The sequence below is a fragment of the Promicromonospora sukumoe 327MFSha3.1 genome (assembly GCF_000385135.1).
GTDB classification, from domain to species: Bacteria; Actinomycetota; Actinomycetes; order Actinomycetales; family Cellulomonadaceae; genus Promicromonospora; species Promicromonospora sukumoe_B.
In genome coordinates this window covers 56,561-166,340 of record NZ_ARQM01000016.1, presented here as the reverse complement: position 1 = coordinate 166,340, position 109,780 = coordinate 56,561, and the positions used below count along the sequence as shown (strand labels likewise).

The 109,780-nt window shown below is 72.8% G+C and carries 118 protein-coding genes, 3 tRNA genes, 1 other RNA gene, 1 pseudogene and 1 riboswitch (1 of these 124 only partly in view); of the genes and pseudogenes, 50 read left to right on the top strand and 73 right to left on the bottom strand.

Annotation, left to right across the window (positions count from 1 at the left end; all coding sequences use genetic code 11):
- The 5 genes from H291_RS0125750 to H291_RS0125730 all read right to left on the bottom strand — a co-directional run.
- Positions 1-946, bottom strand: partial view of an FAD-binding and (Fe-S)-binding domain-containing protein gene (locus H291_RS0125750; protein WP_020017912.1) — the beginning only. 2,150 nt of this gene lie to the left of the window's left edge; only the first 946 of its 3,096 coding nucleotides appear in the window; the start codon lies at positions 944-946; the stop codon falls past the left edge of the window.
- 121 nt (positions 947-1,067) lie between these two features.
- Positions 1,068-1,511, bottom strand: coding sequence for an OsmC family peroxiredoxin (locus H291_RS0125745; RefSeq protein WP_020017911.1), 444 nt, complete (start codon positions 1,509-1,511; stop codon positions 1,068-1,070).
- A gap of 81 nt (positions 1,512-1,592) precedes the next feature.
- A complete protein-coding gene (locus H291_RS0125740; RefSeq protein ID WP_026366140.1) occupies positions 1,593-2,465 on the bottom strand; it encodes a hypothetical protein in 873 nt (290 codons plus the stop codon).
- 55 nt (positions 2,466-2,520) lie between these two features.
- On the bottom strand, positions 2,521-3,063 hold the full coding sequence (locus H291_RS0125735) for an RNA polymerase sigma factor (protein ID WP_020017910.1): 543 nt from the start codon (positions 3,061-3,063) through the stop codon (positions 2,521-2,523).
- Between the two features lie 104 nt (positions 3,064-3,167).
- Positions 3,168-4,790, bottom strand: coding sequence for a glycosyl hydrolase family 18 protein (locus H291_RS0125730; RefSeq protein WP_020017909.1), 1,623 nt, complete (start codon positions 4,788-4,790; stop codon positions 3,168-3,170).
- Positions 4,791-5,302: 512 nt separating this feature from the next.
- Between H291_RS0125730 and H291_RS0125725 the strand changes: the two genes are divergently transcribed.
- On the top strand, positions 5,303-7,384 hold the full coding sequence (locus H291_RS0125725; protein WP_157237349.1) for a helix-turn-helix transcriptional regulator: 2,082 nt from the start codon (positions 5,303-5,305) through the stop codon (positions 7,382-7,384).
- A 26-nt stretch (positions 7,385-7,410) separates the two neighbouring features.
- On the opposite strand, the gene dtd is transcribed toward H291_RS0125725, so the two are convergent.
- The 6 genes from dtd to H291_RS0125695 form a co-directional block, all read right to left on the bottom strand.
- Positions 7,411-7,836: a D-aminoacyl-tRNA deacylase gene (dtd, locus tag H291_RS0125720; protein ID WP_020017907.1), complete on the bottom strand. Its 426-nt coding sequence runs from the start codon at positions 7,834-7,836 to the stop codon at positions 7,411-7,413.
- Positions 7,833-8,873, bottom strand: coding sequence for an asparaginase (locus tag H291_RS0125715; RefSeq protein WP_020017906.1), 1,041 nt, complete (start codon positions 8,871-8,873; stop codon positions 7,833-7,835). The genes dtd and H291_RS0125715 overlap by 4 nt, the downstream gene beginning before the upstream one ends.
- Positions 8,867-9,193, bottom strand: a complete 327-nt coding sequence (locus H291_RS0125710) for a DUF2516 family protein (protein WP_020017905.1) — start codon at positions 9,191-9,193, stop codon at positions 8,867-8,869. The genes H291_RS0125715 and H291_RS0125710 overlap by 7 nt, the downstream gene beginning before the upstream one ends.
- Positions 9,194-9,267: 74 nt before the next feature.
- Positions 9,268-10,383 carry an FUSC family protein gene (locus H291_RS0125705; protein ID WP_157237348.1) on the bottom strand — a complete coding sequence of 372 codons (1,116 nt, stop codon included), beginning with the start codon at positions 10,381-10,383 and terminating at the stop codon, positions 9,268-9,270.
- Positions 10,384-10,416: 33 nt separating this feature from the next.
- A complete protein-coding gene (ygfZ, locus tag H291_RS0125700; RefSeq protein ID WP_020017903.1) occupies positions 10,417-11,568 on the bottom strand; it encodes a CAF17-like 4Fe-4S cluster assembly/insertion protein YgfZ in 1,152 nt (383 codons plus the stop codon).
- Between the two features lie 54 nt (positions 11,569-11,622).
- Positions 11,623-12,237, bottom strand: coding sequence for an FABP family protein (locus H291_RS0125695; RefSeq protein WP_020017902.1), 615 nt, complete (start codon positions 12,235-12,237; stop codon positions 11,623-11,625).
- A gap of 150 nt (positions 12,238-12,387) precedes the next feature.
- Between H291_RS0125695 and H291_RS0125685 the strand changes: the two genes are divergently transcribed.
- A complete protein-coding gene (locus H291_RS0125685; protein ID WP_020017900.1) occupies positions 12,388-12,747 on the top strand; it encodes a DsrE family protein in 360 nt (119 codons plus the stop codon).
- Positions 12,748-12,758: 11 nt separating this feature from the next.
- Here H291_RS0125685 and H291_RS0125680 read toward each other — a convergent pair whose 3' ends face one another.
- Positions 12,759-13,199 (bottom strand): DUF4395 domain-containing protein, encoded by a 441-nt coding sequence (locus H291_RS0125680; protein WP_020017899.1) that lies wholly within the window; start codon positions 13,197-13,199, stop codon positions 12,759-12,761.
- Complete coding sequence (locus H291_RS0125675; RefSeq protein ID WP_026366139.1) at positions 13,196-13,642, bottom strand: thioredoxin family protein; 447 nt, start codon at positions 13,640-13,642, stop codon at positions 13,196-13,198. Before H291_RS0125675 ends, H291_RS0125680 begins: the two co-directional genes overlap by 4 nt.
- Before the next feature lie 232 nt (positions 13,643-13,874).
- Between H291_RS0125675 and H291_RS0125670 the strand changes: the two genes are divergently transcribed.
- Entirely contained in the window at positions 13,875-14,534 is a 660-nt protein-coding gene (locus H291_RS0125670; protein ID WP_026366138.1) for a YceI family protein, read from the top strand.
- Between the two features lie 20 nt (positions 14,535-14,554).
- On the opposite strand, the gene H291_RS0125665 is transcribed toward H291_RS0125670, so the two are convergent.
- The gene (locus tag H291_RS0125665) at positions 14,555-15,295 is read right to left on the bottom strand and encodes a hypothetical protein (protein ID WP_020017896.1); all 741 of its coding nucleotides are present in this window, start codon (positions 15,293-15,295) and stop codon (positions 14,555-14,557) included.
- A gap of 275 nt (positions 15,296-15,570) precedes the next feature.
- Between H291_RS0125665 and H291_RS0125655 the strand changes: the two genes are divergently transcribed.
- Positions 15,571-16,359: a winged helix-turn-helix transcriptional regulator gene (locus H291_RS0125655; RefSeq protein WP_020017894.1), complete on the top strand. Its 789-nt coding sequence runs from the start codon at positions 15,571-15,573 to the stop codon at positions 16,357-16,359.
- 51 nt (positions 16,360-16,410) lie between these two features.
- Positions 16,411-17,325: an alpha/beta fold hydrolase gene (locus H291_RS0125650; RefSeq protein ID WP_020017893.1), complete on the top strand. Its 915-nt coding sequence runs from the start codon at positions 16,411-16,413 to the stop codon at positions 17,323-17,325.
- Here the strand turns inward: H291_RS0125650 and nth are convergent, their stop codons facing one another.
- A complete protein-coding gene (gene nth / locus H291_RS0125645; protein WP_020017892.1) occupies positions 17,326-18,093 on the bottom strand; it encodes an endonuclease III in 768 nt (255 codons plus the stop codon).
- A 218-nt stretch (positions 18,094-18,311) separates the two neighbouring features.
- On the opposite strand from nth, the gene H291_RS0125640 reads away from it, so the two are divergent.
- The 4 genes from H291_RS0125640 (at position 18,312) to H291_RS0125625 (ending at position 22,809) form a co-directional block, all read left to right on the top strand.
- On the top strand, positions 18,312-19,844 hold the full coding sequence (locus tag H291_RS0125640) for an MmgE/PrpD family protein (RefSeq protein WP_020017891.1): 1,533 nt from the start codon (positions 18,312-18,314) through the stop codon (positions 19,842-19,844).
- Entirely contained in the window at positions 19,844-20,749 is a 906-nt protein-coding gene (gene prpB / locus H291_RS0125635) for a methylisocitrate lyase (protein WP_020017890.1), read from the top strand. Before H291_RS0125640 ends, prpB begins: the two co-directional genes overlap by 1 nt.
- Positions 20,750-20,775: 26 nt before the next feature.
- Positions 20,776-21,891 (top strand): bifunctional 2-methylcitrate synthase/citrate synthase, encoded by a 1,116-nt coding sequence (locus H291_RS0125630; protein ID WP_020017889.1) that lies wholly within the window; start codon positions 20,776-20,778, stop codon positions 21,889-21,891.
- A gap of 240 nt (positions 21,892-22,131) precedes the next feature.
- Entirely contained in the window at positions 22,132-22,809 is a 678-nt protein-coding gene (locus tag H291_RS0125625; protein ID WP_026366137.1) for a Crp/Fnr family transcriptional regulator, read from the top strand.
- 59 nt (positions 22,810-22,868) lie between these two features.
- Here H291_RS0125625 and H291_RS0125620 read toward each other — a convergent pair whose 3' ends face one another.
- On the bottom strand, positions 22,869-23,807 hold the full coding sequence (locus H291_RS0125620) for a metallophosphoesterase (protein WP_020017887.1): 939 nt from the start codon (positions 23,805-23,807) through the stop codon (positions 22,869-22,871).
- Positions 23,808-23,812: 5 nt separating this feature from the next.
- Positions 23,813-26,149: a transglycosylase domain-containing protein gene (locus H291_RS31685; protein WP_033328012.1), complete on the bottom strand. Its 2,337-nt coding sequence runs from the start codon at positions 26,147-26,149 to the stop codon at positions 23,813-23,815.
- A 193-nt stretch (positions 26,150-26,342) separates the two neighbouring features.
- Between H291_RS31685 and H291_RS33950 the strand changes: the two genes are divergently transcribed.
- From H291_RS33950 to H291_RS0125590, 5 genes are all read left to right on the top strand, one after another.
- Positions 26,343-26,510, top strand: a complete 168-nt coding sequence (locus tag H291_RS33950; protein WP_020017885.1) for a DUF4177 domain-containing protein — start codon at positions 26,343-26,345, stop codon at positions 26,508-26,510.
- Positions 26,507-26,974, top strand: coding sequence for a RidA family protein (locus tag H291_RS0125605; protein WP_020017884.1), 468 nt, complete (start codon positions 26,507-26,509; stop codon positions 26,972-26,974). The genes H291_RS33950 and H291_RS0125605 overlap by 4 nt, the downstream gene beginning before the upstream one ends.
- 133 nt (positions 26,975-27,107) lie before the next feature.
- Positions 27,108-27,184, top strand: a tRNA-Pro gene (locus tag H291_RS0125600).
- A 384-nt stretch (positions 27,185-27,568) separates the two neighbouring features.
- On the top strand, positions 27,569-28,804 hold the full coding sequence (locus H291_RS0125595; protein ID WP_020017883.1) for an NAD(P)/FAD-dependent oxidoreductase: 1,236 nt from the start codon (positions 27,569-27,571) through the stop codon (positions 28,802-28,804).
- 22 nt (positions 28,805-28,826) lie between these two features.
- Positions 28,827-30,224: a DUF4232 domain-containing protein gene (locus H291_RS0125590; RefSeq protein WP_020017882.1), complete on the top strand. Its 1,398-nt coding sequence runs from the start codon at positions 28,827-28,829 to the stop codon at positions 30,222-30,224.
- A 4-nt stretch (positions 30,225-30,228) separates the two neighbouring features.
- Here the strand turns inward: H291_RS0125590 and H291_RS0125585 are convergent, their stop codons facing one another.
- From H291_RS0125585 to H291_RS0125525, 13 genes are all read right to left on the bottom strand, one after another.
- The gene (locus H291_RS0125585; RefSeq protein WP_157237347.1) at positions 30,229-30,852 is read right to left on the bottom strand and encodes a hypothetical protein; all 624 of its coding nucleotides are present in this window, start codon (positions 30,850-30,852) and stop codon (positions 30,229-30,231) included.
- A gap of 66 nt (positions 30,853-30,918) precedes the next feature.
- Positions 30,919-32,031, bottom strand: coding sequence for a 3-deoxy-7-phosphoheptulonate synthase (locus tag H291_RS0125580; protein WP_020017880.1), 1,113 nt, complete (start codon positions 32,029-32,031; stop codon positions 30,919-30,921).
- Positions 32,032-32,302: 271 nt separating this feature from the next.
- On the bottom strand, positions 32,303-33,037 hold the full coding sequence (locus H291_RS0125575; protein ID WP_020017879.1) for a glutamine amidotransferase: 735 nt from the start codon (positions 33,035-33,037) through the stop codon (positions 32,303-32,305).
- 31 nt (positions 33,038-33,068) lie between these two features.
- The gene (locus H291_RS0125570) at positions 33,069-33,860 is read right to left on the bottom strand and encodes an ABC transporter permease (protein WP_020017878.1); all 792 of its coding nucleotides are present in this window, start codon (positions 33,858-33,860) and stop codon (positions 33,069-33,071) included.
- Complete coding sequence (locus H291_RS0125565; RefSeq protein ID WP_020017877.1) at positions 33,857-34,840, bottom strand: ABC transporter ATP-binding protein; 984 nt, start codon at positions 34,838-34,840, stop codon at positions 33,857-33,859. Before H291_RS0125565 ends, H291_RS0125570 begins: the two co-directional genes overlap by 4 nt.
- Positions 34,841-34,870: 30 nt before the next feature.
- Positions 34,871-35,677 carry a hypothetical protein gene (locus tag H291_RS0125560; protein ID WP_020017876.1) on the bottom strand — a complete coding sequence of 269 codons (807 nt, stop codon included), beginning with the start codon at positions 35,675-35,677 and terminating at the stop codon, positions 34,871-34,873.
- Positions 35,678-35,688: 11 nt separating this feature from the next.
- Positions 35,689-36,435: a hypothetical protein gene (locus tag H291_RS0125555; protein WP_020017875.1), complete on the bottom strand. Its 747-nt coding sequence runs from the start codon at positions 36,433-36,435 to the stop codon at positions 35,689-35,691.
- A complete protein-coding gene (locus H291_RS0125550; protein WP_020017874.1) occupies positions 36,432-37,382 on the bottom strand; it encodes an ATP-binding cassette domain-containing protein in 951 nt (316 codons plus the stop codon). The genes H291_RS0125555 and H291_RS0125550 overlap by 4 nt, the downstream gene beginning before the upstream one ends.
- The gene (locus H291_RS0125545; protein ID WP_020017873.1) at positions 37,379-37,753 is read right to left on the bottom strand and encodes a GntR family transcriptional regulator; all 375 of its coding nucleotides are present in this window, start codon (positions 37,751-37,753) and stop codon (positions 37,379-37,381) included. The genes H291_RS0125550 and H291_RS0125545 overlap by 4 nt, the downstream gene beginning before the upstream one ends.
- Before the next feature lie 139 nt (positions 37,754-37,892).
- Positions 37,893-38,999, bottom strand: coding sequence for an aspartate-semialdehyde dehydrogenase (locus H291_RS0125540; RefSeq protein ID WP_020017872.1), 1,107 nt, complete (start codon positions 38,997-38,999; stop codon positions 37,893-37,895).
- Position 39,000: 1 nt separating this feature from the next.
- Complete coding sequence (locus H291_RS0125535; RefSeq protein WP_026366136.1) at positions 39,001-40,278, bottom strand: aspartate kinase; 1,278 nt, start codon at positions 40,276-40,278, stop codon at positions 39,001-39,003.
- A gap of 138 nt (positions 40,279-40,416) precedes the next feature.
- On the bottom strand, positions 40,417-41,682 hold the full coding sequence (locus tag H291_RS0125530) for an ATP-binding protein (protein WP_026366135.1): 1,266 nt from the start codon (positions 41,680-41,682) through the stop codon (positions 40,417-40,419).
- Positions 41,683-41,790: 108 nt separating this feature from the next.
- Positions 41,791-42,573 (bottom strand): TSUP family transporter, encoded by a 783-nt coding sequence (locus H291_RS0125525; RefSeq protein WP_026366134.1) that lies wholly within the window; start codon positions 42,571-42,573, stop codon positions 41,791-41,793.
- 26 nt (positions 42,574-42,599) lie between these two features.
- Between H291_RS0125525 and recR the strand changes: the two genes are divergently transcribed.
- Positions 42,600-43,223 carry a recombination mediator RecR gene (gene recR / locus H291_RS0125520; RefSeq protein WP_020017868.1) on the top strand — a complete coding sequence of 208 codons (624 nt, stop codon included), beginning with the start codon at positions 42,600-42,602 and terminating at the stop codon, positions 43,221-43,223.
- Positions 43,224-43,235: 12 nt separating this feature from the next.
- Entirely contained in the window at positions 43,236-43,805 is a 570-nt protein-coding gene (locus H291_RS0125515) for a DUF5063 domain-containing protein (protein WP_026366133.1), read from the top strand.
- 3 nt (positions 43,806-43,808) lie between these two features.
- Here the strand turns inward: H291_RS0125515 and H291_RS0125510 are convergent, their stop codons facing one another.
- Together H291_RS0125510 and H291_RS0125505 are read right to left on the bottom strand one after the other, a co-directional pair.
- Positions 43,809-44,948, bottom strand: a complete 1,140-nt coding sequence (locus tag H291_RS0125510) for an ABC transporter permease (RefSeq protein WP_026366132.1) — start codon at positions 44,946-44,948, stop codon at positions 43,809-43,811.
- A complete protein-coding gene (locus H291_RS0125505) occupies positions 44,945-45,865 on the bottom strand; it encodes an ABC transporter ATP-binding protein (RefSeq protein WP_026366131.1) in 921 nt (306 codons plus the stop codon). Before H291_RS0125505 ends, H291_RS0125510 begins: the two co-directional genes overlap by 4 nt.
- 102 nt (positions 45,866-45,967) lie before the next feature.
- Here H291_RS0125505 and H291_RS0125500 point away from each other — a divergent pair, with 102 nt between their 5' ends.
- Complete coding sequence (locus H291_RS0125500) at positions 45,968-46,456, top strand: nitroreductase family deazaflavin-dependent oxidoreductase (protein ID WP_020017864.1); 489 nt, start codon at positions 45,968-45,970, stop codon at positions 46,454-46,456.
- Positions 46,457-46,458: 2 nt separating this feature from the next.
- Here H291_RS0125500 and H291_RS0125495 read toward each other — a convergent pair whose 3' ends face one another.
- From H291_RS0125495 to H291_RS0125480, 4 genes are read right to left on the bottom strand one after another with little or no spacing between them, the layout of a single operon-like run.
- On the bottom strand, positions 46,459-47,880 hold the full coding sequence (locus H291_RS0125495) for a serine hydrolase domain-containing protein (protein ID WP_020017863.1): 1,422 nt from the start codon (positions 47,878-47,880) through the stop codon (positions 46,459-46,461).
- 37 nt (positions 47,881-47,917) lie between these two features.
- A complete protein-coding gene (locus tag H291_RS0125490) occupies positions 47,918-48,733 on the bottom strand; it encodes a nucleotidyltransferase domain-containing protein (protein WP_020017862.1) in 816 nt (271 codons plus the stop codon).
- A 56-nt stretch (positions 48,734-48,789) separates the two neighbouring features.
- On the bottom strand, positions 48,790-49,368 hold the full coding sequence (locus H291_RS0125485; protein ID WP_020017861.1) for an NADAR family protein: 579 nt from the start codon (positions 49,366-49,368) through the stop codon (positions 48,790-48,792).
- 47 nt (positions 49,369-49,415) lie between these two features.
- Positions 49,416-49,871 (bottom strand): MarR family winged helix-turn-helix transcriptional regulator, encoded by a 456-nt coding sequence (locus H291_RS0125480; RefSeq protein ID WP_020017860.1) that lies wholly within the window; start codon positions 49,869-49,871, stop codon positions 49,416-49,418.
- A gap of 69 nt (positions 49,872-49,940) precedes the next feature.
- On the opposite strand from H291_RS0125480, the gene H291_RS0125475 reads away from it, so the two are divergent.
- Positions 49,941-50,447: a hypothetical protein gene (locus H291_RS0125475; RefSeq protein WP_020017859.1), complete on the top strand. Its 507-nt coding sequence runs from the start codon at positions 49,941-49,943 to the stop codon at positions 50,445-50,447.
- Here the strand turns inward: H291_RS0125475 and H291_RS0125470 are convergent.
- Both H291_RS0125470 and H291_RS0125465 read right to left on the bottom strand, forming a co-directional pair.
- Positions 50,440-50,832 carry a VOC family protein gene (locus H291_RS0125470; RefSeq protein WP_020017858.1) on the bottom strand — a complete coding sequence of 131 codons (393 nt, stop codon included), beginning with the start codon at positions 50,830-50,832 and terminating at the stop codon, positions 50,440-50,442. The two genes, H291_RS0125475 and H291_RS0125470, sit on opposite strands and share 8 nt — an antisense overlap.
- On the bottom strand, positions 50,829-51,293 hold the full coding sequence (locus tag H291_RS0125465) for a MarR family winged helix-turn-helix transcriptional regulator (RefSeq protein ID WP_020017857.1): 465 nt from the start codon (positions 51,291-51,293) through the stop codon (positions 50,829-50,831). Before H291_RS0125465 ends, H291_RS0125470 begins: the two co-directional genes overlap by 4 nt.
- Positions 51,294-51,386: 93 nt before the next feature.
- Between H291_RS0125465 and H291_RS34330 the strand changes: the two genes are divergently transcribed.
- Positions 51,387-51,563: a hypothetical protein gene (locus H291_RS34330; RefSeq protein WP_020017856.1), complete on the top strand. Its 177-nt coding sequence runs from the start codon at positions 51,387-51,389 to the stop codon at positions 51,561-51,563.
- A 10-nt stretch (positions 51,564-51,573) separates the two neighbouring features.
- Here H291_RS34330 and H291_RS0125455 read toward each other — a convergent pair whose 3' ends face one another.
- The 7 genes from H291_RS0125455 to ffs form a co-directional block, all read right to left on the bottom strand.
- Positions 51,574-52,011, bottom strand: coding sequence for an NUDIX hydrolase (locus H291_RS0125455; protein ID WP_020017855.1), 438 nt, complete (start codon positions 52,009-52,011; stop codon positions 51,574-51,576).
- Positions 52,008-54,680, bottom strand: a complete 2,673-nt coding sequence (locus H291_RS0125450) for a DNA polymerase III subunit gamma and tau (RefSeq protein WP_020017854.1) — start codon at positions 54,678-54,680, stop codon at positions 52,008-52,010. The genes H291_RS0125455 and H291_RS0125450 overlap by 4 nt, the downstream gene beginning before the upstream one ends.
- Before the next feature lie 72 nt (positions 54,681-54,752).
- Positions 54,753-55,088 (bottom strand): hypothetical protein, encoded by a 336-nt coding sequence (locus H291_RS31680; RefSeq protein WP_020017853.1) that lies wholly within the window; start codon positions 55,086-55,088, stop codon positions 54,753-54,755.
- 18 nt (positions 55,089-55,106) lie between these two features.
- Positions 55,107-55,763 (bottom strand): methionine ABC transporter permease, encoded by a 657-nt coding sequence (locus H291_RS0125440; protein WP_020017852.1) that lies wholly within the window; start codon positions 55,761-55,763, stop codon positions 55,107-55,109.
- Complete coding sequence (locus H291_RS0125435) at positions 55,760-56,956, bottom strand: methionine ABC transporter ATP-binding protein (RefSeq protein WP_020017851.1); 1,197 nt, start codon at positions 56,954-56,956, stop codon at positions 55,760-55,762. Before H291_RS0125435 ends, H291_RS0125440 begins: the two co-directional genes overlap by 4 nt.
- Positions 56,956-57,843, bottom strand: a complete 888-nt coding sequence (locus H291_RS0125430; protein ID WP_020017850.1) for a MetQ/NlpA family ABC transporter substrate-binding protein — start codon at positions 57,841-57,843, stop codon at positions 56,956-56,958. The genes H291_RS0125435 and H291_RS0125430 overlap by 1 nt, the downstream gene beginning before the upstream one ends.
- Positions 57,844-58,224: 381 nt before the next feature.
- Positions 58,225-58,321, bottom strand: an RNA gene (ffs, locus tag H291_RS33525) — signal recognition particle sRNA small type.
- 175 nt (positions 58,322-58,496) lie between these two features.
- Between ffs and H291_RS0125425 the strand changes: the two genes are divergently transcribed.
- Positions 58,497-58,581 (top strand) — tRNA-Ser (locus H291_RS0125425).
- Between the two features lie 21 nt (positions 58,582-58,602).
- On the opposite strand, the gene H291_RS31675 is transcribed toward H291_RS0125425, so the two are convergent.
- Positions 58,603-59,073, bottom strand: coding sequence for a MarR family winged helix-turn-helix transcriptional regulator (locus H291_RS31675; RefSeq protein WP_020017849.1), 471 nt, complete (start codon positions 59,071-59,073; stop codon positions 58,603-58,605).
- 74 nt (positions 59,074-59,147) lie between these two features.
- Here H291_RS31675 and H291_RS0125415 point away from each other — a divergent pair, with 74 nt between their 5' ends.
- A complete protein-coding gene (locus tag H291_RS0125415; protein ID WP_020017848.1) occupies positions 59,148-59,996 on the top strand; it encodes an SDR family NAD(P)-dependent oxidoreductase in 849 nt (282 codons plus the stop codon).
- On the opposite strand, the gene H291_RS0125410 is transcribed toward H291_RS0125415, so the two are convergent.
- Entirely contained in the window at positions 59,985-60,497 is a 513-nt protein-coding gene (locus H291_RS0125410) for a MarR family winged helix-turn-helix transcriptional regulator (RefSeq protein WP_020017847.1), read from the bottom strand. The genes H291_RS0125415 and H291_RS0125410 overlap by 12 nt on opposite strands.
- Positions 60,498-60,643: 146 nt before the next feature.
- Here H291_RS0125410 and H291_RS0125405 point away from each other — a divergent pair, with 146 nt between their 5' ends.
- From H291_RS0125405 to H291_RS0125395, 3 genes are all read left to right on the top strand, one after another.
- The gene (locus H291_RS0125405; RefSeq protein WP_020017846.1) at positions 60,644-61,075 is read left to right on the top strand and encodes a DoxX family protein; all 432 of its coding nucleotides are present in this window, start codon (positions 60,644-60,646) and stop codon (positions 61,073-61,075) included.
- A gap of 120 nt (positions 61,076-61,195) precedes the next feature.
- Entirely contained in the window at positions 61,196-62,143 is a 948-nt protein-coding gene (locus H291_RS0125400) for an endonuclease/exonuclease/phosphatase family protein (protein WP_157237345.1), read from the top strand.
- A gap of 44 nt (positions 62,144-62,187) precedes the next feature.
- Positions 62,188-63,111: an arginase family protein gene (locus H291_RS0125395; RefSeq protein WP_020017844.1), complete on the top strand. Its 924-nt coding sequence runs from the start codon at positions 62,188-62,190 to the stop codon at positions 63,109-63,111.
- 3 nt (positions 63,112-63,114) lie between these two features.
- On the opposite strand, the gene H291_RS0125390 is transcribed toward H291_RS0125395, so the two are convergent.
- The 14 genes and pseudogenes from H291_RS0125390 to H291_RS0125330 form a co-directional block, all read right to left on the bottom strand.
- The gene (locus H291_RS0125390) at positions 63,115-63,846 is read right to left on the bottom strand and encodes a TetR/AcrR family transcriptional regulator (RefSeq protein ID WP_020017843.1); all 732 of its coding nucleotides are present in this window, start codon (positions 63,844-63,846) and stop codon (positions 63,115-63,117) included.
- Positions 63,847-63,915: 69 nt separating this feature from the next.
- The gene (locus tag H291_RS0125385; RefSeq protein ID WP_026366128.1) at positions 63,916-64,683 is read right to left on the bottom strand and encodes a TetR/AcrR family transcriptional regulator; all 768 of its coding nucleotides are present in this window, start codon (positions 64,681-64,683) and stop codon (positions 63,916-63,918) included.
- Between the two features lie 23 nt (positions 64,684-64,706).
- Positions 64,707-65,423, bottom strand: a complete 717-nt coding sequence (locus tag H291_RS0125380) for a YcnI family copper-binding membrane protein (RefSeq protein WP_020017841.1) — start codon at positions 65,421-65,423, stop codon at positions 64,707-64,709.
- Between the two features lie 66 nt (positions 65,424-65,489).
- Positions 65,490-66,110 (bottom strand): hypothetical protein, encoded by a 621-nt coding sequence (locus H291_RS0125375; RefSeq protein ID WP_157237344.1) that lies wholly within the window; start codon positions 66,108-66,110, stop codon positions 65,490-65,492.
- Positions 66,111-66,120: 10 nt separating this feature from the next.
- Complete coding sequence (locus tag H291_RS31670) at positions 66,121-66,783, bottom strand: LytR C-terminal domain-containing protein (RefSeq protein ID WP_157237343.1); 663 nt, start codon at positions 66,781-66,783, stop codon at positions 66,121-66,123.
- A 19-nt stretch (positions 66,784-66,802) separates the two neighbouring features.
- Positions 66,803-67,099: a type II toxin-antitoxin system VapB family antitoxin gene (locus H291_RS0125365; RefSeq protein WP_020017838.1), complete on the bottom strand. Its 297-nt coding sequence runs from the start codon at positions 67,097-67,099 to the stop codon at positions 66,803-66,805.
- A 146-nt stretch (positions 67,100-67,245) separates the two neighbouring features.
- Positions 67,246-68,916 carry an ABC transporter permease gene (locus H291_RS0125360; protein ID WP_020017837.1) on the bottom strand — a complete coding sequence of 557 codons (1,671 nt, stop codon included), beginning with the start codon at positions 68,914-68,916 and terminating at the stop codon, positions 67,246-67,248.
- Entirely contained in the window at positions 68,913-69,416 is a 504-nt protein-coding gene (locus H291_RS34925; protein ID WP_420038579.1) for an ATP-binding protein DrrA1-3 family domain-containing protein, read from the bottom strand. Before H291_RS34925 ends, H291_RS0125360 begins: the two co-directional genes overlap by 4 nt.
- Before the next feature lie 15 nt (positions 69,417-69,431).
- Positions 69,432-69,782, bottom strand: a pseudogene (locus H291_RS34920) (ATP-binding cassette domain-containing protein); the annotation flags it as partial.
- A 71-nt stretch (positions 69,783-69,853) separates the two neighbouring features.
- Complete coding sequence (locus H291_RS0125350) at positions 69,854-70,513, bottom strand: TetR/AcrR family transcriptional regulator (protein ID WP_020017835.1); 660 nt, start codon at positions 70,511-70,513, stop codon at positions 69,854-69,856.
- 94 nt (positions 70,514-70,607) lie between these two features.
- Positions 70,608-71,894 (bottom strand): uracil-xanthine permease family protein, encoded by a 1,287-nt coding sequence (locus H291_RS0125345; protein ID WP_020017834.1) that lies wholly within the window; start codon positions 71,892-71,894, stop codon positions 70,608-70,610.
- A 66-nt stretch (positions 71,895-71,960) separates the two neighbouring features.
- Entirely contained in the window at positions 71,961-72,824 is an 864-nt protein-coding gene (locus H291_RS0125340; protein ID WP_051109637.1) for a poly(ethylene terephthalate) hydrolase family protein, read from the bottom strand.
- Positions 72,825-72,954: 130 nt separating this feature from the next.
- Positions 72,955-73,884: an LLM class F420-dependent oxidoreductase gene (locus tag H291_RS0125335; RefSeq protein ID WP_020017832.1), complete on the bottom strand. Its 930-nt coding sequence runs from the start codon at positions 73,882-73,884 to the stop codon at positions 72,955-72,957.
- Positions 73,885-73,920: 36 nt separating this feature from the next.
- Entirely contained in the window at positions 73,921-74,538 is a 618-nt protein-coding gene (locus H291_RS0125330) for a DsbA family protein (protein WP_020017831.1), read from the bottom strand.
- 24 nt (positions 74,539-74,562) lie between these two features.
- Between H291_RS0125330 and H291_RS33945 the strand changes: the two genes are divergently transcribed.
- The 8 genes from H291_RS33945 to H291_RS0125295 all read left to right on the top strand — a co-directional run bounded on the left by H291_RS33945 (position 74,563) and on the right by H291_RS0125295 (position 82,132).
- A complete protein-coding gene (locus tag H291_RS33945) occupies positions 74,563-74,820 on the top strand; it encodes a hypothetical protein (RefSeq protein WP_142040780.1) in 258 nt (85 codons plus the stop codon).
- Positions 74,821-74,830: 10 nt separating this feature from the next.
- Positions 74,831-75,580 carry a TetR/AcrR family transcriptional regulator gene (locus H291_RS0125325; RefSeq protein WP_020017830.1) on the top strand — a complete coding sequence of 250 codons (750 nt, stop codon included), beginning with the start codon at positions 74,831-74,833 and terminating at the stop codon, positions 75,578-75,580.
- A 115-nt stretch (positions 75,581-75,695) separates the two neighbouring features.
- Positions 75,696-75,833: riboswitch (FMN riboswitch) on the top strand.
- 113 nt (positions 75,834-75,946) lie between these two features.
- The gene (gene pnuC, locus H291_RS0125320) at positions 75,947-76,633 is read left to right on the top strand and encodes a nicotinamide riboside transporter PnuC (RefSeq protein WP_020017829.1); all 687 of its coding nucleotides are present in this window, start codon (positions 75,947-75,949) and stop codon (positions 76,631-76,633) included.
- A 31-nt stretch (positions 76,634-76,664) separates the two neighbouring features.
- The gene (locus H291_RS31660) at positions 76,665-77,816 is read left to right on the top strand and encodes a Gfo/Idh/MocA family protein (protein WP_157237342.1); all 1,152 of its coding nucleotides are present in this window, start codon (positions 76,665-76,667) and stop codon (positions 77,814-77,816) included.
- A gap of 50 nt (positions 77,817-77,866) precedes the next feature.
- Entirely contained in the window at positions 77,867-79,087 is a 1,221-nt protein-coding gene (locus H291_RS0125310; RefSeq protein ID WP_026366125.1) for an acyl-CoA dehydrogenase family protein, read from the top strand.
- A gap of 86 nt (positions 79,088-79,173) precedes the next feature.
- Positions 79,174-80,571 carry a sensor histidine kinase gene (locus tag H291_RS0125305; RefSeq protein ID WP_020017826.1) on the top strand — a complete coding sequence of 466 codons (1,398 nt, stop codon included), beginning with the start codon at positions 79,174-79,176 and terminating at the stop codon, positions 80,569-80,571.
- Positions 80,559-81,218 carry a LuxR C-terminal-related transcriptional regulator gene (locus tag H291_RS0125300; protein ID WP_020017825.1) on the top strand — a complete coding sequence of 220 codons (660 nt, stop codon included), beginning with the start codon at positions 80,559-80,561 and terminating at the stop codon, positions 81,216-81,218. Before H291_RS0125305 ends, H291_RS0125300 begins: the two co-directional genes overlap by 13 nt.
- A complete protein-coding gene (locus tag H291_RS0125295) occupies positions 81,218-82,132 on the top strand; it encodes a DUF4097 family beta strand repeat-containing protein (protein ID WP_020017824.1) in 915 nt (304 codons plus the stop codon). Before H291_RS0125300 ends, H291_RS0125295 begins: the two co-directional genes overlap by 1 nt.
- Here the strand turns inward: H291_RS0125295 and H291_RS0125290 are convergent.
- Positions 82,122-83,351: an Nramp family divalent metal transporter gene (locus H291_RS0125290; RefSeq protein ID WP_020017823.1), complete on the bottom strand. Its 1,230-nt coding sequence runs from the start codon at positions 83,349-83,351 to the stop codon at positions 82,122-82,124. The two genes, H291_RS0125295 and H291_RS0125290, sit on opposite strands and share 11 nt — an antisense overlap.
- A 101-nt stretch (positions 83,352-83,452) precedes the next feature.
- Here H291_RS0125290 and H291_RS0125285 point away from each other — a divergent pair, with 101 nt between their 5' ends.
- The 4 genes from H291_RS0125285 to H291_RS34325 all read left to right on the top strand — a co-directional run bounded on the left by H291_RS0125285 (position 83,453) and on the right by H291_RS34325 (position 88,231).
- Positions 83,453-84,763 (top strand): glycosyltransferase 87 family protein, encoded by a 1,311-nt coding sequence (locus H291_RS0125285; protein ID WP_020017822.1) that lies wholly within the window; start codon positions 83,453-83,455, stop codon positions 84,761-84,763.
- 199 nt (positions 84,764-84,962) lie between these two features.
- Positions 84,963-86,069, top strand: coding sequence for a glycosyltransferase family 4 protein (locus H291_RS0125280; protein WP_020017821.1), 1,107 nt, complete (start codon positions 84,963-84,965; stop codon positions 86,067-86,069).
- A 1-nt stretch (position 86,070) separates the two neighbouring features.
- Complete coding sequence (locus H291_RS0125275; RefSeq protein WP_033328003.1) at positions 86,071-87,276, top strand: glycosyltransferase; 1,206 nt, start codon at positions 86,071-86,073, stop codon at positions 87,274-87,276.
- A 1-nt stretch (position 87,277) separates the two neighbouring features.
- Entirely contained in the window at positions 87,278-88,231 is a 954-nt protein-coding gene (locus tag H291_RS34325) for an SGNH/GDSL hydrolase family protein (protein ID WP_020017819.1), read from the top strand.
- A gap of 28 nt (positions 88,232-88,259) precedes the next feature.
- On the opposite strand, the gene H291_RS0125265 is transcribed toward H291_RS34325, so the two are convergent.
- Both H291_RS0125265 and H291_RS31650 read right to left on the bottom strand, forming a co-directional pair.
- Entirely contained in the window at positions 88,260-89,141 is an 882-nt protein-coding gene (locus H291_RS0125265) for an NAD(P)-dependent oxidoreductase (RefSeq protein ID WP_020017818.1), read from the bottom strand.
- Positions 89,138-90,055: an NAD(P)-dependent oxidoreductase gene (locus tag H291_RS31650; RefSeq protein ID WP_020017817.1), complete on the bottom strand. Its 918-nt coding sequence runs from the start codon at positions 90,053-90,055 to the stop codon at positions 89,138-89,140. Before H291_RS31650 ends, H291_RS0125265 begins: the two co-directional genes overlap by 4 nt.
- A gap of 124 nt (positions 90,056-90,179) precedes the next feature.
- On the opposite strand from H291_RS31650, the gene H291_RS0125255 reads away from it, so the two are divergent.
- Positions 90,180-90,560 (top strand): winged helix-turn-helix transcriptional regulator, encoded by a 381-nt coding sequence (locus H291_RS0125255; protein WP_020017816.1) that lies wholly within the window; start codon positions 90,180-90,182, stop codon positions 90,558-90,560.
- Positions 90,561-90,598: 38 nt separating this feature from the next.
- Here the strand turns inward: H291_RS0125255 and H291_RS0125250 are convergent, their stop codons facing one another.
- The gene (locus H291_RS0125250; RefSeq protein ID WP_020017815.1) at positions 90,599-91,006 is read right to left on the bottom strand and encodes a carboxymuconolactone decarboxylase family protein; all 408 of its coding nucleotides are present in this window, start codon (positions 91,004-91,006) and stop codon (positions 90,599-90,601) included.
- A gap of 281 nt (positions 91,007-91,287) precedes the next feature.
- On the opposite strand from H291_RS0125250, the gene H291_RS0125245 reads away from it, so the two are divergent.
- The 3 genes from H291_RS0125245 to H291_RS0125230 all read left to right on the top strand — a co-directional run bounded on the left by H291_RS0125245 (position 91,288) and on the right by H291_RS0125230 (position 92,739).
- On the top strand, positions 91,288-91,749 hold the full coding sequence (locus H291_RS0125245; RefSeq protein ID WP_020017814.1) for a hypothetical protein: 462 nt from the start codon (positions 91,288-91,290) through the stop codon (positions 91,747-91,749).
- A gap of 237 nt (positions 91,750-91,986) precedes the next feature.
- A complete protein-coding gene (locus H291_RS0125235) occupies positions 91,987-92,538 on the top strand; it encodes an AAA family ATPase (RefSeq protein ID WP_026366124.1) in 552 nt (183 codons plus the stop codon).
- 9 nt (positions 92,539-92,547) lie between these two features.
- Positions 92,548-92,739, top strand: coding sequence for a hypothetical protein (locus H291_RS0125230; protein ID WP_020017811.1), 192 nt, complete (start codon positions 92,548-92,550; stop codon positions 92,737-92,739).
- 29 nt (positions 92,740-92,768) lie between these two features.
- Here the strand turns inward: H291_RS0125230 and H291_RS0125225 are convergent, their stop codons facing one another.
- Positions 92,769-93,494 (bottom strand): GntR family transcriptional regulator, encoded by a 726-nt coding sequence (locus H291_RS0125225; RefSeq protein ID WP_020017810.1) that lies wholly within the window; start codon positions 93,492-93,494, stop codon positions 92,769-92,771.
- A 286-nt stretch (positions 93,495-93,780) separates the two neighbouring features.
- On the opposite strand from H291_RS0125225, the gene H291_RS0125215 reads away from it, so the two are divergent.
- Entirely contained in the window at positions 93,781-94,080 is a 300-nt protein-coding gene (locus H291_RS0125215) for a hypothetical protein (RefSeq protein ID WP_020017809.1), read from the top strand.
- A 116-nt stretch (positions 94,081-94,196) separates the two neighbouring features.
- Entirely contained in the window at positions 94,197-94,388 is a 192-nt protein-coding gene (locus tag H291_RS0125210; protein WP_020017808.1) for a hypothetical protein, read from the top strand.
- 16 nt (positions 94,389-94,404) lie between these two features.
- Here H291_RS0125210 and H291_RS0125205 read toward each other — a convergent pair whose 3' ends face one another.
- The 3 genes from H291_RS0125205 to H291_RS0125195 all read right to left on the bottom strand — a co-directional run bounded on the left by H291_RS0125205 (position 94,405) and on the right by H291_RS0125195 (position 96,124).
- Positions 94,405-95,328 (bottom strand): S66 peptidase family protein, encoded by a 924-nt coding sequence (locus tag H291_RS0125205; protein WP_020017807.1) that lies wholly within the window; start codon positions 95,326-95,328, stop codon positions 94,405-94,407.
- 20 nt (positions 95,329-95,348) lie between these two features.
- Complete coding sequence (locus tag H291_RS0125200) at positions 95,349-95,753, bottom strand: VOC family protein (RefSeq protein ID WP_020017806.1); 405 nt, start codon at positions 95,751-95,753, stop codon at positions 95,349-95,351.
- A gap of 284 nt (positions 95,754-96,037) precedes the next feature.
- A tRNA-Ser gene (locus H291_RS0125195) sits at positions 96,038-96,124 on the bottom strand.
- A gap of 245 nt (positions 96,125-96,369) precedes the next feature.
- Between H291_RS0125195 and H291_RS0125190 the strand changes: the two genes are divergently transcribed.
- From H291_RS0125190 to H291_RS0125175, 4 genes are all read left to right on the top strand, one after another.
- On the top strand, positions 96,370-97,008 hold the full coding sequence (locus H291_RS0125190; RefSeq protein ID WP_020017805.1) for a DUF4956 domain-containing protein: 639 nt from the start codon (positions 96,370-96,372) through the stop codon (positions 97,006-97,008).
- Positions 97,005-97,838 carry a polyphosphate polymerase domain-containing protein gene (locus tag H291_RS0125185; RefSeq protein WP_020017804.1) on the top strand — a complete coding sequence of 278 codons (834 nt, stop codon included), beginning with the start codon at positions 97,005-97,007 and terminating at the stop codon, positions 97,836-97,838. The genes H291_RS0125190 and H291_RS0125185 overlap by 4 nt, the downstream gene beginning before the upstream one ends.
- Positions 97,835-99,502, top strand: a complete 1,668-nt coding sequence (locus H291_RS31645) for a carbohydrate-binding domain-containing protein (RefSeq protein WP_020017803.1) — start codon at positions 97,835-97,837, stop codon at positions 99,500-99,502. Before H291_RS0125185 ends, H291_RS31645 begins: the two co-directional genes overlap by 4 nt.
- Before the next feature lie 109 nt (positions 99,503-99,611).
- A complete protein-coding gene (locus H291_RS0125175) occupies positions 99,612-100,568 on the top strand; it encodes a transglutaminase domain-containing protein (protein ID WP_020017802.1) in 957 nt (318 codons plus the stop codon).
- Positions 100,569-100,624: 56 nt separating this feature from the next.
- Here the strand turns inward: H291_RS0125175 and H291_RS0125170 are convergent, their stop codons facing one another.
- Positions 100,625-101,446, bottom strand: coding sequence for a Sir2 family NAD-dependent protein deacetylase (locus H291_RS0125170; RefSeq protein ID WP_020017801.1), 822 nt, complete (start codon positions 101,444-101,446; stop codon positions 100,625-100,627).
- A 175-nt stretch (positions 101,447-101,621) separates the two neighbouring features.
- On the opposite strand from H291_RS0125170, the gene H291_RS0125165 reads away from it, so the two are divergent.
- Together H291_RS0125165 and H291_RS0125160 are read left to right on the top strand one after the other, a co-directional pair.
- Positions 101,622-102,758 (top strand): L-histidine N(alpha)-methyltransferase, encoded by a 1,137-nt coding sequence (locus H291_RS0125165; protein WP_020017800.1) that lies wholly within the window; start codon positions 101,622-101,624, stop codon positions 102,756-102,758.
- Positions 102,749-103,411 carry a hypothetical protein gene (locus H291_RS0125160; RefSeq protein ID WP_157237341.1) on the top strand — a complete coding sequence of 221 codons (663 nt, stop codon included), beginning with the start codon at positions 102,749-102,751 and terminating at the stop codon, positions 103,409-103,411. Before H291_RS0125165 ends, H291_RS0125160 begins: the two co-directional genes overlap by 10 nt.
- Before the next feature lie 44 nt (positions 103,412-103,455).
- Here H291_RS0125160 and H291_RS0125155 read toward each other — a convergent pair whose 3' ends face one another.
- A complete protein-coding gene (locus tag H291_RS0125155) occupies positions 103,456-103,890 on the bottom strand; it encodes a nucleoside deaminase (RefSeq protein ID WP_020017798.1) in 435 nt (144 codons plus the stop codon).
- Positions 103,891-104,058: 168 nt separating this feature from the next.
- Between H291_RS0125155 and upp the strand changes: the two genes are divergently transcribed.
- Positions 104,059-104,694: a uracil phosphoribosyltransferase gene (gene upp / locus H291_RS0125150; protein WP_026366119.1), complete on the top strand. Its 636-nt coding sequence runs from the start codon at positions 104,059-104,061 to the stop codon at positions 104,692-104,694.
- A gap of 34 nt (positions 104,695-104,728) precedes the next feature.
- Here upp and H291_RS33005 read toward each other — a convergent pair whose 3' ends face one another.
- On the bottom strand, positions 104,729-108,340 hold the full coding sequence (locus tag H291_RS33005; RefSeq protein WP_198012585.1) for a sigma-70 family RNA polymerase sigma factor: 3,612 nt from the start codon (positions 108,338-108,340) through the stop codon (positions 104,729-104,731).
- A gap of 181 nt (positions 108,341-108,521) precedes the next feature.
- Here H291_RS33005 and H291_RS0125140 point away from each other — a divergent pair, with 181 nt between their 5' ends.
- Positions 108,522-109,289 carry a hypothetical protein gene (locus H291_RS0125140; protein WP_020017796.1) on the top strand — a complete coding sequence of 256 codons (768 nt, stop codon included), beginning with the start codon at positions 108,522-108,524 and terminating at the stop codon, positions 109,287-109,289.
- Between the two features lie 60 nt (positions 109,290-109,349).
- Here H291_RS0125140 and H291_RS0125135 read toward each other — a convergent pair whose 3' ends face one another.
- Entirely contained in the window at positions 109,350-109,658 is a 309-nt protein-coding gene (locus H291_RS0125135; protein WP_020017795.1) for a DUF1540 domain-containing protein, read from the bottom strand.
- Positions 109,659-109,780: the final 122 nt, after the last annotated feature.

Below are 109,780 nucleotides of genomic sequence, written 5' to 3'. Positions count from 1 at the left end.
CGGGGTAGCCGAGAACGACGAGCGTCGGCGCGCCGGGCACCTCGACCAGGTTGAGCTCCGCCTCCAGGACGGTGACGACCGTGCCCTCCGTGCCCACGAGCGCGCGGGCGAGGTTCGATCCGTTCTCGGGCAGCAGGTGCTCCAGCGAGTAGCCCGACACCTGCCGGCCGAACCGCCCGAACTCCGTACGGATCAGCGCGAGGTTGTCCCGGACCAGCTCCTTGAGGCCGGGCACGTCGGCGAACTCGGAGTCGCCGGAGCCGGCGGTGAACCGCCGCCCCGTGCCGTCGACCACGTCGAGCGAGACCACGTTGTCGGCGGTGCGGCCGTAGGCGACGGCGTGCGGGCCGCACGCGTTGTTGCCGATCATGCCGCCGAGCGTGGCTCGGTTCTGGGTGCTCGGGTCGGGGCCGAACCGCAGGCCGTGCGGCTTGGCCGCGGCCTGGAGGGTGGACATGACCGTGCCCGGCTGCACACGCGCCGTGCCGCGCTCTGGGTCGATCGAGAGCACCTGGTTGAGGTGGCGCCCCAGGTCGATGACGACGCCCGGGCCCACCGAGTTGCCGGCGACGGACGTGCCGGCGCCGCGCGCCGTGACCGGGATCGACAGCTCGCGCAGCGCCCCGAGCGCGGCGACGACGTCGTCGGTGCTCTCCGGGAAGAGCACGGCCTCGGGGACCACGCGGTAGTTCGACGCGTCGGTGGAGTACTCCGCGCGGCGGCGCGTGCTCGTGTCGACCTCGCAGCCGACGACGGTGCGCAGCGCGTCGGCGACCGCCGTGCGGGCGGCCTCGGCGGCGTGGCTCGCCTCCTGGCGCGCGGTGTCGCGCCGCTGCTCGCTCTCGGCGCGGCGGCGTTCCGCCTCCTCGGCGGCGCGGGCCTCGGCCTGCTCCCGCGCGGTGCGGGCGGCGTCGGCGTCGTCTGCGGTGTGACCCTTGTCGTTCATGCCGTTCAGGGGTCGGGCGTCGTGGGTCTGCGGTGGCACCTCGCGATTCTCGCACCACGAGCCGCCGGATCGCGTCAGGCGTTCACGGGCGCGTGCCGCGCCCGTGAACGCCCGGACGAGGTCAGCCCTCGAAGGTGACGTCCAGCGTGATCTGGCCCACGCCGGTCAGCGCCTTCGAGATCGGGCAGCCGACCTTGGCGGCCTCGGCCGCGGCCTTGAAGCCCGCCTCGTCGATGCCGGAGGCGAACCCGCGCACCGTCAGCGCGCTCTTGCTGATGTGGAGGCCGCCGGCCGGGTCCGGCCCGAGGGTCACCACGGCGGTGACCTCGATCTGCTCCGGCGTGGCGCCGGCCTGGCCCAGCTCGTTCGTGAAGGCCATCGTGAAGCATGACGAGTGCGAGGCGGCGAGCAGCTCCTCGGGGCTGGTGACGCCGTTCGCCTCCTCGGCGGCGCGCGCCGGGAACGACACGTCGTACGTCCCTACGCCCGACGACGAGAGCTCGACCTGGCCCGAGCCCTCCTGGAAGGTGCCGTTCCAGGCGGTGCGAGCGGTACGTGCTGGCATGGTGCACTCCTTGAATATCGCGGTGCGACCTCGGACGAGGCCCTGCGTGCCCGACCCTACGACGCCCGCCCGGCGGTCGCGTCACGGCGTGAAGTCGAGCGCCTCCTCGTCCACGGCCAGCACGGTCCAGCTGCTGCCCGCGGCGTCGGCCAGGTCGTACGCGGGCACCACCAGCACCGCGCCGTCCGGCAGGGTGTAGCGCACCTCGGTCAGCTCGGCCGACACGATCGTCACGTCCTCGACCGGCCAGGCGATCGGGCCGCCGGGCGCGGGTGACGGCCCGGCGTCCCCGTCGGGCGCGGCCTGCCGGGCGCCAGGCGCCGTGCCCGCGAACCGGGGGTCGCCCAGGCGCTCCACGGCGTCCTCCTCGCTGACCACCGGGTACTCGCCCAGGCTCTCGCCCGCGGCGGTGCGCACCTCCGCGGTCCGCGGCGTGTCCGTCAGGCCGACGCCCGCGTGGAACACGAGCCGCGTCGCGGAATCGAGGTCGCCGCCCGCGGTGAGCGGCTCGACACCCTCGGACTCCGCCGCGGCCCCGGACTCGTCCGGCGCCCCCATGACCGACGGGCCGTCCTCGCGGGCCTCCGGCTCCGCCCCGGACTCGGCCCCGCTGTCCAGCGCGGCGGGCACGGCCCCCGACCCGGACTCCCCGAGCAGGTAGCCGCCCCCGCCCACCGCGACGACGCCGGCCACGGCAGCCGCCACCAGCCACGGTGTCCGACGACGGCGCCGCCGCACCGCGAGCTCGTCCACGGACGGCGTGGCAGGTGCCGGGACCGCCGCGGGCTCCGACACCGCCGGTTCCGGCAGCGGCAGCCGCCCGCCCGACCCGGCGATCAGCGCGTCGACCTTGGCCCGGAGCACGTCGTCGGCCGGACCGGGCGCGCGCCGCGCCGGGTCCGCCGCCGTCAGACGGTCGAACGCCTGGTCCTCCGGTCGCTGGTGCTCGTTCATCGCTGTCCCTCCGTGCCGTGCCCGGCTGCGCGCCGCGCACACCCTCCATATGTGCTCATGCGTCCACCGCTTGCTCGTGGGCGTCCCACGCCTCGCGCAGGCGGGCCCGCGCCCGGGACAGCGCCGCGTCGGCGCCGCCGCGGGAGACGCCGAGCACCTGGGCCAGGTCGTCGCCCGACAGCCCGTCCCAGGCGACGAGCAGGAGGATGCGCCGGTCGCGCGGGGACAGCAGGGACAGGACCTGCCGCACGGCGTCGTCGTCCACGGCGAGCGTCGCGGGGTCCACGTCGTCGGGCTCGTCGGGCACGATCGCGACGGGCAGCGCCCGCATCTTGCGCCGGTGGTTCGCCAGCACGTAGCCGGCTGTGCGGTAGAGCCAGGGCAGCTCGGCGGCGTCGGGCACGTCGTCGCGCCGGCGCCACGCGGTGGCGAGCACCTCGGCGGCGAGGTCCTCGGCGTCGGAGGCGCGGCCGCCGTCGGGCAGCCGTCGCACGAAGTAGGAGTAGAGGGCGCGCGAGTGCGCGTCGAAGAGCGCGCCGAACCAGGCCTCGTCGTGCTGCGGCGGTTCGTCGTGCGGGGCGCCGGGGCTGTCGTCCACGCCCTCACTCTGTCGTGAATGCCGGCTTCCTTGCACCCCCGGACACGAGAGGACCCTGGCGGGCGACTTGCCCCGCCAGGGTCCTCCGATCAGGCCGGCTCAGGTCAGCAGGCGCCCAGGTCCTGCCACACGCCCCACTCACCGGTGGTGCCGGGCGTCTCGCCCTGCGTCCACCACTTGGCCCGCCACTCGTGGCCGCCGTGCGACACGGTGTTGCCGCCCACGTACGTCGACGACGCGCTCCACGCGGCCGAGGCGCAGGCCTCCTCCGGCGGGTCGGTCGGGTCGGTGGGCGGGTCGGTCGGATCCGTCGGCGGGTCGGTCGGGTCGGTCGGACCGCCGCCCTCGATCGGACCCGGGTTCCCGGAGCCGAGCACGTTCCACAGGGCGCCGGTCAGCGCGCCGGAGCGGTCACCCGAGAGGTCCCACCACATGGCGCCGCCGAGCCCCTCGGACCGGATGTACTGCGCCTTCTTGGCGACCGACTGGTCGTTGTCGTACGACCACCACGTGTTGCCGTCGTGCCGCCAGGCGGCCCCGAGGTCGGCGTCGTAGTAGCCGGTGCCGACGTTCTTGATCACGTCGTAGTCGTTGATCCCCGCCTCCCACTGGCCGGGGGCGGCACCGGTCGCGGTGCCCCACGCGTCGGAGGACGACGCGCCGGTCCAGCCGCGCCCGTACATCGCGAGGCCGAGGCCGAGCTGCGCCGGGGCGATCCCGGCGTCGGTGTACGACTTCACCGCGAGGTCCGCGCTGAACTGCCGGGCCTCCTCCCGCGGGTCGGCCGGGTCGTGGTACAGGTTGCCCTGGTGGCCGGTCAGCGCCGGGTCCCAGGCGCCGTGCAGGTCGTAGCCCTGGACGTTGCCGAAGTCGAGGGACTCGAAGATCTCGGGGTCGTTCCAGCCGCCGTCCTCGATGTCGGCCGGGTTGGCCGGCAGGAACGCGGACAGCTCGTAGTCCTTGCCCGTCTGGGCGCCGACGGCGTCGAGCTGCTCCCGGAACTCGGCGAGCAGGAGCTTGAAGTTGCGCGCGTCGTTCGCCTCGTCGACGTGGTTGCCCACGTTGCCGTTCTGCGAGCCGGGCCACTCCCAGTCGATGTCGAACCCGTCGAAGACGCCGGCGGCGGCACCGGCGCCGCCGCGGCCGTCGATCACCGGCAGGTTGCCCTTGATGAACATGTTCACGCAGCTGGAGACGAACTTCTCGCGCGAGGCGTCGGTCGCGGCGGCCAGCGAGAAGTTCTTGGACCAGGTCCACCCGCCGATCGACATCATGACCTTGAGGTCGGGGTGCTTGGCCTTGAGCTGCTTGAGCTGGTTGAACGAGCCGGCCAGGGGCTGGTCCCAGGTGTCGGCGGCGCCGGAGACCGAGTTGGCCGCCGTGTAGCCCATGCCGTAGTCGGCCCAGGCGTCGCCCGCGCCGTCGGACCCGTTGGGGCCCTCGCCCTGCGCCTTGTTGGCCTCGAAGCACTCGAGGTTCTGGTGGTGGATGTTGGCGAACGCGTAGTTGATGTGGGTCAGCTCGTCGGCCACGCCGGACGTGTCGATCTGCTTGACCTGGTAGCCCCGGCCGTACACGCCCCACTGCGTGAAGTAGCCGACGCTGCGGAAGCCGTTGATGGCGGAGCTGCTCGCCCCGGCGGCGGCGGGCTCGGCCTCGGCCGCGTTCGCCTCGCGCATGCTGGCGCCCGCCACGACGGCGGAAGCCGCCACCGCGAGCGCGGCCACCCCCGCGAGTATCCGTCGGGTGGTCTTACTGGCGCCTGATAGCGGTTCGTACGTCGAGTCCATCGTCTTCCCTCTCTGGTCCGGGCACTGCTCCGGTAACGGTGGTCGCGCTGGTCACGCTCCGTTAAAAGTAAGGAAACCTGCGTTAACGGGAAATAAGGGGATTCCACACGGTGGGACTACGTAGTGGTAAGGGGCGAACCGCGCGCTGTTGTTACGGTGTGAAACCTTCGCCACCGAAACAACTTCGTGCGGTATCAGGTACCCGGCACACCCGGGGTGGGGCAGGATCCCAGTCCCGGGGCCGGATCGCACCAAAAGTCGCACGCTCAGGTTGATGCGGGTGAAACGTGTGGAGGTCATACTTGCGAGCACCGTGAACGAATCCGGGAGGCTCGATGATGACCGCGCTGCCGCAGCAAGTCGTTTTTCCGCTCCCCCTCGGTGACCGCACCGTGGCCCCTCACGTCGCGTGCGAGCTCACGCGCGTGGTGGGTGACGAACCTGGATGTGTGGACCAGACAGCACGGATGCTCGACGACGAGCATCTGGTCGGGACGGCGCTGATGCCGGACCCGCTGCCTGCCGCACGTGCGGTCCGAGAGGCCGTAGGCCCGCTCGGCCTCGACGACGAGGCACGCCGTGTGCTGCTCGTCGCCGCAGTCGCCGTGGTGGACCGCACCGAGCTGTTGCTCGCCGCATCGGGCACAGACATCGACACCCTCATGGCCGGCCCCGCCGGCCGCCACCTCCATCTCGTGGGCGGCCGGTTCCGCTTCCACCATCCGCGCGTGCGCTCCGTGGTGCACGACGACGCCGACCTCGCCTCGCGCACCGCCGCCCACGTGGCGCTGGCCGAGGTGCACCGCAAGGCCGACGAACCGCTCATCGCCATGTGGCACACGGCCCTGAGCACGCTCGCGGGCGATCCCCTGCTGGCGGACGGCCTGGTCGAGCTCGCCGAGCAGCACCTGGCGCGCGGCGACGTGCACCGGGCGCACGAGGTGGCGCGCGAGGCCGCGAGCCACGGCACCGACCGGGTTCGGGCGCGCGCCTTCGCGGTGGCCGGCCGGGCCGCGCTGTGGGCGGGACACGTGCACGACGCCGTCGTCTACCTCCGGCGCGCGACCAGTCCCGCCGACACCGGCTCGTCCGCGGCGGGAGCGCCCGACGCCGCGCGCTCGCTCGGCGTGGCGCTGGCGCTGCTGGACGGGCGGCCGGACGCCGTCGTCCCGGAGGACGCAGCCGGGCCCGACCGGGCCGCGATCGCCGCCGCCCGCAAGACGATCCGCCTGCTCGACGGCGCGCCCGGCGAGGCCGCCGCGATCCTGTCCGAGGTGGCGGAGCTGGCGCCCGCGCGCCCGCCGGGCTGGTGGTTCGACGGGCCCGACGAGGCCCTGACGCCGCTCGCGGAGGCGCACCTGCGGGTGGCGCAGGCCTACCTGGCGCTGCGCCTCGGCAACATCACCGGGGCCGCCTCGGTGCTCGACGACGCCGTGGAGCGCCTCCCCGTGGCCCTCGCCTTCGGCGGGCTCGGGATCGCGCTGGCCAGGCGCCTCGACCTGGTGCGGGACGGGCACCTGCGCCGGCCGACCACGGCGCTCGAGGCGTCGGTGCCCGGCCAGGTCGCGCCGGTCGTGCGGGCGGCGACGCTCGGCGACCGGGCCCAGACCGCCGTCTTCGACGGCCGCTGGGTGGAGGCCGCGACCCTGCTCGGGCTCGCCGCCGAGCGCGGCGGGGACGAGCTGCGCCGGCTCTGGCTGCCCACGCCCGACCCGGTGGAGCTGCTGGTGCTCGCCGGGCAGGACCGGGCCGCTCGCCGCTCGCACGAACGCCTGCGGCTGCGCGTACTGCCGTCCGTCGGCGGGGACGCGGCCGGGAGCTATCCGGCCGGGGCCGGCCACGCCGGGCCGGGGCACGCGGTCTCGGGCACGAACGGCGCGGGACTCGCCGGGTCCGGCATGGCGAGCGCGGGCTTCGCCGGCGGCCCGATGCGCCGTCGCCGTCTCGACCTGGCGCGCGCCGAGCTCGCGCTGGCCGACGCGTCGGGCGTAAACCGGGCGCGCGAGCAAGCCGTCGAGGCGTCGCTCCGCGTGGGCTCCACGTTCGAGCGCGGCCTCACGGAGCTGGTGGCCGCGCGTGCCTTCGCCCGGCTCGGCCTGCCCGGCGACGCCGCCGCGCACCTGCTCGGCGCGCACGAGCTGTTCGAGGAGTCCGGCGCCAAGGCCTGGGAGCACATCGCCGAGCAGGCGCTGACCACGCCCGGGTTCGTGCGGGAGGCGCCGGCCCGCCAGGCGAGCCCTCCCCCGCCGCCTGCCGCGGCGTCCGCCCCGGTCCCCACGCAGCCGCGGGACGAACCGGCGGGCGCCCCGGTGGTCGACGTCGGCGAGGAGCTGTGCGGGCAGTGGACCGACCTGCTCACGGAGCGCGAGCTGGACGTCGCGCGGCTGGTGGTGCAGGGCCGGACCAACCGGCAGGTCGCGGCCAGCCTCTACGTGTCGGTACGGACCGTGGAGGTGCACCTGGGGCGGGTCTTCCGCAAGCTCGGGGTGCGGTCCCGCACGGAGCTGGCTGTGCTGGCGCTGCGGGGGTAGGCGCGGCGGGGGCAGGCCCCGCGGCGTCAGGCCTCCAGCAGGATGGTCACCGGCCCGTCGTTGACCAGCTCCACCTGCATGTCGGCGCCGAACCGGCCGGTCTCGACCGTCAGGCCGCGCTCGCGCAGCGCGGCCACGACGGCGTCCACGAGCGGTTCGGCGACCGGCCCCGGCGCCGCCTGGTTCCACGTGGGGCGGCGCCCCTTGCGGGCGTCGCCGTAGAGCGTGAACTGGCTGACGACGAGCACCGACGCGCCGACGTCGGCCACCGACTGCTCGTCGTGCAGGATCCGCAGGTCCGCGATCTTGCGGGCGACGGTCTCGACCTGGGCCGGGCCGTCGTCGTGCGTGACGCCGACCAGTGCCAGGACGCCGGGCTTGTCGATGGCGCCCACGACCTCGCCGTCGACCGTCACCGAGGCCCGGGTGACGCGCTGGAGCACCGCCTTCATCGACGGCCCTCGGCGTAGGCGTCCGCGAAGACGGCGCGGACCTCGCCGACCGGGCGTCCGCCGCCGAGCACGGGCACGCGGCCCAGCCCGTCGAGCCCGCCCGGGTACACCCCCGGCAGGCCCGCCGCCCCCGCGGCACGCAGCGCGGCGGCGAGGATGGCGGGGCGGGCGCGGGCGGAGCCGTCGAGCACCTTGAACGCGAGCGCGGAGCCGTCGGGCAGGCCGGCCGCGTAGACGCCCTCGGCGCCGTCCTTCGCGACCAGGCCCGGCACCGCCTGCATGGCGAGCGTGACGTCACGGCCCGTGCCGCCCACCATCTCGGGGTGCGCGGAGATCGCCCGGGCGGCGCGCGCCTCGTGCGAGCGGACGTCCTCCGTCGGCGCGGCGCCCAGCGTGGAGAACGCGCGCGCCAGGCCGAGCAGCGTCGTGGAGAACAGGGGCGCGCCGCAGCCGTCGACCGTGGTGTGCATGACGAGCTCGGCGTCGCCGGTCAGCTCCAGGATGGTGCTGCGGACCGCGCGCTGCAGCGGGTGCTCGGGCGACAGGTAGGTCTCGATGTCCCAGCCCTGCGTGAGGCAGGTCGCGAGCATCGCCGCGTGCTTGCCCGAGCAGTTCTGCGCGAGCGGCGCCGGGCCCGGACCGCCGTCGTGCGGGGCGATGTGCCAGTCCAGCGCGGCCGGCGCGTAGAGCGGCAGGTCAGGGGTGTTCCGCAGCGCGCCGGAACCGAGGCCCACGGAGCCCAGGATCTGCAGCACGCCCTCCAGGTGGAACTGCTCGCCGTTGTGGCTGGCCGAGGCCAGCGCGAGCAGGCGGTCGGGCAGCTCCAGGCCGGCGCGCAGCATCGCGAGGAGCTGCAGCGGCTTGAGCGACGACCGCGGCCAGATCGGCGCGGTCGGGTTGCCCACCTGGACCACGGGCCGGCCGGACGGGTCGAGCACCACGAGGTGGCCCAGGTGCACCGACTCCACGATGTCGCCGCGGATCACCTCGGCCAGGGGGGCGGCGTCGGGACCGGCGTCCATCGGGGCGGTCACCATCCGCCCTGCGGTCCGCGCGGCTTGTTGCCGGTGCCGTACGGCTGCAGGCGGGGGCGCACGTCGGCCCAGTACACGATGGCCGGGACCACCGCGATCACGTTGAGGAACGAGCTGGCCGTGATGAAGCTCGGCGGCAGCCCGAGCAGGCCGAAGACCGCCGCGACCCCGAGGATCGCGAGCCAGATCGGCTTCGAGAGCTTGCCCTCGGACTTGTAGGCGTGGGCAGGGCGACGGATCGCGTCGACCAGGGCGATGACCTGGACCGCGAAGACGATGACGCCCAGCACGATGAAGACGAACGTCTGGAGAGCTCCGAACACACCACGAGCCTACGGCAAGCTCGGCCGCGAATCGCCTGGTCCGGACACCCGCGCGGGGGCCGGGTCCACGGCCGCTACAGCTCCGGCAGCGCCTCGCGGGCCTCGCCCGGGCCGGCGCCCGACGCCTCCAGGGCGTCGACGACCGGCGAGCGCAGCAGCATCACCAGGGACTGGACCTGCCAGTCGCCCTCGCCCACGGTCCGCGGGTCCAGCTGGGCGGCCAGGGCCGTCAGCAGCTCGCGCCCGCGAGCGCCGTCGCCCCCGGAGCCGAAGTCGGAGGCGAGAAGCCGCACGCCGGACGCGAAGCCCTCGACCAGCCCGGCGACCGGCTGGACGTCGTGGTCCCCCTCGACCACCGGGAGCACGCGGCGCGCCAGCACTCGCACGGACCGCATCACCCGGTCCACGAGCACCGCCTGCGCCTCCAGCCGGGCCAGCTCGCCGCGGTGGATGCGGCCCACCGAGATCCGTGCCAGCTCGCGGGCGTCGCGGGCCGCCTCCTGCCACTCGGCGAGCACCGGCTCCGAGGCGCGGCCGCGCACGAGCGCCGCGCGGACGTCGTCGACGTCGTCCGAGCGCATGCCCCGGGCGAGCGTCTCCAGGGTCTCGGCCAGCTCGGTCACGGCGCGCTCGGCGAGCGCCCGCGGACGACGCCGGGTGTCGCCCGGTGTGAGGAGCGCGACCGTGAGCGCGACGGCGCCGCCGACCAGGGCGTCGGTCCACCGCCCGAGCGGCCCGCCGGACACCTGCGGCAGGCCCACCACGATGATCGCCTGGACCCCCGCCTGCGTGACCAGCAACGCGCCGCGGTCGATGAACCGGGCGGCGACGGCGGAGATGAACAGCACCAGGCTGAGCTGCCACCAGCCCGAGCCGATCAGGTGCACGATCAGGTCGCCCATGGCGACGCCGACCGCCACGCCGACGGCCATCTCGGAGACCCGGCGCACGTCGCGCTGCGCGGTGAAGCCGAGCAGCACCCAGGCCGCGACCGGCGCGAAGAAGGGCTGCTCGTGCCCCAGCACGTACCGCGCGATCAGGTAGGCGACGCCGGCGGCGAGCGAGGCCTGCGCGATCGGGATCAGGCTCGCCCGCGCCCGGGTCCAGCCCTGCCGCAGCCGGGTGCGCAGCATGAGCGTGCGCATGGCCTTGCGCCACATCTCGTCGGCGGGGCCGGGCAAGGAGGTCACGGAGGCATCTTGCCACCCGCCCCCACGGGCGGGTCAGATGAGGCTGGCCGGCCCGCGCAGTCCCTTGGTGAGGGGGCCGTGGGACTCGGGGCGGTCCACCGACATGCCGTCGCCCGGGACGATGATCTCCTGCGCCGCCGTCACCTCGATGGCCTGCCCCGAGACGTCGCCGGACACCATCAGCTCGGCGTCCTCCGGGACGTTCCGCTTGAGCACGGCCAGGCCGATGGGCCCCAGCTCGTGGTGGCGTGCCATCGAGGTCAGGGTGCCGACCACCTTGCCCGGCGCACCGTCCACCCCGGGCAGGCGCACCTCGGCCCCCGCCTCCGGGAGCAGGTGCTGGGAGCCGTCGAGGTGCAGCATCACGAGCCGGCGGGGCGGGCGGCCGAGGTTGTGCACCCGGGCGACCGTCTCCTGGCCGCGGTAGCAGCCCTTGTTGATGTGCACGGCGGTGCGCAGCAGGTCGAGCTCGTGCGGGATGGTCCGCTCGTCGACCTCGCGCGCCTGGCGCGGGCGCCAGGCCTCGACCCGCAGGGCCTCCGTGGCCCACGTGCCGGCGAGCGGCCAGCCGGCGGCCTCGCGGGCCGCGACCTGCGCCTCCAGCTCGGCGCGCGGCACCAGCACGAGCCGCCACGGCCGCATCGCGCCCGGGTGCTCGCCCTCGGCCGGGCCGTACCGCGTGCCCCCGCCGACGACGTTCGGCCAGGCGTCGTGCCAGGTGACCGGCTCGCCCTCCGCGCCCTCGGCGGCCACGGGCTCGCCGATGGCCGCCCACTCGTCCGTCGCGTCCGTGATCTCGACGCGCAGCATGAACTTCATGCGGTCGAGCCAGCCGGCCAGGCCGGGCGCCGACTCGCGCTCGGTGATCAGCCAGGTGGCCTCGCCGTCGTCCACCACGCCCGCGACGTGCTCGATGTGGCCCTGCGGCGACAGGACGAGCAGCTCCGTGCTGGTCCGGGGCGCGAGGTCCTCGAGCTGCTGGGAGGTGATCGAGTGCAGCCAGCTCAGCCGGTCGGGGCCGGCCACGCGGACGATTCCGAGGTGCGACTGGTCGACGACGGCCCCGCCGCGCGACAGCGCGCGCTGCTCGGCCGTCGGGTCGCCGTAGTGCCAGGCGACCCCGGCGTCGGGCCCGGCAGCGGCGACCGCGCCGCGCCGGCTCAGCAGGGGGCTCTCGTAATCCATGCTCACCTCAGGTGCAGCGTCGGGAACGGGCGGGGCATTCCCGCCGGGGTTCGGTTACTGCCGGTCCAGCTCGGCCGAGGCGTACGAGCGCAGCGGCTCGCCGAACGCCGCGAGCTCCTCGACCCACAGCAGCCGGCCCTGCACCAGGCCGTACAGCCGCTTGGAGGCGCGCACCTCGGACGCCGTCGACGTCCGCGCGATCGCGTCCGAGGCGAGGTCGATCCGCCCGTTGCCCGCGGCGCCGATGTAGACGGTGATGCGCCCGGAGGCGTCGGCCACGAGCACCTCGAGCGCGTGCTTGTTCTCCTCGAGCCCCTCGGGGCGGTCGGTGGACACGCGCCAGTAGCCGGTCTCGGTGGACCAGACGGTGCCGGCCTCGCCGACCTCGGCGGTCTCCGGTGCCTCGGCCTCGGCGTCCGTCGGGTCCGCCACGGGGGCCGGCCACTCGCCGTCGTCGGGCAGCTTGTCGGGGACGACGCTCTCCAGGACCCGCAGCGTGGACTCGAACCGCAGGTAGGGGCCGCCGTCGTGGTCGAAGACCAGGTCCTGCACGAAGGTCTTCTTGCCGACGCCGGGGTAGTCGATCACACCCTCGCCGCGCCAGCGGCCGACCAGCCAGGCCAGCGGGTACACCTCGGGCGAGAGGCCGTCCGGGAAGGTGAACGTCATCAGCGCTGGCCGGTGTACAGCTTGTAGACGACGTAGCCGGCGAACCAGGCGACCGCGACTGCGACCGCCACGATGAGGCCGGTGAAGATGAGCTCAAGGGCGTGGATCGACATGGTGCCGATCCTAACGTCCACCGCCTACAGTCGGCCCATGCGCCAGCTCGTGATCAAGACCACCTCAGGCCTGGACCGCCCCGAGGCCACCAACCAGGCCTTCACCGTGGCGGCCGCGGCCGTCGCATCGGGTGCGGAGGTGAGCCTGTGGCTCACCGGCGAGTCCGCCTGGCTCGCGCTGCCCGGACGTGCGGCCGAGCTCGAGCTGGAGCACGCGACGCCCCTGCCCGACCTGATCGAGGTGATCCTGTCGGCCGGGACGGTCACGGTCTGCACCCAGTGCGCGGCGCGCCGCGACATCACCGAGGCGGACGTGCTGCCCGGCGTCCGGATCGCGGGCTCGGCCCTGTTCACCGAGGAGATCCTGCGCGACGGCGCCCAGGCGCTCGTCTACTGACCGGTCCGCGCCTAGGCGCGGACCAGGCCCGACCGCCGCAGCAGCAGGTACAGCTCGCACCCGAGGCACAGCCCGACGACGGCGTTGAGCGCGGCGGCGACGAACGCCGCGGCGGCCGCGATCGGCACGGCAGGCAGCACCCCGAAGAAGCCGAGGATCACGCCCACGCCGGTGACGAACAGGCCCACGCCCTGCGCGAAGCGCGGCGGGCGGCGGTCCTCCATCTCCGTGGGCGGGCCGAGCCGCGGCCGCACGAACCGCTTGTAGAGCATGCCCTGCCACGAGCCCTCGGCGCCGCGCACCGTGCCGAGCACGAAGCTCAGCATGATGAACGTCAGCAGCCACAGCCCCGCGGTGCTCGCGCCCAGCAGCACGACGGCGGCCAGGAGCACCGCCGTGATGCTCGCCCCGACCCGCGGCCCGCGCGGGTCGATCCCCTTGCTCGCGTTCATGAGTGCGCTTCCCCCTCTGTCTCCAGCGCCGCCGGGACCCGGCTCAGCGCCTGCCGCGCCTGGGTGTCGGAGACGACGCCGCTCATCCGGGCCACCTCACGCCCTCCGCCGTCGACCACGAGCACCGTGGGCGTGCGGAGCACGCCGAGGGTGCGCACGAGATCGAGGTGGTCGTCGACGAGCACCTCGCGGTGCGCGACGCCGTCACCCTTGCCGGTGAGCCCCCCGAGCACCCGCGACGTGGAGCGGCACGCCGCACACACCTCGGCGGAGAACTGCACGAAGGTCACCCGGTCGGCCAGCGCGATCCCGGAGGACGCCCAGTCGATGCCGACCGGGGTCTCGCGGGGTGCGCGGACAGCCCCCTGCCGCGCCGACCACCACACGCCGAGCACTGCCGTGCCCAGCACGAGCACGACCAGCGCGATCACCTGTCCCAACATTTAGCCCACCCTGCCGTGCCTCGCTCGTCCAGACAAGTCCTGATCCGCGATGTGGATGGGTAATGAGGCCGGTCACAGTGGGGGTACCTGACCTTCTCGGGTGCCCGCCCACATGATTCCCTGGTCTGCACAACCTGTCGGAGCAGTATTTCTGGTGCCGAAATGCCACCCGGCCCGGCGGGGCCCCGGTGGTAGCGTGCATGCATCCGCATATATAGGAGAATTGTCTAGGATGGAAGTTTTGCCAACTCGAACGTGGAATGGTCTGACCATTCCGGCGGCCGGGGTGTACCAGATCGACCAGAACCACAAGCGGCTCGGCTTCCTCGCCATGCACATGATGGTCAGCCCCGTCCGGGGCGAGTTCGCCGAGGGGACCGCGACGGTCACCGTCGGCGAGGACCCGCTGATGTCGCAGGTCACCTGTACCATCCAGGCGGCTTCCGTGGACACGCACGTGGGCGAGCGCGACACGCACCTGCGCAGCGCCGACTTCCTCGACGTGGAGAACCACCCCACCATCGAGTTCCGCAGCACCGGGTTCCGGATGCGCACCCAGGTGGACCCGATCTTCTCGTGGGCCCGCCTCAAGGCCGGCACCGCGGGCCGGCGGCCGCACGACCCGACCCAGGCGGACGGCTCGTTCACCAAGTTCGTCATGGACGGCCTGCTGACGGTGCGCGGCACGACACGTCCGGTCACGCTGGAGTGCGAGTTCGGCGGCGTGGGGCACGACCCCTACGGGCAGGACATCTTCGGCTTCCACGGCAGCTGCGAGATCGAGCGCGAGGAGTGGGGCCTGCTCTGGAACGTCGCGCTCGAGGCGGGCGGCGTCCTGGTCGCCAAGAAGGTCCGCATCGAGATCGCGGGCGAGATGATCCGCCAGTCCTGAGGCGGACCGGGCCGGTCACCTCAGAGGATGACCATCCGGCCCACGACGAACACGAAGATGCCGCACACCGCGACGGGCAGCGCGGCCGCCGAGAGCCCGGCCAGGCGCGCGCCGCGGGCCGGCAGCCGCTCCAGCAGCAGGTGAAGCGCACCCACCACGATGCCCGCGACCAGGCCGCACCAGAGGCCGCTCACGGTGTCGATGTTCGGCAGCAGCGTGCCGGCCGCACCACCCACCACCACGGCGGCGACGGCGGAGATGCCGAGCGCCACCCAGCCGCGCACCGGCAGCGCCGACACCGCTGCCGCGACCGCGAGCGCCACCGCGCTGGTCACGACGAGGGCGGCCCCGGCGTCGGACCGGGCGGCGGCGATCCAGCCGGCGGCGGCGATCGCCACGACGACGCCGGCCACGGTGCCCGAGACGGACTCGGTGAGCTGGGGGCGCCCGTCGCGCCGGAGCATCTGCGCGATGAAGGCGAGCACCACGGCGCCCGCCAGCACCATCGGCAGGTGCCGCAGCACGGGCTCGCCCTGGGTGAGATACACGGCGCCCGCGCCGCCCAGGCCGCAGAGTGCCACGACCACGCGGGTGCTCCCGGACGCGGGCAGGCGCAGCAACGACGGCCACCCCAGCGCGACGAGGACCACCAGGACCACGACCGCGCCCACCAGGGGCAAGGGCCGGGGCTGGACGTAGGACGCGGCGGCGACGAGGGCCGCGAGCGCAGCGGTCGTCACGGCGCGGGTGGAGACGGACACGGCTCAGAGTTTTCCAGAGAGTTCGCCACTTGCCTCAATCGCGGCCCGGCAGGCCCGATATCCCGGGCCTCAGCGAGACGAGCAACACTCGCGTCATGCGCACGTCACGGCTCCTGACCAGCATGGTGGTGCTCAGGAAAAGGGCGTGTAACATGCACGCAACAAGCAACAGGGCAGACTTCCGCAGAGCCAGTTGGACGCGACGGACGTCTCGCTGCAGCGAGACCCGAGCCAGGGACGGTAGCAGGACGCCGGTTCCGAGAGGAGGTGCGTCAATGGCAGAGCTGTTGATCCTCACGCCCGCCACCGGCGGGTCGGCCGAGGTACTGCCCGCACTGGGACTGCTGTCCCATCGGGTGCGGGTGCTCCCGATGGAGCCCTCCGCGCTCGTCGACGCCCCGGACGCGGACGTCGTGCTGCTGGATGCCCGCCGTGACCTCGTCGCGGCCCGCACCACCTGCCGCCTGCTGCACGCCACCGGCCTGACGGTGCCGCTCGTGCTGATCCTCACCGAGGGTGGCCTCACGGTCGTGACCCACGAGTGGGGTGCCGATGACCTACTGCTGGAGTCGGCCTCGCCCGCCGAGGTCGAGGCACGGCTGCGCCTCGTGGTGGAGCGCTCGGCGCGCGGCCCGGCCGAGGAGTCGCAGCAGGAGATCTCCGCGGGCGAGCTCGCGATCGACGCCGGCGGATACACCGCCCGGCTCCGCGGCCGCCCCATCGACCTGACCTACAAGGAGTTCGAGCTCCTCAAGTACCTGGTGCAGCACCCGGGCCGCGTGTTCACGCGGGCCCAGCTGCTGCAGGAGGTCTGGGGCTACGACTACTACGGGGGCACCCGCACGGTCGACGTGCACGTGCGGCGCCTGCGCGCCAAGCTCGGCCCCGAGCACGAGCAGCTCATCGGCACGGTGCGCAACGTGGGCTACCGGTTCGACCCGCCCAAGGAGCGTGCGGTCGAGGAGCCGCCGGCGCCGGAGAGCAAGCCGGCGTCCGACGCCACGCAGACGGACGACCCGAACGGCGGCCCCGCCGGGAAGCGCGTGGCGCAGGCCGGGAACTGACCCGGCCCGGAACCCGCGCAGACCGCGCGGCGAGCACGTAAGTTCGTAGTTGTGACCGCACTCTCGGCCAGAACGGCCGTCCGCACGGCAGCCGCCAGCGACTACACGAGCGCCCTCGTCGAGGGGCCGTGGCAGCACGAGTTCGTGTCCTCGGGCGGCTCGCGCTTCCACGTGGCGGTCGCCGGGCCCGAGAGCCGGTCCGCTCCCCTGGTGCTCCTGCTGCACGGCTACCCGCAGTTCTGGTGGGCGTGGCGCGCGCAGATCCCTGCCCTGGCCGACGCCGGCTACCGCGTCGCCGCCATGGACGTGCGGGGCGTGGGCGGTTCGGACAAGCCGCCGTCGGGCTACGCGGTGCCCGCCCGGGCGGCCGACGTCGCCGGCGTGGTGCGCTCCCTCGGGCGCGAGCGGGCGGTGGTCGTGGGGCACGGCACGGGCGGCACGCTCGCCTGGGCGGTCGCAGCGCTCCACCCGGGCACGACGACGGCGGTCGCCGCGCTGGCAAGCCCGCACCCCGCGAGGGTGCGCCCGCGCAACGGTGGGGCCCTCACGCCGGCCGCCCTGCGCGCGCTGGCGTTCGTGCAGGTCCCGACGCTGCCGGAGCGGGCGCTGATCAAGGGCGACCTGGTGCGCCGCACCCTCGACCTGGGGGCGGGAGCCCCGCTGCCCGACGACGTCGTGGACCGCTACCGGGCCGTCATGCGCATCCCGTTCGCCGCGCACTCCGCGGCCGAGGCCCTGCGCTGGGCGGTGCGGTCGAGGCCCCGGATGGACGGGCGCCGGTTCGGCGCCGCGCTGCGCCGCCCGCTGGAGGTGCCCGCGCTGCAGGTCCAGGGCGCCCTGGACGGGTTCCTGCGGCCCGAGCGCGCGGACGTGGACGTGCTGGTCCCCGGGGCCGGGCACTTCCTCCCCGAGGAGGCGCCCGACCGGGTCAACGAGATCCTGCTGGACTGGCTCGCCCGGGTGTAGCTACTTCAGCGGCAGGCCGGCCAGGGCGGAGCGCTCGGGCGCGGGCCGCACCAGCTTGGCCGCCTTGTCGGGGTCGGTCTCGCCCGCGCCGTACGACGGGCACAGGTCCTTGATGCTGCACGCCCCGCACGCCGGGGTGCGCGCCAGGCACACGCGCCGCCCGTGCCACACGAGGTGGTGGCTGAGCATGGTCCAGTCCTTCTTCGGGAAGAGCTCGCCCACCTCGGCCTCGACCTTCACCGGGTCCTCCTCGGTGGTCAGGCCCAGGCGGCGCGCCAGCCGCCCGAAGTGCGTGTCCACGGTGATCCCGGGTACGCCGAACGCGTTGCCGAGCACCACGTTCGCCGTCTTGCGCCCCACGCCGGGCAGCGTGACCAGGTCCTTCAGCTTGCCCGGGACCTCGCCGTCGAACCGCTCGACGAGCGCCTTGCCCAGGCCGATCACGGCCCTGGACTTGGCGCGGAAGAAGCCGAGCGGCCGCAGGATCTCCTCGAGCTCCTCCGGGTTGGCCTCCGCGTAGGCCTGCGCGTCGGGGTACATGACGAACAGCTCGGGCGTGGTCTGGTTCACGCGGACGTCGGTGGTCTGGGCGCTCAGCACGGTCGCCACCAGCAGCTCCAGCGGCGTGCGGAAGTCCAGCTCGGCCCGCGCGTCGGGATAGGTCTCCGCGAGCGTGCGGTTGATGCGCCGTGCCCGGCGCACGAGCGCCAGCCTGCTCTCCGGCGCATTCTTGGAGTGCTTCTCGGATTCGCGTTCGCTGACGGTCACGTCGCCACACTAACGATCCCCACTGACATCGGGCCGGGGATCGGCCGCACCGGGAACTTGGCGCGGGTCTGGTCCGTGTACCTAGGACGCGGAGTATGAGAAGGTCAAGGACGCATCCGCCGTCCACCAGCCGAGCGGTCGCGACCCGATGCCCGCCCGACGGTCCGGGCAGACCGACGGACCACACGACGGTCCACGTGAATCGAGGAAGAGTCACCATGCCGTACACGCACCACCTGCGCGTCTACCCGTCCGCCGAGCCGCTCAAGCGCACCGACCAGCTCGCCTGGAAGCTCGCGGAGCTCGCCACCGACACCGTCGAGCCCACGGCCGAGGTCACCGACATGGTGATCAACCGCGTGATCGACAACGCCTCGGTCGCGGCGGCCAGCCTCACGCGCGGCCCCGCCGTCGCCGCCCGGTCGCAGGCCCAGGCGCACCCGTACACGCCCGGCTCCACGGTCTTCGGCCTGGCCCCGGAGGCCACGAGCAGCCCCGAGTGGGCGGCGTGGGCCAACGGCGTCGCCGTCCGCGAGCTCGACTTCCACGACACCTTCCTCGCCGCCGAGTACTCGCACCCGGGCGACAACATCCCGCCGATCCTGGCGGTGGCGCAGCACACGGGCCGCTCGGGACGGGACCTGGTGCGGGGCATCGTGACCGGCTACGAGATCCAGGTGGACCTGGTCCGCGCGATCAGCCTGCACAAGCACAAGATCGACCACGTGGCGCACCTCGGCCCGTCGGCCGCCGCCGGTATCGGCACGCTGCTGGGGCTGGACACCGAGACGGTGTTCCAGGCGATCGGCCAGGCCCTGCACACGACGACCGCCACGCGGCAGAGCCGCAAGGGCCAGATCTCCACGTGGAAGGCGCACGCGCCGGCCTTCGCGGGCAAGCTCGCGGTCGAGGCCGTGGACCGCGCGATGCGCGGCCAGACCTCCCCCGAGCCCATCTACGAGGGCGAGGACGGCGTGGTCGCCTGGCTCCTGGACGGGCCGGACGCCGCCTACGACGTCGTGCTGCCCGCCGCCGGCGAGGCCCGGACGGGCATCCTCGACACGTACACCAAGGAGCACTCCGCGGAGTACCAGGCGCAGGCGATCATCGACATGGCCCGCGCGCTGGGCGCCGAGCGTCCCGAGCTGCGCGACCCCGCGAACGTCGCCTCGATCGTGCTGCACACCAGCCACCACACCCACTACGTGATCGGCTCGGGCGCGAACGACCCGCAGAAGTACGACCCGACGGCGTCGCGCGAGACGCTCGACCACTCGGTGCCGTACATCTTCACGGTCGCGCTGCAGGACGGCGGCTGGCACCACGTGGACTCGTACGCCCCCGCCCGGGCGCAGCGCCCCGACACGGTCGAGCTGTGGCGCAAGGTGACCACGGCCGAGGACGCGGAGTGGACGCGGCGCTACCACTCGACCGACCCGGCCGAGAAGGCGTTCGGCGGCCGCGTGGAGATCACGCTGACCAGCGGCGAGACGGTGACCCGCGAGATCGCCGTCGCCGACGCGCACCCGCTCGGCGCCCGGCCGTTCGCGCGCGCGAACTACGTGGCCAAGTTCCGCACCCTGGCCGCGGGCGTCCTGACGGACGCCGAGATCGACCGCTTCCTCGACCTGGCCGAGCGCCTGCCCGAGCTCACCGCCGCCGAGGTCCGCGAGCTCACGATCGTGGCGGCGCCCGGGGTGCTGGACGCCGTGGCCGCCCCGACGGGCCTGTTCGAGCTGGGGAACCGCTGATGCTCTACTCCCACCTCACCCCCGCCGCGAAGCGCCGCGCCCTCCGCGAGGCCCTCGCCGGGCCGGACCTGCTCCGGCTCCCGGGCGCGTTCAACCCGCTGAGCGCCAAGCTCATCCAGGACAAGGGGTTCGACGGCGTCTACGTCTCCGGCGCCGTGCTGTCCGCCGACCTCGGCCTGCCCGACATCGGCCTGACCACGCTCACCGAGGTGGCCGGTCGGTCCGCGCAGATCGCCCGGGTCACCGACCTGCCCGTGCTCGCCGACGCCGACACGGGGTTCGGCGAGCCCATGAACGTGGCCCGCACGGTCCAGACCATGGAGGACGCCGGCGTGGCCGGCATCCACATCGAGGACCAGGTCAACCCCAAGCGGTGCGGCCACCTCGACGGCAAGGAGGTGGTCGGGCTGAGCGACGCCGTCCGGCGCATCCGGGCCGCCGCCGACGGCCGCCGCGACCCCGACTTCCTCATCATGGCGCGTACCGACGTGCGCGGCACGGAGCCGGGCGAGCGCGGGCTGAAGCTCGCGATCGACCGCGCCAAGGCCCTGGCCGACGCCGGGGCGGACGCGATCTTCCCCGAGGCCATGAAGGACCTCGCCGAGTTCGAGGCCGTTGCCTCCGCCCTCGACGTGCCGGTGCTGGCCAACATGACGGAGTTCGGCAAGTCCGAGCTCTTCACGGCGAAGCAGCTGCACGACGCCGGGGCGCGGCTCGTGATCTACCCCGTCACCCTGCTGCGCATCGCGATGGGTGCCGCCGAACGGGCGCTGGACCAGATCGCGGCGTCGGGCACCCAGGCGGACCTGGTACCCGAGATGCAGACCCGCGCGCGGCTCTACGAGCTGACCGACTACGCGGCCTACAACCACTTCGACTCGAACGTCTTCACCTACCAGCCCTGACTGAGTCTCGACACGAAGGAGTGCTCATGACCGAGACCACGGAGATCCGGAAGGGTCTGGCCGGCGTCGTCGCCGACACGTCGGCCATCTCGAAGGTCAACCCGGACACCAACTCGCTGCTGTACCGGGGCTACCCGGTGCAGGAGCTGGCCGCGAAGAAGTCCTTCGAGGAGGTCGCCTACCTGCTGTGGCACGGCGAGCTGCCGACCCCCGCCCAGCTCACCGAGCAGACGGCGGCCGAGCGGGTCCACCGCGAGCTGCCGGACAACATCCGCGACGCGATCCTCGAGCTGCCCGTCGACTGCCACCCCATGGACGTGTGCCGCACCGCGGTGTCGATCCTGGGGGCGCACGACCCGCAGGCCGAGGACTCCTCGCCCGAGGCGGAGCTCGCCAAGGCGCTGCGGCTGTGGGCGGTCCTGCCCGCCGTCGTCGCGCTCGACCAGCGCCGTCGCCGGGGCCAGGAGATCGTGCACCCGCGGGACGACCTCGGCTACTCCGCCAACTTCCTGTGGATGACCTTCGGGGAGGAGGCCGAGCCCGCCGTCGTGCAGGCGTTCGAGGCCTCGATGGTGCTGTACGCCGAGCACTCGTTCAACGCGTCCACGTTCACCGCGCGCGTCATCACCTCGACGCTCGCCGACCTGCACTCGGCCGTCACCGGGGCCATCGGCGCCCTCAAGGGCCCGCTGCACGGCGGCGCGAACGAGGCCGTGCAGGCCACGTTCGAGGAGATCGGCACGGCCGACAAGGCCGAGGCCTGGCTCGAGGACGCGCTCGCGCAGAAGAAGAAGATCATGGGGTTCGGCCACCGGGTCTACAAGAACGGCGACTCCCGCGTGCCGACCATGCGGGCCGTGCTCGGCGACCTCGCCGCGCACTACGGCGACTCGGCGGTGATCGAGCTGTACGACACGCTCGAGAACGCCATGGTCTCGGCCAAGAACATCAAGCCGAACCTGGACTACCCCGCCGGCCCGGCGTACCACCTGATCGGGTTCGACACGAACATCTTCACGCCGCTGTTCGTGGCCTCCCGGATCACCGGGTGGACGGCGCACATCATGGAGCAGCGGGCCGCCAACTCGCTGATCCGGCCGGTGTGCGAGTACGTCGGACCGGAGCAGCGCGAGGTTCCCTGACCGGTTCCCAGGACGCCCGTTCCGAACTCCCAGGTGACACCCCTAGGATTTATGGACGGGCGTCCTACTTCGTGCTGGGCAAAGCCGACATCCCGCATGAGGCGGACGATCGCGTCGGGCTGCACGCCACGCGGACGCCACGAGAGACACCGATGACCCGGCAATCTCGTGACATTGAGGCAGACTGAGAGGTGGAAAAGACTGATGGACGAAAGTCCCCGACACGTGAGGACACCACTGGTGGACGACGAAGTCGTACTCTCTGCCCCCCTCTTCGCGGACATGGAAGGCGAGGAGACGCACGCGCTCTTCGAGTCCATGGTGCCCGTGGAGCTGGTCCGGGGTGACGTGCTCTTCCGCGAGGGCGAACCGGGCGACCGGCTCTATGTCATTGCGCAGGGCAAGATCAAGCTGGGTCGCCGGTCGAGTGACGGCCGCGAGAACCTGCTGTCGATCCTGGGCCCGGGCGAGATGTTCGGTGAGCTGTCCCTGTTCGACCCGGGCCCCCGCACGGCGTCGGCCTCGTCCGTCTCGGACTCGGTGGTCTACGAGCTGCGTCACGACTCGCTCGTGAAGTGGATCGCGGATCACCCGGGTGTCGCGACCCAGCTGCTGGGCGCGCTCGCGCGCCGGCTGCGCCGCACCAACGAGACCCTCGCGGACCTGGTGTTCTCCGACGTCCCCGGCCGCGTCGCCAAGGCGCTGCTGGACCTGTCGACCCGGTTCGGCGAGCCCAACGACGACGGCATCCGCGTGGCGCACGACCTCACGCAGGAGGAGCTGGCGCAGCTCGTCGGCGCCTCCCGCGAGACCGTCAACAAGGCCCTGGCCGACTTCGCGACCCGCGGCTGGGTGCGCCGCGAGGGCCGCGCCGTCGTGCTGCTGGACCTCGACCGGCTGGAGCGCCGGGCGCGCTGACCCGCGACGACAAGGAGGCCAGGTGATCCGAACGGATCACCTGGCCTCCTTGTCGTCGATCAGACCCCGCGGGCCGTCAGGGTCATCAGCGTCGCCTCAGGCGGGCATGCGAAGCGCACCTGGGTGTACGGCGACGTGCCGGCGCCCGCCGAGACATGCAGCCACGTCGAGTCCTCGCCGCCCTCGCGGTCGGGACGCGGGCCGGGCCAGCCGTGCAGGCCGGACGCGCGGCCGCGGTCCAGGTCGCAGTTGGTCACGAGGGCGCCGTACCACGGCAGGCACAGCTGCCCGCCGTGGGTGTGGCCCGCGATGATCGCGTCGACGCCGTCGTCCTTGAGCTGGTTCAGCACCCGCTGGTAGGGCGCGTGCACGACGCCGAGGCGCAGCACGGCGTCCTCCTCGCCCGGCGCGCGGCCCGGCTCGGGCATGACGTCGAGGTCGAGGTGTGGGTCGTCCATGCCGACCAGCCCGACGGTGCGTCCGTCGCGCAGCTCGACGAGGCCGCGCCGGTTGTCCAGGTCGACCCAGCCGGCGTCCGTGAACGCCTTGCGGAGCGACTCGGTGGGCAGCGGCACCTTCTCGCCGCCCTCGACGCGGGCGTCCGGCAGCAGGTACCGGGCCGGGTTCTTGAACGCCGGCGCGTAGTAGTCGTTCGACCCCATGACGAACGCGCCGGGCACGTCCATGAGCTGGCCCAGGACGTCGAGCAGCGGGGCCAGCGACTGCTGGTGCCCGAAGTTGTCGCCCGTGTTGATCACCAGGTCGGGCTCGAGCGCGGCCAGCGACCGGACCCAGGCCTGCTTGGTGCGCTGGCTCGGGGTCAGGTGCAGGTCGGCGATCTGGAGGATGCGGATCGGCCGCTGCCCCGGGGGCAGCACCGGCACGGTCACCCGGCGCACCCGGAAGAGCTTGCTCTCCAGGTGCGCGTAGGCGATACCGGCGACGGCGACGCCCCCGACGATCCCGAGAGCCTTGCCGACGTTACCCAGCGTCCCCATGCGGATCAGTCGTCTCCGCCGTTGTCGCCACCACCGGGGCCGCCGCCGACCGCGGCGTCGCCACGGCCACCACCGCCGTTGTCGCCACCACCGCCGTTGTCGCCGCCGCCGTTGTTCCCGCCGCCGCCGTTGCCGGAACCGCCGCCGTTGTTACCGCCACCGTTGTTGTTGCCGCCGCCGTTGTTGCTGTTGTTCGGCTTGGGCGTGACCGGCTGCTTGCCGACGAGCTTGGGGTCCGGGGCGGGGAAGGCCGTCTTCGGCAGGCCGGCCACGGCCTGGTCCATGTACCGGCGCCACGTGGGCGCGGCGATGGTGCCGCCGTACATCGGGCCGACCTTGGCCGAGCTGTCGTACCAGGACATCGCCGGCAGGTACACGTTCATGTGCGGCACGTTGCCGCTGGCCTCGCCCACCCAGACCGAGGTGGAGAGCTCGGGCGTGTAGCCGGTGAACCAGCTCTGCATGGCGTCGTTCGTCGTACCGGTCTTGCCGGCCACGGGGCGGCCGTCACCGAGACCCGGGGACAGCGCCCAGGCCGTACCGAACGGGCTGGTCTGGAAGACCTTGGTCATGGCGTAGGCCACGGTGTTGGCGACCTCGGGCTCCAGCGTCTGCTTGCAGTCGGCCGACGGGACGTCGATCTCCTTGCCCTCGTGGTCCTTGACCTCGAGGATCGCGATGGGGTTGCAGTAGGTGCCGCCCGAGGCGAAGGTCGCGAACGCGGCGGCCTGGTTGACCGGCGTCGAGGCCTGGGTGCCGAGGGTCATCGACGCCATCACGTCGATGTCCTTCTGCTTCGGGTTGTCGATCGTCCGGAACTGGCCCACGCCCTCGTACGACAGGCCGGACGTCATCGGCCGGAAGCCGACGTCCCAGGCCGTCTTCTGCACCTGGCAGAGGTCGAGCTGCTGCGACATCCGGGCGTACACCGTGTTGAGGGACTGGAAGGTGCCCTGGAGCACGCTCACCGACCCGCTGGCGGACCCGTCCACGTTGGACACGTTCCACGGCTGGTGCGTGAAGGCGTGCACGCAGCCGTTGGCCGTGAACGCCGTCTCGTAGGCCGAGTAGGAGTTGGCGCTGACGCGTTGGTTGAGCGTGTGCCCGCTGCGCAGCCACTCGGCCAGCACGAACGGCTTGAAGTTCGAGCCCACCTGGAACCCGCGCGAGTTGCCGTGGCTGTAGTCGGCCGAGTAGTTCTGCGCGGTCGACCGCCCCTCCGCCTCCGCCCGCGGGTCGTACGGCACGTTCTGCGCCATCGCCTTGATCTGGCCGGTGCCCGGCTCGACCGAGGTGACCGCGGCCTCGAGGTCGTAGGCGTTGTCGGCCGGGACCGCCTGGCGGATCGTCTTCGCGGCAGCCTTCTGCATCTTGACGTCCATCGTGGTGACGATCCGGAGACCGCCGCGGTACAGCAGGTCGTACCGGTCCTGACGGGTCTCCCCGAACTCGGGGTTCGCCATGATCTCCTTGATCACGTAGTCGCAGAAGAAGGCCGCGCCGCCCGCCGAGTCACAGCCGACGTCGATGGGCTGGACGTCGAGCGTGTCCGCGAGCTTGGTGGCCATCGCCTCGTCGCGCTCGGCGGTGGAGATGTAGCCCAGCTGCCACATCTTGCCGATCACGAGGTTGCGGCGCACCTCCGCGTCGTCGGGGTTGGCCACCGGGTCGAACTGGCTCGGCGCCTTGGTGATACCGGCGATGGTCGCCGCCTCGACGACCGACAGGTCCTTCGAGGACTTGTTGAAGTAGTGCTGCGAGGCCGTCTCGACGCCGTACACGCTCGTGCCGAACTGCGCGATGTTGAGGTAGCCCTGGAGGATGTCGTCCTTCGGCATCTCCTTCTCGATGGCGATCGCGAGCTTCGCCTCGCGCAGCTTTCGCGTGAGCGAGCTCTCGCGGGCCTCCAGCACGCCGAAGGTGTCGCCCGCGCGGATGGACTCCTCGATCAGCACGTTCTTCACGTACTGCTGCGTCAGCGTCGACGCGCCCTGGGTGTCACCGCCGCCGAAGTTCTGCAGCGCGGCACGCGAGATGCCCTCGGGGTCGACGCCGCCGTGCGTGTAGAACCGCTCGTCCTCGATGGCGATGACGGCGTCCTTCATGTGCTTCGAGACCTTGTCGAGCGGCACGACGATGCGGTTCTGCTGGTAGAACGTCGCCAGCTTCGTCTTGCCGTCGGCCGCGTAGATCTGCGACTGCTCCGAGAGCGGGCCCGGCACCAGCTCGGCGGGCACCTCCTCGAACACCTCGACCCCGGTGTCGACCGCGGTGTCCATGCCGGACGCCAGCGGGATCACCAGCCCGGCCGCGATCACACCGCCGGCACCAGCCGTGAGCACGAATGCAAGAAGGAGTCCGATGAGCTGAGCCGCGGGTATGGTCCGAGTGATCCGGCGCGGCTCGCGAGGGTTCGCCATGGCCATGCGCCCAGGTTACGGGGTGTCACTGACAGGGCACGCCGAAAACCGACCCGGCCGGTGTGCAGGTCTCGTGCGGAATCGCCGTCGTCGATCGCGGGCTAGCATCGTCGGCATGGCAACGAAGTGGGAGTACGCGACGATCCCCCTCCTCATTCACAACACCAAGGCGATCCTCGACCAATGGGGCTCGGACGGCTGGGAGCTCGTGCAGGTGGTCCCCGGACCCGACGGCACCGGGCTCGTCGCCTACCTGAAGCGCCCCACGGGCGGTGACGCATGAGCCACGAGCAGCGCCTCGCGGAGCTGGGCATCACGCTCCCCGAGGTGGCGGCCCCGGTCGCCGCCTACGTGCCGGCCGTCCAGACCGGCCGCTACGTCTACACGTCCGGCCAGCTCCCCTTCGCGGAGGGCACCCTGCAGGCCACCGGCAAGGTCGGTGAGGGCGAGGGCCTGGTCTCCCCCGACGACGCCGCGGGCTACGCCCGCACCTGCGCCCTGAACGCGCTGGCGGCCGTCCGGTCGGTCACCGGCTCGCTCGACTCGATCTCCCGGATCGTCAAGGTCGTGGGCTTCGTCGCGAGCGACCCGTCGTTCGCGGGCCAGCCCGGCGTCATCAACGGTGCCTCCACCGTGCTCGGCGAGATCTTCGGCGATGCCGGCCTGCACGCCCGCTCCGCGGTCGGCGTGGCGGTCCTGCCGCTGGACTCGCCGGTCGAGGTGGAGCTCGTCGTCGAGCTCGCGTAACACCCTCACGGGTGGCCCGGAACGGGCGTGATCGGAGCCACTACGGATTCGGTTTCCGTTCCGGGCCATGCGTCGGCTATTCTGAGCAGGCTTCCGCGGAAGGGCTTCGTGCCTGATGCGCGGTCGACTCCATCGGGGTGTGGCGCAGCTTGGTAGCGCGCTTCGTTCGGGACGAAGAGGTCGCAGGTTCAAATCCTGTCACCCCGACCATGTGAAAGGCCCTCCGGCCGGCAGAAATGCCAGTCCGGAGGGTCTTTTTCGTGCGTCCGGCGAGTCCCGCACTCGACCCACGAGGGACCAACTGAGGAACACGGGCTGACGTCGGCCCGAGTGGGCTTCTCCTTCGAGGCCTAAGTTTCTTCGCTTTGGGCCGACCCAGAGCGAAGAAACTTAGGCCTCGAAGGTGAGGTGCCTCGTCGGGTGTCGGACGGGCCGACGTCGTCCACTGGCCCGTCGCGCGTCGGGCCAAGCGTCGCGGGCTGTCGGATCGCACGTCGAGGGCCGTCGGGTCGCGGGCTGTGGACAGACTGCCCGCATCCATCTCGGGTGCAAGACTGATCGCCTACCCAGGAGTCCGATCCCAGGAGGCGTCCGATGAACCCGTACGTTCTGATCGGCGGTGGACTGACGACCGCCCGCGCCGCGGAAGCGCTGCGCAAGGAGGGGTACCGCGGCGACCTGGTGGTCGTCACGAGCGAGCCCCATCACCCGTACGAGCGCCCGCCCCTGAGCAAGGACTACCTGCGGGGCGAGGCCGAGCGCGACGCCGTGTTCCCGCTGGACCAGGCCTGGTACCGCGAGCACGAGGTCACCGTCCGCACCAACGAGACCGTGGTCGGGCTGAACCCGGACGAGCACACCCTGACGCTCTCCGACGGCGCCACCCTTCCCTTCGCGAAGCTGCTCCTCGCGCCCGGCTCGACGCCGCGGCCGCTCGACGTCACGGGCACCGACCTCGCCGGCGTGCACTACCTGCGCACCATCGACGACTCCGACCGCATCTCCAGCATGCTGCTCGAGGCTTCGCTGGAGGGCGTCGGCCGGGTCGCCGTCGTCGGCGACGGCTGGATCGGGCTGGAGGTCGCGGCGTCGGCCCGGACCCTCGGGCTGGACGTCACGATCGTGGGTCGAGGGACGCACCCCCTGGGCCGCGTTCTGGGACCCGAGATGGGCGACTTCTACGCGGGCGTGCACGCCGAGCACGACGTGCGCCTGCTGCGCCGCACCTCCGTCACCGGACTGCAGGGCGCGGAGGGCCGGGTCACCGGCGTCGACCTGTCCGACGGGACCCGGATCGGGGCCGACGTCGTGGTGGTCGGCGTCGGCGCCACCCCGAACATCGGGCTCGCGGAGGTCGCCGGGCTGGACCTGCGGCCCGCCGCGGAGGGCGGCGGCATCGTCGTGGACGGCACGCTCGCGACGTCGCACCCGGACATCTTCGCGGCGGGCGACGTCGCCAGCATCCCCTCGCCCCACTACGGGCGCCCCCTGCGGGTCGAGCACTGGGCGACGGCGGAACGGACCGGCGCGCATGCCGGGCGCGCGATGCTCGGCGCCTCCGAGCCGTTCGACCGGCTGCCCTACTTCTACAGCGACCAGTACGACGTCGGCATGGAGTACACCGGCTGGGTCGATGTGCCCGGCGGGTACGACGACGTGGTGGTCTCGGGCGACCTGAGCGCCCGTGAGTTCGTGGCGTTCTGGCTGCTCGACGGCCAGGTCGTGGCCGGGATGGCCGTCAACGTGTGGGAGCAGATGGACCGTGTGGAGGAACTGATCAGGTCTCGGAGGAAGGTTCCGCGCGAGGAGCTCGACGCCTTCGTGAGCTGAACCCCGGTGGGACGATCGCGGGGTGCCACCACTCCCCCGCGTCCTGACGCTCGCCGCCGTCTCCGTGCTGGTCCTGGCCGGATGCACGCCGTCCGCCGACGTGCCGCCCGCCGAGGTGACGTCAGCGGCTGACGCCGTCCGTGAGCTCCCCGGCGTCGACGACGTCGCGGTCACCCAGACCCCCAGCGGGGCCGAGCCCGTCCAGGGCAACTTCGGGCAGCTGACCGAGCCGCAGCCGAGCACCGTCAGCGTCGAGGTCGCCCTGGCGGAACCGCTCGAGCCGCGCGCCGCGGGCGAGGCCGCCGGGGAGGCGCACCGCCTCCTGGTCGCGGCGGCGGGACGGGTGGACGACGGGGAGAACATCACCGTGGCGTCGAGCTTCGTCGGCGGACCGGGGCTCGGCGTCAGCACCGGGCCGGACACGACATCGGAGGTCGTGGCCGACGCCGTGGAGGACGGCTTCGACCTCCTCGCGGCGGGAGCCACGACCGTGGATCTCGGCCTCGGCGGTCGTGGCGACGGTTCGTGGGACGACGACCCGCTGGCCGCGACCGCCCACGTGTCCGCCGCGACCCGCGACGACCTCCTCGGGATCGCCCGCGCGGCGGAGGAGCTGGAGCGCGGCGTCGAGCTCCAGGCCCCCGGCGTCCTCTTCCGGGCCGCGACCCGCGTGCCCGACGTCGACGCGGTCCGGCTGCTCGTCGCCGCGGCGGGCCGGCCGGGCGTCGTGGACGCCACCTACCTCTCCCAGGAACAGCGGATCACGCTCCGGTCCGACGCCGAGGAAGGGTCGCAGAACCTCGCTGACCTGCGCAGCTGGCTCGACACCCAGGACTTCGCGACGGCGGACCACCCGCTCGCCTACACGGTCACGGATGCCGCGTACACCGAGACGACCGGCTGGGTGTCCGGCGTGGAACCCGCCGGGTACGCGCCCCACACCCTCGAACCGTTCGGCGACGCCGACCCTTGGGCCGAGGACCCCGCAGCCCCCGACTGCACCGGCCAGGACCTCGAGTTCGCGTTCGGCGCCGTGGACTCGGCGGCGGGCACGCGCGGCGCCTCCGTCCGGGCCACCAACGTGTCGGGCGGGCCGTGCGCAGTCGAGAGCGTGCCCGACCTCGTCTTCGAGAACGAGGCCGGGCAGCCCCAGGAGGACGTCACGATCGAGCCCTACGAGCCGGGCGTCGTGCCCGGCCGCGTGGTGGTGCCCGACGGCGGGACAGTGCTCGCCCCGCTGCTCTGGCGCGCCATGTCCACGGCGAACGACCCGGACACCACCACGACGATCGAGGTCACCGCGGTCCCGGGCGCCGACCCGGTACCGCTCGACGTGACGACGGACGGCACCCCGGCGACCGGCCTCGATGTCCTCGACGGCGCGGAGGTGCGCCTCGGGCCGTGGACCCAGGCCGACTGAGCGGTCAGGCGTCGCACGCCTCCTGCAGCGCCGCGCCGAGCTGCTCGCCGTCCTTGCCGCCGCCGACGTAGAGCGCGCCGGGCAGCCGGATCGAGCTCTCACGCTCCACGCCGAGCGTCCGCAGCGTCACGGGTACCTCGTCGAACTCGTACCAGACGGTGGAGGAGTCCTGGATTTTGCCCCGCTGCGGGTCGACGATCCACATCGTGACCGCACGCCCCGGCGGCAGCACGACCTGACCGGAGGCATCGGCGGGCGCAGCGCCGTCGGCAGAATAGACCGCGATGTCATCACCCGGGTCATCGCTCGGCGCCTCGAACCGGAACACCTCCGGATCGGAGCTGGTCACCGTGACCGGCCACCGCGACGGGTTGCGCACCGTCTGCCCCACGGCCACGTCGTCGCTGGTGCCGTACACGGCCAGGGCCATCCGCGGAAGGCAGTCCGGGAACACCATGCCTCCGCTCAGGGTGACGCCCTCCGCCACGATCCGGGCGTCGCGCGCCGCGTACTGCCAGACGCCGATGCCGGCGACCAACGCCACCACCACCACGGCCGCGCCCACCGCCCATGCCCCGCGACGGCCACGCCGCCGCTCCGAACCCACGTCCCCGCTCACATCCACCATCCGCACAGGATAGGGCGGCAGGACAAGACCGGCCGGGCCACAGGGCCCGGCCGGTCTCGTGCGAGGTCAGCCCCGCCGCTCGCGAACTGCCTTGGCGAGGTCGCGGAGCAAGTCCTCCGTGGTCTCCCAGTCCATGCACTTGTCGGTGACGGACTGGCCGTACACCAGCTCCGACAGCGGGCCGGGCTGCTGTGCGCCGGCCTCCAGGAAGCTCTCCATCATGACGCCCGTGATGCCGTGCTCGCCGTCGGCGATGCGGTTGGCGATCTCGTGCACGACGCCGGCCTGGCGCACGTGGTCCTTGCCCGAGTTGGCGTGGCTCGCGTCGACGATCACGCCGGTCTCGACGGCCCCGCCGAGCCCGGAGCCGCGGGTCACGCTCAGGGCGGCGGCGACGTCCTCCTGCGAGTAGTTGGGGCCGGAGCGGCCGCCGCGCAGGATCACGTGGCAGTCGGGGTTGCCGGTCGTCTCGACGGCGGCGGCGCGCCCCTCGGCGTCGGCCCCGAAGAAGGTGTGCTCGCTGGCGGCGGTGATGCAGCCGTCCACGGCGATCTGCACGTCGCCGTCGGTCGCGTTCTTGAACCCGACGGGCATCGACAGGCCGGAGGCGAGCTGGCGGTGCACCTGCGACTCCACGTTGCGGGCACCGATCGCGCCCCAGGTCACGGCGTCGGCGATGTACTGCGGGCTGGTGGGCTCCAGGAACTCGGTCGCGGCGGGCACCCCGGCGTCGAGCACCCCGAGCAGCACCTCGCGGGCCAGGTTCAGGCCGTGCCGCACGTCGTGCGAGCCGTCCAGGTGCGGGTCGTTGATGAGGCCCTTCCAGCCCACGGTGGTGCGCGGCTTCTCGAAGTACACGCGCATCACGACGACGAGGTCGTCGGAGAGCTCACGCCGGAGCGCGGCGAGCCGTCCGGCGTACTCCAGCGCGGCGGCCGGGTCGTGCACCGAGCACGGGCCGACGATCGTCAGGAGACGGTCGTCCTCGCCGGTCAGGACGTCACGCACCTCGCGGCGGGACGTCGTGACGAGGTCGCTGCGGGCCGTGCCGAGCGGCATCGACTCCAGCAGGCCGCGCGGGGCGGGCAGCGGGTCGAGAGCGCGGATGCGCAGGTCGGAGGTGCGGGTACCGAGGTCGGTCGTCGCCTCGGTGCTGGGTTCCGCGGGGGTGATGCTCATCGGGATCGGGGCTCCAAGTTGGCGGGGTCTGGTTCGAGGAACCGGACGGCCCGCCACCGACTCCTGTCCGGAGCGGCCCGTCTCGGCAAAGACGAAGGGCCTGGACGCGATCGGCGTCCCAGGCCCTGGCTCCGGGTGGAAAGTTGGTCAGGCGTACGCCCGCCGAGCTCCACCAGGAGCCGACGTAAAGCGCCAATACCAACGGATGTCCACGGCCAAAACGGTAGCCGCACCCCTGGCGGCTGTCCACCGGATCTTAGGATGCGGTCGATCACACACGCGCGTACCGCTCCACGAACGCCCGCATGATGCGCAGCGGCTCCGTGACCTCGACGGCGAGGCAGCGCTCCCGGACCAGCTCCGCCTCCTCGGGCGGGAAGTACCCGTACTCGCGGTAGACGGCGATCCGCTGGTCGATGCCCTGACCGTCGAGCTCGGGGTGGAACTGCGTGGCGTACAGGTTCTGCTTGATCCGGAACATCTGGACCGGGCAGCCGGCCGACGACGCGAGCAGCACGGCGTGGTCGGGCAGCTTGCGGACCGCCTCCTTGTGGCCGACGTACGCGGCGAACGACTGCGGGAGCCCGGCCAGCAGCGGGTCGTCCGCGGCGTCCGGGCCGAGCTCGATGGTCACGGGCCCCACGGGCTCGGCGTAGGTCGAGTCGATCACCGCGCCCTGGTGCGCCCCGAGGGTGCCGACGCCGTAGCAGGCGCCCAGGAACGGGAAGTCGCGCGCCACGATCTCGTCGAGCAGCCCCGACAGCTCGGCCTCGACCCGCCGTTGCGCGGGACCCTTCAGCTCCGCGGGGTCCGAGGAGTTGAAGGGTCCCCCGCCGACGAGGACGCCCGAGTAGTCGTCCAGGTCGACGGGCGGCAGCGGGTCGCGCTCGAGGCGCACCCGGTGCAGCTGCTCCGGTTCGAGGCCTCCGTACCGGCGGAACGCCTCGTACTCGCCGTCCGCGGCGAGGTCCTCCGCGCGCGTCGCGAGCAGCAGAAACGGCTTCATGACACGAGCGTAGGGGACCCCTGACCAGCGGTCACGTCCACCGGAAGAGCTTGACGCCGAGCGGGAACAGCACCACCGTCCAGGCCAGCATGACGAGCACCTGCGCGAGGGGGAAGCCGTCGCCGAACCAGCCCGCCAGCATGCCCTGGGCAGCCGCTCCGATCGGGGTGTACTTCGAGACCTCCGACATCCAGTCGGGCATCACCGGCAGCGGCACCCAGACGCCGGAGAACAGGAGCGACGGGAAGTAGATCAGCATCCCGAGGCCCGACGCCGAGGTGCCCCGCGCGGCTCGCGCGGCGACCAGCAGGCCGAGGGAGAACATCGCGGTGGTCGCGAGCACGAAGCACAGGAGCACGACCAGCGGGTCGACGGCAGCCGGGATGCCCAGCACCGTCATGCCCCCGACGACGGCGGCCGCCGCGGCGACGAGCAGCGCCAGCACGTTGATCACCAGGTGCGCGCCGATCAGGTTCTGCGGGGGCATCGGCGTGGTCGCCAGCCGGCGCAGGACGCCCTTCTCGCGGAACGTCGCGAACTGCACGGGCATGGTGGTCAGGGAGATCGTGGCGACCGCGAGCGCCAGGACGGTCGGCATCCAGATGGTGACGGCGGGCGCGTTCTCCCACGGCAGGCCCGGATCGTCCATCGGCGTGCGGAAGTCGGGGATGACCAGGCCGAGCGCGACCAGGAGCAGCACCGGGAACACGAGCGCGAAGAACACGGCTCCCGGGTCCCGCAGCCACACCCTCGCCTCGGTGGCGAACAGGGTGCCGAAGCCGCGGGCGCTCCGCGCGGCGCTGACCGTTCCGACGGCGCTCATGCCGCCACCTCCTCGTTCTCGTCTGCCTGGTACTGCCGCCCGGTGACCTGGACGAACACGTCCTCGAGGGTGCGTGTGACGGTACGGACGTCATCGGGCACGAGCTCGGCGGGCGCCAGCGCCTGCACGACGGCGAACAGCGCCCTGCGCGTGCCCGTCACCTCGATCTCGTCGGCGGTGGTGCGGACGGCGGCGACGTCGTCGTCCTGCCGGGAGAGCAGCGTGAGGAGGTCGGCGGCCCGCCGGCGGGCGGCCGGGTCGGCGAACCGGAGCCGCACACCGCGGGACCCGTCCAGGCTCTCGATGAGCGAGGCGGGCGTGCCCTCGGTGACGACGCGCCCCTTGTCGATCACGGCGAGCCGGTCGCAGAGCCGCTCGGCCTCGTCCATGAAGTGGGTGACGAGCAGGATGGTCACCCCGGAGTCCCGGACCCGCTCGACCAGGTCCCACGTGGCGCGGCGGGCGGCGGGGTCGAGGCCGGTGGTGAGCTCGTCGAGGATGGCCACCTGCGGCTTGCCCACCAGCGCGAGTGCGATGGAGAGTCGCTGCTTCTGGCCGCCGGACAGCTTGCCGAACCGCTGCTTGCCGTGGGCGGTCAGGTCCAGGAGGTCGAGGAGCTCCGGCACGGACGCCGGGTCGGGGTAGAACGAGGCGAAGACGCGCATCGCCTCGTCGACGGTGATGTTGTCGTGCAGCGCGGCCTCCTGGAGCTGGACGCCGACGTGCTGGCGCACCGACATCGGGTCGGTCCGGGGGTTGTTGCCGAGCACCTGGATGTCGCCGCCGTCGGCTGCCCGGAGGCCGGCGAGGCACTCGACGGTCGTGGTCTTGCCGGCCCCGTTGGGGCCGAGGATCCCGAAGATCTCGCCGCGCGCCACCTGGAAGGACACGTCGGCGACCGCGGTCTTGGGGGCGGCGCCGCGGCCGGCGCCGGGATAGGTCTTGCGGAGGTTGCGGACTTCGACGACTGGGGACGTCATGGTCGCTCCTTCAAGATCGTGGGGGGTGGGTCAGACGGGACGCACCGGGACGGTGCGCAGCAGGGCGCGGAGCACGACGGCGGCGATCACGACCGCGAGGGCGGAACCGCCGAGGCCGATCAGCATGGTGGCGAGGCCCTCGCCCGGCGGTACCTCGGCGTGGTCGATGTCGGGCACGAGCTGGACGTTGGCGATGGTGCCGAACACGCCGGTCCGGGTGGCGACGTCGGCGAGCACGGCGGGCAGGGCGAGCGGGACGATGAGGAGGGTGCCCCAGGCCCCGGCGTGGCTGAAGCCGGTGCCGATGCACGCGCCCACCAGGATGTACGTGACGAGCACGAGGCCCTCGGCGGCGGCGGTGCCGAGCACGGCCAGGGGCGAGTCGAAGGGCAGCGCCCCGAGGCGGCGCCAGGTCATGCCGAGCGACGTGCTCAGCAGGCGTTCGCCGAGCAGCGCGAGCGTGGTCACGACGCCGAGGCCGCCGCCGACGACGAGCGCGCCGCGCAGCACGCCGTCGAACAGGGACCGGCGGCTGCCGCCGGCGGCGACGTGCATCGCCAGGATCCCGGAGGAGACCGTGACGCCGAGCGCGATCATGGGCCAGCGCGAGGCGCCGAGCGTCGCGTCGAGCGCGCTGATCTCCAGGTCGTTGCCGGCCGCGGCGTTGCCGACGCTGATCCCGACGGCATAGAGCGCGTAGATGCCCCAGAACCAGATGCCGATCGTGAGGCCCGAGACGCGGAGCCTCCGGGCCGCGCCGGCGACGCCGCGCAGGTGCCCGGCGCGGGCGAGCCGGGTGCGGCTCATCGCGGTCTCCTCGATGGTCGGTGTTGTCATCGTCGTCCTCCTCAGAGGGATGGCCGCAGGTGGACGGTTCGGACAGGCGTGCCGAACAGCCAGGCCGCCAGGGCGACCGCGACGGCGCCGCCCGCCAGCCCGAGCAGGACGCCGGGCAGGTTCTCCGGCCCCACGATCAGGGCCGTGACGCCGGTGTGGGTGGACAGGTCGGCCAGGGCCGCCGGGACGAGCGCGGCGAGCAGGTAGAGGGAGCCGCGCAGCGCGCCGAGCCGGTAGTAGCCGGCCGAGATCGCGGCGCCGACCAGGTAGTACGTGGCGGCGACGAGCGACTCGGACAGCACCGTCAGCGCGACGCCGGGGACGCCGTCCATCGGCAGCCCGAACTCGCGGACCCAGGGCTGGTCGAACGCGGCGAACAGCGCACGCTCGCCGAGCAGGTAGAGCGCCGTGACGAGCCCGATCAGCGCGCCGCTGACGAGGGCGCCCTGGACGGTGCCGACCGCGAGGGACCGTCGGGTGCCGCCGGCCGCGACGTGCAGCCGGAGGTAGGCCGCCGGGATGATCATGCCGAGCACCAGCAGGAACCAGCGGGACGGGCCACCCATCTGGGCGTCGAGGACCCCCTGGTCCAGGCCGGAGCCGAACCGGTCGTTGCCGATGATGACCGCGGCGGCCACGATCACGAAGATCGCCCAGTACCACGCACCGATCGTGACGACGACGCGGACCGTGACGGCGGCCGCCCGCCGGGCGCCGCGCTGGTCGGCCTCGCGGATCAGAGCTGTCGCGGCGCTCATGACGGCACGTTCCCGGAGCCGGTGAGGCGTACGAAGAGGTCCTGCACCGGCACGGAGCCGACCTCGACGCCCGCCTCGCGGGCAGCGGCTCGCTCGCCGTCCTCCAGCGCGCCCTCCAGCGTGACCTGCACGGTCGCACCGAGCTGCTGGCGGTGCAGCACGCGGCGTCCGCCCGCGATGCGCTCGACGGCGTCCTTGGTGCCGGTGAGGCTGAACCCGCGCGCCCGCATCTCGTCGGCGGGCTCGGCCAGGAGCACGCGCCCCTTGTCGATGACCACGACGTCCTCGAACAGCCGCTCGACCTCCTCGACCAGGTGGCTGGACAGCAGGATCGTGCGGGGGTGCTCGGCGTAGTCGGCGAGGAGCTCGTCGTAGAACGCGTACCGCGTGGGGGCGTCCATGCCGAGGTAGACCTCGTCGAAGATGGTCAGCGGCGCACGCGTGGCCAGGCCGATGCTGGCTCCGACCGCGGACCGCTTGCCGCGCGACAGGGCCGACGGGTTCTTGCGGACGTCGATCTCGAACAGGTCCAGCAGGCGCTCGGCCGTCTCCGCGCTCCAGTCCGGCCGCATGTCGGCGTAGTACTTGAGCGAGGTGGAGACCTTCTCGTCGGTCATCAGGTCGCCGCTCTCGCGGACGAGCTGCGTGCCGGAGGTGATCCACGGGTTCTCCCACGGGTCCTCCTGCGCGCCCTCGGGCCCGACCAGGACGCTGCCGCTGGTGGGGCGGGTGAACGCCGCCAGCAGGGAGAGCATCGTCGTCTTGCCGGCACCGTTGCGACCCAGGACGCCGGTGATGGCGCCGGGGCGGATCGTGAGCGAGGCGCCGTCGAGCGCCGTGCTCGCCTCGTCCCGGACCATGGTGCCGTTCTGCAGCACCCGGTGGCTCCTGCCGAAGTGGACGACGACGTCGTCCAGGCGGGCCCCGAAAGGTGCGGTCGTCGTCATGACTCCTCCGTGTTCTTCTTGCCGGCGCCCAGGACGTAGGCGACGACGTCCTCGGTCGGGATGCCGAGGATGTCCGCCTGCTGCAGCGCGGGCGCCAGGACCTCCTCGAAGTAGCGCTTGCGGTGGTCCGCGAGCAACCGCTCCCGCGCCTGCGGCGCGACGAACATGCCCAGACCGCGGCGCTTGTAGAGCACGCCCTCCTCGACCAGACCGGCGAATGCCTTCTGGGCGGTGGCCGGGTTGATGCGGAACGTCGTCGCGAACTGTGTGGTGGACATGACCTGTTCCTCCTCCTTCAGCTCACCGGCGAGTACCTGTGCACGGATCATCTGCGCGATCTGGATGTAGATCGGCTCGGGCCCGTCGAACACCGGCTCACCCCCTCCGTTGGTTCGTTACTCGACTAATGAACCACAGAACCAGGTGGACGCGCAAGGGGGAATGCAGAGGAGGGGCGGGGCAGACGTGTGTCTGCCCCGCCCCTCCTCGTGGCGGTCGTGCGGCCGAGGCCTACGTGTCCGCGGCCTCCGCGGCGTCGAGCGCCGCCAGCTCGGCCAGGTCGTGGGCGATGAGCTCCGCGATCTGGATGGCGTTCAGTGCCGCGCCCTTGCGCAGGTTGTCGTTGCTGACGAACAGCACCAGGCCGCGGTCGTCCGGCACGGACTGGTCCTGCCGGATGCGGCCGACCAGGGACGGGTCGGCGCCGGCCGCCGCGAGCGGCGTCGGCACGTCGGCCAGCTGGACGCCGGGGGCGTCGGCCAGCAGCTTGCGGGCCTCGTCCGGGCTGATGGCCCGGCCGAACTCGGCGTGGATCGACAGCGAGTGCCCCGTGAACACCGGCACCCGCACGCAGGTGCCGGCCACGGCCAGGTCGGGCAGGCCCAGGATCTTGCGGGACTCGTGGCGGAGCTTCTGCTCCTCGTCGGTCTCGCCCGAGCCGTCATCGACCAGGCTGCCGGCCAGCGGCAGCACGTTGAACGCGATCGGCGCCGCGTAGATCGCGGGGTCCGGCAGGTCGACGGACCGGCCGTCGTGCACCAGTCCCTCGATCTCCTGCCCGACGGCGGCGCGCACCTGCCCGGCGAGCTCGGCCACGCCGGCCAGGCCGGAGCCGGACACCGCCTGGTAGGTGGCCACGCGCAGCCGCTCCAGGCCCGCCGCCCGCGTCAGGGGCGCCAGCACCGGCATCGCGGCCATCGTGGTGCAGTTCGGGTTCGCCACGATGCCCTTGACGGCGTCGCCGATCGCGTCGGGGTTCACCTCGGACACCACGAGCGGGACCTCGGGGTCCCGCCGCCAGGCCGACGAGTTGTCGATCACCAGCGCGCCCGCGTCGGCGAACCGGGGCGCGTGCTCGCGCGACGTGCCGCCGCCCGCGGAGAAGAGGGCGATGTCGATGTCGGCGAGGTCCTCGGTCGACGTCGCGGCGACGTCCTCCACGGTCACGTCCACGCCCGCGAACGGGAGGGTGGTGCCCGCCGAGCGGGCCGAGGCGAAGAACCGGATCGCCGCCACGGGGAACTCGCGTTCCTCCAGCAGGCGGCGCATGACGGCGCCCACCTGGCCGGTGGCGCCGACGACGGCGACGTTCACGCCCTGATCGGAGATGGTGGCCATGTCAGCGCCCCGTTCCCGCGTAGACGACGGCCTCGCCGTCGGAGGCGTCGAGCTCGAAGGCGGTGTGCACGGCGCGCACCGCGTCGTCCAGCGAGTCCGCGCGGGTCACCACGGAGATCCGGATCTCCGAGGTGGAGATCATCTCGATGTTGATGCCCGCGTCGCGCAGCGCGCCGAACAGCCGCGCCGAGACGCCCGGGTGCGACTTCATGCCGGCGCCCACGAGCGACAGCTTGCCGATCTGGTCGTCGAACTGCAGCGAGTCGAAGGCCAGCTCGCCCTGCACCGCGGTGAGAGCCGCCATGGTGGCGGGGCCGTCGCCGTCGGGCAGCGTGAACGAGATGTCGGTGAGGCCCGTCGCCGCGGCCGACACGTTCTGCACGATCATGTCGATGTTGGCGCCGGCGCCGGCCACGACCTCGAAGATGCGGGCGGCCATGCCGGGCACGTCCGGCACACCGATCACGGTGATCTTGGACTCGGAGCGGTCGTGCGCGACACCGGAGATGATCGGGGCTTCCATGGCGTTCTCCTTCGACTTCTTCTCGGCCGCGACCACGCGCGTGCCGTCGTGGGCGCTGAACGAGCTGCGGACGTGCACCGGCACGCCGTAGCGGCGCGCGTACTCCACGCTGCGCAGCGCCAGCACCTTGGCGCCGCAGGCCGCGAGCTCCAGCATCTCCTCGTAGCTGACCTGGTCGATCTTCCGGGCGGCCGGGACGATGCGCGGGTCGGCTGTGAACACGCCGTCGACGTCGGTGTAGATCTCGCAGACGTCGGCGTCCAGGCCGGCGGCGAGCGCCACCGCGGTGGTGTCGGAGCCGCCGCGGCCGAGGGTGGTGACGTCGTTCGTCGCCTGCGTGACGCCCTGGAAGCCGGCCACGATCGCGACCTGCCCCCGGTTCAGTGTCTCGCGGATGCGGTGCGGCACGACGTCGACGATGCGCGCCCGCCCGTGCACGGCGTCCGTGATGACGCCGGCCTGCTGGCCCGTGTAGGACTTGGCCTTCACGCCCAGGTTGGTGATCGCCATCGCGAGCAGCGACATGGAGATGCGCTCGCCGGCGGTGAGGAGGATGTCGAGCTCCCGCTGCGGTGGGAGCGGGGTGATCTGCTGGGCGAGGTCGAGGAGCTCGTCGGTGGTGTCGCCCATGGCGCTCACCACCACGACCACGTCGTTGCCCGCTCGCTTGGCCTCGGCGATCCTCTTCGCGACGCGCTTCACGCTGCGCGCGTCCCCGACCGAGGATCCGCCGTACTTCTGCACGACAAGTGCCATGCGCCTGCCTTCCGTTGCCGGCCTCCGTCTGTCTCAACGGCCCGCCGGGTGGTTGGGTTTGCGAATCGATGGTACGACGGCGGGAATTCCGGGCGCTTCGGCGTTCACCGTGCGGGACGGCGGGTCACGCTCATGCCGTCACTGGGGCAGCTCGCGCCCGCCCCACAGCGCTGAGAGGGGCAGGGCGGCGAGCCGGTCGCCGAACGGTCGGACATGTTCACCGAGGTAGACCACGTACCCGGCCTTGAATCGCTCGCCCAGCTTGTCGCGCATCCAGGCGAGATGGGAGAACGAGTCGCTCCTCACCGAGCCGGACGCCTTGACCTCGATCCCTACGACAGAGCCGTCGCGTCGTTCGAGCACGAAGTCGACCTCACGCCCTTCGCGGTCGCGGTAGTAGGACAGGTCCGCACGCACGGCGCTGGTGGCGAGCTGCCTTGTGAGCTCCGTGAAGACGAAAGTCTCCGTGAGCATGCCGGACAGCTGGTGCCCCGGCTGGGCGACCGTGCGGGCCTCCGCACCCACCAGTGACGCGGCCAGTCCCGAATCCGTGACGTAGGCCTTGGCGGTCTTGGTCAGCCTGGAGGTCAGGTTGTTGGACCAGACCGGCAGACGCGACGTCAGGTAGACGATGTCGAGGTAACCGAGATAGTCGCGAACCGTGGGCTGGGCGATGCCGAGGCTCTGCGAGATGTCGGTGACGACCAGGCCGGAGCCCGAGCGAGCAGCGACGATCCGCAGCAGTCGCGGGACGGTGCTCACGTGACGCACGTCCGCGAAGCTCGCGACGTCCCGCAGGACGACGGTCGAGACATAGCTGTCGAACCAGTCGTCACGCAGCTCGGGACCGAGACGGATCGCCTCGGGGTATCCGCCGGCGCAGATCAGGGAGAAGTACTGCTCTCGCGTCCACACGGTCGGCAGAGTGCGCGACGTCAGCCGATCGGGTTCGAACAGCTCGGCCATCGCATCCGCATCTGTCCGGGTGAGCTCCGCCGCGCTGAGCGGCCAGAGGTCGAGAAAGACCGCGCGACCCGCCAGGGACTCGGAGAGCGTGGGGACCGTCAGGAACCGCGTCGACCCGGAGAGCACGAACTGTCCGGGGGCATCGCTCCTGTCGGTGACCGCCTTGACTGCGAGCAGTAGTCCGTCGCCGCCGCGCTGAACCTCGTCGATGATCCGGGGCGTCTCACCGAAGGCGGCGAAACTGGTCGGGTCATCACGAACGGTGCTGAGCGTCGTGGCGTCGTCCAGGGTCGAGAAGGTCCCACCCGACTCCCCGTGCAGCTCTCGCAGCAGCGTCGTCTTGCCTGCCTGTCGAGGTCCTCCCACGACGACGACCCGGAACGCACCTACGCGCCGTACGAGATCGGCAAGGGCTCGACGAGGAACGTGGTCAGACATACCGCGATCCTATCCGCGGTTTCGAAACTACACCTGCGAATCCGCGGCAGGTGTACCTACAAATCCGCGCAACCTCTACCGCAGATCTCGCGGCGGCTACCGCCCGTCCTAACCGGCGAAGACGTCCCAGGCCAGGCGGGCGATCAGGGCCCCGACCACGACGACGAAGACGACGCGGACGAACTTCGATCCCTTGGCCACGGCCATCCGGGCGCCGATGTAGGCGCCGACGAGGTTGGCCACGCCCATCCCGAGGCCGAGGGCCCAGATGACGGCGCCGCTGGGCACGAAGAAGAGCAGCGCGCCCAGGTTGGTCGCGAAGTTCACGATCTTGGCGATGGCGGACGCCGGGAGGAACGAGTACCCGAGGGCGCTGACCAGGCTGATGACCAGGAACGTGCCGGTGCCGGGGCCGAGCAGGCCGTCGTAGGCGCCGATGAGCAGGCCGATCAGGGCGGCGATGCGCCGGTGGCCGTTGCCGACCCAGCGCAGGTCGTCGTGCTGGCCGACGTTCGGCTTGAGCAGGGTCCAGGCCAGCACGCCGACGAGCACCACGAGGATGATCGGCTTGAAGAGCTGGGCAGGGATGTGCGAGGCGCCGATGGCGCCGCCGAACGCGCCGGCCAGGGCCGCGAGCGCCATCGGCCCCGCGGTGCGCATGTCGGGCTGGACGCGCCGGTAGTAGGTGATGGCGCTGGTCGAGGTGCCCATGATGCTGGCGAACTTGTTGGTCGCCAGGGCCTGCACGGGGCTGATCCCGGGCACGAGCAGCAGCGCGGGCAGCTGGATGAGACCTCCCCCGCCGACTACGGCGTCGACCCACCCGGCGGCGAGGCCGGCGAGCAGGAGCAGGACGATGGTCAGGACGTCGAGTTCGGGCACGTGTTGCATTGTGCCGCCCCGTAGGCTGACCTCTTGTGTACGAAGGCGCGGTCCAAGACCTGATCGACGAGCTCGGCCGGCTTCCCGGCGTCGGGCCCAAGAGTGCGCAGCGCATCGCGTTCCACCTGCTTGCCACGGACAACCACGAGGTCAAGCGGCTGGTCGACGCGCTCACCGAGGTGAAGCTGCGCGTGCGGTTCTGCGAGCTGTGCGGCAACGTGGCCGAGGCCGAGCGCTGCCGCATCTGCCTCGACCCGCGGCGCAGCGACGAGGTGATCTGCGTCGTGGAGGAGCCCAAGGACGTGGTCGCCATCGAGCGCACGCGCGAGTTCCGGGGCCGCTACCACGTGCTCGGCGGGGCCATCAATCCCATCGAGAACGTCGGCCCGGACGACCTGCGCATCAGCGAGCTCATGGCCCGGCTCGCGGACGGGACGGTCAAGGAGGTCATCCTCGCCACCGACCCGAACGTCGAGGGAGAGGCCACGGCGACCTATCTTTCCCGACTGATGGGCCATATGGGTATCACTGTCTCGCGGCTGGCCTCGGGTCTGCCCGTGGGTGGAGACTTGGAGTACGCGGACGAGGTGACGCTCGGTCGCGCGTTCGAAGGCCGCCGGGTTATCGCCAACGACAAGAGCATCGGCAACGACAAGTAGGTGGGGATCACGATGAGCGAGATCACGCCCGGGTCGGACCTCCGAGAGGTCGCTGACCAGGTGTCCGTACAGGCACGGACGTTCCTGTCGACGGTGACGCAGGTCGCCTCGGGCGGGATGCCCGGGGCAGAGCTCTCGCTGCTCGTGCTGGCGACGTCCGACCTGCTGGCCGCCGGGGCGCGGCTCGCGGCGATCGTGGACGTGGTGCCCAAGGAGCGTTACGAGCCGGACGCCGGCCCCGACACCGACCTCGACCCGCTGCGCGAGGCCCTGTCCAAGATGTTCGACGGGTTCGACGACTACACCGAGGTCGTGGACCCGGTGCTGGGCGAGGACGTCGGCGCCGCGTCGCTGTCCGGCGACCTGGCCTGCGTCGCCGAGGCCCTGGCGAAGGGCCTGCAGCACTTCGACGGCGGCCACGAGCTCGAGGCCCTGTGGTGGTGGCAGTTCTCCTACTTCTCCCTGTGGGGCGAGCGCGCGGCGTCGGCCCTGCGGGTGCTGCAGGTGCTGCTGGCGCACCTGCGCCTGGACGTGGAGGACGACGTCGCCGCCGAGGCGGAGTACGACGCCCTCCACTCCTGACGGTCAGGCGACGCGGGTCCCCTGCGCGAGCCGCGCGGTCGGGACCCGCAGCCGGTTCACGGCGACGATCACGCCGGCCGCGCCGAGCAGCAGGTCGAACCCGAGGCCCCACGGCCAGACGAGCTGGTCCGTCACCTGGACGGGCTCCACGGGCGACTCGGGCTGCGGGCCCTCACCCATGTAGACCCCCGTGCACCAGTCCTGCGGCCCGGAGTCGCCGGTGCGCGCGTACCGGACGCCGTACTGCAGCACGGCGAGCATGTTCTCGTCCTCGCCGAGCGTCTCCGGGTCGCCGAGCGGCTGCGCGTCGGCGACCACGACGAACGGATTGGGCGCGAGCAGCCACCACGTGTGCTCGCTGTGCCACACCTGGGTCTCCTGGGTCTGCCACTCGCACTCGGGCGCGGTGGTCTCCTCCCAGGTGTACCCGGCCTCGACGGCCCACACCCGCACGCTCTCGGTCGTGGTCGTCGCCGGGACGAGCAGGCCGAACAGGATCGGCAGCACGGCGGTGATCCCGCCGACCGTGAGGTACGTGAGCACCGCGGACCCCGAGGTCTTGGAGACCACGGCCGAGAAGCCGAGCCCGATGGCGCACACCACGCCGAGCACGAGCGCGAGCATGAGCACCGTGGTGAGCAGGGCGAGCCAGGACACGCCTCCGCCGACCAGGGCCCAGACCAGGAACGGGATGCTGGCCACGAGGAACGCGAGCGCCGCGATCCAGGCCGCGGCGAGCTTGCCGAGCACGATCTCCGCGGGCGTCAGCAGGGTGACCTGCAGCGTCGCGAGCGTGCCCGCGTTCCGGTCGCCGTTGATCGCCCCCGACGACAGGGTGGGCGCCACCAGGAGCCCGAGGAACAGCACGAAGCCGACGACGATGCTGTAGACCATCCCGCCGAAGGTCTCGTCGGTGCCGCCGTCGCCGGAGATGATGGCGAACGCCCCGGTGGTCAGCATCGTGATCAGGCCGACCACGAGGAACCAGACGATCAGCGCGGTCTTCCACCGCGTGGAGCGCACGCGCTGGCGCAGCTCCAGCACCGTGACGGTGCGCAGGCCGTGCCAGGACAGGGACCAGGTGCCGCGCGTGCCGGGCACGGGGGCCGGTGCCTGCTCCACCACTTCCACCTCAGCGCTCATCGCCGCTCCTCCTCAAGGGCCAGGTAGGCCTGCTCCAGAACGCCGCCCGCGGGGGCGAGGCTCGACACGTCGATCCCGGCCTCGACCGCCGACCGCAGCAGCGCCGCGGCCGCGGCGTCGCCGGTCAGCTCGACGAGCACCGCGGGGCTGTCCGACTCCCGGCGGTAGGCCGGGCCGTTCTCGTCCAGCCAGGCCGTGAGCGCCTCGGCGTCCAGCGCGGTCAGGCGCCACTCGCGGGGCCGGTCGCCGTCGGCCACCGACTGGGTGGCGACGGTGCGCCCGCGCGAGATGAACACGGCGTCGTCGGCCATCTCGTCGAGCTCGGTGAGCACGTGCGAGGAGACCAGCACCGTCTTGCCCTCGGCGGCCAGCCGGCGCATGAGCACGCGCAGGTCCACGCGGGAGCGCGGGTCCAGCCCGGAGGCGGGCTCGTCCAGCAGCAGGACGTCGGGGTCGTGCACCAGCGCCCGGGCGAGGCCCAGCCGCTGCTTCTGGCCGCGGGACAGGACGTGCGCGGGCTGGTCGGCGAACTCGGAGAGGTGGACCAGCTCGAGCAGCTCGCCGGCGCGGGCACGGCCGGTCGCGGCGTCGATCCGGTAGGCCGCCGCGACAGTGGTCAGCACCTCGCGCGCGGTCAGCGAGTCCCAGGTGCCGAAGACGTCCGGCATCCAGCCCGTCCGCGAGCGCGCGGCGTAGTTCTGCGTCACCGGGTCGGCCCCGGCGATGCTGATGGTGCCCGCGTCGGGCGTCAGCAGCCCCGCGAGCATGAGCAGGAGTGTCGTCTTGCCCGACCCGTTGGGGCCGATGAGCGCGGTGACCCGGCCCGGCGCGGCGACCAGGTCGACGTCGGCCACGGCGTGGACCGGTCCGAACGAACGCCGCACGCCCTGCGCGCGGATACCACCGTCTGGTGTCATGCGGGGACACTAGCGCGCCCCGCGGACCCGGGCCGTCAGGCCCCGGGATGAACCGCGCGTACGACCTGGGGATGACGTCGCAGGTCACCTACGGTGGGGAGCATGACGCTCACCCCATCCCCCTGGCTCCGCAGGACGTTCGCCGCGCCGAACGCCCTGTACCGGCACGGCCTGGGCCGCGTGCTCGGCCGGCGGTTCCTGCAGCTCACGCACGTCGGACGCCGGACCGGCGCCGCGCACACCGTGGTGCTGGAGGTGGTCCGGTACGACGCGGCGACGGGCGAGGCCGTCGTGGTCTCCGGGTTCGGCGAGGACGCCCAGTGGCTGCGCAACCTGCGCGCGAACCAGGACGCCCGGATCAGCTTCGGTCGTGGCCCGCGCCGCGCGACCGTGCGGTTCCTGGGGGCCGACGAGGCGTTCGACGCCATGACCGGGTACGAGCGACGCTACGGGATCCTGCAGCCGGTGCTGCGCCGCACCCTCACCCTGTTCGCGGGGTTCGAGTACCGCGGCACCGACGAGGACCGGCGGCGTCTGGTCGGGCGGCTGCCGCTGGTCGCGTTCCGGCCCGCTCCGCCCGACCCGGCCTGAGGTCAGTCCCGGCGCGCCTTGCCGGTGACCCGCAGCAGCTCGCGCTCGCCGAAGGCGACGTTCTGGTCGATCGTCACCGTGACGTCGTCCCCGAAGAACTTCAGCTCCAGGCGCCACTCGAACGGGGTGCCGAGGAAGATCATCCGGCCGCGCAGCGTCGACTCGTCGGCCCAGGCCGCGGCGGTCGCGACGTCGGCCGGGGCGCCCAGCAGCGCGCAGGTCGCCGGGACCCACTCGCCGTGGCCGAACCGGATGCACTGGTCCGCGCCGGCCGTCGTGAACGTCAGCTCCGTGCCGCCGTCCGCCGCTCGACCGACGGACAGTGCGCCCAGGCCGTGCGGGTTCGCCTCCAGCTCGTAGGTCACGCCGTGCAGGTCCAGCGGGGACGACGCCGCGCCCGCCGGCGTCGGCAGGGCGGTCTCGCGGGGTGCCGTTCCGGGCTCGGTCCCGGCGGGGCGCGCCCAGACGTCGTCCGGCAGCAGGGTCTCCCAGACGACGTCGAGCACGGACTGCAGGTCGGAGAGGCCGGAGGTCATGGTGATGACCAGGTCCTTCTCCGGCAGGACGACGACGTACTGGCCGAACGCGCCGTCGGCCCGGTAGGCGCCGTGCCGGCACTGCCAGAACTGGTAGCCGTAGCCCTCGTTCCAGTCGGGCCAGCCGTGCGGGCCGTTCGGCACCTGCGCGGCGGTCGCGGCCGCGACCCACTCCGCGGGGACGAGCTGTTGCCCCTGCCAGACGCCGCCCCGCAGGTAGAGCTGCCCGAACGCCGCCATCTCCTCGGTAGTGATCGACAGGCCGAACCCGCCCACGTCGATACCGTCCGGGTCCTGCTCCCAGGTGGCGTGCGTGATGCCGAGCGGCGCCAGCAGGCGCGGCGTCAGGTAGTCGAGCAGCCGCTCGCCCGTGAGCCGGTGCAGGATCGCCGAGAGCAGGTAGGTCGCGCCCGTGTTGTAGACGAAGTGCGTGCCCGGCTCGTGCTCGACGGGCTGCGCCAGGATCGCGCGCGCCCAGCCCGCGCCCGGCAGCGAGATGGTGCGGTCGATACCCTCCATCGTGGAGGCGCTGTGGCCCGTGGTCATCGTCAGCAGGTCGCGCACGCGCATGGCGCGCAGGTGCTCACCCGGGTCGGCGGGGGCATCGGCGGGCAGGAGGTCGACGACCCTGTCGTCCAGGGCGAGCAGCCCCTCGTGGACCGCGATGCCGACCGCGGTCGACGTGAAGCTCTTGCTCACCGAGAACATGACGTGCGGGCGGTCAGCCGTGTGCGGGTGCCACCAGGACTCGGTGATCACCTGACCGTGGCGCAGCACCATCAGGCTGTGCACGTCCTCCAGCGCGTCCAGGCGGTCGACGAGACGCCGCAGCGCCGCGGGGTCGACTCCCTCGGCCTCGGGGGTGGAGCGGGGCAGGATCCGCGACATGCTTGAGCACGTCCTTTCGCTGGGCGACGCGACATTCTCACCCCACGGGTTCGCGCCTGTCGACCAGCCGCCGGAACGCGCCGTCCGCGAGCGACCAGGCGCTCTCGCGACCCTCGCGTGCCCGCCCGGGTTCCGCCAGCGCCGCCTCCGCGAGACGGAGCTCGGCCTCGACGAAGTCCGGCAGGACCCGCGGCACGGCGATGGCGCCCATCTCCCGGGCGGCCGACTTGTGGCGGACCAGCTCGTCGACGGCGGCCCGGACATCGCCGGGCACCGCGGAGCCCGCGACGAGGGTGGGCAGGTCCATCGGCGGGGTGGCGCTCTCTCGCACCCGCATCCAGCGCAGCGTGACCGCCGGCCGCAGGGCGTAGAGGAACTTCTTGGCCACCCCGGTCGAGGTGTACAGGCCCAGGCTGCTCCGGCCGACGTGCAGGTAGTGGTTCATCAGCGCGCGCCCGTCCACCGTGCGGCCGGCGAGGGCCAGCAGGTCGTCGCGCACGGCGGCGTCGCCGCGATACACGATCGGCGAGCGCAGCCACTCCCCGACCGTGGCGTTCCCCTTGACCATCAGGGCGAGCGCCTTGCGCACGTCCCAGCCGTTGACGTCGAAGACCCTGTCCAGCGGCGTCTCGATCACGTCGCGCCGCGCGCGCAGGCCCAGGTAGTCGTCGACGCGGCGCACGTACAGGAACCGGCAGTCGTAGTCCGAGTCCGGCGACGGGAAGCCCCAGGCCCGGCTGCCGCTCTCGATCGCCCAGAGCACCCGCACGTCGTACTCCTGCTCGACCCGGTCCAGGCGCGCGTCGATGGCCCGGACGACGTCCGGGTCCATCGAGCCAGGGATGCTCCGCATCACCGGAAGCTAGCGCCCGGGCGGCCGCGGAGTCGTGCTCATTTCGCCGGCCCGGCTCAGCTCCGCAGCCGCTCCCTGGCCTCCATCAGCGCGAAGCCCAGCAGGTTGAGGCCGCGCCAGGCGGCCGGGTGCTCGGCGTTCTCGTTCCTGGCCCCCATCCCGATGCCCCACACCCGGTCACGCGGGCTGGCCTCGACCAGTACCCGGGACCCGGTGCGCAGCAGGAAGTCGCGCAGCTCGGGCCGGGAGGCGAACTTGTGCTCGTTGCCGCGCACCACGATCTCGAACCGCTCCCGGACCCACACCTCGTCGTCGAAGTCGCGGACCGTGCGGCCGGCGGCCTTCGCGAGCGCGGGGTTCAGGGCGTCGACCGCCGCGCGCTCGGCCTCCGGGTCGCCGAACAGGCGGGCCTTCTGCGCCATCATCCAGTGCTCGGCCGTGCGGTAGTGCACGCCGTCCACGGTGAACGGGGCCTCGAACCACTGGCTCAGGCTGCCCCGGCCGACCGTGCCGTCCGCCTCGGGCTGGTGCCCCCAGAAGTGCAGGTACTTGGGCGTCGCACCGGCATCGACGAGCACCCGGAGCTCGTCGACGGAGCGGGCGGAGGCGGGCCGGAGCGTGACGTCGTGGGACATGCCGGGAAGTGTGCCAGGAGCCACCGACACGGCCCGTGCGGGACCGGTCAGGTGGTCCGGGCGGCGGTGCGGACCGCCTGCTCCCGCATGGTCGCCGTGGTCAGCTCCACCCACCGCGCCACGACCAGCAGCTCGTCCGGGGAGAACTGCTCGGTCACCCGGGCCATGGCCTGCGCCATCTCGCCCGCAGCCTCGTTGACCTGCGGTGACGCCGGGGCGGTGGCCTCGATCACGAGCCGGCGCCGGTCCGTCTCGTGGCGGGTGCGCCGGGCGTAGCCGGCATGCTCCAGGCGATCCACCAGACCCGTGACCGCGCCCGCGGTGAGCCCCGTCCGGTCGGCGAGCTCGCGCGCCGACATCGGGCCCTCGCGGCGGATGACGCCGAGCGCCTTGTTGTCCGCGGCGGAGAGACCCATCAGGGCGCCGAGCGCCTCGTGGAACATCACGACGGCGTCGCTCAGCTCGGTACCGAGCCGCGCCCCGGGATCGGCGGGTGTTGACATGAACCCATTGTGCACTCGACGATATGGTTTAGTTCACTAAATCATTCAGTCGAGCGAACGGAGTCCGTCATGTCCGGAGCAGTCGCGATCCTTGTCGAGACCTGGCGGTTCTTCGCCCGCCACTACCTGGTCGTGCTCGCCCTCGGCGCACTCGCCTCGGCGCAGCGCTTCCTCTCGGTGAGCGGCACCGCCGACTGGGCGGGTGGGGCGGGCGGCGAGATCTTCACGGCGGTGGCCCGCATCGCCTTCGTCGTGTGGGCGGCGGCCACGCTCCTGCGCGGCACCGCCTGGCAGGGCGCCGGGGCGCGGTGGTCGGCGTGGAACACGCGGAACTGGCCGACGGTCCTGGCGACCATGGGTCTGCTGGCGCTGTTCCTCGTCGTGTTCAAGGTGATCCCCGACGCGCTGGCCGGACGGGTCGGCGGCATCGACCGGGAGACCTGGCTGGCGTGGGAGCTCGCGATCAAGAACGTCACGGTGATCCCGTTCACCATGCTGTGGATGATCATGCTCCTGGCGGTCCGCCCACTCACCTCGGCCGCCCCGGCCGAACCGGCCGGCGAGCGGGTCAGCTAGCGACGACCTCGACCTCGTAGCCGTCCTCGTTCTCCAGGTAGGCCGCGTAGTGGTCGGGCCCGCCGGCGTGCGGGTGCCGGTCGGCGAACATGAGCGACCAGCCGTGCGCGGGCGCGGCCTCGGTCAGCCGGTCCACCTCGGCACGGGTGCCGCCGTGGAACGCGAGGTGGTTCAGCCCCGGCGCCAGGCGGTCGTGCGCACCGGCCCCCATCGCGGGGCTCTGCTCGACGACGACGTAGGTGCCGTCGATGATCCAGCTCACACCGGCCGACCAGCGCTGGTGCTCGGCGTAGCCGAGCGTCGTCAGGAGCCAGCCCCAGGACACCTCGGCGCGCGCGAGAGACGGCACCCAGAGCTCGACGTGGTGCAGGCGCCCGCGGCTCACGGGGCGGCCGCCGCGATGACGCGGGTGAGGCTGCGGTGGAGCAGGCCGAGCTCCTCTGCGGACATGCCCAGGCGCTCCATGATCGCGGGCGGCACGCGCAGGGCCTGCTCGCGCAGCGCGCGACCCTCCTCGGTGAGCTCCACGGCCAGGGCGCGCTCGTCGCGCGGGTCGCGGCGCCGGGTCACGTAGCCGATCGCCTCGAGGCGCTTCAGCAGCGGGGAGAGGGTGCCGGGGTCGAGCTGCAACAGCCCGCTGAGCTGTTTGACCGACAGCGGCGACTGCTCCCACAGGGCGAGCATGACCAGGTACTGCGGGTGCGTGATGCCCATCGGTTCGAGCAGGGGCCGGTAGAGCGCGATGACGCTGCGCGAGGCGACGGCGAGGGCGAAGCACACCTGACGGTCGAGGGCCAGGAGGTCCTCGGGGTCGGGCGCGACGCCGGCGTGGGACGTGGCGGTCATGCGGCTCCTCTCGGCTCGTGACCGGGGTCGTTCTTGACCAGGCTAACAGTTGGTGTGCAAACTATTGGTACACCAACCAAATGGAGGCAGGGCATGCGCAACCGCGACGGTCTGACCCTGGGCTACCGCGTGCTGTGGCGGCTCAACTGGCTGCTGCTGCACGTGGCGGGGCCGGCCGAGCAGTCCGAGGACCGCGATCCGCGGCGCAGGCTCGAACGCGAGCGCGCCGAGAAGGTCGCCCGGTACCGGGCACAACAGGCCGAGGACTGACTGCCAGGGCTCAGTGCCCGGCCGCGGCCAGCAGGTCGCGCGACAGCGGTGCGAGCGGGTAGCTGGCGACCGGGTCCGCGGGGTCGATCCAGACGAGCTCCTCGAGCTCCGCCTGGACGGCGATCCGCTCGCTGTCGCGCAGCCGCACCCGGTAGGCGTGCGCGTCGACCACGTGGTCGGGCTCGTTCGCGGCGGGTGCGCCGAACCGCCCGATGCTCTCGATGTCGGCCGGGTCGAGCCGGACCCCGACCTCCTCCTCGAACTCCCGCAGCAGCGCCGCCAGCGGCTCCTCACCGGGCTCGATCTTGCCGCCCACCTGCATGAACGCCTGGGTACCGCGCTTGCGGACCAGCAGGTGCCGCCCGTCGGCACGCTCCACGACCGCCGCGACGATCCGCAGCGTCGTCCGGCCGTCCGATCCGCCCATGCTCTCCCCGTTCCCGCTCATGCCTGCTCCACGATCTCGTCGATCACCGTGCCACCCAGCACCTGCACCACGAGCGACACGCCCGCCAGCCCCCCGGTGACGATGTCCGGGTCGTCGTCGGACGGCTCGTCGTAGTAGTCCTGCCCGTCGCCCGGCGCCGATCCCCGGTCTGCGGTCTGCGCGGTGCGAGGGGCCGACTGCGCACCGCCGGCAGCGGCGGCGCGGGCGCGGCGCTCGGCCGCCTGCCGGAGGGCCTCCCGGGCGCTCCCGGCACCGGTGACCGGCGCGGACTGGGCCGGAGGGGCGGACTGGGCCGGAGGGGCGGACGGCGCCGACGGTGCGGCGGCCGCCGGCCGGGCGGGCCGGCTCGCCGGGGCGGAGTCCTCGTAGACCGGCTCGGGCTCCGGCATGTCGTAGTCCGCGGGCGGCTCGGTCGCGCTGGCGCCCGCCAGCCAGGCCTGGTCGGCCGCGCTGGCCGCGGACGGCGAGCGGGTCGGCTCAGGACGCCCGGCCTCGGGGCCGGACGGCGCGGGGCGGGAGGGCTCGGGACGGGACGGCTCGGACCGGGACGGCTGGGGCCGCTCGACGACCGCGACGCTCCCCTGCGCCACGACCGGTCCCGGGACCGAGGCGTTCGCCGCGGAGACGGTGGCGGTCGCGGGCGCCGAGACCGTGACGGCGCCGCCACCCGGCGCGGGCACGTCGGGCCAGTCCGGCTCGGGAGCCGCGGCGGGGGCCGGCGCCGCGACGGGAGCCTCGCCGCGCGGCTCGCCCGAGGACGGCCCGGGGCCCGGGGCGCCGCCCGAGGGGCCGCCGCCGGACGGGCCGCCGCCACCCGACGGGCCCTCGTCGAGCGTCGCCTCGACGCGCACGCGGATGCCGAGGGTCTGGTAGACCGCCTCCTCGACGGCGCTCGTGTGCCGCGCGTTGGAGAAGGCGCGGGCCAGGCCGGGCGCGCCGAAGCCGAGCTTGAGCGTGCCGCCCTCCAGGGCCGCGACCTGCGCGTTCGGGCCGACGAGCGACCACGTCACGCGGGCGGCGGCGAGGGCGCCGAGCACCTCCTGCCAGCGCCGGCGGACGGTCTCGGTGGTGACCTCGGGCTCGGTGCCGCCCGGCGGCGTGACGGCCGCCGGCGCCGGAACCGTCGCCACGGGGGCCGGGGTAGGAGCGGGCTCCGGCTCGGGCGCGGCCGGTTCCGGCGTCGTCGGCTCGGGCGCGGTCGGCTCGGGTGCCGGGGTGGGCTCCTGGGCTGCGGGCTGCTCGGCCGGAGCGGGCGGGGTGGAGGTCGGCTCCGGCGTCGGCTCCGGGTCCGGGGCCGGCGTCGGCGCCGAGGCCGCCGGCTTCTCCGCGGGCCGGCTCGCACCGGCCGGCTGCTCCGTGCGCTTCCTGCGGGCGTCGAGCACGGCCCGCGCGGCGGCGGCACCGGCGAGGCCGCTCGCCGGGGAGTCCTGGGTCGGTGCGGCCGCGCCGCCACCGCCGCCGACACCAGGCGCGGCAGCAGCCGGCGCACCCGACGCGACGATGCCGCCCCGCTCGAGGCGGTCGATGCGGGCGGCGAGGCCCGCGGCGCCGTCGTCGGCACCGGGCAGGAGCAGGCGGGCGCACAGGAGCTCGAGGTGCAGGCGCGGCGAGGTGGCGCCCGTCATCTCGGTGAGGGCCGCGTTCACGAGGTCCGCCGCCCGGGAGAGCTCGGCCACGCCGAGCCGGCCGGCCTGGGCCCGCATCCGTTCGAGCTGGTCGCTGGGGATGCCGCGCAGCACGGCGTCGGCGGCGTCGCCCGAGACCGCGATGACGATGAGGTCGCGCAGGCGCTCCAGGACGTCCTCGACGAACCGGCGGGGCTCGTGCCCCGTGGCGATGATCTGGTCCACGACCCGGAAGATCGAGCCGCCGTCGCGCGCGGCCAGCGCGTCCACGACGTCGTCGAGCAGGGTGGCGTGGGTGAAGCCGAGCAGGCCGACCGCGAGGTCATAGTCCACGACGCCGCCCGTGGCGCCCGCGATGAGCTGGTCCATCACCGAGAGCGAGTCACGCACCGAGCCGCCGCCCGCACGGGTGACCAGCGGGAGCACTCCCCCGCCGACCTCGATGCCCTCGGCGCCGCAGAGGTGCTCCAGGTAGGGCGACAGCACGTCCGGCGGCACCAGCCGGAACGGGTAGTGGTGGGTGCGCGACCGAATGGTGCCGATCACCTTGTCCGGCTCCGTGGTCGCGAAGATGAACTTGATGTGGGCCGGCGGCTCCTCGACGATCTTGAGCAGCGCGTTGAAGCCCTGCGGCGTCACCATGTGCGCCTCGTCGAGGATGAAGATCTTGTAGCGGTCGCGGGCCGGGGCGAACGTGGCGCGCTCACGCAGGTCACGTGCGTCGTCCACACCGTTGTGGGAGGCGGCGTCGATCTCCACCACGTCGAGGGACCCGGGGCCGCCGCGCGCCAGCTCGACGCACGAGGGGCACTCGCCGCACGGGGTGTCGATGGGCGACTCGGGCGTGTTCTTCGCGCAGTTCAGCGTGCGCGCGAGGATCCGGGCGGACGTCGTCTTGCCGCAGCCTCGCGGGCCGCTGAACAGATAGGCGTGGTTCACCCGTCCGCTGCGCAGGGCCTGCATGAGGGGGCCCGTGACGTGGTCCTGGCCGATCACCTCGGCGAACGTCTCGGGCCGGTAGCGGCGGTAGAGGGCGGTGCTCACCCCCGCAACGATAGACGCCACCACCGACACTGACGACGTGGCCGTCCACAGGTGGACGGCCACGTCGTCAGGTCACGGCGCGGTGCCGCCGAGGGCCTGCGGGGTGCGCCGCACGCGCGCCCGCATGACCAGGCCGGGGATCCCGGCGCCCAGGAGGAACGGGAACACGGCGAAGATCGCGAACCAGAGGAAGATCGCGAGGTAGCCGTACGCGCCGGCCCCACCGCTGGGGCTGCTGTCCGCCAGGACGAGCAGCACGATGCTGGCCACGGTCGCGACGACCACGAAGGCCAGCAGGATCACCGCGATCCAGAGGAGGGCGGTGGCCCACTTCCGGTAGGCGGGACTGATCGGCTGCGGCGCAGGCGGGTGCTGGGCCGGGTACGGGGCTTGCGGCTGGTCCGACATGGGCCACACTCTCCCACGTCAGCGCCGCAGCGCCCGTCGCGCCAGGCCGTTGCCGAGCCACTGCACCGCTTGCACGATCACCACGATGATCACCACGACGACGGCGGTCACCGCCCAGTCGTACTGCCGGTAGCCCTGCACGATCGCGAAGTCACCGAGACCACCGGCACCCAGGTAGCCGCCGATCGCGGACATGTCGAGCACGCCGACGAACAGGAAGGTGTATCCGAGGATCAGCGGCGCGAGCGCCTCCGGGACCAGCACGGTCCGCACGATCCGGAACGGCGACGCGCCCATGGCCCGGGCCGCCTCGACCACGCCGGGGTCGATCGACACGAGGTTCTGCTCCACGAGCCGCGCGAAGACGAACGTGGCCATGAAGCACATCGCGAACGTGAACGCCTCGATGCCGATCGTCGAGCCGATGACGGCACGGGTCAGCGGGCCGAGCGCCACCAGGAAGATGATGAACGGGATGGGCCGCACGATGTTCACCGCGAGGTTCAGCACGGCGAAGACGAACCGGTGCTGCAGCAGGTTGCCCGGCCGCGTCAGGTACAGCCCGAGCCCGAGCGCCAGGCCCAGGAACCCGCCGATCAGCAGGGTGATCAGCACCATGTAGGCCGTCTGGCCCGCGGCCTCCCAGAGGAGCGGGGTCAAGTAGTCCCAGTTCACAGGTCAATCCCTCCCGTCAGCCACGTCTGCCCGCCGAACGGCCCGTTCCCGGGCAGACCTTCCCCGGGCGCGCCCGGGTCCGGCGGACCGGCCGGGTCGGCGTCCGGGGCGTCCTGCTGCCCGACGCCGCGCACCTTGCGCGGGTCGGCCGCGGTGCCGTGATCGTCCACCCAGGTCACGGCGCGGAGGGCGGCCACTGCGGCCTCCACGGAGCCGCCGTCGCCGACCAGCTCCACCGTCAGCGACCCGTACGGCCGCTCCGCGACCTCGGTGATGCCGCCGAACACGACCGTGCCGTCCACGCCGTGCTCGCGCAGCGTGCGCGTGAGCACGGCCGACGAGCCGGCCACCTCGTCCACGCCGACCGTCACGATGTGCCCGGTGTGCCGCGTCCGCAGGCGAGCCAGCACCTCGGGCGAGGGCCGGTCGCGCAGCGCCGTCGCGACGAACCGCCGCGTGGTGTCGTGCCGGGGCGAGCTGAAGACCTGGTAGGCCTCCCCCACCTCGACGACGCGCCCTCGCTCCATCACCGCGACGCGGTGGCAGATCGAGCGCACCACGTCCATCTCGTGCGTGATGACGACCACGGTGATCCCGAGCTCACGGTTGACGCGCTGGAGCAGGTCCAGCACGTCGCGCGTGGTCTCGGGGTCCAGGGCCGACGTCGCCTCGTCCGCCAGTAGGATGCGCGGGTTCGTGGCGAGCGCGCGGGCGATCCCGACGCGCTGCTTCTGCCCGCCGGACAGCGTGGACGGGTACACGCCCGCCTTGTCCGCCAGGCCGACGAAGTCCAGCAGCTCGGCGACCCGCGCCTCCCGCTTGGCGCGCGGCCAGCCGGCGACCTCCAGCGGGTAGGCGATGTTCCCCGAGACGGTCCGGGAGGCCAGCAGGTTGAACTGCTGGAACACCATCCCGATCCCGGCCCGGACAGGCCGCAGCCGCGCCTCGCTCAGCGAGCCGAGCGAGACCCCGTCGACCACGACGTCGCCGCCGGTGGTCCGCTCGAGCGCGTTGATCAGGCGCACCAGCGTGGACTTGCCGGCCCCCGACTGCCCGATGACGCCGAAGATCTCGCCCTCACGGATGTCGAGGGTCACCTCGTCGACGGCGCGCACCTCTGCGCCCTTCCCCCGGCCCGGGAACACCTTGGTGGCACCCTCGAACCGGATGATGCCGCTGGTCGCCGCAGGCATCAGGAGGCGTCCTCCTGGATGCCGGCCAGGATCTCCTGCAGCTCGGCCGCGGAGTTGTCCTTGATGACACCCGTGCCGCCCGAGGCCTCGAGCACGCCCTCCTCGACCTCCGGGGAGTGGTAGATCTCGACGAGCTGCTGGAACACCTCGTTGTCGGCGTCGGCCCCGCGGGCCACCCACACGTTGATGTACGGCTCGGCGGCGGAGGAGTCCGGGTCGTCCGAGAAGATGGCGTCCTCGGAGGTCAGGTCGGCGTCGCCCACGAAGTCGTTGTTGATGATCGAGGCGTCGACGTCCTGCAGCGCGAGCGCCGTCTGGGCGGCGTCGACCGGGGTCACGGTCACCTTGGACTCGTCCTCCAGCACGTCGGCCGGCGTGGAGAACGCGCTGCCGCCGTCGCGCAGGGCGACCAGGCCGGCCTCCTGCAGCACGAGCAGCGCGCGGGCCTGGTTCGTGTCGTCGTTCGGGATGGCCACCTCGCCGCCCTCGGGGATGTCCTCCACGCCGTCGTGCTTGAGCGAGTAGAGGCCCAGCGGGTAGACGGCGGTGGCCGCGATCGGCGTGAGGTCCGAGCCGGTGGCGGTGTTGTAGTTCGCGAGGAACTGCAGGTGCTGGAACTGGTTCAGGTCCAGGTCGCCGTCGGTCAGCCCCTGGTTGGGGAGCTGGTAGTCGCTGAAGTTCACCAGCTCGACGCTGATGCCCTCCTCCTCGGCCAGGTCGGAGAACGTGGTCCAGTAGTCGTCGCCGGAGTTGACGACGCCGATGCGGACCGGGTCGTCGGCCGAGCCGGTGGCGGGCGCGGCCTCGTCGGCGCCGCCGCAGGCGCTCAGCGCGAGGACGGCCGTGACGGCGAGGCCGGTGGTCAGGACGGAGGTGAAACGAGACATGGGTGGTCCTCTCGGGCGCACGGGCGCGGGTATGCCTGTGCTCAGGATGCGGGGGGCCTGCGTCGGGCGCAGGCCGAGGGTGAAAGACGACGGCGGGCCACGGCCATCAGCAACGTGGCGAGCTCGGGACGATGCGGGGGCGGTCCTGGACGGACCGCGGGAACGTGCGGCGCTGTCAGCGCTCGCGCATTCGCCCGCCGCGCACGCGGCCGCGACACATCGCGTCGCGACAGGTGCGCGACGTCGTTGCGGAGGTCCGGGTGCGGGTCATGCGGACATCGTGCGTCACCGGACGACGTCGAAGCCAATCCCTGCGGGGTAAATCCCACGATGCGGACCAAAATCCGTCCACATGGTGGCGGGCCCGCCAGATTCCGGGCAAGAAAGGACCCCCCGCACACCCACCAGAGCTCACTTACCCTTGCTGCCTTCCGGCCCTGGGGGAGTTCGGCGAGATGGTGCCGCACGAGGGGTCTGCCGCAAGCCTAACCGATCCGGACGCCCGGACCGAACCGGGCAGAACCCGCTGTTCGCCACCTCACATCGACCCACCCGGATTCCGATTCGTTGTCCGAGCACGGCGTCCGGTATCCTCGTCAGGCCGCGCCAGACTCCGGTCCGTGGTCGCGCGCCTGCCGTTGTGCGGCGCGCGAGGAGGATTCGCCTAGTGGCCTATGGCGCACGCTTGGAAAGCGTGTTGGGTTAACGCCCTCGGGGGTTCGAATCCCCCATCCTCCGCAGTTTCGATGACGCGGGACATCACCGATGTCCCGCGTCATCGTCGTTTCCGGGCCGGTCCAGCGCCCGCGCGGCGGCGTCGACGACGGCGAGCGCCTCGCCCAGGGCCGCGAGCCGGTCCGCGCCGAGGCCGCCGAAGATCCGGCGCAGGATCTCGTCACCCGCAGCCTCCCCGGCGGCAAGCGCGCGAGCACCCTCCCCGGTCATGGTCACGACCTTGGCCCGGCGGTCGGCGTCGTCCGACGTCCGGCGCACCAAGCCGTCTCGCTCCATGACCTCGACCGCCTGGGTGACCGAGCGCGCTGCGTACCCGAGCTCGGCAGCCAGCCCCGCCTGCCGGATCGGGCCGCTCCGGGCAAGCGCCTGCAGGATCTTGGTCTGCGCCAGCGACACCCCGCCCCCGGCCAGGTGCTCGTCCACGGTCCGCCGCAGCCGCGCCGACGTCGTCAGGTAGCGCAGGCCGATCTCGCCGGCGTCGACCGTCTCACCCATATCCGCTCCCATTTTCGTGAGGTACCTCAGCATCATGCAATCATTGAGGTACCTCACGATAAGGGAGAGCCACCATGACCACAGCCGTCATCACCGGAGCGACCCACGGGCTCGGCAGACTCGTCGCCCTCGACCTGGCGCGGCGCGGCTTCCACCTCGGGATCGTGGCTCGCGACGCCGCCAAGGCGGACGATCTGCGCGCCGAGATCGCACGAACCACTCCTGGCGCCGCCGTCGACACGTTCCTGGCCGATCTCTCGTCCCTGGCCGAGGTCCGCCGCGTGGGCCAGGACGTCGCCGCGCACTACGAGCGGATCGACGTGCTGGTCAACAACGCCGGGCTGCATGCGTTCAGCCAGCGCGTCACCGCCGACGGCCTCGCCGAGATGACGGCGGTGAACTACCTCGCACCGTGGATCCTGACGAACATACTGCTCGACCGGCTCACGACGGCGGCGCCGGCCCGCGTGGTCATCGTCGCGTCCGAGGCGGCCCGGCAGGCCAGGAGCATCGAACCGGCGCGTGACCTCTCGTTCACCGGGACGTTCGGCCGGCGCGCCTCGGCCGCCCACTACGGGCGGACCAAGCTGATGGACATCATGTTCAGCCAGGAACTGGCGCGGCGGCTCGCCGGGACAGGCGTCACCGCGAACTGCTGCGACCCCGGGTTCAACACCACCGGACTCGGGCGCGAGCTGCCGTTCGCCGGCGCACTGGAACGGACGCTGCACCGGCTGCGGGTGGGCGATCCCGCACGCGGCGCCGGGATCATCACGCGACTGGCGACCGATCCAGCGTTCGCGACCCGGACCGGCGGCTACTACTCCGTGCGCGATGCCCGGCCGCTCGACTGCCCGGAGCCGGGACGCGCGGCGGCGGTGCAGCGGGAGCTGTGGGACGCGACCGAGGCGCTACTCGCCTGACCCGGCGGGCCCGTCGTAACGCTGGTAGCCCGCGGCCATCGGGCCCGGCGGGTCGATGCTCGCCAGGACGGCGTCGCTGATCGCGGCGAGCTGGTCCACCTGCTCCGGCGTCAGCACGTCGATGACGTGGCGGCGCACGGTGGCGACGTGGCCCGGCGCGGCCTCGCGCATCATGGCCCAGCCCTCCTCCGTGAGCCGCGCGTTGGTCACCCGGCGGTCCCCCGGACCGGGGATCCGCTCGACCAGGCCACGCTCCTCCAGGCGCTGCACGACGTGCGAGAGCCGGGACAGCGTCGCGTTCGTCGCCCCCGCCAGCTCGGCCATCCGAAGGGTGCGGTTGGGCGACTCGGAGAGCACCGCCATGACGAAGTAGTCGAAGTGCGTCACGCCGGAGTCGCGGCGGAGCTGGCTGTCGAAGACGCCGGGGAGCAGCTCCAGCACCGCGACGAAGCGGACCCAGGCCGCCATCTGACGACGGTCGAGCCACGGGGTGTCGGTCACGGCGACAGGCTCTCACGCGATGGTTGTCGCCTCAATTCACCCCGTGCTAGCGTGCCGCAAAAGTTGAAGCTACAACTTGATTCACCCCCTAGCCCCACGCCCACCTGCCAGAACACACCGGCCAGAACAAGCACAGGAGTTCTCTCATGACGTTTCCGTGGACCAGGGACCTCGCGACGCTCGTCGCCCGCATCGCCATCGGGGCGGTACTCGTCGCGCACGGCGCCCAGAAGTTCTTCACCTTCGGCATCTCGGGCACCATCGACTCCTTCGCCGGCATGGGCATCCCCGTGCCGCAGGCCGCCGCGGTCTTCGCGGCCGTGGTCGAGCTCGTCGGCGGCGCGGCGCTGATCCTCGGCGCGGCCACCCCCGTCGTCGGCCTGCTGGTGGTGCTGAACATGCTCGGGGCGCTCGTGCTGGTGCATCTCGGCAACGGCATCTTCGTCGACCAGGGCGGCTTCGAGCTGGTCGCGGCCCTCGGCGCCGGCGCGCTCGTGCTGGCGGCCACCGGCCCCGGCGCGTGGAGCGTCGACCACCTGGTGGGCCGCGCGCGAGCCGCCCGTACCCAGACGGCCTGACCCGACGCGCAGGCCGCACAAGCCGCGCAATTCGCCCACACGTCACACGACGTTCTGGACACGCTCACTTTCACCTGGTCGGGTGGACCGGCACCAACCCCCTGACCCGGAGGAGAGCGCATGTCCGTCATCCCTGGTGGCGCTGGAGTCTCGCGCCGCACCATGCTCACGGCCGCCGGCGCGGTCGGCGCCCTCGGCGTCTCGGCCGCGCTGGCGAGCCCGGCCGTGGCGCGGACCGCGCCGGGCGGCAAGCCGGTGATCGGCCCCGCCCGCGGCGACCTGCTGCACGCCATGAGCTTCAACGTCCGCTACGACCGGGTGGGGCAGACGCAGCCGGGCCAGCCCGACTACTGGCCGGAGCGGGCCCCGCTGGCCACCGCGTTCCTGAAGCTGGAGCAGCCGACCGTCCTGGGCGTCCAGGAGGTGCTGTTCCACCAGCTCCCCGCCATCGAGGCCGGGCTGGGCAAGCACTACCGGATGGTGGGCTTCGGGCGGGACGGCGGCGCCGGCGGCGAGTACTCCGGCATCTTCTACGACGCCCGCCGCCTGACCGTGAAGTGGTGGGACCAGTTCTGGCTGTCCGACACCCCGGACCTGATCGGCTCCGCCACCTGGGGCAACACCGTGACCCGGATCGTCACCTGGGCCGAGTTCCACGACGAGGCGACCGGCCGCGACTTCGTGCACATCAACTCGCACTTCGACCACCAGGCCGAGAACGCCCGGGTGCGCAGCGCCCAGGTGGTGCGCGACCAGGTGGCCGAGGCGGGCCTGCCCGTCGTCTTCACCGCGGACTGCAACGCCGCCGCGGAGGCCTCGACGCCGTACGACGTGCTGGTCACCGAGGGCGGGCTGCAGGACACCTGGCTCGCCGCCGACCGGCAGCTCACGCCGTACGTGGGCACGTTCCCCAACTACGGGACCCCGGACCCGGAGGGCACCCGGATCGACTGGATCCTGGCCACCCCTGGCGTCGAGGTGCGCTCGGCCGCCATCAACACCTGGACCCGGGACGGCCGCTACCCGAGCGACCACACGCCGGTCCAGGCCCTGCTCCGCATCGGCTGAGAAACGATGGTGCCCATGCTGCCCGCACCGGGCAGCATGGGCGCATGCCCGCACCCACCCGCACAGAAGACGCCGCCACCCGGCGCGTCGCCGTCCTCGACGCTCCGTCCAACCTCGGGCTCCGCCCGCCGGCGCCCGGCGTCGTCCCCGGGACGTACAAGGCGCCCGGCGCGCTGCGGGACCAGCGGCTGCTGGACCGGACCGGGGCCGAGGACGCCGGGTGCGTCACCCCGCCCCGCTACGACCGGAACGGCTGGCGGCCGGGCGACGGCGTCGCGCACGCACCGCAGCTCGCCGCCTACTCCCGGCGGCTCGCGGACCGCGTGACGGCGCTGCTCGACGCAGGTGCCTTCCCGCTGGTCCTCGGCGGCGACTGCAGCATCCTGCTCGGGGCGGGCCTGGCCCTGCGCGAGCGCGGCCGGTTCGGCCTCGCGTTCCTGGACGGCCACTCGGACTTCCGCCATCCGGGCAACGCACCCGCGGTCGGGGCGGCCGCCGGCGAGGACCTCGCCCTGGTCACCGGGCGCGGCCAGCCGGATCTCACCGACATCGGTGGGCTGCGGCCGTACGTCCGCGACGACGACGTCGCGCTGCTCGGCATCCGGGACGACGACGAGTACACCGCCGAGCTGGCTGATACCGAGCTGCTGGTCCGACCGGTCGCCGCGGTCCGCGAGGCGGGGGCGGCCGCCGTCGGCCGCGCCGCGCTGGACCGCCTCGAACGCCCCGGGCTGGACGGGTTCTGGGTGCACGTCGACGCCGACGTGCTCGACCCGACGGTCATGCCGGCCGTCGACAGCCCCGACCCCGGCGGGCTCGACCGGCCGGAGGTGCTGGAGCTGCTGACGGCCCTGTGCGCGTCCCCGCGCTGCGTGGGGCTGCAGCTCACGGTCTTCGACCCCGACCTCGACCCGGACGGCACGCTGGCCGCGAGCCTGGCGGACCTCCTGGTGGACGTCCTCGGCTGAGTCTCAGGCCGCCCCGGGCACCTCGACCAGGCGCACCACCGGGCTCGGCGCCAGGCCCACCAGCTCCAGGAGCGACCGGTTCAGCTGGGCGATGGAGTCGCCGAACTCGCTCACGGGCGGGGCCTCGGGGTCGAACGAGAGCATGCACAGGACGCCGAAGATCTGCCGCCAGCCGACCGTCATCAGGTAGACGACGCCGAGGGGCAGGTCGTCGCCCATCCCGGGGTTGGCCCGCAGGAGCAGCCGCCGGTACACGTCGAGCTGCTGCGCCAGGTCGGCCGGGAGGTCGACGTCGGACGGGTAGGGCGCGCCCGCGCGGCGGACCCGGTCGAACAGGGGCGCCCAGGCACCGCCGAGCCGGGAGGCGACGCTCTGCCGCACCGACGCGCGGGCGCCGACGGCGTCCCGGAAGCCCGGCCCCATCAGCAGGCCGAACTCGGCCCGGTGCGTGCCGCACCACACGACGACGGCGTGCGTGCCCGCCTCGACCTGGGCCGCGAGGTCGTCCGGGCCCTGCTGCGCCACCGCCGCGCCGAGGAACGCCAGCAGGCGGTCCATCGTCGCCTCGTACAGGGCCTCCAGCAGCCCGACGCGGTCCCCGACGGCGCGCGCGACGTCGGCCTCGGGCAGCGCGAGGTCCTGGGCGACGGCGGGGACGGTGACGCCCCGGACGCCGTCGGCGACCAGCAGGCGACTCGCCGCGGCGAGCACGTCCGTCCGCAGATCGCGCTCCATCGGACTCCCTCCCACGCCCCCGGTACCGGCGCAGAACACTATCCGGACAGCCGACTCCGGGCCAGGAGCTCAGGCCTCGACGAGCACCACCCGCGGGCTGGGCTCGAGCCCCAGGGACGCCAGGAGGCTGCGCATCATGTCGTCGAACATCGCGTCGAAGTTGCCGAACGCGTAGTCGAGCTGGTCGTACGCGACCATGCACAGCAGGCCGTAGACCTGGCGCCAGAACACCATGATCGTGTGCACCACGCCCACGGGGACCTCCTCAGCCACCCCGGGGCTGTCCTGCGTGAGCACCGCGCGGTACGTGTCGAGCTCCGGGGCGAGCCCGGGCGCGACGTCGGCGTCGGCCGGGAACGGGACCCCGGCCCGCCACAGGGCGGCGAAGGTGGGCACGAACACGGAGCCGAGCCGGTGCACGAAGTGCGGCCGGCTCGTGCCGGACTGCCCCACGGCGTGCTGCGCGTCGGCGCCCAGCAGCAGGTCGAACTCGTTCCGGTGGGTGCGGCACCACACGAACAGCGCGTGCGTCGCGGCGTGCAGCCGTGCGGCCTGGTCGTCGGCCGGCTGCCGCGCGACCGCCTGCTCCAGGTAGGCGATCAGCTCGTCCAGCGTGTCGTCGTAGACGGCGGTGAGCAGGCCGGGGCGTCCCTCGAAGTAGCGGTACATGCCCGGCCCGGCGATCCCGACCTCCTTGGCGACCGCGACCATCGTGACGCCGTCCGCGCCGTGCTCGGCGAGGAGCCGGCGGGCCGCCGCGCGCGCCTCATGCAGCAGCTCTGCGCGCAGTCGCTGCCTGCGGGTCGGGGTGGCGGCGGGCACGCTCCAGTCTTGCACGCGCGGCCGCCACCCCGACGAGGTCAGGCGCGGCGGCGCGTCACCAGGGCGGCGCCGATCCCGACGGCGCCGACCACGATCCCGGCGGCGCCCAGCCAGCGGCCCACGGGGTCGACGGCGGGCTCGTCACCGGCCACGGCGGCCCCGTCCGAGGCCGCCTCCGCGTGGGCCGCCCCGCCGTGCCCGTCGCCCTCGGCGGCGGTCGTGGTGAACACCGGGGCGGGCGCCTCGGGCTCCTTGCCGTCGTCGCCGGCCAGGTCGTCCCAGTCGACGACGCTGCCGTCCGTGTACGTCTGGTGCGCGGGCAGCACCACGTCGGTGCCCTCGGCGGGCAGCGCGCCGACCCGGACGGCGAACTCCTGGTACTCGTGCGGCGGCACCTCGTTGCCCTCCTGGGCGGTCCAGGTCACGCGGACGGGGGCCTCGTCGACGGTCGCGCCCTCGACCTCGAACGGCTCGTCGAGCTCGGCCACCTCGACCTCGACGTCCCAGCCCGGCAGGGTGCGGGGCGTGACGCTGAGGAACGGGGTGTCGGTGGGCAGGTCGACGACGAGCTTCTCGGTGGAGGCGGAGTCCGACTCCGTCGGCACGCGGAACGCGAGGCTCGCGTAGCTCTCGGCGGCGGTCGTGTCGGGGTTCACGGTCACGTGGGCGTACGCCACGGTGGGCAGCAGCACCAGGACGGCGGTGGCGGGGACCGCCGCGAGGGCGCGGCGGGCGGGCAGGCTGAAGCGAGTCATGTGCTCGGTCCTTCGGTACGGAGTGGTCGGGAGGGCGTGCGGCGACACGCCACCCGCCCGACTCCGTCAGGCCGCGAGGCGCATCACCAGGGCCGACGACGGCGGTCCCCGCTCCGGCGCCACGTGCACGTCCACGCGACCCGGCAGCGCACGGAGCGCCGCCGGCACGAGGGCGCGGCGGACGACGGGCAACCACAGGGGCTCCACGGCGAGCGGCCGCACCAGCCACGACGCGAGCAGCCAGACCCCGCGCTCGACGCCCACGAGCAGCGCGACGGCGACGACCGTGGCCAGCACGTGCCACGCGAGCATCTCCGGAGCGAGCACCGCCGGCTCGGCCGCACCGGCGCAGGACCCGTAGACCCCGGCCGCCGGCGCGGTCAGGTGGCCGTGCGCCGCGCCGCCGTCGGGCAGCGGGGACGGGCAGGCGCCGGCGAACCAGGAGAAGGCCTGGTGGGCGCCGAGCTGGCCGAGGCCCGCCAGGGCGAGGCCGCCCGGCCAGCGGATCTGCCGCCGCACGGCGCCCGCGGCGACGGCGAGCAGCAGCGCGCCCAGCAGGGCGATAGCCGCCACGGGCGGCACGTGGCCGCCCGCCTCCGAGTGCGCGGTCAGGGCAAGCCCGAGCACGACCGACGCCCAGAGGAGCGCGCGGCCGAGGCCCACTGCTCCCGAGGACGGCGTCAGCACGGCACAGACCCTACTTCGCGGGCTGGTCCTCGTCATCGGTCGCGCTCGGCTCGATGCGCTTCTCGGGCTCGATCTCCCCGGACGGCACGCAGTCCTCGGCGTTGATGAGCGGCTTGTCGGCGGTCAGCTCGACGTCCTCCACGTCGAGCGGCGCCTCGAACTCCTCGCCGATGAGCAGGTCGATCTTGCGGTCCCTGCGGTCGTCGAGGACCAGGCGGATCTCGGGGAACTGCGCGGCCAGCGTGTAGGCCTGCACGATCCCCTTGCGGCCGAACCGGATCTCCGACTCCTGGAGCTGCACCGGCACGTTGCCCTTGGAGATGATGCTGAACCCGCGGTCGGCGAGCACGGTCTCGTGCGCGCTGGCCAGGCCGATCTCCTCCGAGGCGTTCAGCAGGCGGATCTGGACGTCCGAGTAGGTGGCCGGCAGCGCGCCGTCGGGCTGCCCCTTGACCGCGGGCAGGCAGGGCACCGGGTAGGTCTTCTGCTCCGCCGCACCCACCGTGGTGAACGGGCGGTTGAAGGGCGAGCTGATGGCGCCCGAGTAGACCGCGAGCGCGAAGATGCCGCACACGGCGAGGAACGCGATGAGCACGCCGAAGACCACGGCCTGGCGCTCGTGCTCTCGACGCCGGCGCTCGACGCGCGCCTGGTCGTACCCGGGGGATGTCACGCGATGAACCTACCTGAGCTCAGCGGATGGTGAGCACGCGAGCGTGCAGGACTGGACGTTGCTGGAGGGCAGCGCGCACGGCGCGGTGCAGGCCGTCCTCCAGGTAGAGCGTGCCCTCGTACTCCACGACGTGGGCGAACAGGTCGCCGTAGAACGTGGAGTCCTCGGCCAGGAGCTGGTCGAGGTCGAGCGTGCGCTTGGTGGTCACGAGCTCGTCGAGGCGTACCTGCCGTGGGGGCACGTCGACCCAGTCGCGTGTGCGCGACCGCCCGTGCTCGGGGTACGGGCGGCCGTCTCCTACGGCCTTGAAGATCATCGGTCCGTCCTCACTGGACTCGGCGGGGCACGTCCGGGAGCGGCTGTCGAACCTGCCTGCTGACACCGGACGGCGTCCCGAACCCTACCGGAACGCGAGTGTCGACAACAGTTGGCCTGACGCCGGCCCAGCAGGGCCGGCGGGGGTCAGACGACCGGCACGTCACGGCGCCGGAACCCGGCGAGAGCGAGCGCGAGGAACGCGGCCGCTATGAGCAGGAGCCAGCCCAGCGGGGCCCAGTCCACGTCGGACCAGGCCACCGCGGGGACGGCGGGGGCGTGCGCGAACGGGGACAGGTCGGTCACGGCGTCGGGCAGGTCGAGCAGGCTGCCGAGCAAGGTCACCAGGAAGCTGGCCGCGATGACCGCCCAGCCCAGCCCGACCAGCCGCGGGAACCAGCCGAAGAGCGCGGACGTGAGTCCGATCACGACCAGGACCGCCGGCACGTGGACCACCGCCGCGCCGAGGCCGTCGGCGATCGAGTCGCCCCAGCTCGTGCCGGACGACAGGGCGTTGCCCGCGCCGAGCGCGAGCCCCGCGAGGCCGAGCAGCAGGACCGCGCCGCCGATCGCCCCCGTCAGCCAGGCGGCGAGGTACCGGGTGCGGGACACGCGGGTGGCGAGCGTCGCCTCGGTACGACCGAGCGCCTCCTCCGTGCGGATGTCCTGGACCACGGTGACGCCGTACCCGGCGCCCGCGTACGCCGTCCAGGACATGATGAGCGCGGCGAAGCCCGCCGCGATGTCCGAGCCCTGGACGCCCATCGCCGTGACGTACTGGGCGAACTGCTCGTTCTCGGTGACCATGGTGCCGGCGGTCGCCATCAGGTAGCCGACGAAGAACATGTAGACGCCGACGGACACCGCCCAGATCACGAACGACGAGCGGGTCAGGCGCGCCACGAGCGCCGACGTCGAGGTGAGCGACGTCGAGTGGGCCGGCCCGCGGCGCTCCGCGATCAGGCCCGCTCCGAGGTCGCGGTGCAGCGTGAGCCAGCCGGCGGCCAGCCCGCCCACGACGAACAGCGCGACGCACAGCAGGAACGGCAGGTAGTCGTTCGCGCCGTACGGGTCGATCTGCTGCGCCCAGCCGACCGGCGTCACCCAGTGCAGCCAGCCCAGGGCGTCCGGGTCGACGTCGGCCCCGCCGCGCAGCAGGTAGCCACCGATGACGATCCAGACGCCGAGCGAGTTGGCCCCGCGCGAGGACGACGCGACCTGCGCCGTGACCGCCGCGATGCCCGACGCCGCCAGCCCCACGCCCAGGACCTGCGCGCCCAGGGCGACCGCGCCCGCGGACGGCCCCTGGGACCACACCACGGCGGCGGTCAGCACGCCCGAGGCGACGGCGAAGATCGCGCCGACCGCCAGGCCGGTGACCAGCGGCGCCAGGGAGCCCACGCGGGCGGCGCGCACCAGCTCCAGGCGGCCGAGCTGCTCCTCCTTGCGGGTGTGCCGCACCACGGCCATGACGGCGAGCACGCCGAACACGGTGATCATGAAGATGCCCACGCGCCACGAGACCGTGGACGCGACCGAGCCCGTGTTCTCGTACGGACCGAGCAGCACCAGGAACGCCGGGTTGGCCACCAGCGTGCCCTGGATCGTGTCGCGCTGCTCCTGCGTGCCGTACAGCTCGGACACGGAGCTCAGCGTGCTGACGAACAGCAGCGCGCAGACCACGAGCTGCACCGGCAGCAGCACGCGGTCGCGACGCAGCGCGAGCCGCAGCAGGTCCCCCGTGCCGGCGAACGCACCACGCAGTGCGAGCGCCGGGCGCTCCAGCGCCGGGACCGCCGGCAGCGCCGTCGTGGTCATGACCGGCCTGCCGGGGCCTCTTCGAGCCGCTCGAGCTCGTCGCCGTACTGGCGCAGGAACAGCTCCTCCAGCGACGGGGGCTCGACGGTCAGGCCGTGCGGCTCCAGGCCGGCGAGGGCCTTGGTGACGCGGGGCAGCGCGTCGTCGTCCACGTGGAAGGCGACGCGCGTCCCGGCACCCCCGCCGTCGCTCACCAGCAGGTCGTGCACGCCCGTGAGCGACTCCAGCACGCCGACGTCACCCGTGACCACGGCGGAGACCTTGGACCGCGTGAGGTGCCGGAGCTCGGCGAGGGTGCCGGACTGCACGTCCTTGCCGTTGCGGATGATCGTGACGGTGTCGCACAGCGCCTCGACCTCGCCGAGGATGTGGCTGGACAGCAGCACCGAGGTGCCCTGCGCCGTCGCCTCGCGGATCGAGTCCTGGAACACGGCCTCCATGAGGGGGTCCAGCCCGGAGGTGGGCTCGTCGAGCACCAGCAGCTCCGCGTCGGCGCTCAGCGCGGCGACCAGGGCGACCTTCTGCCGGTTGCCCTTCGAGTAGGTGCCGGCCCGCTTGGTGGGGTCCAGCTCGAAGCGCTGCAGCATGCGCTCCTTGCGCGCCCGGTCCACCTTGACCCCGCGGAGCCGGAGCAGGAGGTCGATGGCCTCCCCGCCGGTGAGCTTGGGCCAGAGCGTGACGTCGCCCGGCACGTAGGCGAGGCGCCCGTGCAGGTCCACCGCCTGGGCGAACGGGTCGCCGCCCAGCAGGCCGACCCGGCCGGCGTCGGGCCGCAGCAGGCCGAGCAGCACGCGGATGGTGGTGGACTTGCCCGCCCCGTTGGGGCCGAGGAACCCGGCCACCTCCCCCGGGCGGACGGTCAGGTTCAGGCCGTCGAGCGCCTGAACGGCGCCGAAGGACTTGTGCAGGTCCTGGATCTCGATCGCGGGTGTGACGGTCATGAGTTGCTCGCTCCCGGTTCCGGCACGTACATGAGGTAGTCGTCGAGCATGCTGCGGGAGGTGAGGTACCCCTCGGTGAACAGCTCCATCATCGGCAGGTAGCTGTTGGTCAGGTAGCCGCGGACGATCCCGGCGAGGTCGGCCGGGTCCTCCGGCGGGTCGAGCGTCACCTCGAGCAGCAGGGCGCCGAGGGCGGAGAGCGTGAGGTAGCGGGCACGGGCGGCCTCGTCCCGGCTGGGCACGATGACGCCGGCGGCGACCCCCTCCCGGGTGTAGCCGACGGCGTCGGTGACCATGTGGTCGATGAACTCCCGGGCGAGCGGGCCGCCGTCCTGCATGGACCGCAGGATGTAGCCGACGAGGCTCGCGTTCTCCTCCGCGGCCGCGAACTTCGAGAAGAAGCTCTGGTTCGCGGCGGCGTCGGCGACGTTCTCGCGCTTGAGCCGCCGGATCGTGGCCAGCACCTGCGCGTCGCACTCGGCCCGCAGCTTGTCCTTGGAGCCGAAGTGGTGCATCACGAGGCCGGCGCTGACTCCGGCGTCGGCCGCGATGGTGCGGATCGAGGCGCCGAAGCCCCCCACCGCGAACCTGCTGATCGCCGTGTCCCGGATCCTGGCGCGGGAGGTGAGGTCCTCGACGTCGTCGACTGAACGCATGTTTAAGATGCTAACCACGCGTTCAGTCGGCTGTCCATACCCGTGTGAGACGTAAGGCCACCAGAGTGACCTGTACGTCTGGCACGGGGTGGGATCAGCCCTGGGCGGTCCCCCGCCAGCGGCCGATCGCGCGCATCACGTGGTAGATGACCAGGGCGGCGGCGGTGCCCAGCGCGATGCCGCCGAACTCGAGGTCGCCGGCCGTCCACGTGAAGTTCGCGATGCCGATGATCAGCGGCACGGCCGCCGTGGTCAGGTTCACCGAGTCGGAGAAGTCGACCTTGGCCTGCACCCAGATCCGGGCGCCGAGGATGCCGATCATCCCGTAGAGCATGGTGGTGACGCCGCCGAGCACGCCCTGCGGCACGGTGTTGATCAGCGCGCCGAACTTGGGCGACATGCTGAGCACGAGCGCGCCGAACGCGGCCACCCAGTAGGCCGCCGTGGAGTACACGCGGGAGGCGGCCATGACGCCGATGTTCTCGGCGTACGTGGTGGTGCCGGAGCCGCCGCCGAGGCCGGCCAGCGTGGTCGCGAGGCCGTCGGCGAACAGGGCGCGACCGGTGAGCTTGTCGTAGTCGCGGCCGGTCATCGCGGCCACCGACTTCACGTGGCCCACGTTCTCGGCGATGAGCACCAGCACGACCGGGAGGAACAGGCCGAGCACGCTCGGGTCGAACGACGGCGCGGTGAAGTGCGGGAGGCCGAACCAGTCGGCCTCCGCCACCGGGGTGAAGTCGACCTCGCCGCGCAGGGTGGCGACGACGTAGCCGATCACCACGCCGAGCAGGATCGCCAGGCGGCCGACGATGCCCCGGAACAGCACCTGGATCAGGATGATCGAGGCGAGGGTGATCACGGCCGTGACGGGCGATGCCTGGAAGCCGGTGCAGCCGTCGGCGGTGCACGACCCCCAGGCCACCGGCGCCAGGTTGAGTCCGATGAGCGCCACGATCACGCCGGTGACCACGGGCGGCATGGCGATCTGGATCCAGTGCGCCCCGGCGAAGTGCACGATCACGCCGACCAGCGCCAGGAGCAGACCGGTGGCGAGGATGCCGCCGATCGCGGCGGACTGCCCGGCCGACGCCGTGGCCGCGAGGATCGGCGCGATGAACGCGAAGCTCGACCCCAGGTAGCTCGGCAGCTTGTTGCCCGTGATGAGCAGGAACCCGATGGTGCCGATCGCCGAGAAGAACAGCGTCGTCGCCGCGTCGAACTGGGTGATGGTCGGCACGAGGAACGTGGCGCCGAACATCGCGACGATGTGCTGCAGGCCGATCCCGACCGTGCGCGGCCAGCTCAGCCGCTCGTGCGGGGCGACCACCTCTCCGGGGGTGATGCGCGCGCCATCACCGTGCAGCGTCCAGCCGAGTCGCATTGTGTTGTCCTTGATCTCGCAACGTGAGGGTCGCGCGGATCTTATCGGTCAGCCGGTGCCGCCCCGTCAACAGGTGCTGCGGTACTCGCTGATCGCGTCGTCCGGCTCCGGCGCGGGGCAGAGGAACCGGGCGTACCGCTCGTCGTCGTCCACGTAAAGCTTGAGCCACGAGATGCCGTACCGGGCGATCGTCGTGTCCGGCAGGACCGGGGCGTCGTGCGTCGCGTGCCGCAGCTCGAGGTAGGCCTTGTCGCCGCCCGCCGGGAGCGACTCGTACATCGGCTCGGCGTGCAGGCGGACCCGGGCGACGATGTCGTCCTCGGCGCCGATGATCAGGGTCGGCGCCGCGACCTCGGGGAACGTCTTGTCGACGCTCCACGGCGTGAGCGGGACGACCGCCCGGAGCGTCGGGCGGTCCTTGGCCGCCTCCAGGCTGCCCCCGCCGCCCATCGAGTGGCCCATCACGGCCAGCCGCGCGGGGTCGACGCGGTCCGCGACCGCGGTGTCCCGGAGCTGGTCCAGCGCGGCGAGGAGCTGGTCGCCGCGGCGGTCGGGCGAGTCGCCCGGGCTGTTCGTGTCGATGGTCACGACGACGAAGCCTTGCGAGGCGATCCGCGGTCCGAGCCAGGCGATGCTCGCCTGCGTGCCCGTGTAGCCCGGCGCGACGGCGACCGCGCCGAACGTCCCCTCGGACGTGTCGGCCGGGTAGTAGACGGTGGCGCCGCCGTACCCCTCGGCGGCGGCGCGCGGGATCACGAGCTGCTCGACGGCGAACGCGCCCAGCGGCGCCTCGATGCTCGCCTCCGTGGGGTCCGGGCCGCGCCGGAAGCCGTCGTCGGCGGAGGCCGCGGCCGGGCCGGCGGCGAGCGCCCCGGCGGCCAGCACCGCCGCGGCCAGAGAAGCACGGGCAACACGAGACATGCTCTGCATGGACTTCTCCTGGGTCTGTCGCGAGGAGCGGCTGGGAAGACCCTAAGGAAATTTCACCCCGGCGGCCTGCGGAAGCGAACGGGCCGCCCCGCACGACGGCGGGGCGGCCCGGTCACAGGCGGTGGTCGCGTCAGCCGAGCTGCGGGCGCACCTCGCGCGCGACCAGGTCGAGGTGGTCGAGGTCCGCCAGGTCGAGCACCTGCAGGTAGACGCGCTGGACGCCGTCGGCCTCCAGGGCCTTGAGGCGGTCCACCACCTCGGTGACGGTGCCGGCGATGCCGTGCTCGCGCAGCTCGGCGGGCTCGCGGCCGATCGCCGCCGCACGCCGCGTGAACTCGGCCTCGTCCGTGCCGACCGCGGCGACGAGCGCCACCGACTGGACGATCGAACCGGGGTCGCGCCCGGCGTCGGACAGGGCCTTCTCGATGACCTTGATCCGGGGGCCGACCTCGCTGATCTCCGGGAAGGACTGGTTGTACTCGTCGCCGTACCGCGCCGCCAGGGCGGGCGTGCGGCGCGGGCCGCCGCCCCCGACCAGCACGGGGATCTTCGACTGCGCGGGCTTGGGCAGCGCGGGCGAGTCGGTGATCTGGTAGTGCTCGCCCGAGAAGGAGAAGGTCTCGCCGACGGGCGTGCCCCACAGGCCGGTGACGACGGCGAGCTGCTCCTCGAGGATGCCGAACCGCTTGTCGGGGAACGGGATGCCGTAGGCGGCGTGCTCGGCGGCGAACCAGCCGGTGCCGAGCCCGAGCTCCACGCGGCCGCCGGACATCTGGTCCACCTGCGCCACCTGGATGGCGAGCACGCCGGGGTGCCGGAACGTCGCCGAGGAGACGAGCGTGCCGAGCCGCACGGTCGAGGTCTCGCGGGCCAGGCCGGCCAGCGTGATCCAGGAGTCGGTGGGCCCGGGCAGGCCGTCCCGGTCGCCCATGGCGAGGTAGTGGTCGGAGCGGAAGAAGGCGCTGAACCCCAGCCGTTCGGTCGCCTGGGCGACGGCGAGCTGGTCGTCGTACGTCGCGCCCTGCTGGGGCTCGACGAAGATGCGGAGGTCGAGAGTCATGTTTCCTCTGGTGCCGGTGGGTCTGGTGCCGGTGGGTCAGTCGAACTGGGGATCTGTGGTGCGCGACCGCTTGATCTCGTAGAAGTACGGGTACCGCGCGAGCGCCACGGAGGCGTCGAACAGGGCGCCGGCCTCCTCGCCGCGCGGGATGCGCGTGAGCACGGGGCCGAAGAAGGCCACGCCGTCGACGTGGATGGTGGGCGTGCCGACGTCGTCGCCGACGGGCTTCATGCCGGCCTCGTGGGAGGCCGCGAGCTCCTCGTCGTAGTCCTCGGACGTCGCCGCGCGCGCGAGCTCGGCGGGCAGGCCGGCCTCGGCGAGCGCCGCGACGGCCACGTCGTCGAACGCCTTGTCCTGCTGGTTGTGGATGCGCGTGCCGGCGGCGGTGTAGAAGGCGGAGAACGCCTCGGGGCCGTGGTCGGTCTGGACGGCGGCGGCGACGCGGCCGATGCCGCGGGAGCGCTCGATGCGCGCGCGGTAGCCGTCGTCGATGTCCCGGTCCTTGTTGAGCAGGTAGAGGCTCATCAGCTTGAAGGTGAGCTCGACGTCGCGGATCTGGGCCACCTCGAGGGCCCAGCGCGACGTGATCCAGGCGAAGGGGCACATGGGGTCGACGTAGACGTCGACGACGGGACGGTCAGCGGTCTCGGTCACGCGCAGCAGACTACGCTCACCTGCGTGACCGGGATCCGTTGGGGAAGCCTCGCCACCGTCGTCGCCGGCGGGGTGATCTTTCTGGTGTGCCTGGTGGGCGTGATCCTCGGTCACCCGTGGGCCGCGGTGCCCGGTGTCCTCGGCCTGCTGACGGCCGTGCGCGAGGTGCGCTACCTGCGCAGACTGCAGTCAGGGAAGATCTCCGGCAAACGGGAAAATTCGCATCATGAACCCCATTCTTCGCTCAAAGACTCTTCACGGCGCCCGGGGGGCACGCGGTAGCCTGCCTGGCATGACCGCCGTACGGACCCACACGCACGCGCAGGCAGTCGACGCCGCGGTGGACCTGTTCACCCGGCAGGGGTACGAGGGAACCACCGTCGAGGAGATCGCCGACGCCGCGAAGGTGAGCCGTGCGACGTTCTTCCGCCGGTTCCGCTCCAAGGAGGACGTGGTCTTCGCCGACCACGAGCTGCTGCTCGAAGAGGTCGTGGTCATGCTCGCCGCGACGCGCCCCGACGCGCGGGCGAGCGAGGAGTCCGGCCACGACCTGGGCCGCGGCTGGGACCCGGACGTCGACCCGTACCTCGAGGTGTGCCGCGCGGCGCGCATGGTGTTCGACCACCACGTGGGCCAGCGCGACACGTCGCTCGCCCGGTACGCACTGCTGCAGCAGGTGCCGGCGCTGCGCGACCGTGAGCTCATCACGACGCACCGCTACGAGCGGGCGTTCACGCACTACCTGCGCGACACCCTGCCGCCGGAGCGGTCCGCCTCCACGGCGTCGATCGCCTTCGCGGCCTCGGTGGTCGCCGTGCACAACGCGATCCTGCGGCGCTGGCTGCGCACGCCCTCGCTCGAGCTGCGGCCCGAGCTGGAGGAGGCGTTCGCCGACCTGCGCCGCGCCGCCGTCCTGGGCACGGCGGCCGGCCCCCTGGCCGACGGCGGCACGCCGGTCACCCGCCGCGTCGTCGTGGCGGTCGTCGAGGGTGGTGCCGGGCCCGACGAGGTGGCCCGCGCCGTGCGCGAGGCGCTGGTCTGACGACGTGTCAGACGTACAGCTCCCTCGGGTGACCTGTAGGTCTGACACGGGGCGGGTTCCGGCGGGAATGCCGCCGTGGCATCCTGTGTTCCGCTAGACATCGTGCAGCAGTTGCACACGTGCTCCGGGGTCGGTGAAATTCCGAGCCGGCGGTGACAGTCCGCGACCCGGGTGACTCCTTCGGGGGAAGCCCGGTTGACCTGGTGGAACTCCAGGACCGACGGTGAAAGTCCGGATGGGAGGAAGCACGTGCGGCGCGCGCCGTCGACCCCTCGGGGCGCCGGTACCGCGTCGTCGTCGGCGCCGTCGTGGCGCGCCGGCCCTCACCCCGGAGTCCCCGTGTGCGGACCTGGAGAGGGAAGAGAAATGGACTGGTTCCGCGCCGCCTACGACGCGACGTTCCTGGTCGGCGACCAGCAGATCTACTGGCGCGAGGTCATCGGCAACCTGTTCGGCCTGGCCTCCGCCCTGGGCGGCCTGCGCCGCAAGGTGTGGGCCTGGCCGGTGGGCATCGTCGGCAACATCCTGCTCTTCACCGTCTTCATGGGCTCCTGGTTCGGCGAGACCGGCCGGGCCGACATGCTCGGCCAGGCCGCCCGCCAGATCATGTTCATCGCCGTCTCGGTCTACGGCTGGTACCGCTGGCGGCAGACCCAGCGCGCCGGCGGCGCGGGCACGGTCGCGGTGCACCCGCGCTGGGCCTCGTGGCGGGTCCGCATCGGCCTGGTGACCGGGATGTTCGCCGGGACCCTGCTCCTGACCCCCCTCTTCCGGACCCTCGGCTCGTACGAGCCGGTCTGGGCCGACGCCTGGATCTTCACCGGCTCGGTGCTCGCCACCTACGGCATGGCCAAGGGCTGGGTCGAGTTCTGGCTGATCTGGGTGGCCGTCGACCTCGTGGGCGTGCCGCTCCTGTTCTCCGCCGGGTACTGGGCCACCGCGCTCATGTACGTGATCTACGGCGCGTTCACGCTGTTCGGCTTCTTCGCGTGGTGGCGCATCAGCCGCCGGGAGAACGCCGGGCCGGACCAGGTGGCGGTCGCGGCCGCCTGACCGCCCGGCCGGTCGCGTAGCGTCGGTGCTCGTGAACGCACAGGAGCGCACGGCCAGGATCGGGATCGTCGGCTCGGGTTTCCGCGCCCGCACCATGCTGCGGGTGCTGCACGCCCTGCCCGACCGCTTCGAGGTGGCCGGCGTGGCCACCCGCAACGCGGCGGACCGGGAAGTGCTGGCGACCCGTGGCCTGGTCGCGGCGGGCCTGCCCGGTCTCCCCGCCCCGGCCTTCGCCACGGTGGCCGAGCTGCTCGCCGCGGGCCGGCCCGACGTCGTGCTGCTGACCCTGCCGGCGGGCGCGGCCCAGCCCGTGATCCGCGACCTCGCCGCCGCCGGTGTCCCCGTGCTCACGGAGACGCCGGCGGCGGGCACGGTCGAGGAGCTCGCCGCGCTGCAGCGGCTCGTCGACGACGGCGCCTGCGTGCACGTCGCCGAGCAGTACCACCTGGAGCCGCTGATCGGCGCGCAGCTCGCGGTCGCGGCGTCGGGCCGGCTCGGCGCGGTGACCGACGCCCACGTGGCGGTGGCGCACGACTACCACGGGATCAGCGTGCTGCGCCGGGCCCTGGGCGCGGGCTTCGAGGACGCCGAGATCACCGCCCGGCGCGACGCCCGCCGCGTGCTGCCGAGCCCCAGCCGGGCGGCCGACCCCGACGACCTCGCCCTGGTCGACACGGTGCACGCGACGGCGTGGCTGGACTTCGGCGACCGGCTCGGCACCTACGAGTTCGACGACGTCCAGTACCGCTCCTGGGTGCGCTCCCCCGCGCTGCTGGTCCGCGGCGAGCGCGGCGAGCTGCGCGACGACGTCGTCCGCACGGTCGGCGCCGACGGGCAGCCCCGGCGCGCCACGCTGGAGCGGGTCGCCGCGGGCGGCGCGGGCAGCCACGAGGGCATGTTCCTGCGGGGGTACACGCTCGACGGCGAGTGGGTGCACCGCAACGCGTTCCGCCCGGCCCGCCTGCCCGACGACGAGCTGTCGATCGCGCGCATCGTCGCCGACATGGCCGACCACGTGCTGCACGGCGCGCCGCCGCCGTACTCCGTCGCCGAGGCGGCCCAGGACCAGTACCTGCAGCTCGAGGTGCGGCGTGCGGCGGCGTCGGGCGAGCGGGTGCGGACCCGGCCCCAGGCCTGGGCGCACGGGCGTGCCTGCCGGCACGCCGGGAGCCCCGATCTGTGAGACCTAGTATCGCTTGACCTGAGATCCGGTACCGGCGCACCATGGGGAGCATGACTCAGACCCCAGGGGTGACGGCGCCCGACTACGACCTCACGCAGCCGCTCGACATCGACTTCGCCGGCGTGTTCGCCGACATCACGGAGGAGGAGCGGGCGCAGCAGCTCGCCGTCCGCCGGTTCGTGCAGGACGAGGTCCTCCCCGTCATCGACGGCTACTGGGAGCGGTACGAGGTGCCGATGGACCTGGTCAAGCGCATGGCCGAGCTCGACTTCCTGCGCGACGGCGTGGACGTGCCCGGCTTCCCGAAGATCTCGAAGATGGCCGAGGGCCTGTCCGCGATGGAGATGTCGCGCGGCGACGGCTCCGTGACCACGATCTGCGGCGTGCAGGGCGGCCTCGCGCTGCGCTCGATCGTGATGCTGGGCTCCGACGAGCAGGTCGAGAAGTACGCCGGCCCGATGGCCCGCGGCGAGGTCCTGGGCGCGTTCGCGCTGACCGAGCCCACGCACGGCTCGGACTCCGTGGGCCTGGAGACCTCCGCCGTGAAGGCGACGCGCGACGGCGTCGAGGGGTACGTCATCAACGGCGAGAAGAAGTGGATCGGCTTCGGCTCGATCGGCGACATCTCGGTGGTCTGGGCACGCGGCGAGGACGGCCAGGTGCACGGCTACATCGTCCCGCAGGACACCCCCGGCTACCGGGCCACGACCATCGAGGGCAAGCTCTCGCTGCGCGCCATCCACCAGGCGCACATCGTGCTGGACGACGTGTTCGTGCCGGCCGACAGCCTGCTGCCGAAGTCGCGCTCGTTCAAGGACACCGGCCGCGTCCTGTTCGCCACGCGCCTCGGGGTCGCCTGGGGCGCCGTCGGGCAGGCCATCGCCTGCTACGAGACGGCCGTGGCCTACTCCAAGCAGCGCGTGCAGTTCGGCCGGCCGCTCGCCGCCAGCCAGATGGTGCAGGAGCGCCTCACCAAGATGCTGTCGATCCTCACGCAGATGCAGCTCCTCGTGAAGCAGATGACGCGGCTCGACGAGGCGGAGCAGCTCACCGGCCCGCAGGCGTCACTCGCCAAGTACACCTGCACGCGCGGCGCGCGGGAGATCGCGGCGATCGCCCGCGACCTGCTCGGCGGCAACGGCATCCTGCTGGAGAACCGCGTGGCGCGGCACTTCGCCGACATCGAGGCCCTGCACACGTACGAGGGCACCGAGAGCATGCAGGCCCTGATCATCGGCCGCGAGATCACGGGCACCAGCGCCTTCGCCTGAGCAGTACCGGGGTAGGGAAAACCCCACCCCCACCCGGTGGGATCACTCAGTGTGCCGGGGGTGCCGGGCCGCCTAGGGTCATGACCATGACCAGCGATGACGGCCCGGCGCCCCCGCTCCGCACCCTCGCGGAGCACGTCGCGCCCGCACTGACGTCGGGTGCGGGCTTCCTCCGGGCGCCCTTCCACCCCGCCACCCGGCGCGCCGTCGCCGCGCTGGCCGTGGGGTGGGTGTGGCACCTGACCGCGGGGCTGGTCCTCTGGATCCTCGTCCTGGTCTCGGCCGGGCTCGTCCCCGCGCTCGGGATCGGGGTACCGGCGCTGGCGTTCTGGCTCGGCATCGCCCGCCGGTTCGGCACCGCCGAGCGCGCCCGCGTGGCCCGCCAGACCGGCGTCCGGGTCCCCGCGCCCCGCCCGGCGCCCGCGCCGCACCGCCCGGGTGTCTGGTCCAGGCTGTGGGCCTCGGTGCGCGACGACCGGGCGTGGGCGACCGCGCTCTACGCCTTCCTCGGGATGCTCACCTCGTCGCTGTTCTTCGGCGCCGTGACGGCCCTGGCGGCGGCAGCGGTCGCCGCGGTGATCTTCACGTTCGTCGGCCGCGACACCGCGCTCGCCGGGTGGCCCGGCCTGCCGTGGCCCGCCACGGTCGTCGGCGCGCTCGCGGGCGCCGTCGTGCTCGTCTGGGCGGCGGCCGCCCTCGCACAATACGGGTCCTACCTCATGGTGCGCCTCGCCGGGGCGCTGCTCGGCCCGTCCGCGACCGAGCTGGCCCGCGCCCGTGCCGCCGCCGCCGAGCGGGAGACCCGCGTGGCGGAGGCCGCCGCGCACACGGCCCGCGAGCGCGCGGTGGTCCTCACCGAGTCGCGCACGGCCGCGATCTCCGCCGCCGACAACGAGCGCCGCCGCATCGAGCGCGACCTGCACGACGGCGCCCAGCAGCGCCTGGTCGCCCTGGGCGTCGAGCTCGGCGTGGCCCGCCGGCTGGCAGACAAGGACCCCGAGCACGCGGTCGCCGCCCTGGAGCTGGCGCACCGCGAGATCAAGGAGACCCTGGCCGAGCTGCGCGACCTGGTGCGCGGCATCCACCCCGCCGTGCTGTCCGACCGCGGGCTCGACGCCGCGCTGTCGGCGCTGGCGGGCCGCAGCCCGGTCCCGGTCCGTGTGGAGGTCAGCGGCGACCTCACGCCGGCCAGCCCGGCGGCCCAGGCCGCCGCCTACTTCGTGGTCGCCGAGGCGCTGACCAACGTGGCCAAGCACGCCGCGGCCGACCTGGTGCGGGTGCACGCGAGCCTCGTGCCCGACGACCACCCGGCGCGCCTGCGCGTCGCGGTGTCCGACGACGGCCGCGGCGGCGCCGAGCTGTCCCCCGGCAGCGGGCTCGCGGGCCTGCGCGGCCGGGTCGCGGCCCTGGACGGCACCTTCGAGCTCGACAGCCCGCCCGGCGCGGGAACCCGCCTGACCGTGGAGGTCCCGTGCGCATCGTGATCGCGGAGGACTCCGTCCTCCTCCTGGACGGCCTGACCCGCCTGCTGGTGGCCGAGGGGCACGAGGTGACGGGGTACGGCACGGCGGACCAGCTGGTCCTGGCGCTGTCGACGCCCGACGCCGAGCTGCCCGACCTGCTGGTCACCGACGTGCGCATGCCGCCGTCGCACACCGACGAGGGGCTGCGCGCCGCGGTGCACCTGCGCAGCCTGCACCCCCGGCTGCCCGTCCTGGTGCTCTCGCAGTACGTGGAGCAGAGCTACGCGAGCGAGCTGTTCGCGCGGGGCGCGCGCGGCCTGGGCTACGTGCTCAAGGACCGCGTGGCCGATGTCGACGAGTTCCTCGACGCCGTCGCCCGGGTGTCCGGGGGCGGCACGGTCGTGGACCCCGAGGTCGTCACGCAGATCATCGCGCGCCACCCCGGCTCCGACCTCGACGTCCTGACCCGCCGCGAGCGCGAGGTGCTCGCGCTGATGGCCGAGGGCCGCTCCAACGCCGCCATCGCGGACCGCCTCGTCGTGGGGCTGGCCGCCGTGGAGAAGCACGTCACCAACATCCTGACCAAGCTCGGCCTCCCGCCGGCCGCCGACGACCACCGCCGGGTGCTCGCCGTGCTGCGCTGGCTCGACCAGAACGGATCCCGCTGATGACCCAGCCAGTTCCCGACAGCTACCCCCAGGACGCCGGGTACGCGCCCGGACCCCCGCAGCGCGGCGCGACCGCCCGCGTGCTGACGACGCTCGGCGTGGTGCTCGGCGTCGTCGTCGTGGGCTTCGGCGCGCTGTTCCTGGTGGACCTGATGGTGTCCGAGACGACCACCACCCACAGGTCCTACGACGCCGTGGACACGGTGGAGCTGGTGACCGACGGCGACGTCACCGTCACGGCCACCGAGGGCGACGTCGAGGTGGACGCCGTCGCGCACAGCGGCATCCGCCACCCCCGGTACTCCGCGGACGAGTCGGCGAACCGGCTCGAGATCACGCACCGCTGCGGCTGGTCGGCCTTCCTGCCCCGCTGCTCGGGCGAGCTCGACGTGACGCTCCCCGCCGACACGGAGGTGGTGGTGCGCGCCGAGAACGGCGACGTCGTGGCGAGCGGCGTGGCCGGTGAGATCGACATCCGGACGGACAACGGCCGGGTCGAGGCCACCGACGTCGGCGGCGCGTTCTCGGCCCGGTCGAGCAACGGCGACGTCACCGTCGCGAACGCCGGCTCCGACGTGGAGGTCTCGACCTCCAACGGCGAGGTCTCCGTGGGCGAGGTGGACGGCAGCGTCACCAGTGACACCAACAACGGGCGGATCACGCTCGAGGCGGTCTCGGGCGACGCGTCGGCGCACACCAGCAACGGCTCCGTGGAGATCTCGGCGGTCGGTGGCGACGTCTTCGCCGAGACCAGCAACGGCGACATCACGGTGTACGGCGACGACGAGCCGGTGGCCCTGACGATCCAGACGTCGAACGGCGACGAGGTCATCGAGGGGCGCACCGACCCGGACGCCGAGCGCACCGTCGAGATGCGCACCTCGAACGGGGACGTCGCCTACCTCAGCCGGTGAACGTCAGCCAGAGCAGCGTGACGTTCAGCGCCACGATGACGCCCGCGACCACCCAGGCCAGCACCTGGGTGGTCAGGGCGTTGCGGTGCTCGCCGAGCAGCTCGCGGTCCCGGGTGAGCTTCACCAGCGGGATCATCGCGAACGGGATGCCGAAGCTGAGCACCACCTGGCTCACCACCAGCAGCCAGGTGGGCGAGATCCCGGTCATGAGCAGCAGGATCGCGGGCAGCAGCGTGACCACGCGCCGGGTCAGCAGCGACACGCGCACCTTCAGCAGGCCAGACATGATCTCGGCCCCCGCGTAGGCCCCGACCGACGTGGACGCGAGCCCCGATGCCAGCAGCCCGACCGCGAACAGCACGCCCACGACCGGCCCGAGCGTGCCGGCGATGGCGGCGTGCGCGCCCTCGATGGTGTCCGTGCCCTCCCGGCCGGCGAGGTTCGCGGCGGCCAGCAGCAGCATCGCGATGTTCACGCTCCCGGCCAGGATCAGCGCGAGGACCACGTCCACCCGCGTGGCGCGCAGGATGCGCGGCACCGACGTCGACGGCGCGTGCAGGTGGTCGCGGGCGAGCGAGGAGTGCAGGTAGATCGCGTGCGGCATCACCGTGGCACCGAGCATCGAGGCCGCGAGCAGCACGGAGTCCGCGCCCTCCAGCCGGGGCACGAGGCCGGCCAGCATCGCGGCCGGGTCGGGCGGGGAGAAGAACAGCCCGGCGCAGAAGCCGACCGTGAGCACGGCGAGCATCGAGGTGACGACCCCCTCGAACGCCCGCTGGCCGCGCCGCTGCTGCACGCCCAGCACCAGCAGGGACACCACCCCGGTGATGATGCCGCCCAGCACGAGCGGCACGCCGAACAGCAGGTTCAGGGCGATGGCGCCGCCGATCACCTCGGCGAGGTCGGTCGCGGCGGCGACCACCTCGGCCTGCATCCAGTAGGCGAGCCGGGCGCGGCGGGGCAGCCGCTCCCCCAGCACCTCGGGCAGCGACCGGCCGGTCACCACGCCGAGCTTGGCCGACAGGTACTGCACCAGCACCGCCATCGCGTTGGCCGCCACGAGCACCCAGACCAGCAGGTACCCGAACCGGGCTCCCGCGGTGAGGTTGGCGGCCACGTTGCCGGGGTCCACGTAGGCGATGGCCGCCACGAAAGCGGGTCCGAGCAGGACGAAGAGGCGGGCGCGGCCGGTGCGTGGCCCAGCGGCGGTGCGAGTCATCGGGTCTCCAGAAAGTTCGGGTACCCGAACTCTAACTCGCGAATGGCCGAACTTGTACCCGTATCGACCGATCGCCGACCCGGCCGCCGATCAGTGCAAGGATGTGGCCCGTGCCGAGCCCGTCAGACCTGTCGACAACGCCCAAGGCCGTGGACCTCCTGCGGTCCGCCACCCGTGTGTTCTCCTCCTGGCCGGCCCTGTGGGTCGGCTTCGTGCTGGCCCACGCCTGGATCATCTTTCAGGCCTGGGTCTTCGGGGGGCAGATCCTCGGGGACGTGAACCTGTACGAGTGGTGGGTTCGCAACGGCATGAACACGGGCTCGTGGCCCGTGCTCGACTACGCCTGGGTCTACCCGCTGGGCGCGCTGGGGCCGATGACGATCCCCGCGCTGTTCACCCAGACCACCGTCGGCTACGACTGGTGGTGGATGGGCATCGTGACCGCCGCCAACGCCGGCGCCGTCGCCCTGCTCGGCCGGGCCAAGCCGCACGGCCGCGCCGCCTCCTGGTACTGGCTGTTCTTCCTCGTCATGCTCGGACCCATCTGGATCGGGCGGCTCGACGGCCTGCTCGCGCCGATCATCCTCGTGGCGCTGCTGATCGCGGTCCCACGGCCGGCCCTCGCGATGGCGCTGGCGACCGTGGGCGCCTGGATCAAGATCGCGCCGGGCGCGGTGGCCCTGGCGCTGGCCGCCACGGCGTCGAACCTCAGGGCGTTCGTGCGGAACGTGGTGCTGCCGGGCGCGGCGGTGTGCGCCGTCGTCGTCGGTCTCGCCTTCGCGGGCGGCGGGCAGGCCAACGTGCTGGACGTGTTCGGCGAGCAGGGCGACCGGCAGCTCCAGGTCGAGGCGGTCGCCGCGACGCCGTTCACGGTGGCCCGGATCTGGGACCCCTCGATCAAGGTCGAGTACGACGACGTCATCTACACCTACGAGGTGCTCGGCGACGGCGCCGACATCACCGCGCAGGTGCTCGACGTGGCCCTGCCCCTCGCCGCGCTCCTGATCGCCGCGCTGATCTGGTGGGCGGCCCGCCGCCGCCCCGAGCGCGTGGGCGACATCCTGCTGGTCGGCGCGGCCGCCGAGCTGCTGGCCCTGATCGTCTTCAACAAGGTGGGCTCGCCGCAGTTCATCGCGTGGATCGGCCCGCCGGTCGCGGCCGCCATCGCGCTCGGCAGCCGCAGCCAGGGCACGAAGCGCACGTGGTTCGTGCCCGCCGTCGGCACGCTGATCGTGGCCCGCCTGACCATGGAGCTCTACCCGCTGCGCTACGGCGAGTTCCTGGGCGGCTGGTGGTTCGCCACGAGCGTCGGCGCCCTGCGCAACGCGCTGCTCGTGGCGCTCCTGGTCGGCGCGCTCGTCCGGCTCTCCCAGCTCGCCTTTGCCCGCAAGGTGCCGACCTTGACGAGTTGAGGGTCACTTCAGGGGTGTTCCCCATGCCAGGGGCACGGCGGCTCCGCTACGGTCGGGATTGTGATCTCGTGTGTAGCGGTAACCGTCTCGACGCCACCCGTTCCCCGACTCGCCGTACAGAAGACTTCGTCCGGACATCGACGACCGGCAGGTTCGTAGCGTGCGAGTAGCCATCGTTGCGGAGAGTTTCCTCCCGCAGGTGAACGGGGTCACCAACTCCGTCCTGCGGGTCCTCGAGCACCTCCACGAGCGGGGGGACCAGGCCATGGTCCTCGCGCCCGACGCCGACGCGTCGATCGGTCACGTGCCGCCCTTCGTGAGCGGCGCCCCCGTCGTCGAGCTCGGCTCCATCGGTTTCCCCGGGTACCCGGACGTCCGGCTCGTGGTCGGCAAGAAGTGGCGCACCGAGCGCACGCTGGCCACGTTCGCGCCCGACGTCGTCCACCTGGCGTCGCCCTTCATCCTCGGCTGGCGCGGCATCCTCGCGGCTGAGCGGCTGGGCCTGCCGAGCGTCGCGGTCTACCAGACCGAGGTGCCGGGCTACGCGGCGCGGTACGGCCTGGGCCACTTCGAGCCCCTGCTGTGGAAGCGGGTCAAGGACATCCACGAGCGCGCGACGATGACGCTCGCCCCGTCCACCGCGACCATGCGGCAGCTGGAGAACCACGGCATCCCCAACCTGCGGCTCTGGGGCCGGGGCGTGGACACGCGGGCGTTCCACCCGCAGTTCCGCGACGAGGCCTGGCGGCGCAAGGTCGGCGCAGGGCGCGAGATCCTCGTGGGCTACGTGGGCCGGCTGGCCGCCGAGAAGCAGGTCGAGGCGCTGCGCGTGGTGCAGGACCTGCCGAACGTCCGCCTCGTGATCGTGGGCGACGGCCCCGAGCGGGACGAGCTGCGCCACACCCTCCCCGCCGCCCACTTCACCGGGCTGCTGCGCGGCGCCGAGCTGTCGCGCGCCATGGCGAGCCTCGACGTGTTCGTGCACCCGGGCGAGCTGGAGACCTTCGGCCAGACGCTGCAGGAGGCGCACGCGAGCGGCGTGCCCGTCGTGGCGCCCGCGGCGGGCGGCCCGCTGGACATCGTCCGGCACTCCCACGACGGCTGGCTGTACCCTCCAGGTGACCACGAGGCGCTCCGGGCCCGCGTCGTCGACCTGGTGGGCGACGAGCGCAAGCGGCGGGCCTTCGGTACCGCGGCCCGCGAACGGGCCGAGGGCCGTACGTGGCACGACATCTGCTCCGAGCTCATGGGGCACTACGACGACGCGATCCGGGTGCACGCGAGAGCCGGCTCAGCGGAGGTATAACTTGCGAATCGTCCACGTCGCGAACTTCTACAGCCCTCGTTCCGGGGGCATCCGCACCGCGATGCACGCCATGGCCGGGCAGTACCTGTCCCGGGGGCACGAACCCGTGCTCGTCGTGCCGGACAAGCGGGACGGGGTCACGACCGTGGACGGGGTCAAGGTGGTCAGCCTGGCGGCGCCGCGCGTTCCGTTCTCCGGCGGCTACCGCGCCGTGGTGCGGCCCGGCAAGATGCGCGGCCTGCTCGAGACGCTCGCACCCGACCGGCTCGAGGTGAGCGACCGCACCACGCTGGCCGGCCTGGGCGACTGGGCGCGCGAGGCCGGCGTCCCGTCGCTGATGATGCTGCACGAGCGGGTCGACGGCGTGCTGCGGTCCTGGATCCCCGGCGGGGCCGAGGGCGGCCACGCGGCCTCGTTCGGCGCGACGGCGACGCCGGCGCTGGCCGACCGCTACAACCTGGCCACGCTCACCCGCTTCGACCGGCTCGTGGCCACCACCCACTTCGCCGGGGCCGAGGTGGAGCGCCTCGCCGAGCGTGTGCGGAGCGCCGAGCTACCGCCCCTGTACCGGGTGCCGCTCGGCGTCGACCTGGAACGCTTCCGGCCCGACCGCTACTCGGCCGCGGCGCGCGCCGAGTACGCGCCGCCCGGCACCGCGCTCATCGTGCTCGCGAGCCGCCAGTCCACCGAGAAGCGGCCCGACCTCGCGATCGACGCCGCCGCCCAGCTCATGCGCGACGGCCGCCCCGTGCGGCTCGTCGTCGCGGGTGCCGGACCGCTGCTGCCGAAGATGCGGAAGCGGGCCGAGGCGGCCGGGCTGCCGCACCGGTTCCTCTCGTTCATCCCCGACCGCGACCGGCTCGCGACCCTGCTGACCTGCGCCGACGTCGTCATCGCCCCCGGACCCATCGAGACCTTCGGCCTCGCGGCCCTGGAGGCCCTGGCCTCGGGCACGCCGGTGGTCTGCAGCTCGTCGAGCGCGCTGCCGGAGGTGGTGGGCACCGCGGGCGCCGCCGCGCCGCCGGAAGCGTCCGCCCTCGCCCTCGCCCTGCACGAGGTGCTCGACCGTGACGTGGACCGGCGGCGCAAGGAGGCCCGCGCCCGCGCGGAGCTCTTCCCGTGGAGCGCCACCGGCGACGCGATGATGGACCTGCACTCGCGCCGGGCCTTCGACCTGGCCGACGCCGGCACGGCGGGGCGACGGTGAGATGACGGGGCCGGCTGGACGCGATGACTGCTTCCGGCTGGTCGCACTCGGTGACTCGATCACCGTGGGCGTCGGCGACACCGTCGGCCAGGACGCCCTGCACGGTCCCGGCTGGGCCGCGCACCTCGCCGCCGTGCTCGGCGTGGACGAGTTCACGAACCTCGCCACCAACGGCGCCCGCTCCCGCGACGTCGCGGACACCCAGCTGGATGCCGCCCTCGCCCTGCGGCCCCGGCTCGCGACCGTGCTCGTGGGCGGCAACGACGTGCTGCGCAGCGACTTCGACGCCCGGTTCACGCTCGCCGACCTGCACCGCTGCGTGGGCGAGCTGTGCCGGGCGGGCACCGACGTGGTGCTGGTGCGGCTGCCGGTGATCGGCCTGTTCGAGCTCGCGCCGCGGCTGGTCCGGCGCGTGATGCGCCGCCGCGTCGCGTCGATCAACGCGGCGGTGGACGAGGTGGCTGGGGCGTCCGTTGCCCCTTCGAGCTCGGTCGGTCGCACCGAGACCGGTCCGTCAACCGACCGGTCTCAGTGCAACGGACCGAGCTCGAACCCGGCCGCGGCCGGCCGGGTGGTCGTCGTGGACGCCGTCGAGGCCATCGCGCCCGCCGGGGAGAAGGCCTGGCACGTCGACCGGGTGCACCCCTCGCCGGCGGGGCACCGGCGGCTGGCGGTCGGCGTCGCGGGCGAGCTGGCCGGGCTGGACCCGGCCTACGCCCCCGACGCCGCCCGGCTGCCCGGGGCGCCCGACCCGCCGTCGGCGCGGCAGCGGCTGGTCTGGCTCGTGCGGGCCGGGCTGCCGTGGTGCGTGCGCCGAGGGCGGGACTTCGTGCCCGGGCTGCTCCGCTCCGTGGTGCAGGACCTGCGCGCGGAGCGGGCGTTCACCCAGGGCGGCATGGTGACGAGCCTCGCCGACTCGGGGCTGGACCCGCGCCGGCGGATCGGGCGGGGCTGATCGGGCGGAGCTGATCAGGCGGGGCTGATCAGGCGGTGGCCCGAGGCCGCATCGCGTCGATGATCCGGGTCCAGTTGTCGGCGCCGTGACCGTGCTCGCGGGCCCAGGTGTAGTACGCCCGGACCGCAGCCGGGAGGCCCGTGTCGACGCCCACCGCCTCGCTGGCCGCGACCACGTGGTCGGCGGTGGCGCCCATCATCGTGACCGTGCTCAGGTGGCCCGGGTGCTCGCCCGCCTCGAGCTGCGCCGCCGTGTCCTCGCCCGCGTCCAGCATCTCCGGGGTGCCGGTCAGGGTCTGCATCAGCTCCGGGAGCGCCGCCGTCGGCCGCAACCCGGCCGACTCCAGCAGCGCTGTGGCGTGCATCAGGCCGGCGAGCGCGGTGAGGAACACGTCGAGGTTGGCCTGGTACATGAGCTGCGCGAGCCCGGCGTCCTCTCCCAGGTAGCGCGGCGCGCCGATCGTGCCCAGCGCGTCCCGGTGCGCCTCCAGCGCGTCGGCCGGGCCGCTGTAGTAGACGTACGCCGCGTCGGTGCCGACCATCGGCGCGGGGTTCATCACGCCGCCCGTCAGGAAGCGCGCGCCGTGCTTCTCGGCCCAGGCCGCGCCCTCGCGGGTGCGGTCGGGCGAGTCGGAGCTGAGGTTCACGAGCGTGCGGCCCGCGAGCGCCGCCGTCGTGGGTCCGAGGATGTCGTACATCGCCTGGTAGTCGGTGAGGCTGAGGATCACCAGGTCGCTCGCGGCGACGGCGTCGGCGGGCGTCTCCGCGAGCCGGGCACCTGCCGCGACGACGTCGGCGGCGCGGCTCGGCGTCCGGTTCCAGACGGTGACGGGGTGGCCCGCGGCGAGGAGGGCGTGGACCATGGCCTGGCCCATGGGGCCCAGGCCGATGAGGGTGACAGAGGTGGTCATCGGAGGGCCTCCGCCCGGTCGTCGTGGTGGGTGCTCTCGGCCAGGTGGGCCCGCAGGCTCTCGTAGATCCTGGCGAAGCCCTCGGCGCCGTGCCCCTGGGCGATCTGCCCGCTGATCAGCTCCTGCACGGCCGCGACGGGTCCGGGCGCGACGCCCTGCTCCTCGCTCGCGCGGACGATGTGGCTCAGGTCCGAGAAGTCGAGGCTCTGCTGGCCGGGGGCCGTGTAGTCGCCGCCGTCGACCACGGCGGCGTCGTGCGCGAAGCCCGCCGTCATGGCGCTGAGGAACGGCGTGGCGCGCGCGGCGAACTCGGTGGCGGTCATGCCGGCGGAGCCGGCCATCGCGGCACCGTGCAGGAACCCCGCGAACATCGTGTACATGCCCGAGAGCAGCGCCAGGTCGAACAGCGAGGCCAGGCCGGGGTCGGCGCCGTCGTAGGTGCTGGTGCCCCAGCGGTCGAGCACGGGGAGCGCGGAGTCGAACACCTCCCGGGGGCCGCTGTACAGGATCGAGGCCTCGGCGGTGCCGATCATGGGCGGGGTCGCCATGATCGCGCCGTCGAGGTAGGCGACGCCGTGCTCAGCGGCCCAGCCGGCGAGCTCGCGGGCCTCGTTCGGCGTGGTGGTCGTGAGGTTCACCAGGGTGGCGCCCCGCAGGGTGCCGATCACGGGGTCGAGCGTCTCGTGCACGGAGGCGTGGTCCAGCAGGCAGGCGATCACCAGAGGGTGGGTCGTCACGGCGTCCGCGATGTCCGACGGCGCCGCGGCGCCCCGGGCGGCGAGGCCGGCGGCACGCGCGGGGGTGCGGTTCCAGACGGTCGTGGCGTGGCCGGCGTCGAGCAGCGCGGAGGCGAGGGCGCTGCCCATGGCGCCCAGTCCGAGCACCGTGACGCCGGTGCTCTCGGGGGTGGTCATGGTGGTTCTCCTCAGATCGATGGGGACCTGACCATGCTCACCGGGGGACGTACGATCGTGGAAGTACCCACTAATTACTGGGGTACTTACCTTTTGGTAAGTACCGAGGCAGAAGGAGCACGCGATGGCGAAGGCACCCCGCAACGGCCCCTACATCTGCGGCATCGACGCCGCCCTCGACGTGGTGAGCGGCAAGTGGAAGGGCCTGATCCTCTGGGAGCTCGACGAGCACGGCGTGCGGCGGTTCGCCGAGCTGCGCCGCGGGCTGCCGGGCGTGAGCGAGAAGATGCTGACCCAGCACCTGCGCGAGATGGAGGCGGACGGGCTCCTGACCCGCCGCGTGCACGCCGAGGTGCCGCCCCGCGTCGAGTACTCGCTCACCGAGCACGGCGCGGCGCTCAACGCGGCGCTCGCCCCGCTCGGCGCCTGGGGCGTGGACCGGATCCGCCGGGAGCGGTCCGAGCTGGTCGAGCACCGCGACGCGGCGGCGCTGCCGCGGCCGTAGGCTGCCGGCCCGGGTGGTCCGCGTGGAGCGGGCCCAGGTCAGGCCAGCGGCATCAGGCCGCGCTCGGCGAACACCTTCTTGGCGACGGCGACGGCGTTCAGGGCTCGCGGGAACCCGCAGTAGACCGAGCTGTGCAGGAAGACCTCGATGATCTGTTGCGGCGTGAGACCGACCTTCAGCGACGCGCCGATGTGCACCTCGAGCTGCGGTTCGCTGCCGCCCATCGCGGTGAGCATCCCAAGGGTCACGAGCTGCCGCTCCCGCGGGTCCAGCTCAGGCCGGGACAGGATGTCCCCGTAGCCCCACGCGACGATCTGGTGGCCGAGCTCGGGAGCGATGTCGGCCAGCGACTCGATGACGCCGTGGCCCGCGCCGTCGTGGTACGTATCGAGGGCCGCCTTGCCGGATGCGAATCTCTCCGCGCGCGACGTCTCGTTGTCCGTCATCGTTTTCTCCTCCTGGAATGCCGGCATGGGTGATGTGGGCTCGTTCGGTTGCCACCGGGGCAGACGCCTGTAGGCGTGAGGGCCAGTCCAGCCCATCGGCGGCGGGCGACGCAAGACCTCGCGGGTGATATATGCCCAGGTCAACCAGTCTTTCCGAGGCCACATTCCCCTCCGGGTTCGAGGGTGGCGCAGGTCAGGCGGCCCAACGTTCCTGGTCAGGGCCGAACCCGGCATCTCGGTACATCTCGACAGCCGTCGGGCCGCGCAGAAGAATCACCCTCATGGACGCGGCGTTGCGGGGAACGGCAGAGCGGGCGCTGGAGCGATCCCTAGGCCACCAGCGGTGGCGCGTCGACGGGGAGAAGGTCATCGCCACGTTCGCGTTTGGTGGCTCCCTCGCGATCAACGCGACGGCCTGGGAGGCCGGCGCCACGACCGGCCTCTGGCCCACGGTCGGGGTGGCGGTCCTGGCCCTGGCGGCCGTCGCGACGGTCGTGCTGTACATGGCCGACCGCATCCGCGAGCCGGACGTCACCGCCACGCTCGCCCGGTCCCGGCGCGAGGGCTGGGACGCGGCCAAGACCGACCTGGAGTTCTTCCGGGCCCTGTACGTCCGGGTCGCCTTCAACGAGCACGTGCTCCGGACGACGTACGTCCTGACCTGGGTGTGCGTGTCGCTCTCGGTGCTCGCCCTGGTCGCGGGCTCGCTGGCGATGCTCACGCTCCCGGCCGGGCGCTCATGAGGGACGACGGCCTCGGGCGGGCGGGCTGGGGACCGCTGCGCTGGCCGTGGGAACGGTGCTGGATCCGGCGAGCCGAGGAGGTGGTGGACCGGGAGCTGGCGCGGTGGACCGATCCGCCGGGGCCCGACCCGGACACGGCTGAAGTGGGCACGGCGGAACTGGCTCCGGACGATCCGGTCGCCGAGGGCGCCGAGAATTCCTGAGGGCTCGGACCTCCCGTTGGGCTAACTTCTTCCGGTGCACAGGGTGTCGGTGGTCGGAGCGTCCGGGTCGGGCAAGTCCACGTTCGCGCGCCGCCTGGCGGCCCACCTCGGCGTCGGCCACGTGGAGCTGGACGCGCTCTACTGGGGCCCGGGGTGGACGCCGCGCCCGCAGGAAGACTTCGTGCGGAACGCCGAGGCCGCCGTGGCCGGCGACGTGTGGGTGCTCGACGGCAACTACTCCGCGCTGCGGCCCGCGATCTGGGCCCGCGCCGACACCGTCGTCTGGATCGACCCGCCAAAGCCGCTCGTGCTCGCGCGGGTGTACCGCCGGACGCTGCTGCGCGCGATCGACCAGACCGAGCTCTGGCCGGGCACGGGCCTCCGCCAGCCCTGGACCGACGCGCTCGCGCCCTGGAAGCGGGACTCGATCGTCCGCTGGTCGCTGCAGCAGCTCAGACGGCACCCGCGGCACTTCGGGGACGCGATGAGCGCCCCCGAGAACGCCCACCTGACGTTCCACCGGCTGCGGTCGCGGCGGGAGGTGGAGGCGTTCTTCGACGGCGGTCACCCGTCGAGCCAGCAATAAGATCCGTGCATGCCCGCTGAAGACGAGCCCCACGAGGCGCGGCACATCCGTCGCCGGGGAGACCCGCCCGAGGGCACCCCGACCGACCGCCTGATGGACTCGCTGCGCGCGGAGTTCAGGGACCTCCGTGACCTCGCGGCCGAACTGCTCAAGGCTGCGCGCTGGCTGGCGAACAAGCTGTCAGGCCGCCGCGAGGCCTGACCCGCCGGGACCGATCCAGCCCGACCGAGCTACGCGTCGAAGTCGTAGCGCAGCACGTAGGAGCCCGCGTCCATCACCATGACGTTGACCTCGACCGGATCGCCCTGCTCGGTGACGGCGGTGCGCGTCAGCACGAAGACGGGCGTGCCGGCCGGGACGGCGAGCTCTTCGCTCTCAGCTTTGGTGGGCATGCGACCGACGATGTCCTCGCGGAAGTGCGCGGGAGCGTGCCCGAGCTCGGCCAGGCGGGCGTAGATGCCGCCCGGACCCGTCTCCTGCTCCAGCACCTGGCTTTCAGCGACGAGCTTCGCCGGGAGATATGAGGTCGCCACGATGACGGGCTTGCCGTCCAGCAGGTAACGCCGGCGACGGGTGGCGACCTTCGCGTCGCTGTCGAGGATGGCGGCGACGTCGGCAGGCGCATCGGCCTCCGCGACGATCTCGATGTGATCGACGGTCGGGCGACGACCGCTGGTCTCGTCGTCCCACACGCTGCGGCCGGCGTTCCACTTTCGCGCGCTCACGCGGCTGATGCCGTTGCGGACGATCGGGTCGAAGGACCGCACGAACACTCCGACACCGCGGCGAGTGGTCGTCAACCCTTCGGCCTGCAGCATCCCGAGCGCGCTGCGCACCGTCAGACGCGCAGCGCCGTAGTCCTCGATGAGCGAGTTCTCCCCGGGCAGCTGGTCGCCCGGCCCGTACTCCCCACGCTCGATGGCGTCGCGGAGCTCGGCCGCGATCGTCTCGGCCACCCCCTGCTTCGCATCTTTAGACATGGCTCAACCCTATGCGTCCCCTCCGGGACCGAGACAACTCGGTTCGGGCTCCTCCAGCGAACTTCTTTGTAGATGCGGTTGCCCTCTTTAAAGATGTGGGCCAGAGTGAGCGCTATCACCTCTTTAAAGATGTTTGCATCTCGCTCGAACAAGGGAGCAGTCATGGTGGTCGGTAGCGACGGAGGCGAATCGTGATCCCGGTGGAGCTGCTGGCCGTCTATGCGGTGTTCGACGTCATAGCTGCGGCGTGGGCGGTGATCGCATGGCGCCGCTGAACCGAGCTCTCGCGGACTCCGCGACACACGTCACGGCGCTGCTGGCGGAAGTTGGGGACAACAGGACTAAATGGGTCGAGGTGTTCCGCGATCACCTGGTGGTGCACCCGAGCCGGCGGTCAGAGGGCGCGGCGATCGCGGCACAGCTGGGGATCACGGTGGCGACCGACTATCCGGCGACCAGGCCGGGCTTCACACTGTGGACGGGTTCCTGGAACGACATGGACCTGTATGTCTACGGCGACCTTCGCGGCAGCACCCGCGAGGTCCGGTCGTGGCCGGTGTGACTGCCGGGCGCGCGACGTGGCCCGCGCCCGAGGGCCGGCGGCCGAGACGGAAGTATGAGCCTCCGTCCTGGCCGGGCACGGCGGAGGCGCAACGCGCGCACCAGTACGATCCCCCCATGTCTGCAGACGACGCGAAGCCCAAGGGCGAGCTCATCCGGCCTTCCGACGCCCAGCCCCCGGCCTCGTGGGCGGGACGTCAGGTCAACGTGTTCTGGACGCAGCTCGGACAGTTCCGCTATCTGGCCGCCGACGTACGCAAGGTCGGACGCTGGCTGACGGGCAAGCTGACGGGTCGCCCCGGGGCCTGACCTCCGCCGGCCCGGGTCAGGCGCTCAGCGCCGCGACGGTCAGGGTGCCCTCGTCGGCGTCGAGCTCGCACCGGACGCCGAGCGGCACGGACACCGGGTTCTCGATGTGCCCGAGCGGCAGCCCGGCGAGGATCGGCACGCCGAGCGAGCCCAGCCGGTCCCGGAGCACGTCGAGCACGTTCCAGCCGCGGTCCTCGTAGCCGTCGAAGCCTTCGAGCGAGCCCACGGCGACACCCGTGATGCCCGCGAGCGCCCCGGACAGGATGAGCTGGGTCAGCGGTCGGTCGACCATGCCCAGCCCGACCGTCCGGTTGATCTCCAGCAGCAGGACGTGGCCTGTGAGGTCGTTGTCGACGATGCCGACACTGCGTGCCAGCATCTCGAGGTTTCCGCCGAACAGCGGGCCCGAGGCCGTGCCCGACGTCGTGAGGTACGCGCCGTACTGGTCGCGATCGCTGCGCACGGGCTCCCCGGTCTCGCCGCGCAGGAGGTTCAGCACCGTCTCGGCCCGGGTCCCGGCCACCGCGCCATGGACCGACGGAACGCCGGCCTGGTGCCACACCTGGTGCAGCGCCGTGATGTCGCTGAACCCGATGAGCGGCTTGGGATCCGCCCGGAGCGCGTCGGTGTCGACGTCCGCCAGCAGCCGCAGGCTGCCGCAACCGCCACGCAGGGTCAGGATGGCGCGGACCTCCGGGTCCCGGATCGCGTCGTTGAGGTCGGCGGCGCGCTCGGCGTCACCGCCCGCCATGTAGCCGAGCCTGTTGTCGGCGTGCTTTCCGAGCCGCGCCTTGAACCCCCATGACTCGACGGTCGCGATGCTCTCGTCCACCCACGACTCGTCGCTCCAGCTCGCGGGCGAGACGAGGGCGACGACGTCGCCGGGCTCCAGCCTCTTGAGGGGTGCCAGGTCAGGTCGAAGCCGTGGGACGCGCGCCATGGCCCGGACGTTACCCGGTCTCACGCCCCGCCCTGACCGGCGGTGATGCCGTGCAGCAGGCCGGTCGTCTGCCCGATCTCGATGAGGTACCCGTCCGGGTCGCTCAGGTAGCACCGCAGCTCCGCACCGCGGTCCTGCGGCTCGGTGAGGAAGTGCGCGCCCTTCGCCCGCGCGTCGGCGTAGAACGCCGCGATGTCGGCGACGCGGACGTTGAGGAACGCGGAGACCGGGTCGCCGGGCTCGGGCGGCCGCAGGACGACGTCCGGCTTGTCGGGCGTGGGTCCGCCGCCGGGATTCATGATGATCCACGTGTTGGTGACCCGGACCGTCGCGGGGTTCTCCGCCCGGACCACCTGCCCGCCGAAGATCGCGGCGTAGAACTCCCGCGACACCTCGACGTCTCGCACGGTCAGAAAGTGGGTCACGACAAGCCCTTCAGTGGGCGCTGGGAAGTCGTCGACGGTCATCGCTGCTGCTCCTGTCCTCCGCGGCCCTCCACGGAGCCACACCGGTCGACGACCTGACCAGACGGGTACCGCATCTGTGACCGTGAGGCTCGGCCGTCGACCATGCACCTGCTGCCAGACCCGCCGTCGGACTGGCAGCAGGTGCATGGTCGGCAAATCGGAGGGCGCGCCGGTTGCCGTAACGCCCGGGCATGACGAAGGCCCCCGACCGCACAGCGTTGCGGTTGGGGGCCTTCAGGGTGCGGTAGCGGTGGGATTTGAACCCACGGTGGACTTTCACCCACACACGCTTTCGAGGCGTGCTCCTTAGGCCGCTCGGACACGCTACCTTCGCCCGCCACATCAGCAGCAGACCGTAGGAGGATACCCGGTCGGACCCCGGTTCCACGAATCGGTTCCCCGACGAGGCGATCCGGGCCCTCGGCACCCCGCCAGGAGCGCCCCGAAACCCCCGCGCCAGCGCCTTCCCAGCAACCACACAGAGAGCCACAGGCGTGGCCCAGCCGTGTCACAGGATGCGGATCGACCCGTGCGTTTGCCTGGTGTTCATCACCTCGCAACCCTCGGAGACCCGATGAACCAGCTCATGCTCTACGCGGTCGACCTCGTCGCCGTCACCATCCTGACCTTCGCGCTGTACTTCCCGCGGCACCGTCGGCGCGACCTCGTCGTCGCCTTCCTCGGCGTCAACGTGGGCGTGCTCGCGGTCTCCGCGACACTGTCCGCGAGCGCCGTCGCAGCAGGCCTGGGGCTCGGCCTGTTCGGCGTGCTGTCGATCATCCGGCTGCGCTCCACGGAGCTGTCGCAGCACGAGGTCGCCTACTACTTCGCGTCGCTCGCGCTCGGTCTGCTGGGCGGGCTGGGGACGAGCGCCGGTTGGCTCGGCCTCGCGGGCAGCGGCCTGATCCTCCTGGTCATGGCGCTGGCCGACCATCCCCGACTGTTCGCAAGGCACCACAGCGAGCTGGTGGTCCTGGACCGCGCGATCGCCGACCGGACCGAGCTGACGGCCCACCTGGAGCAGCTCCTGGGGGCGCGCGTGCACGCCCTGTCCGTGCAGCGCCTCGACCTCGTGAACGACTCCACCTGGGTGGACGTCCGCTACTCCGAGGCGCGCCGCCTGCCGATCCTGACCGACGACGGCACCGGCGCCCCCACCCTGCACGAGGGAACCGTCGCCGGCGGCCGCCCGGAGCTGGCGGCGGCCCGATGATCGCCGACCTCGCCCCCGTGACCCTCGACGAGCTGAACGACGCCGCCGCCCTCCAGACTCGCCGCGACCGCAAGTACGTGCTGACGCCGGACGAGCTGGACCGCCTGCTCGCGGGCCTGCCCCCGGCCCGGGTGCTCGAGATCGCCGGGTCCCGCTCGTTCGCCTACGACTCCACCTACTTCGACACCCCGGAGCTGGACGCGTACCGCCTCGCGGCGACGCGCCGCCGTCGGCGGTTCAAGGTCCGCACGCGGACCTACGTCGACACCGGGTCGTGCTTCGTCGAGGTGAAGACCCGCGCGGGCCGCGGCACCACGGTCAAGGAGCGGCAGCCGCACGACGACGCCGACCACCTCGGCGTCGCCCGCGCCTTCGTCTCGGACCGCCTGGCCGACGCCGGGGCGCCGTCGGCGCCGGTGCTCACCCCGACCCTGCGGTCGCGGTACCGCCGCACCACCCTGCTGCTCGACGACGCCCGCGTGACCCTCGACACCGGCCTGGTCTGGGACCTGCTGGGCCCCCGCGACGCCGTGCCCCCCGCAGACCGCGCCACCGCGCACCGCGCCGCCGCGCACCGGGCCGCCGCGATCGGCGACCTCGTGGTGGTCGAGACCAAGACCGCCGTGGGCTCCGGACCCTCGTCGGTCGACCGCCTGCTCTGGCGCGCCGGCCACCGCCCCGACCGCATCTCCAAGTACGCCACCGGGCTCGCCGTGCTGCGCCCCGACCTGCCGGACATGCCCTGGCGCCGCCTCGTCCGCCGTCGGCTCACGACAAGCCTGCCCGCCCCCGACAAACACATCCTGACCAGCGAGAGGACCTCCGCATGACGATCCGCCGACCCCGCCCCTTCCTGACCGCCGCGATCTCCGGCGCCCTGGTGCTCGGCGCCCTCGCCGGGTGCAGCACGACCGCCGCCGGATCCACGAACGGCACCGGCACGACCAGCACCACGACCATCTCCGAGGTCGCGACCACGGTCGACGACGCGCTGGCCGACGACGAGGACTACACCGAGCTCGCGGCCCTCGCCGACGAGACCTGGGACACCGCCGACGAGACCAGCGTCTCGCTGGACGGCGACAGCGCCACCGTCTCGGGCGACGGCGCCACCGCCGACGGCTCCACCGTGACCATCTCCGCGCCGGGCACCTACCGGATCAGCGGCACGCTCGACGACGGCCAGATCGTGGTGACGTCCGAGGCGGACGGCCTGGTCCGGATCGTGCTCGACGGCGCCGACATCACCAGCTCGACCGGCTCCGCGATCGCCGTCACGCAGGCCGACGACGTGTCGGTGGTGCTCGCGGACGGCTCGTCCAACAGCCTGACCGACGCCGAGACCTATACCGACACCAGCGACGACGCCCCCAACTCCGCCCTCTTCTCGGCCGACTCGATGGTCATCTCGGGCACCGGGTCGCTGGCGGTCACCGGCCGCTCGAACGACGGCATCGCCTCCAAGGACGGCCTCGTCATCGCGGGCGGCGACATCACCGTCACCGCGGTCGACGACGGCGTCCGCGGCAAGGACTTCCTGGTCGTCACCGACGGCACCCTCGACGTCGACGCCGCGGACGACGGCCTGAAGGCCGACAACGAGGACGGCACCAACGACGACGGCGAGACCGTCGGCTACGCGGCCCTGCTCGGCGGCACCGTGACCGTCGCGGCCGGCGACGACGGCGTGCACGCCGAGAGCGACCTCGTGATCGACGGCGCCACGGTCACCGTCTCCGAGTCCGTCGAGGGCATCGAGGGCGCGCGCATCCTGGTCGCGAGCGGCACGGTGGACGTCACGTCGTCCGACGACGGCTTCAACGCCGCGGGCGGCACGAGCACGACGACCGACGAGGCCACGACGTCCGACGACACCGCGACGTCCGACCAGGCCGCGGACGCCGCCCCCGAGCCCCCTGCCGACGGAGAGATGCCCGAGGGAGGCGAGCCGCCGGCGTCGGGCACCATGCCGGAGGGCGAGCCGCCGCAGGGCGGCGGAGGTGGCGGGGGCGGCGGCATGCCGGGCGAGGCGGCCGGCGACTTCTCGCTGGTGATCACGGGCGGCGACGTCACGGTCGACGCCGGCGGCGACGGCCTCGACTCGAACGGCACGCTGACGGTCTCGGGCGGCGACGTGACGGTCTTCGGCCCGTCCACCGGCGGCAACGGCACCCTCGACAGCGCCGGGGCGCTCACGGTGGACGGCGGCACGCTGCTCGCCGTCGGCACGTCGAGCATGCTGCAGACGCCGGGCGACGGCTCGGAGGGCTGGGTCGCGGCGACCTTCGACACCCTGACGGCGGGCACGGAGCTGACCGTGGCCGACGCGTCGGGCACGACCGTGGCCGAGGTGACGCTGACCAAGGACACGCAGTCGGTCGTCCTGGCCTCCGCGGACGTGACGAGCGGCGAGACGTACACGGTCCAGGCGGACGGCTCGGACCTCACGACCGCGACGGCGGGCGAGTCCCCGGCCACCACCGGCATGCCCTGACCGGCGGCCGTCCCGGGGCCCGCGCGGCCCCGGGACGGCCGCTGTTTCGGGCTGTCATTTCTCGGGGGGCGCGGGGTAGTGTTCCCGACACCGCTGAGGGAGGACACCGATGCCCGCGCCCACGCTCTTCGACTACTCGGACCACAGTCCGTACTCGAACCCCGGAAACCACACCGGATACTTCACCGAGCTGAGTACCGACCCGGAAGCACTGCACCAGTTCGTCTGCACGGCCGTGGTCCACTACCGGGCCGGCGGCCCGACGCTGACCGAGGCGCAGCGGACCGATCCCGACCGCCGCTGGCTGACCTCCATCCTGGACGCCGCGGAGCTGCGCGCACCGCTGGACGGACCGCGCACGAAGGCGCAGCAGGTCGCCGGGTGCTGCCGCGACCACACGCTCCTGTCGCTCGGCGTGCTGCGCACGCACGACGTCCCGGCGCGGTCCCGGATCGGCTTCGCCACGTACTTCTCGCCGGGCTGGAACGCCGACCACGTGGTGGGCGAGCGCTGGGACGGCAAGCGCTGGCTGCGGTTCGACCCCGAGCTGGACCAGAAGGACTTCGACTTCGACGTGCACGACATGCCGACGGGGCCGGAGTCGCCGTTCGTGACGGCGGCCGAGGCGTGGCTGGCGATCCGCGCCGGCACCGTGGACCCGGCGACGTTCGGTGTCACCGCGGAGGTCTCCTACCTGCACGGCAAGGACTTCGTGCGTTCCTACGTGCTGTACGAGGTGGCGCACCGGCACCGCGACGAGCTGCTCCTCTGGGACTTCTGGGGACCGCAGCTCGGCACGGCGTCCGTCCGCGAGGCCGCCGACGGCCAGGCCGCGGCGTGGGTCCAGGAGGCGGGCCTGCCCGGCGCGGACATGTCCGACGCCGAGTTCGACGCCGTGGCCGACGAGCTCGCCTACCTGCTCGTCGCCGCCGACTCCGGGGACGGTGAGGCGGCCGACCAGCTCGCCGAGCTGTACCGCGGGGACCAGCGACTGCGCCCCGGCAACCGCGTGCTCACGCTGTCGCCGACGGGCCACGACGGCATCACGGACCTGACGACCCGCTAGCCGCACGTGTCAGACGTACAGGTCACCGGAGTGATCTGTGCGTCTGACACGGGGCGTCAGGCGGGCGGGGGCAGGCGGCGGACCAGCTCGGTCAGGACGTCGCTCGTACCCGAGTCGATCTTGACGGTCGCGTACTTGTCGCCGCGGGTGATGCCGCGGTTGACGATCACGACCGGCTTGCCCGCCTCGGCCGCGTGCCGCACGAACCGGAGCCCGCTCATCACCGTCAGGGACGACCCGGCGACGAGCAGCGCGTCGGCGGAGTCGACCAGCGCGAACGCCCGGTCCACCCGCTCGCGCGGCACGTTCTCGCCGAAGTAGACGATCTCCGGCTTGAGCACACCCCCGCAGAACTCGCAGGGCGCCGGCTTGAAGTGCGCGGTCGACTCGATGACGGCGTCGGCGTCGGGCGCGATCTCGATGTCCGCGACGTCGCCCACGGACTCCAGGAAGCCGGGGTTGAGCTCGGTGAGCCGCTCGGCGAGGTGGGTCCGGGAGATCACCCGGCCGCAGGTCAGGCAGATCACGCGGTCGTAGCGTCCGTGCAGGTCGATGACGTTGCGGGAGCCCGCGTCCTCGTGCAGCAGGTCCACGTTCTGCGTGATGATCCCGGTCAGCAGCGCGCGCTCCTCGAGCTCGACGAGCGCGCGGTGCCCGGCGTTCGGCGCGGTGCGATCCACGTGCTGCCAGCCCACGTGGTTGCGCGCCCAGTAGTGCCGGCGGAACTCCTCGTCGCCCACGAACTGCTGGTACGTCATCGGGTTGCGCGGCGGGGAGTCGGGGCCGCGGTAGTCGGGGATGCCGGAGTCGGTCGAGATCCCGGCGCCCGTGAGTGCGGTGAACCGGAGGCCCGAGAGCACGTCCACGGCGTCGTCCACGGTGGTGCGGGCGACCTCGACGGCCTCGGGCTGCCAGGTGGTGGGGCGGGCTTGAGGAAACACCCTCTGAGGGTATGCCGCCCACGCCCTGCCGCACCCGAGGTGTGTTTCATTTCGCACCGCCTCGCATCCCGCTAGCCTGGGATCTCTTTGCACGGGAGCAGGAGGGGACCGCGTGAGCGACTCAGCGATTTCAAGGATCGACAGCACCCTCGCGGGCGACGACTTCGCCTGGTCCGTGACCCTGGTCGGCGAGGACCAGTCGGACAAGCTCGCGACCCTCGCCCAGTACCTCGACGACGGCCACTCGACGTCCGGCGACGGCAAGCGCGTCCCGTCCGGGTACGCCTACTGGGGCATCGGCCCGACGATCGCCTGGTTCAATGCCTCCAACGACCCGACCTACATGGTGATCAAGGTCGGCACCGAGATGTTCCGCCGGCAGTGGCGCAGTCTCTCGCCGCTGGTCACGGACGAGTGCGTGCACCTGGTGAGCCTCGGCGTCGGCACCGGGGCCAAGGACGGCATGTTCCTGGAGACGATGCACCAGGCCAACCCCTCGATGTTCTATGTGCCCGTCGACATGAGCGCCGAGATGCTCCGGACCGGGTCGCGCACCGCCGTGCGCGACGCGCACTTCCCCCTGGACCGGTCGCTGGGCCTGCAGATCGACCTGTCGCTGGACGGCAACCTCGAGGAGCTCAAGCAGTTCCTGGACCGCCTCGTGGGCGACGAGGCGATCCTCTTCTCGCTCGTCGGCAACACGGTCGCCAACTTCGACGACGACGCGGAGTTCCTCGACGGCATCGCCAAGGTGCTGCGCCCGCAGGACCGGATGCTCGTCGAGTTCGCCACCACGGAGAGCCTGGCCGAGGACGCCGTCCACGCCGCCGAGGCCGAGTACCGCCAGACCCGCGGGTTCGTCGAGTTCGTGGCGAGCGCCGTCCGCTACAACACCGACCTCAAGATCGACCTGGAGCAGGTCCGGTTCACCGGGGCGGTCGACGACGAGAGCATCCTGCTCAAGGTGTTCTGGCAGAACGTCGGCAGCGAGACCCTCCGCATGGCCATCCCCGGCAGCCGGCCCGTGCACCTCAAGCCGCTGGACACCATCCGCCTGTACACGACGCGCAAGTACACGACCGAGCGGATCGACAAGCTGGTCGCCGACGCCGGCCTGCGGACCACCCACGTGCAGCGGGAACGCTTCCGGTACACGCGGCGGCAGAACCCGTTCGGGCTCGAGCTGCGCCTCCTGGCGCCCGACGAGAACGCGCCGACGGCCCTGCCCGCGTTCGACGTATGGAAGTGACCCGGGCGGCACAAGCGGTCCGGGCGCGCGTGCGCCTGGCGCGGCGGCGGGTCGCGGGGGCATGGTCGGACCGGCGCTGGGCCCGACGACGGCGCGTGACCGTCGCCGCCGTGACCTACACCCTGCTGGCGGTCGCGTTCGTGCTGGGCGTCCTGTGGATCCTCGGCATCGGCCCCGAGTGGGAGCCGTGGGTCAACTCGCTGACCCTGCTGGCGGGCGTCACCGGGCTCGTCGTGGAACGGCAGAACGCCGAGACGGAGCGCCGCTCGGAGCTGGTCGCCTCGGTGATCTTCGAGCTGCGGCAGAACCGCGTGATCGTGGAGCGCCGGCTCGCCGGGCTCCGGACCGGCGGCGACCGGGCCCTCTCGGTGAGCCCCCGGCTCGCACTCTCGGCGGTCGACGTCGCGCTCGCCTCCGGCGTGCTCAGCCGGGCGCCGGACAGCGCGCTCGTCGAGAAGCTGCACCGCTGGCGGGAGCGGGTCCAGGGGTACAACTGGCGCCGGGACCTCACCGAGTTCGAGCTCATGATCGTCAAGTACCAGGACCGGCCGGACGCCGTCGCGAACATGTCCAGCCTGGCCAACGAGCGGCTCTACCTGCTGCGACTGCGCACGCTGCTCGACCAGCTGCACGCGACCCTGCCGCAGGTCTGACGCGGGTGCGGCCCGGGTCCGTCCCGGGCCGCGACGGCCGGCGCTCAGCCCCGCCGGGCCTCGAAGAACGCGCGGAGCAGCGCGCCGCACTCGTCCTCGCGGAACCCGCCGAGCACCTCGACCTCGTGCAGCGCCCGCTGGTCGCGGACCAGGTCCCAGACCGATCCGGTGGCCCCCGCCTTGGGGTCCCACGCGCCCAGGACCAGCCGCCGCACCCGGGACTGCACGAGCGCCCCGGCGCACATGGGGCAGGGCTCCAGGGTCACCACGAGGGTGCAACCGGTCAGACGCCACTCGCCGCGGGCCGCTGCCGCGGCCCGCATCGCGAGCACCTCGGCGTGCGCGGTCGGGTCCCCGGTCGCCTCCCGCTCGTTGTGCCCGACGCCGATCACCCGGCCCGCGTCGTCGAGCACCAGAGCACCGACCGGCACGTCGCCGGTGTCGAGGGCGTGGCGGGCCTCGTCGAGCGCGACGCCCATCCACCGCTCCCAGTGGGCGCGGCGCTCGGCGGCGCTCAGGCTTGCGGTGTCAGACACACAGGTCACCCTAGTGACCTGTGTGTCTGACAACGCGGCGGAGTGTGGGACTGGCGACTTTCCGGGCCTCCGCACCGTCGGGGCGCACGGCCGCCCGGTAGCGTTGCCCCCATGCGCCTTCACGTCGTCGATCACCCCCTGGTGGCCCACAAGCTGACCGTCCTGCGGGACGAGACCACGGACTCGCCCACCTTCCGCCTGCTGGTGGACGAGCTGGTCACGCTCCTGGCCTACGAGGCCACCCGCGAGATCGCCACCGAGCCGCACGAGGTGAAGACGCCGATCACCACCATGACCGGCACCCGCCTCGCGTCGCCGCCGCCGCTCGTGGTGCCGATCCTGCGCGCCGGCCTGGGCATGCTGGACGGCATGAGCCGCCTGCTGCCGACGGCGGAGGTCGGGTTCCTCGGCCTCGTGCGCGACGAGGAGACGTTCAAGGCCGTCACGTACGCCAACCGCCTGCCCGACGACCTGACCGGCCGGCACGTGTTCCTGATCGACCCGATGCTCGCCACGGGCGGCACCCTGGTCGCCGCGATCGACTACGTGCTCGAGCGCGGCGCGCGCGAGGTCACGGCGGTCTGCCTGCTGGCCGCCCCGGAGGGCATCGCCCTGCTGGAGGAGCACGTGGGCGACCGCGCCAACCTGTCCGTCGTGGTCGCGGCCGTGGACGAGCGCCTCAACGAGAAGGCCTACATCGTGCCCGGCCTGGGCGACGCCGGGGACCGGCTGTACGGCATCGTCTGACGCCTGCGGCCGGGCCTGGTGCCCGGCCCGCGCGTCAGGCCTCGGGGTTCCGGGTCTCGCAGGTGCCGTCGAGCTTCATCCACCGCAGCCAGTTGCTGGCCGTCGGCGCGTTGGCCGGGGACCGCTTGAAGTAGGCAGCCTGCTCTGTGTCGGCAGCCTGCTCGGTAGCGCTCGTCGTGTCCGTGCCCGCCGACGGCTCGGCGTCGGGCGTGGCGGCCTCGCCCGGGTCGGGCTCGCAGGTCGGCTCGGGCAGCACGCACTGCTTGCCCTGGACGGCGAACGACTGCTCGACGGTGAACGTCCGGCCCTCCACGACGCGGGTCAGCCGCACGGTGACGTTGCTGTCAAGGCTGAACAACGGCTGCCGGTTGAGCTCGAACGTCGTCGTTCCGGCGGGGACGGCCAGCTCCTTGCTCTGCTCACCGGTCCCCTCGTGGATCAGCAGCCCGGTCCACTCCCGGCCGGTCCGGTTGTCCACCGTCGCCTTGATCTGCACGTCCTGGCCGACGCACTCGGCCACGGTCGTCACGTCGAGCTTGTCCTTGGCCGGCCAGGTGACCTCGGCGCAGGACTTGAAGCTGACGTCGAGCGGCCCGAACGTCTGCCCGCCCGCGATCACGGTCACGGCGTCGGTGCCCCAGACGACCGGGAACTCGATCGCCTCGGTGGTCCCTGGGGCGACGGTGCGGGTGATGTCCCCGACGTGGAACCGCACGTTCAGGTTCGAGGCCGTGTTGTCCGCCGTGAACTGGAACCTCTGCACCGAGCGGTCGTTCTCGGCATCGAACGTGCAGACGCCCGTGGCCAGGGGCCGATCGCTGCCCAGGGCCGGAGCGATCCTCCCCTCCCCGAAGGGCTGGGTGGGGTTGCTGGCGGGGGCGATCGGGTCGGCGGCCAGGTCACCGTCGGCGTCCGCCACCTCGCGCGTGAGGTGGAACGTGGCCTCGCCCTCGGGCATGTGCGAACGCTTGGTGTCCACCGACAGGTCCACCGTGCCGCCCGCCGCCACCGGTCGCTTGACCGACGTGACCGCGCCGTCGCCCACCGGCACGGACATCACGACGAACAACGACTCGGTCGTCGTGTTGGTGATCGTGGCCCGGACGCCCACCGTGCCGCCCACGTTGGCGATCTCGGCGGTCGTCTCGACGTCCCACGCGGGCTTGTAGCAGTCGGCCGCCTTGTGGTCGCCGGCGCCGACACGGGTCTCGTACGAGTTGCCGTCCACCGACGTGGCCAGCACGAAGACGGCCTGGCCGGCCGGCACGCGCATGCCGTCGTGCACGGCGATCTCCACGGACTCGCCCGGCGCGACGTCCTTGCCGTTCGACTCGCTGTTCCCGGCCGCCTGCAGGGTGACCCGGACCTTGCGGTCGGTCGTGTTCCGGTAGGTGCCGGTCACCATCGCGTCGGCCTTGTCCACGCCACCCTCGGCGTAGCAGGACGCCGTGACGGTGCCCACGCCCGCGGAGGCGTTGGCCCAGGCCGAGGTCGCGACGAGCGTCGCGGAGGACGCACGGGCGGACCCGTCGAGGACCGGCCGGACGTTCACCACCCCGAGCTGGGCCGGCTGCGCCGACTTCGCCGCCTCGGTGGCGGTGGTGATGTTCAGCGGCACGTCGACGGTCGCACCCGGCTCGAGCGACACGGAGGACGCGTAGGCGGCGTCGAGCGGCTTACAGAGCCAGGCGTTCGGCATGTCACCGGCCGAGCACGTGAGCTGGGACTGTGCGGACGCGGGCCGCACGCCGTCGGGCAGCGACACGGCAACCGCCCAGCCACCGGCCGTCACCGCGCGGTCACCCGTGCTGACCAGGGAGACGGGCAGCGAGGCGGAACCGGGGCTGGCGAGCGAGACGTCCGTGGTCTGCGCCGACAGCTCCTGGCCGAACGGGGCCACGGTGCGGCCCGGCAGGTCCACGCTCATCGCCTGGAGGCCGTCGGCCCAGACCTTGGCGGCCACGGGGTAGTCGCCCCCGGCGTTGGCCTGCACGGAGGTGACCACGGTGCGCGCAGCGCCCGGTGCGAGCTCGCCGATCGGGCAGAGCAGCACGTTCGCCTGCTCCGTCGGCATGCAGGACGCCGGGGCGGCGGGCTGGGCGCCCTCGGTCGCTGACGCGCTGGGCGAGGCGCTCGGCGAGGTCTGCGTCTCGCCGGTGGGCGCGCCCACCGACGCGTCGGCATCGGCCTTGGTCTCGGGCGTGCCGCCCGCCGTGGGCGTGACCTGCGGGGCAGGCGTCGCACTCGCCGTCGTCGACTCGGTCGCGGAGATCAGGCGGCCGCTGCCGACACCGGTGCCGAAGGAACCGTTCGGCTTCGTCGCGGCGAGCCCGTCCGGCAGGGTGACCTCCATCTGGGCGCCCGTGGCGGGGGCCTTGCCCGTGTTCTCCACCGTGAACGTCAGGTCCTGGGACTCCCGCGGGGTCAGCGGCTGGCCGGCGTCGGCGTAGTTCACCGTGAGGTAGGCGGTGTCCGCGCTGGGCACCAGGTCGGTGGGCTGCACGCCGTCGTCGCCGTCACGGACGCCCTCGGTGTCGCCGCCCGGCAGCTCCCGGCCGTCGTGCGTGGCGATCACGGTGTCGATGAACGTCTCGGCCTCGGGCGGCGCGGTGATCTGCAGCGCCGCGACCAGGCCGACCGCGGCGACGGCGAGCGCGCCCGCGGCAACGCTCCCACCCGTGGCGGCGGCCGCGGCGGACGCGACAGCGCCCGCCGTGCCGGAGACGGCGGTGGACATGGCGCCGGAGAACGAGCTGGTCGAGGCCGCGCCCACGGTCGAGGCGGTCTGCGCGCCGCCCGCGACGGCGCCGGCCTTGGCCGCGCCCGCGATGACCAGGCCGCCGATCGGGGCGCCCGCGCCGACCAGCGCGAGGCCGCCGGCGCCGAGCACCAGCGGGGCGATGACGGTCTTCATGCCGTGCGCGACGTCGTGCAGCTCGAGCACCAGGGCGCTGCAGGTGGCGCAGGTCGAGAGGTGCTCGTCGATCTTCGTGGTCTCGCGCTTGGACAGGCTGGCGCGGACGTACCCGCCGAGCAGCGGGTTGACGGTGCGGCAGGTGTCCGACGGCGAGTGGCTCAGGTGCTGCTGCAGGTACCCCGCCCGCAGCGCCTCCTTGGCCCGGTAGAGCAGAGCGGACACGCCGTTGGGGCTCAGGCCCAGCACGGGCGCGACCTGGGCGGGCTTGAGCTCGTCGACGAGGACGTACCAGAGCACCTCGCGCCACCGCTCGGGCAGGTCGACGTAGGCCTTGGCGATCACGCTGCGCTCGAAGCCCGCGAGCGCGGGGTCGTCCTTGGAGGCCACCCGGCCGAGCACGGACTCGATCTCGTCGTCGGTGCTGGGTCGCGTACGCGCGGCACCGCGCGAGACGTCGAACGACCGGTGGCGGACCATCGTGTACAGGTAGGGGCGGAAGCCGGCGTCGGGGCCGACCCCGCGGCGCAGCATCTCGAACAGCTTGCTGAAGGCGTCGGCCACGACGTCCTCCGCGTCAGCGGCCGGGACGTACTGCCGGGCGAGGGCCCGAGCGGCTGCCGAGTGGCGCTCGTAGAGCACACCAAAAGCGTCGCGGTCACCTGACCTGACCTGCAGGATCAGTTCCGCGTCGCTCGGGGTCTCACCGGTGCTGCTCTCGACTTGCCTCACGTCTACCCAGACTCTCGCGGTGGTCGCGGTGCGGTTGACTGTCGCCGTTCTGCCAAGACTATAGAGCCAAGTGGACGATTTAGGGGGTGGAATTCCACATTCCTGGGTGACGACCGGGTGAAGTCCGGTACACCGCCCCCGAAGGTGCGTCATGATGTATCCCCGTGAGGGTCCCATCATCATGAGCGAGGCACAGCAGGAGGCGCGGGTGCGTGTGCACGACCTGCGTGAGCGGTGGCGAGCTACGAGTCTGGCGTCGGTTTGGATCCGGCCGAACGACTGGGAGCACCCCGCCGCTGAGGCGCTAGCAGAGGCACTGGCCGAGGGCCGGGGCGTAATCGCCCCCGCCGAACGGCTGGGTGCGGCGCGCGCCGGAGTAGGAGCCGGGATCACCGAGGCGCTGGACGACGTCGCCTGCCTCTACGCCGCCTTCGGGCGCCCCACCGACGTCGGCGCGCTGCGGGCCGCCGCCATCGGCTGGGTCGGCGAGCGCGAGCGCGTGCCCTACCAGATCGCCACGCACGACCCGTCGACCGGCCTGCCCACGGGCGAGTACCTGGGCGAGCGGCTCCGCGAGACCTACGGCACCGCGCAGCGGACCAGCACCACGGCCGGGGACACCCACTGCCTGCTGGTGCTCGACGTAGGCCTGGACAGCCTCGACACGTGGCAGCGGCTCGCCCGCTCCGCCGCGATCGGCCGCACCCTGCACCAGGTGTTCGGCGAGGGCCACCCGATGGCCGCCGTCGGCGACGGCACGTTCGTGGTGCTCTGCGAGCGGGGCCCGACGACGGCGGAGCTCGGCCAGTCGCTGCGCCGCGTCGTCGAGCGCAACGCCGAGGTGCTGGGTCTTGCCACCGAGGTGCGCCGGCCCACGCGGGTCTGGGTCGAGCGCCTGCCCGGGACGCACGCGGACGCGCTGCTCCTGCTGGACCACCTGGCGCGCTGAGCGCCGCCACACACTCCGGGCGAGCGAGCCGGGCGCGACGTCGCGCCCGGCTCGCTCCGCTCAGCTCTCCTCGAAGGTGAGGCAGTCGGCGTGGGCCGGGTCCTCGGGGCCGGGGCCCACGCGGATCGACGGGGCGTTGCACTCCAGGTTGTCGTTGTGCGTGCACTCCCCGCGCTGGCAGGCACCCACGTGCGCGATCACCTTCTCCAGGCCGCCCTTGGTGCTGAGCGGGATGAACGTGGCGCAGGCGGCGTCGCCCGTGTGCCCGCCGATCGTGACGGCGCCCGCGTGGCAGCCGTGCTCGTGGTTGTAGCCGCAGCCGTCGACCGAGCACTCGACGACCTCGGGCATCTCCATCAGCGTGCTCATGGCAACTCTCCTCGCTCCGTGCGTCACTCCTGCGGAATGCGTCGATCGTATTCCTGAATGACAGATCGCACAGAGTTGAGGAATGCCTTACCTACATTCCGGCGACATTCACGATTAACGAA

Excerpts from the sequence above, each read along its gene's own strand:
- H291_RS0125745 (WP_020017911.1), bottom strand. The coding sequence starts at position 1,511 with ATGCCAGCACGTACCGCTCGCACCGCCTGGAACGGCACCTTCCAGGAG.
- H291_RS0125740 (WP_026366140.1), bottom strand. The coding sequence starts at position 2,465 with ATGAACGAGCACCAGCGACCGGAGGACCAGGCGTTCGACCGTCTGACG.
- dtd (WP_020017907.1), bottom strand. The coding sequence starts at position 7,836 with ATGAAGGCGGTGCTCCAGCGCGTCACCCGGGCCTCGGTGACGGTCGAC.
- H291_RS0125715 (WP_020017906.1), bottom strand. The coding sequence starts at position 8,873 with ATGGTGACCGCCCCGATGGACGCCGGTCCCGACGCCGCCCCCCTGGCC.
- ygfZ (WP_020017903.1), bottom strand. The coding sequence starts at position 11,568 with ATGGATTACGAGAGCCCCCTGCTGAGCCGGCGCGGCGCGGTCGCCGCT.
- H291_RS0125695 (WP_020017902.1), bottom strand. The coding sequence starts at position 12,237 with ATGACGTTCACCTTCCCGGACGGCCTCTCGCCCGAGGTGTACCCGCTG.
- H291_RS0125685 (WP_020017900.1), top strand. The coding sequence starts at position 12,388 with ATGCGCCAGCTCGTGATCAAGACCACCTCAGGCCTGGACCGCCCCGAG.
- H291_RS0125680 (WP_020017899.1), bottom strand. The coding sequence starts at position 13,199 with ATGAACGCGAGCAAGGGGATCGACCCGCGCGGGCCGCGGGTCGGGGCG.
- H291_RS0125675 (WP_026366139.1), bottom strand. The coding sequence starts at position 13,642 with ATGTTGGGACAGGTGATCGCGCTGGTCGTGCTCGTGCTGGGCACGGCA.
- H291_RS0125670 (WP_026366138.1), top strand. The coding sequence starts at position 13,875 with ATGGAAGTTTTGCCAACTCGAACGTGGAATGGTCTGACCATTCCGGCG.
- H291_RS0125655 (WP_020017894.1), top strand. The coding sequence starts at position 15,571 with ATGGCAGAGCTGTTGATCCTCACGCCCGCCACCGGCGGGTCGGCCGAG.
- H291_RS0125640 (WP_020017891.1), top strand. The coding sequence starts at position 18,312 with ATGCCGTACACGCACCACCTGCGCGTCTACCCGTCCGCCGAGCCGCTC.
- prpB (WP_020017890.1), top strand. The coding sequence starts at position 19,844 with ATGCTCTACTCCCACCTCACCCCCGCCGCGAAGCGCCGCGCCCTCCGC.
- H291_RS0125630 (WP_020017889.1), top strand. The coding sequence starts at position 20,776 with ATGACCGAGACCACGGAGATCCGGAAGGGTCTGGCCGGCGTCGTCGCC.
- H291_RS0125620 (WP_020017887.1), bottom strand. The coding sequence starts at position 23,807 with ATGGGGACGCTGGGTAACGTCGGCAAGGCTCTCGGGATCGTCGGGGGC.
- H291_RS33950 (WP_020017885.1), top strand. The coding sequence starts at position 26,343 with ATGGCAACGAAGTGGGAGTACGCGACGATCCCCCTCCTCATTCACAAC.
- H291_RS0125605 (WP_020017884.1), top strand. The coding sequence starts at position 26,507 with ATGAGCCACGAGCAGCGCCTCGCGGAGCTGGGCATCACGCTCCCCGAG.
- H291_RS0125595 (WP_020017883.1), top strand. The coding sequence starts at position 27,569 with ATGAACCCGTACGTTCTGATCGGCGGTGGACTGACGACCGCCCGCGCC.
- H291_RS0125585 (WP_157237347.1), bottom strand. The coding sequence starts at position 30,852 with ATGGTGGATGTGAGCGGGGACGTGGGTTCGGAGCGGCGGCGTGGCCGT.
- H291_RS0125580 (WP_020017880.1), bottom strand. The coding sequence starts at position 32,031 with ATGAGCATCACCCCCGCGGAACCCAGCACCGAGGCGACGACCGACCTC.
- H291_RS0125575 (WP_020017879.1), bottom strand. The coding sequence starts at position 33,037 with ATGAAGCCGTTTCTGCTGCTCGCGACGCGCGCGGAGGACCTCGCCGCG.
- H291_RS0125570 (WP_020017878.1), bottom strand. The coding sequence starts at position 33,860 with ATGAGCGCCGTCGGAACGGTCAGCGCCGCGCGGAGCGCCCGCGGCTTC.
- H291_RS0125565 (WP_020017877.1), bottom strand. The coding sequence starts at position 34,840 with ATGACGTCCCCAGTCGTCGAAGTCCGCAACCTCCGCAAGACCTATCCC.
- H291_RS0125560 (WP_020017876.1), bottom strand. The coding sequence starts at position 35,677 with ATGACAACACCGACCATCGAGGAGACCGCGATGAGCCGCACCCGGCTC.
- H291_RS0125555 (WP_020017875.1), bottom strand. The coding sequence starts at position 36,435 with ATGAGCGCCGCGACAGCTCTGATCCGCGAGGCCGACCAGCGCGGCGCC.
- H291_RS0125550 (WP_020017874.1), bottom strand. The coding sequence starts at position 37,382 with ATGACGACGACCGCACCTTTCGGGGCCCGCCTGGACGACGTCGTCGTC.
- H291_RS0125540 (WP_020017872.1), bottom strand. The coding sequence starts at position 38,999 with ATGGCCACCATCTCCGATCAGGGCGTGAACGTCGCCGTCGTCGGCGCC.
- H291_RS0125535 (WP_026366136.1), bottom strand. The coding sequence starts at position 40,278 with ATGGCACTTGTCGTGCAGAAGTACGGCGGATCCTCGGTCGGGGACGCG.
- H291_RS0125530 (WP_026366135.1), bottom strand. The coding sequence starts at position 41,682 with ATGTCTGACCACGTTCCTCGTCGAGCCCTTGCCGATCTCGTACGGCGC.
- H291_RS0125525 (WP_026366134.1), bottom strand. The coding sequence starts at position 42,573 with ATGCAACACGTGCCCGAACTCGACGTCCTGACCATCGTCCTGCTCCTG.
- H291_RS0125515 (WP_026366133.1), top strand. The coding sequence starts at position 43,236 with ATGAGCGAGATCACGCCCGGGTCGGACCTCCGAGAGGTCGCTGACCAG.
- H291_RS0125510 (WP_026366132.1), bottom strand. The coding sequence starts at position 44,948 with ATGAGCGCTGAGGTGGAAGTGGTGGAGCAGGCACCGGCCCCCGTGCCC.
- H291_RS0125505 (WP_026366131.1), bottom strand. The coding sequence starts at position 45,865 with ATGACACCAGACGGTGGTATCCGCGCGCAGGGCGTGCGGCGTTCGTTC.
- H291_RS0125500 (WP_020017864.1), top strand. The coding sequence starts at position 45,968 with ATGACGCTCACCCCATCCCCCTGGCTCCGCAGGACGTTCGCCGCGCCG.
- H291_RS0125495 (WP_020017863.1), bottom strand. The coding sequence starts at position 47,880 with ATGTCGCGGATCCTGCCCCGCTCCACCCCCGAGGCCGAGGGAGTCGAC.
- H291_RS0125490 (WP_020017862.1), bottom strand. The coding sequence starts at position 48,733 with ATGCGGAGCATCCCTGGCTCGATGGACCCGGACGTCGTCCGGGCCATC.
- H291_RS0125485 (WP_020017861.1), bottom strand. The coding sequence starts at position 49,368 with ATGTCCCACGACGTCACGCTCCGGCCCGCCTCCGCCCGCTCCGTCGAC.
- H291_RS0125480 (WP_020017860.1), bottom strand. The coding sequence starts at position 49,871 with ATGTCAACACCCGCCGATCCCGGGGCGCGGCTCGGTACCGAGCTGAGC.
- H291_RS0125475 (WP_020017859.1), top strand. The coding sequence starts at position 49,941 with ATGTCCGGAGCAGTCGCGATCCTTGTCGAGACCTGGCGGTTCTTCGCC.
- H291_RS0125465 (WP_020017857.1), bottom strand. The coding sequence starts at position 51,293 with ATGACCGCCACGTCCCACGCCGGCGTCGCGCCCGACCCCGAGGACCTC.
- H291_RS34330 (WP_020017856.1), top strand. The coding sequence starts at position 51,387 with ATGCGCAACCGCGACGGTCTGACCCTGGGCTACCGCGTGCTGTGGCGG.
- H291_RS0125455 (WP_020017855.1), bottom strand. The coding sequence starts at position 52,011 with ATGAGCGGGAACGGGGAGAGCATGGGCGGATCGGACGGCCGGACGACG.
- H291_RS31680 (WP_020017853.1), bottom strand. The coding sequence starts at position 55,088 with ATGTCGGACCAGCCGCAAGCCCCGTACCCGGCCCAGCACCCGCCTGCG.
- H291_RS0125435 (WP_020017851.1), bottom strand. The coding sequence starts at position 56,956 with ATGCCTGCGGCGACCAGCGGCATCATCCGGTTCGAGGGTGCCACCAAG.
- H291_RS0125430 (WP_020017850.1), bottom strand. The coding sequence starts at position 57,843 with ATGTCTCGTTTCACCTCCGTCCTGACCACCGGCCTCGCCGTCACGGCC.
- H291_RS31675 (WP_020017849.1), bottom strand. The coding sequence starts at position 59,073 with ATGGGTGAGACGGTCGACGCCGGCGAGATCGGCCTGCGCTACCTGACG.
- H291_RS0125415 (WP_020017848.1), top strand. The coding sequence starts at position 59,148 with ATGACCACAGCCGTCATCACCGGAGCGACCCACGGGCTCGGCAGACTC.
- H291_RS0125405 (WP_020017846.1), top strand. The coding sequence starts at position 60,644 with ATGACGTTTCCGTGGACCAGGGACCTCGCGACGCTCGTCGCCCGCATC.
- H291_RS0125400 (WP_157237345.1), top strand. The coding sequence starts at position 61,196 with ATGTCCGTCATCCCTGGTGGCGCTGGAGTCTCGCGCCGCACCATGCTC.
- H291_RS0125395 (WP_020017844.1), top strand. The coding sequence starts at position 62,188 with ATGCCCGCACCCACCCGCACAGAAGACGCCGCCACCCGGCGCGTCGCC.
- H291_RS0125390 (WP_020017843.1), bottom strand. The coding sequence starts at position 63,846 with ATGGAGCGCGATCTGCGGACGGACGTGCTCGCCGCGGCGAGTCGCCTG.
- H291_RS0125380 (WP_020017841.1), bottom strand. The coding sequence starts at position 65,423 with ATGACTCGCTTCAGCCTGCCCGCCCGCCGCGCCCTCGCGGCGGTCCCC.
- H291_RS0125365 (WP_020017838.1), bottom strand. The coding sequence starts at position 67,099 with ATGATCTTCAAGGCCGTAGGAGACGGCCGCCCGTACCCCGAGCACGGG.
- H291_RS0125360 (WP_020017837.1), bottom strand. The coding sequence starts at position 68,916 with ATGACCACGACGGCGCTGCCGGCGGTCCCGGCGCTGGAGCGCCCGGCG.
- H291_RS0125350 (WP_020017835.1), bottom strand. The coding sequence starts at position 70,513 with ATGCGTTCAGTCGACGACGTCGAGGACCTCACCTCCCGCGCCAGGATC.
- H291_RS0125345 (WP_020017834.1), bottom strand. The coding sequence starts at position 71,894 with ATGCGACTCGGCTGGACGCTGCACGGTGATGGCGCGCGCATCACCCCC.
- H291_RS0125340 (WP_051109637.1), bottom strand. The coding sequence starts at position 72,824 with ATGCAGAGCATGTCTCGTGTTGCCCGTGCTTCTCTGGCCGCGGCGGTG.
- H291_RS0125335 (WP_020017832.1), bottom strand. The coding sequence starts at position 73,884 with ATGACTCTCGACCTCCGCATCTTCGTCGAGCCCCAGCAGGGCGCGACG.
- H291_RS0125325 (WP_020017830.1), top strand. The coding sequence starts at position 74,831 with ATGACCGCCGTACGGACCCACACGCACGCGCAGGCAGTCGACGCCGCG.
- pnuC (WP_020017829.1), top strand. The coding sequence starts at position 75,947 with ATGGACTGGTTCCGCGCCGCCTACGACGCGACGTTCCTGGTCGGCGAC.
- H291_RS0125310 (WP_026366125.1), top strand. The coding sequence starts at position 77,867 with ATGACTCAGACCCCAGGGGTGACGGCGCCCGACTACGACCTCACGCAG.
- H291_RS0125305 (WP_020017826.1), top strand. The coding sequence starts at position 79,174 with ATGACCAGCGATGACGGCCCGGCGCCCCCGCTCCGCACCCTCGCGGAG.
- H291_RS0125295 (WP_020017824.1), top strand. The coding sequence starts at position 81,218 with ATGACCCAGCCAGTTCCCGACAGCTACCCCCAGGACGCCGGGTACGCG.
- H291_RS0125290 (WP_020017823.1), bottom strand. The coding sequence starts at position 83,351 with ATGACTCGCACCGCCGCTGGGCCACGCACCGGCCGCGCCCGCCTCTTC.
- H291_RS0125285 (WP_020017822.1), top strand. The coding sequence starts at position 83,453 with ATGTGGCCCGTGCCGAGCCCGTCAGACCTGTCGACAACGCCCAAGGCC.
- H291_RS34325 (WP_020017819.1), top strand. The coding sequence starts at position 87,278 with ATGACGGGGCCGGCTGGACGCGATGACTGCTTCCGGCTGGTCGCACTC.
- H291_RS0125265 (WP_020017818.1), bottom strand. The coding sequence starts at position 89,141 with ATGACCACCTCTGTCACCCTCATCGGCCTGGGCCCCATGGGCCAGGCC.
- H291_RS31650 (WP_020017817.1), bottom strand. The coding sequence starts at position 90,055 with ATGACCACCCCCGAGAGCACCGGCGTCACGGTGCTCGGACTGGGCGCC.
- H291_RS0125255 (WP_020017816.1), top strand. The coding sequence starts at position 90,180 with ATGGCGAAGGCACCCCGCAACGGCCCCTACATCTGCGGCATCGACGCC.
- H291_RS0125250 (WP_020017815.1), bottom strand. The coding sequence starts at position 91,006 with ATGACGGACAACGAGACGTCGCGCGCGGAGAGATTCGCATCCGGCAAG.
- H291_RS0125245 (WP_020017814.1), top strand. The coding sequence starts at position 91,288 with ATGGACGCGGCGTTGCGGGGAACGGCAGAGCGGGCGCTGGAGCGATCC.
- H291_RS0125230 (WP_020017811.1), top strand. The coding sequence starts at position 92,548 with ATGCCCGCTGAAGACGAGCCCCACGAGGCGCGGCACATCCGTCGCCGG.
- H291_RS0125215 (WP_020017809.1), top strand. The coding sequence starts at position 93,781 with ATGGCGCCGCTGAACCGAGCTCTCGCGGACTCCGCGACACACGTCACG.
- H291_RS0125210 (WP_020017808.1), top strand. The coding sequence starts at position 94,197 with ATGTCTGCAGACGACGCGAAGCCCAAGGGCGAGCTCATCCGGCCTTCC.
- H291_RS0125205 (WP_020017807.1), bottom strand. The coding sequence starts at position 95,328 with ATGGCGCGCGTCCCACGGCTTCGACCTGACCTGGCACCCCTCAAGAGG.
- H291_RS0125190 (WP_020017805.1), top strand. The coding sequence starts at position 96,370 with ATGAACCAGCTCATGCTCTACGCGGTCGACCTCGTCGCCGTCACCATC.
- H291_RS0125185 (WP_020017804.1), top strand. The coding sequence starts at position 97,005 with ATGATCGCCGACCTCGCCCCCGTGACCCTCGACGAGCTGAACGACGCC.
- H291_RS31645 (WP_020017803.1), top strand. The coding sequence starts at position 97,835 with ATGACGATCCGCCGACCCCGCCCCTTCCTGACCGCCGCGATCTCCGGC.
- H291_RS0125175 (WP_020017802.1), top strand. The coding sequence starts at position 99,612 with ATGCCCGCGCCCACGCTCTTCGACTACTCGGACCACAGTCCGTACTCG.
- H291_RS0125160 (WP_157237341.1), top strand. The coding sequence starts at position 102,749 with ATGGAAGTGACCCGGGCGGCACAAGCGGTCCGGGCGCGCGTGCGCCTG.
- H291_RS0125155 (WP_020017798.1), bottom strand. The coding sequence starts at position 103,890 with ATGGGCGTCGCGCTCGACGAGGCCCGCCACGCCCTCGACACCGGCGAC.
- upp (WP_026366119.1), top strand. The coding sequence starts at position 104,059 with ATGCGCCTTCACGTCGTCGATCACCCCCTGGTGGCCCACAAGCTGACC.
- H291_RS0125140 (WP_020017796.1), top strand. The coding sequence starts at position 108,522 with ATGAGCGAGGCACAGCAGGAGGCGCGGGTGCGTGTGCACGACCTGCGT.
- H291_RS0125135 (WP_020017795.1), bottom strand. The coding sequence starts at position 109,658 with ATGAGCACGCTGATGGAGATGCCCGAGGTCGTCGAGTGCTCGGTCGAC.